This is a genomic window from Pseudomonas sp. BIGb0164 (genome assembly GCF_024810135.1).
Classification (GTDB): domain Bacteria; phylum Pseudomonadota; class Gammaproteobacteria; order Pseudomonadales; family Pseudomonadaceae; genus Aquipseudomonas.
In genome coordinates this window covers 1-111,058 of sequence record NZ_JANUEA010000011.1, presented here as the reverse complement: position 1 = coordinate 111,058, position 111,058 = coordinate 1, and the positions used below count along the sequence as shown (strand labels likewise).

Here is a 111,058-nt window from a genome sequence, read left to right as displayed (position 1 = left end):
CCCGCGTGCACCAGCAGGGTTTCCATGGTGTTGCACGGGGCGTAGCGGTGAGTCTTGGCGTTGTCGGCGATGCGGATGGCCTTGTCGATATCGGCCGCGATGTCGATATACACGTGGCACACACCGTCCAGGTGTTTGATCACCGGCACCTTGGCATCACGGCTGACGCGCTCGATCAGGCTCTTGCCACCGCGCGGCACGATCACGTCGACGAATTCCGGCATGGTGATCAGTGCGCCAACGGCGGCACGGTCAGTGGTCTCGACCACTTGCACCACTTCGGCCGGCAATTCGGCCACGGCCAGGCCCTGCTGGATACAGGCGGCAATGGCACGGTTGGAATTAATGGCTTCGGAGCCGCCACGCAGGATGGTGGCGTTGCCGGACTTGAGGCACAGGCTCGCGGCGTCGATGGTCACGTTCGGGCGCGACTCATAGATGATGCCGATCACGCCCAGGGGCACGCGCATCTTGCCCACTTGGATGCCGGACGGCAGGTAGCGCATATCGCGGATTTCACCGATGGGGTCAGGCAGCTTGGCCACCTGACGCAGGCCTTCGATCATGTCGTCGATACGGGCCGGAGTCAGCGCCAGGCGGTCCAGCAGGGCTGGCTCAAGGCCATTGGCGCGGCCGTTGGCCAGGTCTTGCTCGTTGGCGGCGGAGAGCTCGGAGCGCGAAGCATCCAGAGCGTCGGCGGCCGCCAGCAGGGCGCGGTTCTTCTGCGCGGTGCTCGCACGGGCGATCAACCGCGAGGCCTGACGGGCAGCGCGACCCAGGCGGGTCATGTAGTCAAGAACGGACTCAGTCATGGTCAGGGAGTCTTGGCAGGGAGGAAAGCGGCAGATTATAGCTGTGACGCCGCTCGACTGACAGCGGTGAGGGGCGGATGGTCGAAATGAACTGTAAAAACCTGGGCTTCAGCGGTAATTAAGGTGGGAGTTGTTATGATTCCGTCACATTTAGCCGTATTAACCCCTGACTGCCATGTCCAGTTTTGCCCCCCAAGTGCCCGCCAGCGCCCTGCCCGACAGCTTCTTCGACCGCGACGCGCAATTGCTCGCCCGGGATCTGCTCGGAAAAATCGTCCGCCATCGCGTAGGCGATCTCTGGCTTTCGGCGCGAATTATTGAAACCGAAGCGTATTACCTGGCCGAAAAAGGCAGCCACGCCTCGCTCGGCTACACAGAAAAGCGTAAGGCTTTGTTTCTGGATGGCGGCCATATCTACATGTACTACGCCCGTGGCGGCGATTCGCTGAACTTCAGCGCCCAGGGCCCGGGCAACGCCGTGCTGATCAAGTCGGCGTATCCGTGGGTCGATGAAACGTCCGGCCCGGCCAGTTTGGCGCAGATGCTGCTGAACAACCCCGGTGCCAACGGCAGCCCGCGCCCATCACAAAAGCTGTGTGCCGGCCAAACCCTGCTGTGTAAGGCGCTGGGTTTGAAAGTGCCGATGTGGGACGCCAAGCGCTTCGACCAGGAATTGTTCTACGTGGAAGACGTGGGCCAGACCCCGAGCCAGATCATCCAGACCACCCGCCTGGGCATTCCGAGCGGGCGCGATGAACAGCTGATGTACCGCTTTGTCGATGCGGGCTACGCGCCTTACTGCACCCGGAACCCGCTGCGCCGGGGCCAGGTCGAAGGCCGCGACTATTTTCTAATTTGAATTGAAACGACTGCGTTTGCTGGAAATCGATATCCGCAACACAGCAGATCCCACAGTTGATTTACGCCGTATCAGATTTTGTATTGCAGACATGGAGACGTTTTATGGGCCAATGGCTCGATAGCATTACCGGCTGGCTGACCCTGAACCCCGAATGGCTGGCGGTGGCGGTCTTCATCGTCGCCTGTGTGGAATGCCTGGCCATCGCAGGGCTGATCGTGCCAGGCACGGTATTGCTGTTCGCCATTGCCGCCCTCGCCGGCAGCGGTGCGCTGTCCTTGAGCGAAACCCTGCTGCTGGGTTTTCTCGGCGGGCTGCTGGGTGATGCGGTGTCCTACTACCTGGGGCGACATTTCCATCAGAACATCCGGCGCCTGCCCGGCCTTCGTCACCACCCTGAATGGATGAACAGCGCCGAAACCTACTTCCACAAATACGGCATTGCCAGCCTGCTGGTCGGGCGCTTCATCGGCCCGCTACGGCCAATGCTGCCCATGGTGGCCGGCATGTGCGACATGCCCTTACCGCGCTTCGTGGCGGTGAGCATCGTCGCAGCGGCGGGCTGGTCGGTAGCCTATCTGCTGCCCGGCTGGGCGACCGGCGCCGCGTTCCGCCTGCCGTTGCCCGAGGGTTTCTGGCCGGAGGCTGGCATCGTTGCGGCCTGTATCGCGGTAGTCGTGGGGTTGAGCCTGAACAGTAGCCTGCGCGGCCATCGTCGCGCCACCTTGTGGATTGGCTGCGCCAGCCTGACGATGTTGATCGCCCTGTTTATCGGCTACCCCCATCTCAATGACTTCGACCAGGGCCTCAGTGCCTTGGTGCAAGAACACCGCAGCCCCTGGCTGGACGAGGTGATGGTGCGCATCACCCAGCTGGGTGAATTCAAGAAGATGTTCGTGGCCAGCGCCGTGTTCACCGGCCTGCTGCTACTGGCGCGGCAATGGCGGCATGCGCTGTTTGTCGGCGCGACCCTCGCCGGCGCGGCGGTGATCAACACGGGGACCAAGCTGTTTTTCGCCCGTGGCCGCCCGGAAATCCTCACCGACCCGCTGACCAGTTTCAGCATGCCCAGCGGTCACGCCTCCGGCGCGTTCGCGTTTTTTCTGGCACTGGCCGTACTGGCCGGTCGCGGGCAACCCATCCGGCTGCGCCTGACCTGGATGCTGCTGGGCTGTATTCCGGCGGCCTTCATCGCGCTGTCGCGGGTGTACCTCGGCGCCCACTGGCCCACGGACATCCTGGCCGGCACGCTGTTGGCGATGACGGTGTGCGCGTTCAGCCTGGGGGTGAGCCAGTATCGAAGCCCGCTGCCGGCCCTGTCGCAAAAAGCCTGGTGGCTGCTGTTGCCGGCGCTGGTCGCGGTGCTGGGGTTCATCGCGTTCACCGGCACGCCCCACGCCCTGCTACGGTATGCCTATTGAGTGAACAACTCGCCCTGCAACTCATCGAGCAGCATCTGGATCGCATCCAGGCGCTGCTGTGGGTCGTCGAGTTGCAGCAGGTCGATCTTGTCGGCCTCGGTGAAGGGCAATAAGTAGGCAAGCTGATTGCCCAAGGCTTGCTGCCCATCGGCATGGGCGTCCATGTCCAGCGAGGCCACCATCGGGTGCTCAGCCAGGGCCTGGAGCAACGCCAGCAGGTCGGCGTCCTCTTCTTCCAATGGCTGGTCCGGCAGCTCTTCGAGCCATTGCACCTCGGCCAGCAACAATTGGTCCTTCTGCACACCGGCGTCGCGTACACGAAAACGCCGCCCGCCTTCGACACGAATGCCCAGCAGGCCGTTGTCCTGTTGCTTGAAGTCGCGGATCAGCGCTTCGCAGCCGATCAACGCGTAGCCGTCCGGGGCCATGCCCACTTCGCTGCCGTCAAGGATGCACACCACGCCGAAGCTTTCGCCCTTTTTCATGCAGCGCGCGACCATGTCCAGGTAGCGCGCTTCGAACAGTTGCAGGTCGAGGGTGCAACCCGGGAACAGCACAGTGTTGAGCGGGAACAGCGCCAGACTCATAAAGGTTTCCTTCAAACCCGGATTAAACGATCACCGACACGGCCAGCGGCAAGAATACCGCCGTGGCCACGCCCATCAGACTCATCGCCAGCGCCGCAAAGGCGCCGCACTCTTCACTCTCTTGCAGGGCCACCGAGGTGCCGACCGCGTGAGCCGTCATGCCCAGCGCCATGCCGCGCGCCTCAGGGCTGTGAACACCCAGGCGCGACAGGTAGGCCGGGCCGATCATCGCACCGATCACGCCGGTGATCAGCACAAACACGGCCGCCAGCGCTGCCACGCCGCCGATCTGCTCGGCCACCAGCATGGCAATTGGCGAGGTCACCGACTTGGGCGCCATGGTCATCAACATCATGTGTTCGGCACCGAACCACCAGCCCAACAGCACACACAACCCGGTGGCCAATACCCCGCCTACCACCAGCGTAGTAAAAATCGGCCAAAACAATTGACGAATGCGCCGCAGGTTCAAGTAAAGCGGCACGGCCAGGGCCACGGTCGCGGGGCCCAGCAGGATGCCCATGATCTCAGTGCTCTTGCGGTACTCGGCGTATGTAAGGCCACAGCTGACCAACACACCGATCACCAGCAGCATGGACACCAGCACCGGCTGCAGGAAAATCCAGCGGGTTTTCTCGAACGCCGCCAGCACCAGTTGATAAGCGCCCAGGGTGATGCCAATGCCGAACAAGGGGTGATGAATCACAGCAGTCCACGCGCCCTGCCAGTCGAAGATCATTGATCCTTCTCCTTGCGCTTGACCATCTGCTGCATCAGCACGCCGACAAAGCCCATGGCGATCACCAGCGACAGCACCAGCGCACCGACGATGGCCCAGAAGTCCGCCGCGATGTCCTTGGCGTACACCATCACCCCGACCGCAGGGGGCACCAGCAGCAGCGGCAGATAGCGCAGCAGGCTGCTGGCCGCCAGGCTCAAAGGCTCACCGACTTCGCCCTTCCAGATCAGAAAGCCCAGCATCAGCAGCAGCCCGATAATCGGCCCCGGCAAGATGGGCAACAGCAAATGGTTGATCGCCGTGCCGATCAATTGAAACAGCACCAGCCAGGTCAGGCCACGTAGCAGCATCCGTTCTTCCCCCTCGAAACGTCCCCGCATTATAAGCACGCCCACCCTATGCTCAGGCATTCGCCAAAAGCATGGTGGGTTGACCGGGCGGGGTGCCCATGATGATCTAAGATGGATTTCGCACACCTATAAAAACCGATGAACCAAGGAGAGTCGCAATGCCCTATGTACCTGTAGCGCAGCTCAAAGATTATGTCGGCAAGGAACTGGGACGTTCCGAATGGCTCACCATCGACCAGGCCCGCATCAACCTGTTTGCAGAAGCCACCGGCGATCATCAGTTCATCCACGTCGACCCGATCAAGGCCGCGCAAACGCCGTTTGGCAGCACCATCGCCCACGGCTTCCTGTCGCTGTCGCTGATGCCCAAGCTGATGGAAGACATCCTCATCATGCCTGAAGGCCTGAAGATGGCGGTCAACTACGGCCTGGACAGCGTGCGTTTCATCCAGCCGGTGAAGGTCAATTCCAAGGTTCGCCTGAACGTCACGCTCACGGACGTCACCGAGAAAAAGCCTGGCCAATGGCTGTTCAAGGCCACCGCTACCCTGGAAATCGAAGGCCAGGAAAAACCGGCTTACATTGCGGAGTCGTTGTCACTCTGCTTCGTGTAACGCCCAGCCCCCTGTAGGAGCTGGCTTGCCAGCGAAAAACGCAGCGACGCTGCATCGCCGGCAAGCCGGCTCCTACAGGCGCGTGGCGGGGCAAAATCCTCGCCACAATGTATGTAAATTTATGTATGAATCTCGCAGCTGCGGCATACTCGGCGCTCAATTATCCGGATCCCGCTATGCGCCCACTCGCTCCTCTTGCCCTTGCCCTGTTGCTCACCGCTTGCGGAGACGGCGAATCGCTGTTGCCGCCCGATGCGCGCCTGCCCGACGGCGGCCGCTACCGGGGCGATGTGGTCAACGGCTTGCTGCAGGGCCAGGGCCGGGTGGACTACCCCAACGGCAGCTGGTACGCCGGCCAGTTCGACAAGGGCCAATGGCACGGCCAGGGCGAATGGCATGGCAGCAACGGCGAAGTCTATAAAGGCCAATTCCAGCAAGGCCTGTTCGATGGCCAGGGCAGCCTGAGCACTTCGGGCAGCAGCTATGTGGGCGGCTTCAAGAACGGTCGACGCAATGGCGAAGGCACCCTCAAAGAAGGGGCGATGACCTATCGCGGCGAGTTCAAGGACGACCAGTATTCCGGCCTCGGCCGCCTGGAACTGGCCGATGGCAGCCAGTACCAGGGCCAGTTCGCCCACGGCAAGCCCAATGGCGAAGGCCAGCGCAACGACGACAGCGGCAACCAGTTCAGCGGTCACTTCGTCGATGGCCAGCTTGAAGGCAACGGCACGTTCAACAGCGCCGATGGCGATATCTATGTCGGCCAGTTCAAACAGAACCAGCTCAACGGCAAGGGCCGCTATGAGAACGCCGACGGCGACGTGTGGATCGGTCAGTTCAAGGAAGGCGCCCTCAGCGGCAAAGGCGAGCTGATCGGTATCGACGGCAGCCACTATGTGGGCCAATTCAGCGATTGGCGCTTCACCGGCGAAGGCCGCCTGAACCTCACCGATGGCAGCTTCTATATCGGCGGTTTCGATAGCGACAGCTACCAAGGCAAGGGCACGCTGGTGCTCACCGATGGCACGGTGCAAGCGGGCACCTGGGTCAACGGCATGCGTGTGCGCGATGCCGACGGTAAGCTGCTGCCCGACCCACTGGAAACCGGAATACTGGCTCAAGGCCGCCTGCTGGAAGCCGCCCTCGCCGCCGTGCCCCCCTCCACCCCTGCCGTGGAACTGTACACCCTGGTGCTGGCCGGTGATGGCAAGCAAAGCGTGTTCCTGCGCGAAGCCGATTACGTCAGCAACATGCTCGCCAGCCGTTTTGGTGCCCGTGGGCAGATCCGCCTGGTCAACCACCGCGACCATATCGCCGACCGCCCCCTCGCTACCCGCGAAAGCCTGCGCCGCGCCGTGCAAACCCTGGCCGAACGTACCGGGCCGGAAGACCTGGTGTTCATCTACATGACCAGCCACGGCACCCACGAACACGAACTGGTGCTGGACCAGCCGCGCATGGAGCTGGCCGACCTGCCCGCCGATGAGCTGGCTGCCGTGCTCGCGCCGTTGAAGAACCGCGACAAGATCATCGTGATTTCCGCCTGCTACTCCGGCGGTTTCATCCCGGCGCTCAAAGACGAACGCACCCTGATCATGACCGCCTCCCGCGCCGACCGCGTGTCCTTCGGCTGCTCCGAAGAGGCCGACTTCACCTACTTTGGCGACGCCCTCTTCGCCCAAGCCTTCAACCAGACCGACGACTTGCAGCAAGCCTTCAAGCTGGCGCAGCAGCACGTGGCCGAACGCGAACAGGCGGACAACTTCGAAGCCTCCGAGCCGCAGATCTGGGCCCCCAAGGGCGTGATCGCCCACTGGCAACTTTTACGCAAACAGCAGGCACGAAAGGCGCTCGAAAGCGTCTCAATGAATAGCAAGGAAGCCAAAGGCAACTAAGCTGAATTGTGTAACAAGGGGGAAACACCATGTACCTGACACCTCAGCATATCCTGCTCGCTGGCGCCTCCGGCTTGACCGGCGAACACCTGCTCGACCGCCTGCTCAACGAACCTACGGTATCTCGCGTACTGGCACCTAGCCGCAAGCCACTGGCCGAACACCCGCACCTGGAAAACCCGGTGGGCGACCCGGCGGTGTTCCTGCCGCAACTGAGCGGTCGCGTAGACATCGCCTTCTGCTGCCTGGGCACCACCATCAAACAGGCAGGCTCCGAAGCAGCGTTTCGCGCCGTTGACCTGGACATGGTCGTGGCCTTTGCCAAGCGCGCGCGAGAAATGGGTGCACGGCACCTGATCGTGATCAGCGCGATTGGCGCCGATCCCAAGTCATCGATTTTCTACAACCGGGTCAAAGGCGAGATGGAGCAGGCGTTGAAGGCGCAAGACTGGCCGCAACTGACCATCGTTCGCCCTTCGCTGTTGCTTGGGGAACGTTTGGAGCCACGCCTGGCCGAGCAACTGGCCGGGCCGTTGTCCAAGCTGATCCCCGGTAAATACCGTGGCATCGAAGTGTGTGAACTGGCCCGGGCCATGTGGCGCCTGGCGCTGGAAGAGCAGGATGGGGTGCGGGTGGTGGAGTCGGATGAGTTGCGCAAGCTGGGCAAATGATTGTGCACCGGTTGGAATGGCCTCATCGCAGGCTTGCCCGCGATGAGACACACACAATGAAGCCAACTGTCAGCACCGACAGTGGCAGCAACACTCCCGGATAGCTTGGCGCCCTGTCAACATGCCGATTCTTGACGCAGCAGCCGCCATTCATGGCCTTGAAATCCAGACGCGTGCGGCTGATACCGCCGAGGCCTTTTTGCACAGTTACGCTTTAAGCAGGCGTGAGAATTTAAGCATTAGCGTCCAACTTAGCTCCCACGCTACGGAACAACGTAGTGATCACAGCAAGCCTGGAGCTAATTGCCTTCGCACGACTTTCAATGTCATCTCTCGGCGCCCCAGTAGACGCGAGCGTGAAGGGAATACCCAAATTTTTGGCTTCGCCCCCCATATCCCGCTCTATGATATCCATCATGTCTTCGAGGGTATCCATGCGCTCATCGTTGCTTTTCAATGCCCAATCCAAGCCCGGAGCAACCTTTGCATTTCTTTTCAGATCATTCAACGCGTTTGCGGCCGTAAATACATCTTTCTGGCTCTGCTCGACAATCTGATTATCTTTGACGTCTTGCTTGGTAAGGCCCGAGCTAGCGCTAGGGTCTACATACGGTTTGAGAACTGCGTTGACAGTGCCTGCAATAATCAAACCGAGGGCGGAAAATGGTAGAGCAATTGCCGCGGTCCGAAGTAAGCTGGAATTTCTTACCGGCGCTGCCTTGTCAACTTTAGACTTGGCGGAGGATGAAAGTGATGTCGCCTCATCCGATAGTTTTTCTGAATAGAACGGCTCAACGTCTTTACCGTCTACGCGACCCGGCGTCGGCTGGCCAAACAACCTGTCTCGCGCTTCCGCGTCTTTTTGGGCCTGCCACTTTTTTTGTTGCGCCTCTTGGTACTTCTTTAAACCATCAGAGCCAGGAGCGTCGGTATTAGTGGAGTCGCCAGGCTGCCTAGTGCCCGTCGTATGTCCAGCCCCATTGGCGCCGTTCACTTGAGAATCCACATACTTTTGGTCAAATGACTCAGCACTTTTTTGTGAGCCATAACCGCTCGACGAGCTAGAACTTTGGCCACCTCTTGTATGGGGAGCACTCACATCTTTGGGCACCGAAGAAGGACTGTTTCTATTCCAGGCGCCACTAAAAAACTCCCCAATCCTGGAGAAAGCCATCGACCGAGAGGTTGCATGTAAAAACATCATAATGAATTACCTAATGATTAGTTAGCATTAGAAAGTCATCCCTTACCCTCAACTGTTTTGTGTAAAAAAACACTCAACGAGTTCCACCCCCCACCATTTTATTCAATGTTGCGACATCCAGACAGTTTGCCGCCAAATCAGCAACCAACCAGAAATTACCTAAAGCGCACACACCAGAACGCGCACAAACTTTCCAACCTCAATAAGGTTAACTGTAGATGGCACACATAAATTCGCCTACAAAATAAATTCAAGCACCGGCCAGTCTTAGCCTGGTCTCAGATCCATTTCCTGCCTCATGCTGCCCCTGCCCCATTGAACTCAGTGCGCCAAACTGTAATAACTGGGGACCAAACGGTGTGTTTGTGATACTGCTATATGCATACCACCCCCCCTTGTGGAAAATAGCCACCACAGGCTCCGCTACCCCTCCCGTATCAACGCGACCGACCCCTTTGACAATGTCACCATCTTTATAAGTCTTCGTCACATCATATTTCTTATAATTCCCTCTCAGCCGGGGCAATACTTCATCTGCGTGCTGATAAATTTTCTTCCCATCCTTAATGACAGTCCTTATCCCACGCTTGATATTTTTTGGAAGATTAATGGCATCGGTAATGCCGACAGAGGCGCCAACCCCCGCAAAAAAGGAACGGGCGAGAGCAGTACCTATTGATTTACCCCTCTTTAACGCTTTATTCGCTGCACCTACCCCAGGAAGAAGGAAGCCTAAAATATCAAACCCGATATTAAAAATTGCGCGTGCAACATTACCGTTGATAGCATCTTTAATACCGTCATAAAAAGGAATGAGCGAAAGCAAAAACTCATTTATCTCTTTAATCTCCCTTCGGGTTTTTTCAATTTCCGTAACGCCGGCAGCACCTGCTTGAAAAGCATCATAATTTTTTGTGAAAAAATCACCTACCACGTTAGCCAGCGAACCAGTTCTGCCAGAAAAATAAGAGCCTTGTGCCTTACCGTCCAGACTCACTGGATCACGATTTTTATTGGTTTCACCGTACTGCGTGTAGATATTCTGTGTGTTCCACACACGAGGTTTGGCGCCAGGACCAAAATAAGCGCTATCGTCGTAATTCAGCTGTTCTGCCGGCACAGCTTTTTCCTTGACCATTTTCCCTAGCGCGGGGAAATAACTGTAATAGTCTGTCTTCCCATCGCGCCCTTCCACTTTCATCAGTAAGCCATGCTGCCCTTTTAAAGCGTCTAGCTCCTGCGCAGTCGGAGTACGTGGTACGGGCCAGGAATGCGCGGAGTGGCCATGTTCGTTGAACTGAAGCTTTGTACCCAAAAAGGGGCGAGACACTTCGAGGAAACTTACATCTGAATTTCCTATGCGTTCCCGCTCTGCTGGTGGCAACAAAGAAAGTTGGTATTTAAACTGAATAGCCCAAGCATTTTTATGATTTTTCTTGTACTGACTAAATTCATCATCAAATTTTTTATTGATATCTTTAATAAGCTGCGGAAAGCGGGACTTCATCTGATCCCAGGGTAGTTTCCTTTCATCGCGCGAGACCCATACGCTCGGATCAAATGGATCAGTCATGTAAACATCAAGCGGCGACACAATATACCGGCTATCCAAAACGCCCCGTAGCGTATTCTCCGTAGGATCCTCTATTTTCGGAAAAACGCGCTTGAACTCTGCCAATGCCAATTCTTTCCGACTCGGCGGATCTTTCTGCAACTCAGCACGCGCCCACTCCAATTCCTTTTTCTGTTTTTTAAACACCGTGAGTGAGTGTTCGAGATCTTCGTCCTTATACTCCCCGTTAGGAGTGCTCGCGATCACACCATTCGCGAGACCCCACTGAATATATGGATTGACCGACGCTATATTTACTCGGGCTTCGCCCTCGTGAACATTAAGCTGCGCCTCAGCGTACTCTATCACTTGACTAAAGGTCATATTCGCGGATGCGCCGGGCGCGTCCTGTTCTACGAGTGCAACCGCAATAGAGAAGTCCGTCCACGTATGAGCCCCATAAACAAGATTGGGCGGTATATTTTTCGACAGGAACTCAGGTGCGGCAGCCGACAATAATAAACGAGCAGCAATAGGTGCCGCTTCAACACCCACTTTCGCTTCAAGATGGGCTACGAAGCGCTTCACAATTTCGGCAGCAGTGGCCCCCGCATTGTCTTTGCTGTAGAGGTTATAGCCCGCCAGATTATAGGGTGACTTTCCTAAACCGGGATCAAGCTCTTGCACGAGCGCTGCGTTCAATATTTCGATTACACCGGTCGGAGACTCAGCTGTATTGAGTTTACTTTGTAAGGCCTTACCCAGCTTCAAAGCCTCTGGCGAGCGAATCAGCTGATCCCATGCTAACGCAGGGTTGTCCGCAATCGCCTTGCGCGTAGACTCGGCAAGCGAGCCGATCAGACGGTGTAACAGACTGTCAGCCCCAACCCCGGCCTGAGGATTAGAAGCCTGACTGGCTGTTTGCGCCTTCCATTTGTTTACCTCCGCCTTCATCTTGCGTAACTGAGTGTTACCCAACGCCTTAACGATATTCCTGACCCCTCCAGCGTCCGCCCCTGGCACCCGAGGGAGAAGATCAAAGGATAATGAACGAGCCAGATAATGTGCTTCCTGACTATTGGCAGGCACGTTATATCCACGCGACTCAAGCATCTTCGCAACACTTATCTCCCGGCGCTGTTCGGTGAAAAATAGGCTTGAGCGCCTGTCAAGGGGCAGCATGACGATGTTCAGATCAATCTTCCCTTCGGCATCGTTTGCCTGGGATCTCAGCGCTGCAAGAAGTGCATGATGATTGGCGTCATCCCCCAGCGCCTTACGCTGCTCCTCTAACGCCGCTACGGATCGCTGCACGCCGTAACCCGAAGGAGGAAATTCAGGTATTTCGCCTTTTTGCAGTTTTTTGCGGTGATCGGCGGCCTGTGCTGGCGAAAGGTCGATGGGCACTCCGTAAAATCGCCCCACCACGTACAACGGCACCTTGCCCTCCGGCCAAGGGTAACTAAAGGCCTGCCCAGGCCGTGGTGCGATCACCCTGGCAATTGAAAGCAAGACTCGGGAAACATCCGGCCAGCCTGAATCGTCACTGAGGGAAAACGTTTTTGTCTTACCCTTTACAATGCCGGTCAACTCCCCGAGCAAGGGGTCCAGCTTCATACTCTTGGTATCAAGCCCTTGCTCCTTCGCCCACGTTAAAAATTCGCGGCTGTTGAACGCGTTGTCCAGTTCGGTGCGCCAACGCCTCAATGTAGTATCCGCAGGAACAGAAAGATCAGGCGGTGCAATGGAAGTGTGAAAGGACCACGCCGCTAATGCCATCGCGAAAGGTTTCGATAACTTAGCGTCAGCAGCTGCGCGACTCTCAGGAGAGTCAGACATTTGCGTACTGCGGCGGCTCGCAGCGGCTTCACTATCGTTGTTCGGCTGGGAGCCTGAATACGTTTCGACGAGTGCGTTACCTGACCCAGCAGGCTCTACCTGAGAAGTAGGAATAGTTGTCATATTTGCCTCGCACATGAACAAAAATTAAATATTTCATGCACTGAGTGACACGAGCGACCGATCCCCCCCCACAACAGCCACTGTTTATAATGTTACGAAGTAAATCGATTGATACTTCGGGCTAGAGCCAGTTACGACTGCCGTTCGCACTCCCACTTATACGGTATGAACACGATCTGATGTGGATACGGGGTTGGCTACAATGAGGCGCGCTTGCACCCCCGCCCTAAAGACCGCCCGTGGCGTTGAAGCCAACCCCCAGCACCGTTAACACCGACAGCGGCAACAGCAGCGTGTCGAGCAGCGCGCTGGCTGGCAGATCGACATGGGGATAGCTCGGCGCCTCGGCACCAAACCGATCCTTGGCGCAGCAGCCACCATTGATCGCATACAAGTCCAGCCGCGTACCGGCATACACCACCGGTGCACCGGATTGCGCGGCGTCCAAGGTGCGAGCGGTCGCGCAGCCGGCGAGTTGCAGCGCCAGCACTACCATCAAGAGTTTATTCATCGCTGCTCAAATGGTGTTCGCCCCAACGTGGCAGCATGTCCTGAGGGATGTTCAGCAGGTTGAGAATGCGCGCCACCACAAAGTCCACCAGGTCATCGATGGTCTGCGGCTGGTGATAGAAGCCCGGCGATGCCGGCAAAATGGTCACGCCCATGTTCGACAGCTTGAGCATGTGCTCCAGGTGAATGCTCGAATAAGGCGCTTCACGTGGCACCAGGATCAACTGGCGACGCTCCTTGAGGGTCACGTCCGCCGCGCGCTCGATCAGGTTGTTGCACGCACCGGTGGCAATCGCCGACAACGTGCCGGTGGAACACGGCACCACCACCATCGCCGCCGGTGCGCCAGAGCCCGAGGCCACCGGCGACATCCAGTCTTCCTTGCCGTAAACCCGGATCTGCCCCGCCGCCGCACCGGTGTACTCGGTGAGGAAGGCCTGCATCATCTGTACCTTGGCCGGCAGCGCGACGTCGGTCTCGGTGGCCAGCACCAATTGCGCGGCCTTGGAGATCAAGAAATGCACCTCGCGGTCTTCGCGCACCAGGCAATCGAGCAGGCGCAACCCATAAGGTGCGCCCGATGCGCCGGTCATCGCCAGGGTGACGCGTTCCGGCCCGCTCATTTCAGCGCCTCGGCCAACTTGCCATGCAGGCCGCCGAAGCCGCCGTTGCTCATGACCACTACGTGAGTGCCCGGCTTGGCCTGCTGCTTGACGTGCTCGATGATGCCTTCGATGGAATCGCACACCGTGGACGGCACCGTACACCGCGCGGCAATGCCCGGCAGGTCCCAGCCGAGGTTGGCCGGTGCGTACCAGACAGCCTCGTTGGCATCGTTGACGCTTTCCGGCAAACCATCGCGGTGCGCGCCCAGCTTCATGGAGTTGGAACGCGGCTCGATGATCGCAATGATCGGCGCATCGCCCACCTGCTTGCGCAGGCCATCCAGGGTGGTGGCAATCGCCGTCGGATGGTGGGCAAAGTCGTCGTAGATCGTAATGCCATTCACCTCGGCGACTTTTTCCATGCGGCGTTTCACGCTCTTGAAGGCGCTCAACGCGGCAATGCCCATGGACGGCACAACGCCCACATGCCGCGCGGCGGCAAGAGTCACCAGCGCGTTGGCCACGTTGTGCTGGCCGGTCATGCCCCACTCGACAATGCCCTGGGGCTCGCCCTCAAACAGCACTTCGAATCTGGAGCCGTCTTCGCTGAGCAGCTTGACCTGCCACTGCCCGCCCGCGCCGGTGGTTTGCACCGGGGTCCAGCAGCCCATCTCGATCACCCGCTGCAAGGCGGGCTCGGTGGTCGGATGGATCACCAGGCCTTCGCTGGGAATGGTGCGCACCAGGTGGTGGAACTGCCGCTCGATGGCCGGCAGATCGGGGAAGATGTCGGCGTGATCGAACTCCAGATTGTTCAGGATCGCGGTGCGTGGGCGGTAGTGAACGAACTTGGAACGTTTGTCGAAGAAGGCACTGTCGTATTCATCGGCTTCGATCACAAAAAACGGTGTGTCGCCCAAGCGCGCCGACACCGAGAAATTCTGCGGCACGCCGCCAATCAGGAAGCCCGGGCTCATGCCGGCATGCTCCAGCACCCAGGCCAGCATGCTGCTGGTAGTGGTCTTGCCATGGGTGCCGGCAACGGCGAGTACCCAACGGCCTTGCAGCACGTGATCGGCCAGCCACTGCGGGCCAGACACATAAGGCAAACCTTTGTTGAGCACATATTCGACCGCTGGGTTGCCCCGCGACATGGCATTGCCGATCACCACCAGGTCCGGCACCGGGTCGAACTGCGACGGGTCGTAGCCTTGGGTCAACTCAATGCCCTGGGCCTGCAACTGCGTGCTCATGGGCGGGTAGACGTTGGCATCGGAGCCGGTGACGTGATGGCCCAGTTCTTTGGCCAGAACCGCCATCGAGCCCATGAAAGTGCCGCAGATACCAAGAATATGAATGTGCATAGTCGACCTCGTAAAACATCGAGGCAGGTTAGCGCAGGGCGGGGGAAATCGCACTCTTTAGGTGTCGGGCGGCGGCCCCGGAAGGCCGCCTGGAACATCAGGCCGTCGAGGTTTCGCCGGGTGTTTCCTTGGGTAGTTCTGTCTCCTTCAATACGATCAACTTGCCGATGAACTTGTTCACCGCTTCAAAACGCTTGTCCAGGTGCGTCAGGCGAACCGCGTCAGTGAGAGGCGAGGTGCCCGCCGGCACCGCGAAGGGGCGGAAAATCATGTCATTGTCCTCTCCGATCAGTTTCAGCTTCTTTTCAGCCACCTCGTACAACCCCTCCAAGGTATTCAGACGTTCGTTCGGAGTGGCAGAAACCTGCTCCATCATGCGCAGGGCGGGCGCATCCGTCCCCTGACGTATCGCCCTGATGTTGTTCGCCACCACTTCGATCCGAAGCTCGGCCAATTTCAGGTGTGCCTCCACCTGAGCGGAATCCGGTACTGGCGCGCCCCCGCCCACTTGGGTACTCGGCGCCGGGCCGTGAATAGGTGGCAGTATGGGCGTTTGCGAGGCGAATTGACCCTTGATCGCCTCCCCGGTCCAGGCCGAGCCTGCGTACGTTGCAATGCTCAACGGTGCACTCACCAGGCCGTTGATACCCGCGTTGACAAAGGCATCCCGGGCCACCGTGCCCAGCTTGGGCTCGTTGGCGAACACGCCAGCCTTGTGCAGGCGGTCTGCAACGATCAGGTTCTGCGTGACATCCGCCAGGGTTTTCGGGGCCACGTGGCTCTGGGAGGGCAGCGTACGCGGACCGGGCGTACCGGTGAGGGTTGCCGAGATTTCCTTGAAGTTGTCCCGCGCGGTCCTTGCGGGAGGCTTGGGGCTCCCAGGCGGAACGGGCGGGCGAGTCGACACGACACTGGGCGTACGTAGCGGAGTCGACGGTGCGCGTCGGAATGGATTGGAAACAATCCCGCGCTTGCTGCGTGTGTGTCCACCCTGGGTTTCTTCATGGGCGAACGTTTCAGGCGCGGCGGGTTCTGTCTGCGGATGGGCGGGCGATGACTCAGAATGGTGGAGCGTCGACGGAGGCAGACCTGTGATACGCATAATCTTCACCTTGATGACTTCTGATACGGATAGGGAGTTAAAGCCGGTAATCCGAGGCCAGGCTGAATGCCGACCTCATCTACTGCGTCTTTGAAAACCGCTATCGGGTTCCAGAAAATCAGCGCCCCACGATAAACCCGAGTCATCGCACGGCAGGCAAAACTCGCCTCCTACTCGCCCAACTGAATAAACGACAACCCGTTAACACTCCTGGCGCAATGGGCGGGCGATTCCATATTTGCGCAGCTTTCTATAAAGCGTGTTTCGACTGACACCCAGCGCGACGGCGGTCTGGCTCATATGCCAATGCTGCTGAGCCAAGGTGGCCAACAATGCTCCTCGCTCTGCGGCCCCCAGCGACGAGTCAGCCTGGGTTGTTGCAGTGCCCGCCGTCACGCTGAGTGACTGGCGAAGCGCCACCGGCAAGTCCTCACACCGCACGCAACCGTCCATGCACAACGCAACCACGGTGCGCAGCACCATGCGCATCTGCCGCACATTGCCTGGCCAGGCAAACGCCAGCAGCGCTTGGCGCGCGGAGGGCTCAAGGGTGACTGCTTGATCGCCCGCCTCCTCGGCCAGCAGAAAATCCAGCAACTGGGGCTTGTCGGCACGGTCGCGCAAGGCCGGCAACGGAATTTCCAGACCGTTGAGCCGGTAATACAAGTCTTCGCGAAAGCTGCCGTCGCCCACGCGCTCCAGCAGATTACGGTGAGTCGCGCTGATGATCCTGACGTTGACGGCTTGCGGCTCGCCGCCAATGGGCACCACCAGCCGGTCCTCCAGTACCCTTAATAGGCGGGTCTGCAAGGCCAGGGGCATGTCGCCGATTTCATCGAGGAACAACGTGCCACCATCGGCCTGCTGCAACTTGCCTTGCATGCCTTCCTTGCGGGCACCGGTGAAACTGCCACCGCGATAGCCGAACAATTCGCTCTCGATCAGGCTTTCAGGGATGGCCGCGCAGTTGAGCGCCACAAAGGGCTTGTCGGCCCGTTGGCTGGCCTGGTGCACAGCCTTGGCGAAGGCCTCCTTGCCGGAACCGGTTTCGCCATTGATCAACAGCGGTACGTCGCGTTCGAACACCCGCAGCGCCTTGCTGAAATCCTGTTGCAAAGCGGGGTCGCCCAGGCAGATGCCGGGCAGGCGTGGCCGCTCCACGGCAACCGGCTTGGCGATGGGCACGGGGGCTGGGAGCGCTTGCCCGCGCAATGCCGCAAACAAATGCCGGCCATCGCGGGTGCGCAGCGGCCAACTGGCCGTGGCATTGGCGCTGGCGCGGCCGAGCAATTGGTCCAGGGAACAGTCGAAAAACGCTTCCACCGGTTGCCCCAGCAAACCGCCGCGCAGTTGTCCCAGCAGGTTCAGTGCACTTTGGTTCACGGCGCAGATTCGCCCCTCACCGTCGAACGCCAGCAGCCCTTCGCTGAACAAGCCCACCGACTCGGCCTGCAAATGAAAACGCAGCAGCCAGTGGTGTTCGAAGTGACGCAGGAAGTAGCAGCTCTCGATCATCTTCGCCGACAGGTTGACCAGCGCCATGGTATGGAACTGGCTCTGGCGCGACACCGCCTCGCGGGCAGAGGACACGTCCAGCACGGCCAGCAGTTCGCCATGGGGATCGAACACCGGGCTGGCCGAACAGGTCAGCCCGGTATGCCGGCCACGAAAGTGTTCATCACGGTGAATGGTCAGGGACTGGCGCTCCACCAGGCAGGTGCCGATGCCGTTGGTGCCCTCGCACGCCTCGCTCCAATCGGCGCCCAGCCACAGCCCGGCGCGTTCGAAGATCTTGCGCTCGGACGGCGCGGTGACACAGTTGAGGATCACGCCCCGCGCATCGGTCAGCAACACCGCATGGCCGGCGCCCGAGAGTTGCTGGTGCAGGCTGTTCATCTCACTGCCGGCAATGTGCAGCACCTGTTGCAGGCGCTCGCGGCTTTCCAGCAGGCGGCCATGTTCAAGCACGGTGGGGGCAATGGTTTGCGCAGGGTCCAGGTGGTAGTCCTCCAGGCAACGCAGCCAGGAGCGGGCGATGGAGGGATCGCTGGAAGGGTCGCGACCATGGGCCACGGTGAGGACTTGCTGGGCATGGCGACTGAAATGATCGTTGTGCATTTCTTATTATTCTCCCTGCGTGAGAACGCCCAGCATCCCCCAGGCCTCCAGCCATTGCAATCCCGGGCAGACTCACCGGTCACCGGCTGTACCAAAGGTGGCACAAACTGTCACACCGCCTGTACCACCCTTGGCACAGCAACGCCTTGCAACAAACCCTAAACCCTTGATTTACCTGGCCCGCAAAGCAGTGGCCCAACCTTTGCTCTACGCTTTATAACGCGCTCGTTGCGCTGCACTCCCAATAAACATAAGAGCCAGGAGATACCTACCATGCGTTACGCACACCCCGGTACTGAAGGCGCCATCGTTTCGTTCAAGGCCAAGTACGGCAACTACATCGGTGGCGAATTCGTTGCGCCGGTCGATGGCAACTATTTCACCAACACCTCGCCGGTCAACGGCAAGCCCATCGCAGAATTCCCTCGCTCCACGGCCAAAGACATCGACAAGGCGCTGGACGCCGCCCACGCCGCCGCCGACGCCTGGGGCAAGACCTCGGCCCAGGACCGCTCGCTGGTGCTGCTGAAAATCGCCGACCGCATTGAACAGAACCTCGAACTGCTGGCCATCACCGAAACCTGGGACAACGGCAAGGCCGTGCGTGAAACCCTTAACGCGGACATCCCGCTGGCCGCCGACCACTTCCGCTACTTCGCCGGTTGCATCCGCGCCCAGGAGGGCACCAGCGCCGAGATCAACGAACACACCGCCTCGTACCACTTCCACGAGCCGCTGGGTGTAGTGGGCCAGATCATCCCGTGGAACTTCCCGCTGCTGATGGCCGCCTGGAAACTCGCCCCGGCCCTGGCGGCGGGCAACTGCGTGGTGCTCAAGCCTGCCGAGCAAACCCCGCTGGGCATCAACGTGCTGCTGGAAGTAATCGGTGACCTGCTGCCACCGGGCGTGCTGAACGTGGTGCACGGTTTCGGCAAAGAAGCCGGCGAAGCCCTGGCTACCAGCAAGCGCATCGCCAAGATTGCCTTCACCGGCTCCACGCCGGTGGGCTCGCACATCATGCATGCGGCGGCCGAGAACATTATTCCGTCCACCGTTGAGCTGGGCGGCAAGTCGCCGAACATTTTCTTCGACGACATCATGAAGGCCGAGCCGTCCTTCATTGAGAAAGCCGCTGAAGGCCTGGTGCTGGCGTTCTTCAACCAGGGCGAAGTGTGCACCTGCCCGTCCCGCGCGCTGGTGCAGGAGTCGATCTACCCCGAGTTCATGAAAGTGGTCATGAAGAAGATCGAGTCGATCAAACGCGGCGACCCGCTGGACACCGACACCATGGTCGGCGCCCAGGCGTCCGAGCAGCAATTCGACAAGATCCTGTCCTACCTGGAAATCGCCAAGGGCGAAGGCGCGCAACTGCTCACCGGTGGCAAGGTCGAGAAGCTCGAAGGCGACATGGCGGGCGGGTATTACATCCAGCCAACCCTGCTCAAGGGCACCAACGAAATGCGCGTGTTCCAGGAAGAAATCTTCGGCCCAGTGGTGAGCATCACCACCTTCAAGGACGAAGCCGAAGCCCTGGCGATTGCCAACGACACCGAGTTCGGCCTGGGCGCCGGCGTGTGGACCCGCGACATCAACCGCGCCTACCGCATGGGCCGGGCGATCAAGGCCGGCCGCGTGTGGACCAACTGCTACCACCTGTACCCGGCACATGCCGCGTTCGGGGGTTACAAGAAGTCCGGCGTGGGCCGTGAGACCCACAAGATGATGTTGGATCACTACCAGCAGACCAAGAACCTGCTGGTGAGCTACGACATTAATCCGTTGGGTTTCTTCTAACTGACAACCCGCTCCCACATTTGAAATGCACTACCTAATGTGGGAGCGGGCTTGCTCGCTCCCACAGTTAGATCTCTACAAGTACTTGCGAAATGCATTCGGCCCATAGATGCCGAATTAAAAACAATAACAACGGACGGTACTTTCCCATGCCTAGCGAACCGACTGGCTCTTCTGTCGACTTCGAAAAAGTTGACTCCCACTACTTCCAACAACGCGAACTTAAAAAAGGCGCCGCCGGCTGGGTACTGCTGGTAGGCCTTGGCGTTGCCTACGTCATCTCCGGCGACTATGCCGGTTGGAACTTCGGCCTGGCCCAAGGCGGCTGGGGTGGGATGTTCCTCGCCACATTGCTGATGGCCACCATGTACCTGTGCATGTGTTTTTCCCTGGCCGAACTGTCTTCCATGATTCCTACCGCCGGTGGTGGCTACGGCTTTGCCCGCAGCGCCTTTGGCCCCTGGGGCGGGTTCCTCACGGGCACCGCCATCCTGATCGAATACGCCATCGCCCCCGCCGCCATCGCGGTGTTTATCGGCGCCTACTGTGAGTCGCTGTTCGGCATCGGCGGTTGGATGATCTACCTGGCGTTCTACATCATCTTTATCGGCATCCACATCTTCGGCGTCGGTGAAGCCTTGAAGCTGATGTTTGTGATTACCGCGATTGCAGCGATTGCCCTGGGCGTGTTCCTGGTGTCGATGGTGCCGCACTTCAACGTGGCCAACCTGCTGGACATTCCAGTGACCGAAGCCAAGGGCGCCAGCACCTTCCTGCCGTTCGGTTATGTCGGCGTGTGGGCAGCGATTCCCTACGCCATCTGGTTTTTCCTGGCGGTAGAAGGCGTGCCCCTGGCCGCCGAAGAAACCAAGAACCCCAAGCGCGACCTGCCCCGCGGCCTGATCGGCGCCATTGTAGTGCTGACCAGTTTTGCCCTGTTGATCCTGGTGATTGCACCGGGCGGCGCCGGCACCTATGCGCTGGTCAAATCCGGCAACCCGCTGGTGGAAGCGCTGGCCTTGTCCTACGGCGGTTCAACGTGGATGGGCGGCTTCGTCAACCTGGTGGGCCTGGCCGGCCTGATCGCCAGCTTTTTCTCGATCATCTACGCCTATTCGCGGCAGATCTTCGCCTTGTCCCGCGCGGGCTACCTGCCGCGCAAACTGTCCCAGACCAACAAGAGCAAGGCACCCGTACTGGCCCTGGTAATCCCCGGCATCATTGGCTTTGGCCTGTCGCTGACCGGCCAGGGCGACCTGCTGATTCTGGTGGCGGTGTTTGGCGCGACCATTTCCTACGTGCTGATGATGGCCGCGCACATCACCCTGCGTATCCGTCGCCCCAAAATGGAGCGTCCGTACCGCACACCAGGCGGCATCTTCACTTCCGGCATCGCCTTGGTACTGGCCTGCGTGGCCGTGGTGGCGGGCTTTCTGGTGGACCCACGGGTGGTGATTGGCGCCGCGATCATCTATGGAGTATTAATTGCTTACTTTGCTTTCTACAGCCGGCATCACTTGGTAGCAGGCACGCCCGAAGAGGAATTCGCGGCGATCCAGGCCGCAGAGGCCGCCTTGCACTGAATGCCGTAAACCTCGACGCAGGCCGCTGCCTGCGTCGTCAAGGAGACACTGTATGGCAAGCTTTTCCCACGCGGTAGGCGCTCAAACCTACCGCTTCGACAGCCTCAAGGACGTGATGGCCAAGGCCAGCCCCGCACGTTCCGGGGACTTCCTGGCCGGCGTCGCCGCGCAGAACGACGGCGAGCGGGTGGCGGCGCAGATGGCGCTGGCGAATATCCCGCTCAAGCACTTCCTCGAAGAAGCGCTGATCCCCTATGAAAGCGATGAAGTCACCCGCCTGATCATCGACACCCACGATAAACAGGCGTTTGCAGTGGTCAGCCACCTGACCGTCGGCGGCCTGCGCGACTGGCTGCTCAGCGACGCGGCCGACGAACATTCCCTACGCGCCTTGGCGCCAGGGCTGACACCGGAAATGGCCGCCGCCGTGTCCAAGATCATGCGCGTGCAGGACCTGGTGCTGGTGGCGCAAAAGATCCGCGTGGTCACGCAGTTTCGCGGCACGATGGGCCTGCGCGGGCGTTTATCCACGCGCCTGCAACCCAACCACCCCACGGACGAACCGGCCGGCATCGCCGCGAGCATTCTCGACGGCCTGCTGTACGGCAACGGCGACGCCATGATCGGCATCAACCCGGCCACCGACAGCATCGCGTCGATCTGCGCCATGCTGGAGATGCTCGACGCGATCATCCAGCGCTATGAGATCCCGACCCAGGCGTGCGTGCTGACCCACGTCACCACCTCGATCGAGGCGATCAACCGCGGCGTGCCGCTGGACCTGGTGTTCCAGTCGATTGCCGGCACTGAAGCGGCCAACGCCAGTTTCGGCATCAGCCTGAGCGTGCTGCAGGAAGGTTACGAGGCGGGCTTGAGCCTCAAGCGCGGCACGCTGGGCCAGAACCTGATGTATTTCGAAACCGGCCAAGGCAGCGCCTTGTCGGCCAACGCGCACTTTGGCGTCGACCAGCAAACCTGCGAAACCCGCGCCTACGCGGTCGCCCGACATTTCAAGCCGTTTCTGGTGAATACGGTCGTAGGCTTTATCGGCCCCGAGTACCTGTACAACGGCAAGCAGATCATCCGCGCCGGCCTTGAAGACCACTTCTGCGGCAAGCTGCTGGGCGTGCCGATGGGCTGCGACATCTGCTACACCAACCATGCCGAGGCCGACCAGGACGACATGGACACCCTGCTGACCCTGCTGGGGGTGGCCGGGATCAACTTCATCATGGGCATCCCGGGCTCCGATGACATCATGCTCAACTACCAGACCACCTCGTTCCACGACGCTTTATACGCCCGCCAAACATTGGGTTTAAAGCCGGCGCCGGAGTTTGAACAGTGGCTGGCCAAAATGGGCATTTTCACGCAAGCCGACGGCAAGGTGCAGTTTGGCAACAGCCTGCCACCAGCCTTCCGCCAAGCCTTGGCGCAACTGGGATGAAGGAGCCGCCCGTGCAACTCGACCTGCCTGACAACCCGTGGCTGGAATTGCGCCGCCTGACCCCGGCGCGCATTGCCCTGGGCCGCACCGGCACCAGCATCCCCACCAGCGCACAGCTGGACTTCCAGTTTGCCCACGCCCAAGCGCGGGACGCAGTGCATTTGCCCTTCGACCATGCCGGCCTCAGCAGCCAGTTGGCCGAGCGCGGGCGCGACAGCCTGTTGCTGCACAGTGCCGCCACTGACCGTCACATGTACCTGCAACGCCCGGATCTGGGGCGGCGCTTGAGCGATGAGTCGGCCCAGTTGCTGCGTGATCATGCGTCGGCCAATCCGGGCGGCGTGGACTTGGCGGTGGTGGTCGCCGATGGCCTGTCGGCACTGGCGGTGCATAAACACACCTTGCCGTTTCTGACACGCCTGGAGGAACAGAGCAGCGCCGACGGTTGGTCCTTGTCGCCGGTTGTTTTGGTGGAACAGGGCCGCGTGGCGGTGGCGGATGAAGTGGGCCAGCTGCTGGGGGCCAAGATGACCGTCATTCTGATCGGCGAACGGCCGGGGCTCAGTTCGCCGGACAGCCTAGGCCTGTATTTCACCTACAACCCCAAGGTCGGCCTCACCGATGCCTACCGCAATTGCATCTCCAATGTGCGCCTGGAAGGCCTGAGCTACGGCATGGCCGCCCATCGCCTGCTTTACTTGATGCGAGAGGCGTGTCGTCGGCAGCTGTCGGGGGTCAATCTCAAGGACGAGGCGCAGGTTCAGACCATCGAATCGGATGATCCTGACCTGATGAAAGGCAATTTCCTGCTCAGTTCACCGGATGACTGATTGCCGCACGATTGCGCTTTTTCGCGCCATTAGGCAGCATCGAGTCACGGCCGCTTGTGTGGTCATCCCCCCTTTGGAAGTTGAGGCCTGGCATGCGGATTACTCAAGCGACCCTGGAACACCTGGACCTGTTGACCCCGCTGTTCGTCAAATACCGTGAGTTTTATGGTGCCCTGCCCTTCCCGGACTCGTCGCGGGCCTTTCTGGAAAAGCGCCTGCGCCGCAAGGAGTCGGTGATCTACCTGGCCCTGGCCGATGATGACGACAAGAAGCTGCTCGGCTTTTGCCAGCTGTACCCGAGCTTTTCGTCGCTGTCGCTCAAGCGTGTGTGGATCCTCAACGACATCTACGTGGCCGAGGACGCCCGCCGCCAACTGGTGGCAGACAACCTGATGCGCACGGCGAAGAAAATGGCCAAGGAAACCCACGCGGTACGGCTGCGGGTGTCGACCAGCAGTGACAACGAAGTGGCGCAGAAGACGTACGAGTCAATCGGGTTTCGCGAAGACACGGAGTTCAAGAACTACGTGTTGCCAATCAGCGAGGACTGAAGCCCATACCGCCTATCCTATGGGGAACGGGCTTGTGTGGGAGCTGGCTTGCCTGCGATGGCATCACCTCGGTCTCACTGATACACCGAGGTGCCCGCATCGCAGGCAAGCCAGCTCCCACAATTGAACACTCGATAACATTCAGACCTTAGCCCATCGTCTACACGACATCCCCCGCTACAAAACCAACACGCTTTTCACGGCTCAATCCGTATAATGCGGACCTCTCAGGGTTGTAAGAATTGCGACATAGACTTGTAGCCTTATTTCCCGACGCCCCCGCACAGGCCTGCTGAGCCGGGCCATTCACACAGGTGCCATCCATGGATTTCAACCCGCTTGACCTTATCCTGCATCTCGACGTGTATCTCGATACGCTGGTGAGGAATTACGGCGTGTGGATCTACGCCATCCTGTTCCTGGTGATTTTTTGCGAGACCGGCCTGGTGGTCATGCCGTTCCTGCCGGGTGATTCGTTGCTGTTCATCGCCGGCGCCATTGCCGCGGGCGGCGGCATGGACCCGATCCTGTTGGGCGGCCTGTTGATGTTGGCGGCGATCCTCGGGGACAGCACCAACTATGTGATAGGCCGAACGGCCGGAGAACGGCTGTTCAGCAACCCGAACTCGAAAATCTTCCGCCGCGACTACCTGCAGAAGACCCACGACTTCTACGACAAGCACGGCGGCAAAACCGTGACCCTGGCGCGCTTCCTGCCAATCCTGCGCACCTTCGCCCCGTTCGTCGCCGGCATCGCCAAAATGCCTTACCCGCGCTTCTTCGGCTTCAGCGTGTTCGGCACCATCATCTGGGTCGGCGGCCTGGTGACCCTGGGCTACTTCTTCGGCAACGTGCCGTTCATCAAGAAAAACCTGTCGCTGCTGGTGGTGTTCATCATCCTGCTGTCCCTGGTGCCGATGATCATTGGCGTGGCCCGCAGCCGCTTTGGCCGCACCTCTTCCGAAGCCAAGTCGCAGTAAGCGCACGATGTGGTCCCTCAGCGCCTGGCGTCGCCGGCGCCTGCTGGCCAAGCACCCGATTGCCGAGGACACCTGGCAGCGGGTGCGCCACCACCTGACCTTCCTCGACGGCATCAGCGCCGAGCAGGACCAGTGGCTGCGCGAAGCCTGCGTGGTATTCCTCGCCGAAAAACACCTCACCGCCCTGCCCGGCGTCGAGCTGCACCAGGAACAACGCCTGCTGCTCGCCGCCCAGGCACAACTGCCGCTGATGAACCTGGGCGACCTCGACTGGTATCAGGGTTTCCACGAAATCGTGCTGTACCCCGACGACTTCCTGAGCCCCCAGCGCCATCGCGACAGCAGCGGCATCGAACACGAATGGGACGGCGAACACAGCGGCGAAGCCTGGCAACAGGGCCCGGTGATCCTGGCCTGGCCCGGCGTGCTAGCAAGCGGCCAGTGGGAAGGCTACAACCTGGTCATTCACGAACTGGCCCACAAGCTGGACATGCTCAACGGCGATGCCAACGGCCTGCCGCCGCTGCACAGCGACATGCGCGTGCAAGAGTGGGCCAGCGTGATGCAAAGCGCCTACGACGACCTCAATCGCCAGCTCGACGCCAACCCGGACGCTGAAACCGAGATCGACCCCTACGCCGCCGAAAACCCGGCCGAGTTCTTTGCGGTCACCAGCGAATATTTCTTCAGCGCCCCGGATTTACTGGTCAACCATTATCCACAGGTGTACGCGCAGCTCAGCCGCTTTTACCGCCAGGATCCCCTGGCCCGCCTGACTCAGCTGCAAGCCAGCGACGCACGGTACCGGACTGAACCCCAGGCGCCGTACGACGTCTGACGCATGGCATCGGCATCAGAATGTGCCTATAATCGCCGCCACTTTTAGGCCAATCCGGCCATGTTTCATGGCCAATTAACGGGGGCAACGCCCAATGAGCTACAGCAAGATTCCGGCTGGCAAAGACCTGCCGAACGACATCTACGTCGCCATCGAGATTCCGGCCAACCACGCGCCGATCAAATACGAAATCGACAAAGACAGCGATTGCCTGTTCGTTGACCGTTTCATGGCCACCCCAATGTTCTACCCGGCCAACTACGGTTTCATCCCAAACACCTTGGCCGACGACGGTGACCCCCTCGACGTGCTGGTCGTAACCCCTTACCCGGTTGCGCCAGGCTCGGTGATCCGCGCACGTCCAGTCGGCATCCTGAACATGACCGACGACGGCGGCGGCGATGCCAAGGTTATCGCGGTACCACACGACAAGCTGTCCCAGCTGTACGTGGACGTGAAGGAATACACCGACCTGCCGCCACTGTTGCTGGAGCAGATCAAGCACTTCTTCGAGAACTACAAAGACCTCGAAAAAGGCAAATGGGTGAAGATCGACGGTTGGGGCAACGCAGACGCCGCCCGCGCCGAGATCCTGAAGTCGGTCGCTGCCTACAAAGGCTGATACCCGCTCCTCATTGCCCCGGCAATAAAAAAAAGCCCCGATCATTCGGGGCTTTTTTTGTGGGAAAAATTAAACGACAAGTTCAAAAACTTATAGATCTCGTTTAGTTTCCCTTTGAATCCGGCGCATCGAACTACAACTAAGTAAAAACCTACAAGCGCAACTCAACGCATGGTTTATTTGATCTGTTTTCCCGGTCAGTAAGCTCTGCGTTTATGAATACATCAGGTGATCGTTTAAAAGCGCTATTACGGGAAGTTCACCTTTCCGCCTCCGACTTCGCCAAGAACCGCGGCGTCACGCCCCAACACGTGAACAACTGGTTCAAGCGCGGCGTGCCCATGGGCCGACTCAACGAGATCGCAGAACTGCTGTGCATCTCCAGCCGTTGGCTACGCACCGGCGAAGGCCCCAAGCACCCACCGGCCAACTTCCTGCTGGAAGGCCCGGACACCCGAAAAGGACTGACCAACACCCGCGAAGGACGCGGTAAATACCTCGCAGACCCAGCCTGCCCTCCGGAAAAAACCGACGTGGAAATCGACCTCCACCCTTCCTTCACCTCCAGCGAACGCATCCGCGTCTCCCAACACACCCTCGACACCCTCACCGTAAACCCCGACCGCGCCCTAGGCGCCTACATGGTCGACAACAGCATGATCGACATCATCCAACAAGGCGCAACCCTTGCCATCGACCGAGGCCGCACCCAAATCATCGACGGCGAAATCTACGCCGTAGAACACGACGGCATGCTGCGCATCAAATACCTCTACAACCGCCCAGGCGGCGGCCTGCGCATGCGCAGCCACAACGCCAGCGAACACCCCGACGAATACCTCACCTACGAACAACGCTTCGAGCAGAACTTCCAGATCGTGGGTTGGGTGTTCTGGTGGTCCACCCTGAATAACCGCCGCCCACCCGTGCCGCTGGATGAGCATTTATTGGGCTGGGAAGGCTCTAAATCGGATCCGGAGGTGGGCATTTGAGGTGAATGTGGGTATCATGCGGCCCACATTTGGCAGGGGGTAGCTTTACGCTACCCACCCTGCTCGGCGAAGCGGAGGAGTTCCCGCGGATGCCCTTACTATTCAGCCCGACGCAACGTGGGCTGAGCGATTTGAAGGCTGGTGAGGTTTGTCAAAAACAAGCTGAAGCAGTCCCCGAGAAGCCGGCCACAAGCCGGCTTTTTAATGCCCGAAATAATCCCTACTAACTTCCTCAATCCAATATCAAATGCGGCAAAAACCGGCTCGAATCCTTGGTAATCAAACTATTGTCCTCCCGCACCCCAATCCCCGCCGCCTGGTCCCCAATCACCCAAGACCCAATCAGCGTATAGCTGTCCCCAAACTTCGGCAGCGGCGCAAATTCCTGCAGGATGAACGGCGCATCGGTGTAAGGCCCGTCCTCTTTGACGATCAGCCCGTCCGCCGTTTGCAGTTCGATGTTCGCCCCTTCCCGTGAGAAGAATGGCTTGCGCACCCAGCCTTTCGGCACGGCTTTGCCCGGGTCGGTATCCAGGTGTGCCGCGAGTAAGTTGGGGTGGCCTTTGTTGAATTCCCACAGCAGCGGCAGGATGCCTTTGTTGGAGAGGATGGATTTCCACGCCGGTTCGAAGAACTGTGTGTCGCTCTGGGCGATCGCGGTGCCGAAGGGTTCGTGGAAGATGAATTCCCAGGCGTGCAGTTTGAACAGGTGGGGGATCCAGCGATCTTCGAGGTCGACGAAGCGGCCTTCGGCGGTGAGGCCGATGTCTTCGATGTCGATGTGGCGGGACTCGATGCCGACTTTTTCGGCGACGAGGCGCAGGTAGTCGGTGGTGCCTTTGTCTTCGACCGAGTCTTTCATCGAGGCGAAGTAGAACGGTTGGTTGATCTGCAGTTGGGCGAAGGCCTGGTGCAGTTTGGTGTCGATGCTGTTGAACTGGTCGGCGTGTTTGGGCAGCAGCCCGCGTTCGATGCATTGTTCCAGCCAGCCCCATTGGAACGCGGCGGCTTCGTAGAGGCTGGTGGGGGTGTCGTAGTTGAGTTCGAGCAGTTTGGCGGGGCCGGTGCCGTTGTAGGAGAAGTCCATGCGCCCGTACAGGTGCGGGTGGCCTTCACGCCATGAGGTGCGGATCATGTCGTAGAACGGCGCGGGGATGCTCAGGCGTTCCAGCAGTTCTTCGCTCTCGACCACGCGGGCGACGAGGTCCATGCACATGTCATGGATCTCGGTGGTCGGGTCTTCCAGGTCGTGCTCGATTTGCTGGAGCGTGAACTGGTAGTACGCGCTTTCGTCCCAGTAGGGTTCGTCGTCGATGGTGTGGAACAGAAAGCCGAGGCTGTCGGCGGTCTGTTTCCAGTCGTGACGTTCTGCGCAGTGGATTTTCTTCATGGCTCGCCTTCCTTAACTGCTCGACCCGCCGCCGCCCCAGCCGCTGCGTGCGCTGGCCTTGCTGCCGAAGCCGCCACGGGAGGTGGCCGATGCAACGGTGCTGGATTTGTTGGAGGTGCGCAGCGTGTTCGAGTAGTTGCTGCTGCCGTAGCGGGCCTGGTTCGAGCGGCTGAAGGTCGAGCCTTTGGAGACGCGCTGGCTGAGCGTTGAAGAACCGTAGTCGCCACGGTCATCGCGGTAGCGGTAAACCGGCTCGGAGCGGTAGCTGTTGCGATTGTTGCTGAGCATGTTGCCGATCAGCAGACCGGTCAGCAGGCTGCTGGTGGAGAAGCCCGAACCACCGTTGTTGGCTTGCGCGCCGCCGACTTGGGCGTTGGCCGCGTCGACCTGGGACTGTGTCACCCGACCTTCGGCGGTCAGTTCAAAACCGCCCAACCGGGGGATGAATTTGCCGGTGGAATCCTGCTGGCACCAGTCGGCGACAAAGTCGGCATCGCAATCGGCCTGGTTGTCGTACACCGGCGCAATGCGGCGGTGTTCGGCCATGGCGGTCATGTAGGCGTCCGAGCAGACGTCCACCGGCAGTTTCTCATCGGCGCATTGCTGCACCGACTGGAAGTTGTACTTCTTCTGCAAATCGTAGGTTTTTTCCGTCGGCCCACAGCCGGATATCGCCATGGCGACCGACGCTGCCAGCGACAGCTGGACGTACTTGCTTCGTTTCATCGGGAGCTCCGTGGGCGATCAGTTCGAGGTTGGCGTCATGCACGCGGCATTCAACATGCCGACGCTGATGGCCACGGCCGCCACGTAGATACCGGCCGCCAGCTCGCCGTTCTTGATGCGCTCGGACGTGCCTTTGAGCACCAGGCTGGTCAGCAGGAACGCCAGCAGTTGCACAACCGCCGCGATCACCGCCCAGACGACGAAATCGAGGAGGCTGATCGAGTAGGCGATCACGTTGCTGGCCGGAATGGCGAAGCCGACGATGGCGCCGCCCAGGGCGACCGCCGCAGACACGTTGCCCGCACGGATCAGCTCGAACTCTTTGTGCGGGGTGATGCGGGTGTAGAGGAACTGGAACAGCACGAACAGTACAGCGGCCCCGAGGATGTAGAGGACAAACCCGAGCACGGCGGCTTTGTTCAGGGAGATGGAGAGAGCTTCTAGCATGAATGGCTTCCTTGTTTAGAGCGCGGTCAGGTCGGTTGTGTACAGCGAAATGCCCAGCGACGTGCTCAGGCTGATGGTGCCTTCGGCGTCTTCTTCGACGGAAAACAGCAGGAACTCGCGGCGGTCCGTCAGGCCGGTGTCACGGGCGTATAGCATCGAACGGTGCTCGACGCTGTAGGCTTCTTCGGGATTGACCACGTGCTCGGTCATCGCCACCAGCTCGGTCTGACCGGCTTCGCTGCCCCACACGCGGGTGAATTCGACGCCGTTGTGGGTGTAGGTCGGCAGCCCGATCGGGCTTTGCGGGCCGGCCAGCCGGCGCAGTTCCGCTTCGCTGCTGAGGGTGACGTAGCTCAGGTAGTTGAACAGGATCACCGACTCCACCTGCCCGGCGATTTCGCCGGTGGTGTGCACTTGCAGCCAGTAGTCTTCGTCGTTCATGTAGTAGCGCGACAGCCAGGTCGATTGCCCGAGGTCGAGGGTGCCGTTGCTCCAGATTTCCTGGGAGCCGGGAATGACCACCGAGGTTTTCTCGTCGAGCAGCAATTTGAGGCTGGAGTCGAACATCACGCCTTTGCCCGGTGCCAGGCCCAGCGGGCCGGCGCTCGGCAAGGTTTGGCCGGCCGCCTGGTGCGACTCAGGACGCGCGTTCGGGGCTTCAAGCCCCATCAACTGTTTAAACCATCCCATTGGAAATGTCCTTGAGGCGGGTGGAGGCGATGTAGAAGAGTTCGCCGCCCTCGACGCGCGTGGCGCTGGGCGGGTTGATCGAAGGTTGCTGGGCGCCTTTGGCGCGGTAGCCGATGAGCGTGGCGTTGTGATGCTCCTTCATGCGGCTGTACAGGTCGCCGAAGGTGGCTTCGAAGGCCTCGGGCAATTTCATCAGGTATTGGGTGGCGCCTTGGCCCACGCACAACAACTCATTGATGACGACTGACGAGCCCGGGTCCTGGGAAGCACGCACCAACATCTCGATGGCCATGCTTGAGGTGCATTCCAAACGCGGCGCGTAGGAGCTGGCGAGCGCGGCGATTTCACTTTCATTGAAGTGGGCGACCACATGGCCGACAGGGCTCAGTTGATTCACCGCCAGCACGGTGGCCAGTGTCAGGTCGTCCGACGGGGTTCGCACCAGCACCCGTTCGGCGCCGGGCACACCCGCACGCAGCAATAACGCGGTGGACGACAGGCTTTCACCGCGGATGAACGCCGCCTTGCCGGGCATGGGGTTTTCATCGAGAGTGCAATCGCAAATGACGATCAGGTTGTCATTCGAGGTTTCGTCTTGCAGCAACAACTCGATGACCCGCTCGCTGGGCGCACCTTCCCAGCCGATGAGCACCGTGTGACCGACCTTGCCGGTGAAATCGCCTTTGCCCTTCATGCCTTTTCTCCATGCATCGATGACACTGCTGGTGGTTTTGCCGATGGCCGCCGTCAGCAGCGCAATCCCGCCGAGCATGATCCAGGCGGCCACGAACACCCGCCCTGCCGAGGTCTGCGGCGCGAGGTCGCCATAACCGACGGTGAGTGTGGTGGTGAGGTAGAAGTAAATAAACGTGGCGAGCGTGGTGAGGTGCTGTTCGCCTAGAAGCACCAGGCCCAAATAAGCGGTGCTCAGGTGCACGCCCAGGGCGATGACCAGACCTGCCCAGCCGAAACGGTGAAAGAGGGAGGAGGCGTATAGACGCAACAAAAGAAAAATCGACATTTTGCCCCTGATTCCCTGGGTAGTTGCCATCGCCTCGACGCCTGGATGCTCCAGTGCGTTCAGCCGGCATTAAACCTGCTGCGCGGCGCAGAGAGAAGTACCTTGGCTGCAATAAATCCGGCGAGCGCACCAAACAGATGCCCCTCGAACGAAACGCCCTGGCGCGGCAGGAAGCCAAAGACCAGGCCGCCATACAGCAGCGCTACGACGCCGGCCGTGATCAGGTTGGTCCAGCTCCGGTGGAACCAGGCACGTGACAACAGGTAGGCCCACAGCCCGAATACCCAGCCGCTGGCGCCGATGTGCACGCCACTGAAACCGAACAGCCAGACCAGCGCGCCGCCCAGCAGAATAATGATCAGGCTGACGGTCACGAATCGGTTGAACCCTTCGATCATCACCAAGGTGCCCAGTACCAAAAAGGCAATCAGGTTCGCGCTCAGGTGAGCCAAGGACCCGTGCAAAAACGGTGAAGTGAGGATGCCGAACAGGCCCGGCACCGTCCTGGGGATCAAGCCAAAGGCCATGAGGCTGTAACCGGTCGCCACGTTGAACAGCTGCAGTGCGACCATCAGCAGGGCAAGGCCTGCGATCATCTTGAAACCCTTGAGGGCGTCCATCCTGACCTCGACGTAAAAAGAAAGGGCCGAGAATAGGCCCTCCCTGTTGCGGCATTATTTACTCAGCCGACTTCTGCTTCAGGCGCTCCAGAATCGCATTGGCGCTGCCTTCGTTCGGCGTGATGCCGGCTTCGCGCAACTTGCGTTCCAGGTCAGTCCCCGTCGAGGCCTCGGCCAGTTCGTCCTGGGCTTCCAGTTCAGCGGCGCGTTGCTGCTGCTTGGCTTGCAAGCGGTTCAGCGTACCAACGGCCGTCTCCAACTTGCCGTTGGCGCCGCCACTGGCGATGGACGCGCTGACCTGAGCCTTTTGTACGCTTTCACGCGCCTTGGCCATGTCCACTTGCTGGCGCAGGCTTTTGATCCGGCTCTCGGCCTTGGTGATGTCCTTGCGCATGCTGTCGGCGTAACCACCGAATTCGGCGGCTTGCTTCTGCTCGGCGTCGCGCTCGTTGGTCAGGGTCGAAATGGCTTCGGCCACTTCCAGGGCCAGGTCTTCGCGGTTGGCCTGGATGGCGGCCATCGCCTTGGTCTCCAGGTCCGTGATCTTGGCGTCGTACTCGCCGACACGATCGTTGGCCAGCTTGTGCTTGGCCATGATGCTGACCAGCTCACGCTTGGCATTGGCCAGCGCGGTGTCGGCATCGCGGATTTCCTGGTCGAGGATGCGCAGGGCTTGTTGGTCGACGATTGCTTCGCCGACTTCGCTGGCACCGCCACGCAGCGCGGTGAACAGTTTGCTCCAGATGGACTGAGTCATCAGATACTCCCGAATACTTAATTGAAGAAACGTTCGAAGGCTTCGCTGGCACGCTGCACGTTGTCGACGAGGGTTTTCACCTCGGTCACGATGTTGGTGAGGCTGGAGTCAGAACTCAGCGCACCGAACATGTTGTAAACAACTTGCCCGTTGGGCATGGACTCGATGCCGATGGAAGACAGCGGGAACATCTCCCGGCTGCGCAGCACGGCGTCATTGAATTTTTCGACGTTGTTGATGGACTCGACGTCGACCAGCACGGTGTCGACGATGATCTGCTCGCCCACCACCGCGATGTAAATCGGCAAGCCGCCGAAGTCGTTCATTTCCAGCTTGATGCTGGACTCCGAGCCTTGAACCAGAGAAAGCGTGATGTCGTTGGAAACCACTTCGTCCAGGGCCTGCAGCGCCGTGAACAGTCGATCGATGTTCCAGTTAGTGCCTGCGCTCATGTAAATCTCCGACATGAATGAGCCAGCCAGGATCGGCTGGCGGAGCTGTTTCTCCATCTGCTTGAGCAGGCTTCGGTTTTCGGGAAGCACCCAAGTCTCGTGTTTCACATAACCGGCGGCCGCCAGGCCCGCGCGCATCTGCTTCATGTAGAAGCTCGACGGTTTTTTCGCGGACGGTTTCAAGCGCTCTCCCTGAAGGCTTGCTGAATCGGTATCGGGCCCTGCGGGCTGACCCGATGGAGAGCTGCTTTTCATGGTGCTGACCTCGTTGTGAAAAACTCACGCGTGAGAAAATCTACAGGCAATTTTCGCCACACTCAATAGCTCACGCGTGAGATTTTTTGTCTCATATTTCCCTGCGACGAACACCATCAGAACGATTAGTAGCCTGGCAATTGTCTCTTTTGAGTTGACGGTATTACCTGTTTCAGCCGATTTATCCCTCATCGCCTACCCATTAATCTGTGCCCATGTTGAACGCAACGCCCAACCCACTTAAACAAAAAAGGATTTCAACCATGAGCACTCCAACCTACAACCGCTTGAACAAAGACGACGCCATCGTATTGCTGGTCGACCACCAGACCGGCCTGATCTCCCTGGTGCAGGACTTTTCGCCCAACGAGTTCAAGAACAACGTGCTGGCCCTGGCGGACCTGGCCAAGTTCTTCAACCTGCCGACCATCCTCACCACCAGCTTCGAACAAGGCCCCAACGGCCCGCTGGTGCCCGAGCTGAAAGAGATGTTCCCGGACGCGCCGTACATCGCCCGCCCTGGCCAGATCAACGCATGGGACAACGAAGACTTCGTCAAAGCGATCAAGGCCACCGGCCGCAAGCAGATCATCATTGCCGGTGTGGTCACCGATGTGTGCGTAGCGTTCCCAACCTTGTCGGCGTTGGCGGAAGGGTTCGAAGTGTTCGTAGTGACTGACGCCTCGGGCACCTTCAACACCACGGTGCAGCAGGCGGCCTGGAGCCGCATGACCCAGGCAGGCGCGCAACTGATGAACTGGTTCTCGGTGGCCTGTGAGCTGCACCGTGACTGGCGCAACGACATCGAAGGCTTGGGGAATCTGTTGTCCCAGCGCATTCCCAACTACCGCAACTTGATGAATGGGTACGCGGCGCTGACGGCGCGCAAGGATTGATTAAACACCGCACACAAAGCCTGCCCTGAAAAGCAGGCTTTTTTGTTTAGTGGGCCGCCAACTCCCGCTCAATCTGCTCGATGCTTGGCAAACTGGTTTGCAACTCCGCGGGCAACGACTCAACCAGTTGATATTCCGCTACGCCAATTGGCCGGTTGTTGTCGCGCAATGCATATTCGGCGACGACTTCGTTCTTGCCCTTGCACAACAGCAGACCGATGGTGGGCCCGTCGTGAGGATGTTTAAGCTGGGCATCGACGGCCGCGAGGTAAAAGCTCAGCTTCCCCAAATGCTCCGGTTTGAACTTGCCCGTTTTAAGCTCGATCACGACGTAGCAGCGCAGTTTCAAATGGTAGAACAGCAGATCAACAAAGAACTCATCCCCCCCGACATCCAGCAACACTTGCTGGCCGACGAAGGCGAAACCCGCGCCCAGTTCCAGCAGAAAGTCGGTGACGTGTTTGATCAGGGCATTTTCAATGTCGCGCTCCTGCGCATCCAACCCCAGGCTCAGGAAATCAAAGCGATAAGGGTCTTTCAGAGACTCCCGCGCCAGATCGGATTGCGGTTTAGGCAGGTGATTTTCGAAATTGCTGACCGCCTTGCCGCTGCGCTCCAGCAAGCGGTTTTCGATGTGCACCACCAGCGAGTTACGCGACCAATTGTTTTCTATCGCCTGGGCGATGTACCAGCGGCGGGTTTCGGGGCCAGGGAGCTTGTCGAGCAATACCACATTGTGACCCCAGGGCAATTGTGCAGCAGCTTGTTGCACAAATTCAGGGTCTGGCCACGCCTCGGCAAAAGCACGCATGTACTTGAGATTGCGCGGTGAAAAACCCTTCATTGCAGGAAACGCTGCACGCAGATCCTGGGCAAGCCGATCAATGACTTTACTGCCCCAGCCCTGCTCCGCCTGGCGGGTCAAAATGTCGTGGCCAAGCTGCCAATAGAGCAACACCAGTTCTCGATTCACGGCCAGTGTTGCGCGTTGTTGCGCCGTGTGGATACGGCCTTTCAAGTCCGTCAACCAGTCGCTGTAGCCCGTAGGCGGTGGGGTCAAGCCGATACCGGGTTCGCTCATGCCGTTTCGCTCTTTGAGTGTTGAGGCAGGCTAGTCAGGGGCATTGACGGCCACAAGGGGCCAAGCGCGCACAAGGAAGGACCTTTCAAACGATACCGAAATACCCTGCTGGCCATGGCGGCCCTACGCCTTGACTCTCCCCTATACGGCAGCCCTTACCCTGAAACACCCTATTTCAGGACTCACCCATGACGCCGCGCACCCTGGTTATCCTCGGCCACCCTTCAACGTCCAGCTTTTGCTCCGCTCTGGCCGACACCTGCATCCAGGCCGCAAAAACCGCCGGCCATGAAGTCCGCGTCCTACGCTTGGGCGAGCTGGTTTTCGACCTCAATCTGCACAGCGGCTACACCCAGCCCCAACCACTGGAACCCGACCTGCTCAGCGCCCAAGCCGACATCCTCTGGGCCACCCACCTGACCTTCATCTTCCCCATCTGGTGGGGCGGTATTCCGGCGTTGATGAAGGGCTTCATTGACCGAATCTTCCTACCCGGCTTCGCCTTCAAATACCGCAAGGGCAAGGCTTTCCCCGACAAGCTGTTGCTCGGCCGCACCGCACATTTGTTAGTGACCCTGGACACGCCGCCATGGTATTACCGCTGGTTCTATCGCATGCCGGGCGTCCACCAGATGCGCAAGACCACCTTGGTGTTTTGTGGCATCAAGCCTGTCAAGACGCTGCTGTTCGGACCGGTGCTGGGCTCTACGCCGGCGCAGCGAACAAAGTGGTTAAAGCAGGCGGGCGCACTCGTTGAAAAAGGGAGTGTTCATGTACATCGGCAAAGCCGCGCAACTGTCGGGCACGACCGTCAAGGCGATCCGTCACTATGAGGCGATTGGGCTGCTGCCCGCGCCGCAACGCCAGGGGCAGTACCGGGTGTATTCGGCGCAGAGTGTCGAGCGGTTGATGTTTATCAAGTGCGCGCAGCAATTGGGTTTCAAGCTCAAGGAGTTGCAGCAAATCCTGCAGGACCACCCGGGCGATGTGCTGCCATGGGAACGTGCCGACCAGGCCATCGCTGCCAAGAAACAAGCGTTGGCCACGCAGATTGCGACCTTGCAGAAGATGCACAAAGGGTTACAGGCCTTTGAGACGCAACTTAAGGATGCGCAAGGGCAATACTCGACGCCAACCGCGCTGCTGGGCAATAAGGCCATGGCTCATTGCACGGTGGCTATGCAGGCCAACGAGTCCCGATGAACAGTCAACCAAGCCCCTCCACCTTCGAACGCGATCAACAGGCACTGGATTGGTGGACACGACTGCGCAGCGATGACGTCACCGCCCACGAGCGCAATACGTTCGAACTGTGGCGCCTGGACCCGCTGAATACCAACGTCTACAAAAAATGCCGAGATGCTCTGGCGCTTGCTCGAACGGCCCGCTCATTTGCCCAGAATCCCCATGTCTGCTAGTGTCGCGCCGGTTTACCGTCTACCGGAATAGCCGCCATGGCCCGCAAAAAAGTTGCACTCGATTTCGAACAATCCCTCGCCGACCTGCAAACCCTGGTCGAGCGTCTGGAGAACGGCGAGTTGTCGCTGGAAGACTCGTTGACAGCGTTTGAGCAAGGCATCGGCCTGACCCGTGACTGCCAGAGCGCCCTGGCGCAGGCGGAGCAGAAGGTGCAGGTGCTGCTTGAACGTGACGGGGAGTTGGCCGAAGAGCCTTTCGATGCGGAACAGCCAGAATGATCGACGCGTATCAGGCCAGTAGCCAAGCCCGGGTCAATGCGGCGCTTGCGCCCTTGTTTGTTGCGCCAAGCCCGGAAATGAACCGCCTCTATGAGGCCATGCGCTACAGCGTGATGAACGGCGGCAAGCGCGTGCGCCCGTTGCTGGCCTATGCCGCGTGCGAAGCCCTGGGTGCGCCGGCCGAACAGGCCAATGGCGCCGCCTGTGCAGTGGAGCTGATTCACGCCTATTCCCTGGTGCATGACGACCTGCCGGCGATGGACGATGACGACCTGCGTCGCGGCCAGCCCACCACCCACAAAGCCTTTGATGAAGCCTATGCGATCCTGGCCGGTGACGGCCTGCAGAGCCTGGCGTTCAGCGCCTTGCTGGACCCGAGCTTGAGCAGCGTCAATGCCGAGATCCGCCTACGCATGGTGACGAAGCTGGCCCACGCAGCGGGCCCGGCCGGTATGGTCGGCGGGCAGGCCATCGACATGGGTTCGGTCAGCCTCAAGCTCGACCAGCAAGCCCTTGAGCACATGCACCGCCACAAGACCGGCGCGCTGATCGAAGCCGCCGTGGAACTGGGCGCACTGGCCAGCGGCCAAGCGACCGCTGCGCAATTGGCCGCCTTGCAGACCTACTCCCGCGCCATCGGCCTGGCGTTCCAGGTGCAAGACGACATTCTCGACGTAGAAAGTGACACCGCCACCCTGGGCAAGCGCCAAGGTGCCGACATCGCACGGGACAAACCGACTTATCCTGCGCTGCTCGGCCTGGACGCGGCCAAGGCCTACGCGCTGGAACTGCGCGACCTGGCCCTGGACGCCCTGCGACCTTTCGACGCGGCGGCCGAGCCACTGCGTGACCTGGCGCGGTATATCGTCGAACGTCGCCACTGATAACGGCGGCCTTTACGGCCGCATATCGGCCAAGTTCGGCGCTCTGCGTGGGCAGTTTGCGATGCTTGAGGTAAACTGCCGCCTCTTCTATACCTATAACGATTCGCCTGATGCCCACGACGTTTCAAGAGATTCCCCGCAAGCGCCCGTCCACGCCCCTGCTTGACCGTGCTGTCACGCCGGCCGGCCTGCGTCGACTGGGTGAAGCCGAGCTGGAAACCCTGGCCGATGAGTTGCGCCTAGAATTGCTCTACACGGTCGGCCAGACCGGTGGGCATTTCGGTGCCGGCCTGGGCGTCATCGAGCTGACCATCGCCCTGCATTACGTGTTCGACACCCCGGATGACCGGCTGGTGTGGGACGTGGGCCATCAGGCGTATCCGCACAAGATCCTCACCGGTCGCCGCGAGCAGATGGGCACCCTGCGCCAGAAGGACGGCATTGCCGCCTTCCCGCGCCGCTCCGAAAGCGAGTACGACACCTTTGGCGTCGGCCACTCCAGCACGTCCATCAGTGCAGCGCTGGGCATGGCCATTGCCGCCCGCCTGCAAGGCAGCGATCGCAAGGCGATTGCGGTGATTGGCGACGGCGCGCTGACCGCCGGCATGGCGTTCGAAGCGCTGAACCATGCGCCGGAAGTGGACGCCAACATGCTGGTGATCCTCAACGACAACGACATGTCGATCTCGCGCAATGTCGGTGGCCTGTCCAATTACCTGGCAAAAATTCTTTCCAGCCGCACCTATGCCAGCATGCGTGAAGGCAGCAAGAAGGTGCTCTCGCGTCTGCCCGGCGCGTGGGAAATTGCCCGCCGTACCGAAGAGTACGCCAAAGGCATGCTGGTGCCCGGCACCCTGTTCGAAGAGCTGGGCTGGAACTACATCGGCCCGATCGACGGCCACGACCTGCCCACCCTGATCGCCACGCTGCGCAACATGCGTGACCTCAAGGGCCCGCAGTTCCTGCACATCGTCACCAAGAAAGGCAAAGGCTTCGCCCCGGCGGAAGTCGACCCGATCGGTTACCACGCCATCACCAAGCTGGAACCCCTGGACGCCCCCGCCGCTGCGCCGAAAAAAGCCAGCGGGCCGAAGTATTCCGGTGTGTTCGGCGAATGGCTGTGCGACATGGCCGCTGCCGACCCACGCCTGGTGGGGATTACCCCGGCGATGAAGGAAGGCTCCGATCTGGTGGCGTTCAGCGAGCGTTTCCCGCTGCGCTACTTCGACGTGGCAATTGCCGAACAGCACGCGGTGACCTTTGCGGCCGGCATGGCCTGCGAAGGCGCCAAGCCGGTGGTGGCGATCTACTCCACCTTCCTGCAGCGCGGCTACGACCAACTGGTCCACGATGTCGCGGTACAGAACCTTGACGTGCTGTTCGCCATCGACCGCGCAGGCCTGGTGGGCGAAGACGGCCCGACCCACGCCGGCAGCTTCGATTTGTCCTACCTGCGCTGCATCCCCGGCATGCTGGTGATGACGCCGAGCGACGAAAACGAACTGCGCAAGATGCTCAGCACCGGCCACCTGTACAACGGCCCGGCCGCCGTGCGCTACCCACGCGGCAACGGCCCGAATGCGGTGATCGAGAAGGACCTTGAACCTATCGAGATCGGCAAGGGCATCGTGCGTCGTCAAGGCGGCAAGACCGCGTTCCTGGTGTTCGGCGTGCAATTGGCCGAGGCCCTGAAGGTGGCCGAGAAGCTCGACGCCACCGTGGTCGACATGCGTTTCGTCAAACCTTTGGATGAAGACCTGGTGCGTGAGATTGCCGGCAGCCATGAGTTGCTGGTGACCGTCGAAGAAAACGCCATCATGGGCGGCGCCGGTGCGGCAGTCAGCGAATTCCTGGCGCGGGAGAACATCCTCAAGTCGGTACTGCACCTGGGCTTGCCGGATGTGTACGTCGAACACGCCAAGCCGGCGCAGATGCTGGCTGAATGCGGGTTGGACGAGGCCGGGATCGAGGCGTCGGTGCGCGAACGCCTGGCGCTGCTGGGCCTGTAGCCCAATCCCTCGATCGAAACCGGATCAAAATGTGGGAGCGGGCTTGCCCGCGAATACGGTGGATCAGCCAGCTTATTGGTAGCTGACCCACCGCATTCGCGGGCAAGCCCGCTCCCACATTTGTTTTGTGTCGACTTCAAACGCTAAGGACAGACCATGAAACGCCTGCACCTCGCCTTGCTGCTTCTCCCCACCCCCGAACTGCTCGCCGACACCCGCGACCAGGCCTTGAGCCTCCCCGACGTGGTCATCACCGCCAACCGCCAGGTACAGGCGCGCAACGACAGCAGCGCCGCCAACACCGTGTTCACCCGCGACGATATCGACCGCCTGCAACCCACCAGCGTCACCGACCTGCTGAGCCGCGTGCCCGGCGTGCAAATCGCACAAACCGGTGGGCGCGGCAGTTTGCCGGGGGTGTTCATTCGCGGCACAAAGTCAGCCCAAAGCCTGGTGCTGGTGGATGGCCAGCGCATCGCCAACGCTACCTCGGGCGACAGTGGGTTGCAGTTCCTCAGCGTCGACCAGATTGAGCGGGTGGAAGTGTTGCGCGGTTCGCGCTCGGTGATCTACGGCAGTGATGCCATCGGCGGGGTCATCCAGATTTTCACCCGGCGCAACGCCCAGGCCGGCGTTCATCCGCGCCTGCATGTGGGCTTTGGCAGCAATCAGACGTGGGAACGCAGCCTCGGCCTGTCCGGCGGCGATGAACGCACGCGCTTCAACCTCGGCGCCAGCCTGGATGAAACCCAAGGCATCAACTGGACCCATGAGTCGTTTGCCAGCGATGGCGATCATGATGCCTACCGCAACAAGTCCTTGAGCCTGAACCTCAGCCACTCGTTGAGCGATGACCTCGAAGTGGGCTTCAACCTGTTGGATGGCCGGGGCAAGTCGGAATACGACAACCCGTTCGGGCGCTACGTCAGCCCTGCAGAAACCGTCGGCCAGAAGCCCTACACCGACTACACCGTGAGCAGCGCCAGCGGTTATGTCGATGCAAAGCTCAACGACCGCTGGCAGACCCGCCTGGAACTGGGCCACAGCGAGAACCGCGACAAGAAGCGCGATCACCTCAGCGATGAGGGCAGCGCCTTCAACACTTATCGCGACTCGGTGAACTGGCAGAACGACCTGACCCTGGATGACCGCAACAGCCTGATCCTCGGTGGCGACTGGTACGAAGACCGCGTGCGCGCCAGCACTGACTTCGACGAAGACAGCCGCTGGAACCGTGCGGTGTTCATCCAGCATCGTTTCGAGGCCGAGCGGTTTTCCACCGAGCTGGGCCTGCGCCACGACACCAACCAGCAGTTCGGCAGCCAGAACACCTGGAGTGGCACCCTGACCGTGCCGCTGAACCCGGACAACGACGTGCTGCTGTCCTACAGCGAAGGCTTCCGCGCGCCCAGTTTCAATGACTTGTACTACCCCGGCAGCAGCAACCCCGACCTCAAGCCGGAACACTCAAAAACCTACGAGGTGCAGTGGCGCAGCCAGCTGAGCGATACCACGCGCCTGGAAACCTCGCTGTATCGCACCGACCTGAAAGACGCCATCGTCGCCCAGCCGGTGGACTTCTACATCCCGCACAACGTGGCGTCCGCACGGATCAACGGCTTTGAAGCGGCGCTCAAGCAGCAGTTGTTCGGCTGGCAAGGCAATCTGGGCGTCTCGATCATCGACCCTCGCGACCGTGACAGCGGCCATACCCTGGCCCGTCGGGCGCGGCGCACGCTGAACCTGGATGTGGATCGGCAGTTTGACAAGCTGGGGGTGGGTGCCAGCTGGCAGGCCATCAGCCACAGCTATGACGATGAGGAAAACCGCAATCGGCTGGGTGGCTATGCCTTGCTGGGGCTGCGTAGCAGCTGGGCGTTGAACCGGGAGGTGCTGCTTTCGTTCAAGGTTGATAACGTGTTGGACAAGGCCTATGCGCGGGCGATGTACAGCTACCAGGACCCGAATTTCGAGAACAACCAGTATTATCGTGAAGAGGGTCGGGTGTGGAGGGTTGGGGTGACTTGGACGCCTGATATCTGAGTGGGCAGGTCCGGCCTCATCGCAGGCAAGCCAGCTCCCACAGGGGAAACGCGTTCCAAATGTGGGAGCAGGCTTGCCTGCGATAGCGGTATTACAGGCCCGGCGCTATCACCTGACACAACCGCCCCACCGCCTCCACCATCTGCCCACTCGGCCGCTCCAGCCCTTTATCCGGCACCAGCCGCACCCGCCCAGCCATCGCCGGCCAGACCTTCCAGGCGTCCTTCTGCACCTGATCGCCCACCAGAATCATCTGCGGGTCACGCTGCAACACCGACTCAACACTCACCTGCGGCGCCGGCAGCTTGAGGTCATCGAACACATTGCGCGCGCCGCACACGCTCAACGCATCGCTGATGATCTGCCCACCGCCCACGGTGTACAGCGGCTGGTTCCACACCTGGTAAAACACGCGCAAGGGCTCGGCGCGCTGATAGCGCTGACGCAACTCGGCCAGGCGCTGGTGCAGTTGTGCGGCCAGTTGTCGACCCGCCTCAGCACGCCCTAATTGGTCAGCGATGGCCTGGACCTGGGTAGTCAGTTGCTCAAGGCTGTGGGGTTCGGCGACGTACACCGGGATATTCAGGCGTTGCAGCTGTTCGCGCTGGGCCGGGCCGACGCTGCCGGGCCAGAGCAGGATCAGATCCGGCTTGAGGCTGAGCAGGCGTTCCATGTCCAACTGACCGTAATGCCCCACTGAGGGCACGCTGGCCAAGGCCGCAGGCCGATCGCCGCCGTCGAGCACGCCCACCAGCAGGTCGGCAGCGCCCAGTTCAACCACGATTTCAGAAAGAGACGGCGCCAAACTGATGACACGCTCGGCCGCCAGCACCGGCGCACTCAACACCAGCAGCAGAAGCGCCAGCCCGTAACGCCTCATCCCAGCTGACGTGGAATGCGATAGAGGTAGAACAGCACCAGCGTCGACAGGGCCAACAGAAACAGCGGCACCGCTTCCAGGCCGACAAACACCGCCAACGCGCCGATCCACGCGGGAATGGCGGCAATCAGCAAGGCTGCACGCCGACGAGCCGCCAGGGTGATCCAGGCGGCTGGTTCGTCGGGGGTGTCGAGGGCTTTGGAAGTGGCGATCAGCGCGTGTTTATAGCCGTGGAAATACCGCAGGCTCAGAAACATCGAGGCCACGCCGGCAATAAAGAACGGCATGGCCAATACGGGAAGCAATGATTCAGCCTGGCCAAACACCAGGTTGATCACAAACAGCGGGAGCAGCGCCAGGGCCAGGTACTGCCACCAATTGAAGGACAGTCGCCGTTTCACCTGGCCACGGGTCACGCGCGGTCGACCTCGCCCTGATGCTCGTTGCCCATCATGTGGTCGAGCTTGCTGGCCTTGGTGGCCAGGTACAGTTTGTTGTGCGGGTTGTGCCCGGTGTGCAGTGGCACGCGCTCGGCCACGGTGATACCCATGTCGGTCAAGGCTTTGACCTTGCGCGGGTTGTTGGTCATCAGGCGCAGAGATTTGACGCCCAGGTGCTCCAGCATCGGCAGGCAGATCGCGTAGTCGCGCTGGTCAGCGGCAAACCCCAGGCGCTCGTTGGCTTCAACGGTGTCGGCGCCGCCGTCTTGCAGCTCGTACGCACGGATCTTGTTCATCAGGCCGATACCGCGGCCTTCCTGGCGCAGGTAAAGCAGAACGCCACGGCCTTCGCGGGCGATGGCACGCATCGCGGCTTCCAGTTGCGAACCGCAATCGCAGCGCTGGCTGAACAGCGCGTCACCGGTCAGGCATTCGGAATGCACACGACCCAGCACCGGCGCGCCGTCAGCGATGTCGCCCAGGCTGAGCACAACGTGCTCGCGGCCGGTGGCTTCTTCGAGAAAGCCGTTCATGGTGAACGTGGCAAAAGGGGTAGGCAGCTTGGAAGCGGCGACGAAAACGACGGGCACCGTGTGCTCCTGATTTCAGTTTTTACGATGACGGCCATTGTAACAGCAGGTTCCTACAGACGCTTAAGCTGAATTATCGCTGATAAAGATCAATCGGTTCGATTGGCCTTCATCCCGGTTCTATGCCCATCAGAACGGATACGGCTGTTTCCAGCGCTCGAAAATCGGTTTCAACTCCCCGTTTTTCACCAGCGTCGCCATGCGCTGGTCATACACAGCCATCAACGCCCGGCCGCGTTCGTTATCAGCAAACCCCACGTACAGCGGCAGTTCGGCGATGTGGGTGAGCTTGAATTGCGCGGGGTCGTCGGCCTGGCCGAGCACGTACTGGGCTTCGCTGAGGGCGTCGATGTAAAAGTCTGCGCGGGCGTGCTGCAGCATCGGCAGGATGCCGTCACGGCGTTCGATCTGGTTGAAGCGGTGCACGTTGGGCAAGTACTCCTCGTACTTGTAGCCGCGCACCCAGGCCAGGCGGTAGTTGCCCAGCGTGGCCACGCTGGGCGTCGGCGCAGTGGCCAGCCCGAGGGCGTAGATGTGGTCGGAGTCGAAGTTCCAGTGGGGGTACACCACGCCAGTCGCTTCATCACGGTAGGAACCGACCCAGCCATCCACTTCGCCGCGCTGGGCCAGGCCGACCGAACGGGTATAGGGCACGCTGCGGGTTTGCAGGGTGATCCCAGCGGGCTCGAACACCTGGCGCAACACATCCCACGCCAGACCGCTGCCGTCTTTGTTGGTGTAGTCGTTCCACTCTTCGCTGGCCAGCATGATCTTGCCAGGTACCGGGGCCTCGTCCGCGCGCACAAGTGTCGCGACCGAGCACAGCACAATCAGCAGCCAACGGCGCACATCCATGGTGACAACCTCCTACACCTTGAGAACCGTATAGAGGGTAGCGCAGCTCGCCGAATCAGGGCGTCTCGCTGAAGTGTTGATAGCCGCGCACGGCCGGGGTGATGTCCTGCCCTTGGGCATCGAGCAGTGTCACGCCCTGCCCCGCCTCGACACGGCCGATCACATGCACCGGCCAACCGCTCGCCAACAAGGGCGCCAGTTCGGCAGGCGGCAGGGTGAACGCCAGCACGTAATCATCCCCGCCGCTCAGCGCGGCCACGCGAGCGGCCTCATCCCCGACAAACGCCAGCAAGGCCTGGGACAACGGCAAGGCCTGGCGCTCGATCAACAGGTGGGCGGCCGACGCCTTGGCGATATGCCCGCAATCGGCCAACAGCCCGTCGGAGATGTCCATCGCAGACGTCGCCTTGCCCCGCAGCGCCAGCCCCAGGGCCAGCTGCGGCTGCGGTGACCAGTAATGGGCCAGCAACGGCTCGGCGACGGCGGCGTCAGCGACGCGCTGGCCCAGGACCAGCGGCAAGGCGCCGGCCGCATTGCCCAGCTCACCGCCGACACACAGCAGGTCACCGGGTTTTGCACCGCTGCGCGTCAGCGCCTGCCCGGCCGGCACACGGCCGAACACGGTCAGGGTCAGGCTCAACGGCCCGCGCGTGGTGTCGCCGCCCACCAAGCCCACACCGCAGCTTTGCGCCATGGCATTCAACCCCTGGGCATAGCGTTGCAGCCAATCGGCATCGACCGTCGGCGTGGTAAGGGCAAGAGTAAATGCAAGAGGGTGCGCGCCCATGGCGGCCAAGTCGCTCACCGCCACGGCCAACGAGCGCTGGCCAAGCAGGAACGGATCACAGGGGTCGGCAAAGTGCACGCCGGCCACCAAAGTATCCGTGGAAATTGCCAACTGCTCCCCGGCGGGGAGCGCCAGCAAGGCGCAGTCATCACCGATCCCCAACGCAATGCCTTCGCCGCCTTGCGCACAGGGCGCGGTGGCGAAGTAGTTGCGGATCAGCTCAAACTCACCCATTCAGGATTCAAGCGCTTAGCGCTTGTACGCCTTCACTTCGGCTTCACGCAGGCGCGGGGCCAGCTTGTCGAGCACGCCGTTGACGAACTTGTGGCCGTCGGTCGAACCGTAGACTTTCGCCAGTTCGATGCCTTCGTTGATCACCACGCGGTACGGCACGTCGACGCGATACAGCAGTTCCCAGGCCGACAGGCGCATCACGCACAGCTCAACCGGGTCCAGCTCTTCGATGGTCAGGTCCAGGCAAGGTGCCAGGGCCGTGTCGATCTCGGTCAGGTGGGCATGCACACCGTGCAGGATGTCGTGGAAGTACGGCAGGTCGGCAAAGGTGAAATCGTTGTCGACGCGAAACTGTGCTTCGATCTCGTTCAACGAAGCGCCGGCCAGGTGACGCTGGTACAGCGCCTGGGTCGCCAATTGACGAGCAGCGCGACGCTTCTCGTTCTTGGACGGCTTGCCAGCATCGGCTGGGCGTGGCTCGCGCGGGTTGAAACGATCGCTCTCGTCGGAAATCACTTGGCCTCCAACTGCGACAGCAGGCTGACCATTTCCAGGGCGGACAGGGCAGCTTCAGCGCCTTTGTTACCGGCCTTGGTGCCGGAACGCTCGATGGCTTGCTCGATGGAATCAACGGTCAGTACGCCGAACGCAACCGGCACGCCGAACTCCATGGACACCTGGGCCAGGCCCTTGGTGCACTCGCCCGCCACGTATTCGAAGTGCGGGGTACCGCCACGAATGACCGCGCCCAGGGCGATGATTGCCGCGTATTCACCCTGTTGAGCAACTTTTTGCGCAACCAGTGGAATTTCGAAGGCGCCAGGGGCACGGATCAGGGTGATGTCGCTTTCGCTCACACCGTGGCGAACCAGGGCGTCCACGGCACCGCTTACCAGGCTTTCAACAACGAAGCTGTTGAAGCGGCCAACCACCAGGGCGTAGCGGCCTTTGGGGGCGATGAAGGTACCTTCGATGGTCTTCAGGGTCATTCGACAAATCTCTTAAAGAGCAGGGACGCGAAAAGTGCGTCCCTCAGTGATGTGTTAACCGCGAACAAGGGGCAAAAATCGCCGGCCTTTATTCGGAGGGCACGTATTCTACTACTTCCAGATCGAAACCGGATATCGCATTAAATTTCATTGGCGCACTCATCAGGCGCATTTTGCGCACGCCGAGGTCACGCAGGATCTGCGAACCGGCACCGACGATGCTGTAGGTGGTCGGCGTCTTGACCTGGGTGTGCTCGGCGGTTTCACGGATATGCGCCAGCAGCACATCACCATCCACCGGGTTGCCCAACAGCAGCACCACACCGCTGCCCGCCTCGGAAACCGCGGCCATGGCGGCTCGCAGGCTCCAACGGCCCGGTTGCTTGACCATCAACAGGTCGCGCAAGGGGTCCATGTTGTGTACCCGCACCAGGGTCGGCTCTTCGGCGCAAATGGTGCCCAGGGTCAGGGCCATGTGCACGTCGCCTTCCACTGAATCACGGTAGGTCACCAAATTGAATTGGCCCAGTTCGCTGTCCAGCGGCTGCTCGGCAATCCGCTGAACGGTACGTTCGTGGATCATGCGGTAGTGGATCAGGTCGGCAATGGTGCCGATCTTGATGTCGTGTTCGGCGGCAAAGGCTTCGAGTTCAGCGCGACGGGCCATGGTGCCGTCGTCGTTCATCACTTCGCAGATCACGCCGCTTGGCTCGAACCCGGCCATGCGCGCGAGGTCGCAGGCAGCTTCGGTGTGGCCGGCACGGGCCAGGGTGCCGCCCGGCTGGGCCATCAGCGGGAAGATGTGGCCAGGGCTGACAATGTCTTCGGCCTTGGCGTCCTTGGCGGCAGCGGCTTGCACGGTGCGCGCGCGGTCAGCCGCAGAAATACCGGTGGTGACGCCGGTGGTCGCTTCGATAGACACGGTGAACTTGGTGCCAAAACCCGACCCGTTGCGCGGCGCCATCAATGGCAGCTTCAGCAACTCGCAGCGCTCGCGGCTCATGGGCATGCAGATCAGCCCACGGGCGTGCTTGGCCATGAAGTTGATGTGCTCAGGCTTGCAGGCCTCGGCGGCCATGATGATGTCGCCTTCGTTCTCGCGGTCTTCGTCATCCATCAGGATGACCATCTTGCCTTGGCGGATGTCTTCAACCAGTTCTTCGATGCTATTGAGCGCCACGTGGCACCCCCTTGGTCAGGATTTCAGGTAGCCGTTAGCGGCCAGAAAACTTTCAGTGATATTACCGGCAGTAGGCTCTGCGGCCTTTTCGCCCAGCAACAGGCGCTCCAGGTAACGGGCCAGCAAGTCCACTTCCAGGTTCACCCGGCGACCCGGCTGGTAAGACGCCATGATGGTTTCGCTGAGGGTGTGGGGAATGATGGTCAGTTCAAATTCGGCGCCGTTCACGGCGTTCACGGTGAGGCTGGTGCCGTCGACGGTGATCGAGCCTTTGTGGGCGATGTACTTGGCCAGTTCTTTGGGTGCGCGAATGCGAAATTCCACGGCACGTGCGTTTTCGCTGCGGGAGACCACTTCGCCGACGCCGTCGACATGGCCGCTGACCAGGTGGCCGCCCAGGCGGGTGGTCGGGGTCAGGGCTTTTTCCAGGTTGACCGGGCTGCCGGCCTTGAGGTCGTTCATCGCGGTGCAGTCCAGGGTTTCCCGGCTGACGTCGGCGGCGAAACCGTTGCCTGGCAGTTCGATGACGGTGAGGCACACGCCGCTGACGGCGATGCTGTCGCCCAGCTTGACGTCACCCAGGTCCAGCTTGCCGGTTTCAACCAGCAGGCGAACGTCGCCGCCTTTGGGGGTCATGGCGCGGATGCTGCCGATGGATTCGATGATGCCGGTGAACATGGCCTTCTCCTGGAATACGGTACGGGGCGCTTGAGCGCCCGGTCAGAATTATACGCTCGCTGCTGGCACAGGGATGGCAGTGACTCGCCAGTCGTCGCCTACAGCGCGCATTTGCGTGATCTTGAGTTGGGGGGCGTCCGCCAGTTTCTCAAGCGGCCAGTCGAGCAGAGGCCGGGCGGCGGAGCCGAGGAACTTGCCGGCGACGAATATCACGTACTCGTCCACCAGGCCTTGCTGGGCAAACGCGCCCGCCAGGCTCGGGCCGGCCTCCACCAGCACCTCGTTGACGCCACGGGCGGCCAACGCCACCAGGGCCGAGCGCAGGTCAACCTGGCCATCCACGCCCGGCACCACCAGGCACTCGGGACCACGGGGGAATTGGTTTTCCGGGGTTACGCAAGTAATGACCAATGCCGGGCCAGCCTTGAAGAACGGCGCGTTGAGCGGCACGCGCAGGCGGCCATCGATCAACACGCGCAGCGGCGGACGCGACATGGCCAGGGCGGTGGTTGCTTCATCCAGGCCCAACTCGGCGGCGCGCACGGTCAGACGTGCACCGTCGGCCAGCACGGTGTCGGCGCCGGTCAGCACCACGCTGGCCTCGGCGCGCAGGCGTTGCACCGCTGCGCGGGCGTCGGGGCCGGTGATCCATTGGCTTTCGCCGCTGGCCATCGCGGTGCGCCCGTCCAGGCTCATCGCCAGCTTGACCCGCACAAACGGCAAGCCGTGTTCCATGCGTTTGAGGAAGCCCGGGTTCAGTGCACGGGCTTCCTGCTCCAGCACGCCGCTGCGGGTCTCGATGCCCGCCTGGGCCAGACGCTGCATGCCGCGCCCCGCCACTTCCGGGTTGGGGTCCTGCATGCCGGCGACCACGCGCGCCACACCCGCACTCACCAGCGCGTCGGCGCAGGGCGGCGTGCGGCCGTGGTGGCTGCACGGCTCAAGGGTCACGTACACCGTCGCACCGCGCGCCTTGTCGCCAGCGGCGCGCAGGGCATTGGGTTCGGCATGGGGCTCGCCGGTGCGCTCATGCCAGCCTTCGCCGACAATTTGCCCATCCCGCACAATCACGCAGCCCACCCGAGGGTTGGGATGGGTGGTGTACAGGCCTTTGCGGGCCAGTTCCAGGGCGCGGGCCATGTAATGGGCGTCGAGGACAGCTTGTTCAGCGCTAGGCGAATTCATTCTTTGGCAGGCTCACGGGCCAGGCGGTCGATCTCTTCGCGGAACTCGTTGAGGTCCTGGAAGCGTCGATACACCGAGGCGAAACGGATGTAGGCAACTTCGTCGAGCTTTTGCAGCTCGCCCATCACCAGTTCTCCAACCACCAGGCTCTTGACCTCGCGCTCGCCGGTCGCACGCAGTTTGTGCTTGATGTGCACCAGCGCCGCTTCCAGGCGCTCGACACTCACCGGGCGTTTTTCCAGGGCGCGCTGCATACCGGCACGCAGTTTTTCTTCGTCGAAAGGTTGGCGGCTGCCGTCGGACTTGATCAGACGAGGCAACACCAGCTCGGCGGTTTCGAAGGTGGTGAAACGCTCACCGCAGGCCAGGCATTCGCGCCGGCGACGCACTTGATCGCCCTCGGCGACCAGACGCGAGTCAATGACCTTGGTGTCGTTGGCACCGCAGAAGGGACAGTGCATGGTTGGCAGGCAACAAAAAAAGGGAGGGCCATGGTAGCGCATCCCTGTGGCAAGACAAGCCATAGCCTTTACGGTATATAGGCTGGCTTATATGTTTCTTTGTGTTCAAGTCACGGATTTTGCCCTCTCTGGAGCCGTACATGCAGTTACGACCACTTGTTTTGCTCGCCCTGTTCAGTGTCCTGGTCGCCTGCAGCAGCGAAGCCCCCAAGCCAACCACCCCTCAACCGACGCCCGCCCAGGAGAAAAAAGTCCCGGGCATTGAAGACCTCGGCCCGTTGCCGGCGTATCAGCGTGAAATCAACGGCACCCTCAATGGCGTGCCTGCCGGTGCCGAAGTCGAACTGGCGCTGCTGGTGATCGATGACCGCTCGCGCCCGCAACAACTGCTCGCCAGCAGCGTGCTGACCGGCAACGGCAAGCCCCTGGCCTTCCGCTTGCGCTTCAACCCTGAAGCCTTCCCGGCCGGTGCCCGCGTTGAACTGCGTGGCCGCGCCAGCCAGTCCGGCCAGTTGATCCTGCACCTGCCTGCGGTGCGCATCACCCAGGCGATCACCCAGAGCACCGGCCCTCTGCAACTCGTCCCGGCACCATGACGCCACCGCTGGGCCTGCAACGTGCGCTCAGTGAGCTGATCGGCGACGCTCACTTGGTGCCCTGCCCGCTGCCGGGCACCGAGCTGTCGTTGTGGCTGCTGGACGCCGACAACATGGACCGCGCCTTCAGCTCCGAAGAAACCCGGCGCATCCTGCATGAACCGCCCTACTGGAGCTTTTGCTGGGCCAGTGGTTTGGCGCTGGCGAGGTATCTGGCGGCGAATCCTGAGTGGGTTGCCGGCAAGCGCGTGCTGGATTTCGGCGCGGGTTCTGGCGTGGCGGGGATTGCCGCCGTCAAAGCCGGCGCGCTGGAAGTGGTGGCCTGCGACCTGGACCCATTGGCGCTGGCATCCTGCCGGGCGAATGCCGAGCTTAACGGTGTGGCGTTGGGTTACTCGGACGATTTTTTCGCCGAGGCTGACCGCTTCGATTTGATCCTGGTGGCGGACGTGCTCTACGACCGGGCTAACCTGCCACTGCTGGATCAGTTTCTCACTCGCGGCCGAGAGGCGCTGGTGGCAGATTCACGGGTGCGGGACTTTCAGCACCCGGATTATCGGCGGCTGGAGATCCTGGACGCGCTGACGCTGCCGGATCTGGCTGAGCCTTGGGAGTTTCGCAAGGTGAGCCTGTACCATTCGCGCCGTGCTTGAAAGCACCTGTAGTGAGCGGGCTTGCCCCGCGCAGCGGTGTGTCAGGTTAGCCTGAGGCGCCTGGTCGATTGCGGCGCGGGGCACGCCCGCTCACTACATTTCCCTGGCGCTTCCGATAGCCCTCGCCAGCCCTTATAGTTGCCCCCATTCCCGCTTTATTCGAGACGCCCCATGAGTGAGCCCACGCCGTACATCTTCGATGTCACCACCGCTACCTTCGATCAGGCGGTGATCGAGAACTCGTTCCACAAACCTGTGCTGGTGGACTTCTGGGCCGAGTGGTGCGCGCCGTGCAAGGCGTTGATGCCGTTGCTGGCGCAGATTGCCGAGAGTTATCAAGGCGAGTTGTTGCTGGCCAAGGTCGATTGCGAGGCCGAGCAGGACATCGTTGCGCGCTTCGGTATTCGCAGCCTGCCGACGGTGGTGCTGTTCAAGGATGGCCAGCCGGTGGACGGGTTTGCCGGTGCGCAACCGGAATCGGCGGTGCGGGCGATGCTGGAGCCCCATGTACAGATGCCACCACCGGCAGCAGCGGACCCGCTGGAGCAAGCCCAGGCACTGTTTGCCGATGGCCGCATCAGCGATGCCGAAGCCGTGCTGGTGGCCTTGCTGGGTGAGGACAACACCAACGCCGGCGCATTGATCCTTTACGCACGCTGCCTCGCCGAACGCGGTGAACTGGGCGAAGCCCAGACCGTGTTGGACGCCGTGAAGAGCGACGATCACAAAGCCGCCCTCGCCGGCGCCAAGGCGCAGATCACGTTCCTGCGCCAGGCGGCCGACCTGCCAGACGCCGCCGACTTGAAAAGCCGCCTGGCGCAAAACCCGCAAGACGACGAAGCGGCCTATCAGTTGAGCATCCAGCAACTGGCGCGCCAGCAGTACGACGCGGCGCTGGAAGGCCTGCTCAAGCTGTTCATCCGCAACCGCAGCTACAGCGAAGGCTTGCCGCACAAGACCTTGCTGCAGGTGTTCGAACTGCTGGGCAATGATCACCCGTTGGTGACCGTGTACCGCCGCAAGCTGTTTGCCGCGCTGTACTAATCGCCGACCCAGCTGTACAGCGGCGTGTCTGCGCCGCTGGCCACTTTCACGTTTGAACTGTGGCGCAGGCGCACCAGCAGGCGTTTGCCTGAGGCGGCATCGCCGGCCAAGCCTTCCAACTGATCCAGTAACTCCAGGCCGCTAAGCTGCCCGGCGTTGCGCAACAGGTCCTGGGCGTTCTGCCACAAGTCGTCATTCCTCTTGACCGGTGCGGCTGCCGTTGCGGCGGGTACGGGGCCCGCCTGCAATTGCGCGCCCAGGCGTGCCCAATCGCTTTCGTCCAGCTCCAGGGTCAAGTCCACCGGCCAGTCGCCGACGGTTCCACGAATTCGCAACATCGTCCTTCCTCCTGCAGTTTTCTGACAGGCATGCTCCCACGCGGCTTGCGCAACGCCAAGCGGGCGGTCAAACTCTGGCACTATTGTTATAAGATCACATAACAAAACTTTCATGTTCTGGAGCCTTCTCATGCGCCGTCTGTTGCTCGCTTTGCCGTTTGCCCTACTGCCACTGGCTATCGCCCACGCCGCTGACGAACATGAACACGAGCACGGCAGCCTCGGCGCCCACGAACACGGCGTCGGCCGCCTGAATGCCGTGCTCGATGGCCAGGCCCTGGAGCTTGAACTGGACAGCCCGGCGATGAACCTGGTGGGCTTCGAACACCTGGCCACCACCCCGGCCGACAAAGCCAAGGTCGCTGCCGCGCGTAAACAACTGGAAAACCCGCTCGCCCTGTTCAACCTGCCCAAGGGCGCCGGTTGCGTGGTCAGCACCCAGGAGCTCAACAGCCCGCTGTTCGGCGACAAGCCGGAAGCCGACCATGACGACGATGATGATGACCACGACCACGACGCCAAAGACAGCGCCCACGAGCATCATCACGATCACAGCGAAATCCACGCCCACTACCAATTCACGTGCGCCACGCCGACTGCGCTGAGCAACCTCGACCTGACCCAGGTGTTCAAGACCTTCCCTGCCACCCAGAAAATTCAGGTACAACTGATCGGCCCAAGCGGCCAGCAAGGTGTGCAAGCCACGGCACAGGCCGCTACCCTGAAATTCTGATGTAAGCCTGTAGGAGCCGGCTTGCCGGTGATGGCATCACCACGGTGTGCCTGATGCACCGCAGCGATGCCATCGCCGGCAAGCCAGCTCCCACAGGGGTCCAACCCAGCCAGCAGGCGAATTTGATTTCACATGACTCAAGCACTGATCGAACTGTCTGACCTGGCCTTCAACTGGCCCGGTCACCCACAGTTGCTGGACATCCCCGCGTTCCGCCTGGAAGCCGGGGAAACCCTGTTTCTCAAAGGCCCCAGCGGCAGTGGAAAAACCACGTTGCTGGGCCTGCTCGGTGGCGTGCAAAAACCTACGCGGGGCAGCATCCGCCTGCTCGGCCAACAGCTGACCGAGCTGTCGGCCGGCGCCCGCGACCGCTTTCGCGTCGACCACACCGGCTACATCTTCCAGCAGTTCAACCTGCTGCCGTTTCTGTCGGTGCGTGAAAACGTCGAGTTGCCGTGCCACTTCTCCAAGCTGCGAGCACAACGGGCGAAGCAGCGTCACGGCAGTGTCGACAAAGCTGCCGCCGCCTTGCTCGCGCACCTGGGGTTGAAAGACAAGGACCTGCTGGAGCGCCGCGCCGACTCGCTGTCCATCGGCCAGCAGCAACGGGTGGCCGCCGCCCGCGCGTTGATCGGCCAGCCGGAACTGGTGATCGCCGACGAGCCCACCTCGGCCCTGGACTACGACGCCCGCGAAGCCTTCCTGCAACTGTTGTTCGCCGAATGCCGCGAAGCCGGCGCCAGCCTGTTGTTCGTCAGCCACGACCAGAGCCTGGCCTCGCTGTTCGACCGTAACCTGTCGCTGGCCGAACTCAATCGCGCCGCCACGCCCGCAGAGGTTTGAGATGTATCTGTTCCGTCTAGCCATGGCCAGCCTGGCTAACCGCCGCTTTACCGCGATCCTCACCGCGTTCGCCATCGCGCTGTCAGTCTGTTTGCTGCTTGCCGTGGAGCGTGTGCGCACTGAGGCACGCAACAGTTTTGCCAGCACCATCAGCGGCACCGACCTGATCGTCGGCGCGCGCTCCGGCTCCGTGAACCTGCTGCTGTACTCGGTGTTTCGTATCGGCAACGCCACCAACAACATTCGCTGGGACAGCTTCGAGCATTTCGCCGCCAGCCCCCAGGTGAAATGGGCGATCCCGATTTCCCTCGGTGACTCCCACCGCGGCTACCGCGTGATGGGCACCAACGAATCCTACTTCGAGCATTACCAGTACGGCCGCAAGCAAAACCTCGAACTGGCCAGCGGCCGCGCCTTCGCTACCGACCCCTTCGAGGTGGTGCTCGGCGCCGAAGTAGCGGACGCACTGCATTACAAACTCGGCGACAAGCTGGTGCTGGCCCACGGTGTCGCCGTGGTCAGCCTGGTGAAACACGACGACAAACCCTTCACCGTGGTCGGCATCCTCAAGCGCACCGGCACGCCGGTGGACCGCACGCTGCACATCAGTCTCGGCGGCATGGAAGCCATCCATATCGATTGGCACAACGGCGTGCCGGCCCAGGGCAAAGGCCGCATCAGTGCCGACCAGGCCCGCAACATGGACCTCACGCCGCAAGCTATCACCGCGTTCATGCTCGGGCTGAACAACAAGATTTCCACCTTCGCCCTGCAACGGGAAATCAATGAATTCCGTGGCGAGCCGATGCTGGCGATCTTGCCGGGCGTGGCGCTGCAAGAGCTGTGGAGCATGATGGGCACCGCCGAAAAAGCGCTGTTCGTGATCTCGCTGTTCGTGGTGCTGACCGGCCTGATCGGCATGCTCACGGCGATCCTCACCAGCCTCAACGAGCGCCGCCGCGAGATGGCGATTTTGCGTTCGGTGGGCGCCCGCCCGTGGCACATCGCGACGTTGCTGATCTTTGAAGCGTTCGCCCTGGCCCTGTCCGGCGTGGTCGCAGGCGTGGGGCTTCTGTATGTGTGCATCGCCGCCTCACGTGGCTACCTGCAGGCCAACTACGGACTGGACCTGCCGATGTCGTGGCCCAGCGAATATGAATGGACACTGCTCGCCGGTATCCTGGCCGCCGCGCTGTTGATGGGCGCCGTGCCCGCGTGGCGTGCCTACCGACAATCCCTGGCCGACGGCCTGTCCATACGTTTATGAGGAAGGCTTCGATGCGTCGTGCGCTGTTTGCGTTGCTGTTGCTGGTGGGCGTGCCTGCCTGGGCTGATGAGCAGCCCAAGGACCTGTCGTGGCAGGAGATGATCCCGCCGGACGCGCCGCCGGAAATCCCCAACATGAAACCGTTGCACGACCTGTCGAACATGGCCGATGCGTTGTCCGTCGAGTCGGCGCCAGCGGCCAAGCAGGACTTGCCCAACGCGCCGGTGGTGCAGAGCCTCGACGGCCAGCACATCCGCCTGCCGGGCTATATCGTGCCGCTGGAAGTCAGTGAAGAAGGCCGCACCACCGAGTTTCTGTTGGTGCCGTATTTCGGCGCGTGCATCCATGTACCGCCACCGCCGTCGAACCAGATCGTGCATGTCAAAAGCGAAGTCGGGGTGAAACTCGATGAGCTGTACCAGCCGTATTGGATCGAGGGTTCGATGCAGGTCAAGCCATCCACCAGCGAACTCGCGGACGCCGGTTACCAGATGGATGCCGAGAAGATTTACATCTACGAACTGCCGGAATAGCGCTGATCGCCCTTTCATTGAGCTGAGTCAAAAGATCGAGTGGAACGATCTTTACCATTGGACGTACAACTTTTAACGTCCTTTTGGAGCTCCCATGAACAAGTCCCTGCTCGGCGCGTCCCTCTTCGCGCTCGCCCTCATCGCCCCTGCCGCACACGCTCACGAAGCGGGCGACATTCTGATTCGTGCCGGTGCAATCACCGTGAATCCGAAGGCCGACAGCGGTCACGTGAAGGTTGACCAGGGTCCATTGGCGGGCGCCAACCTGGGCGGCAAGGCGACCATGAGCAGCGACACTCAGCTGGGTTTGAACTTCGCCTACATGCTGACCAACCACGTGGGTATCGAGCTGCTGGCCGCCACCCCGTTCGAGCATGACGTGAAGATCAAGAACACCGCCCTCGGCGCCGCCAACGGCAAGCTCGGCACCCTGAAACACCTGCCGCCGACCCTGAGCGTCGTGTACTACCCACTGGACAACAAGTCGGCCTTCCAGCCGTACGTGGGCGCCGGTATCAACTACACCTGGATCTACGACGAACACGTCGGCAGCCGTGCTCAGAGCGCAGGCTTCAGCAACTTCAAGGCTGAGAACTCCTGGGGCTGGGCCGCGCAGATCGGCGCCGACTACATGATCAACGACAAGTGGATGATCAACGCCCAGGCGCGTTACATCGACATCAGCACCAAGGCGACGGTGGACAACAACGCACTGGGCCAAGGCACTCGCGCCAAAGTGAACGTGGACGTCGACCCGATGGTTTACATGGTGGGTATCGGCTACAAGTTCTGATGCACTAACCAACAGCACAAAACCAACGTGGGAGCGGGCTTGTGTGGGAGCTGGCTTGCCTGCGATAGCATCACCCTGGTCTGCCTGACAGACCGAGGTGCTTGTATCGCGGGCAAGTCGAGGCGTCGAACCGCCAGCTCCCACACAAGCCCGCTCCCACATTGGGGTCTATGTTTCTTCAGCTGTGGCGGTAGAAACGATCCAGCAACGCCGGCAACCCCGCCCGCCACGCCCGTGGCTTGATGCCGAAGGTGTGCAGGATCTTCTTGCACGCCAGCACCGCGTGTTGCGGCTCATCGGCTGCATCCGGCCGGGCCGCGTGGGCCTGGGCAGTGGGTGACTCGATGGCCAGCGGGTGATAGCTGCGCGCTTCGGTCAGAATCGCCTGGCCCAGCGCCAGCGGTGTAGTCGCTTCATGGCCGGCGTAGTGGTAAGTGCCCCACAACGGCGCCGCACAATCGAGCTGCTTGAGCACCGAGATGATCACCCGTGCGGCATCGTCCACCGGCGTCGGGTTGCCGCGACGGTCATCCGCCATCAACAACTCATCCGGCTTCTCGGCCCGGGCCAGGAAGCGCCCGAGGGTGCCGTCCACGCTGTCATCGAGCAACCAGCCAAAACGCAGCAGCACGTGCTGCGGGCAAGTGGCGCGCACGCTCTGCTCGATGCGCCACAGCGCCTGGCCACGCAGGCCCAGGGGTACTGGCTCGTCTTTCTCGCTGTAGGCGGTGGCGCGGGAGCCATCGAACACGCGGTAGCTGGACGGTTGCACCAGGGTGATGTTGTGGTGCTGACACAGCTCGGCCAGGCGTTCGATGGCGAATTCCTGGGCGGCCAAGCGGGTTTCGCTGACCGCTTCGGCCTGGAACCAGTCGAAGTAGTAGGCGAGGTTGATCAACGCATCGGGACGGGTGTCGTCGAGCAGTTGGGTGAGACTCGCGGCATCCCAGCCGTCTTGGGGCGGTTTAGGAGCGAGGAAACCGATGTCTTCCTCTGCACCGAGGCGAATCAGCGCCTGCCCGAGGGCATTCCCGCCGCCCAGTAACATAAGGCGCATTCGCATAGATTGAGCAGGCCCGGTCTGTTGGAACGATGGTTATCTAGGTATTTGTAAGAATCGTTGCATTTTGCGGGTTTGTCGCGCAACCGTCACGGATAAAGTGTGGGGTTGCAACTTGTTGTATCGGGCGGAGTAGCAGGCGGTGCTGGAGAGGTGGATCAGACATTGAGCCTGATGGTGTTATCACCGGCCTCATCGCAGGCAAGCCAGCTCCCACAGGTGAACGGGTTCACACAGCCCAAACTGTGGGAGCCGGGCTTGCCCGCGATGAGGCCAGGTCAGTCAATCTCAATCATTGAGTACGCGGCTGCTCGGTCAGCACCACCGACGCCGGCACCTCTTCATCCGGCTCATCCACCTGTGGCCCGCGCTTGGGCAAAAAAACCTGCTGTGGATAAGTCTGTGCGAACTGCACCTCAGCGCAGTTATCCACAAGCTTTTTCAAGCGCTGGTTAAACGCGCGGCTCACTGCGTATTGGCCACCCGACACGGTGCGGAACTGCGCCGTGAGCACCACGCCGTTGAGGTCCATCTTGTCCACACCAAACACTTCCAGCGGCCCTTGCAGGTTGTACTTGAGGAACACGTCGTCGCGGATCGATTGCCCGGCCTCGCGGATCAGCTCCACCGCCTTGTCCACGTCGGTGTCGTAGGTGAACTGCACCGAGAAGAACGCATAGGCAAACTGCCGGGACTGATTGGTGACCGCCTTGATCTGCCCAAACGGCACCGAGTGCACAAACCCCTTGCCATCGCGCAGGCGCAGGGTGCGGATGGTCAGGCCTTCGACAGTGCCGGCATGCCCGGAGTCGAGCACCACCCAGTCGCCGATGGACAGCGTGTCTTCGATGATGATGAACAGGCCGGTGATCACATCTTGCACCAGTTGCTGCGAACCGAAACCAATGGCCAGGCCCACCACGCCGGCACCGGCCAGCAACGGCGCGACGTTGATGCCGAGGTTGGCCATGGTGGTGATCGCGCAGATCACCACCAGGATGATCTTCACCGCATTGCGCACCAGCGGCAGGATGGTTTTTACCCGTGTACTCGGCTGGCGGTTGGAGCGTTTATTCACCGGTGGTTTCAGCGCTTCCTGGATCGCGGTGTCGAGCACCACCCAGAACAGCCAGGTCATCAGCAGGATCAGGCCGATGCTGCTCAGCGAGTCGCTGATCGCCCGGCCCACCGAATTGCGCTGGGCGAACTCAAACAGCGACACGCCCCAGATCCGCCCGAGAATCTCGATAAAGGCGATGGCCATGACAATGCGCAGGATCGCGTGCAACAGGCTGAGAAAACGCTCCTTGTAGGCACTGCTGCGCTGGATCGCCACCTGGCTGCGGGACTTGAACAGGTGTTGCAGCACAGTGCTCAAAAATACCGTGCCGATCAGCAGGATCGTGGTGAACAGCGCGCAGCGCAGCGCCTTCTGGTTATCGTCGCCGGCCCCGATCAGGTTGATCGCCGACACCAGCACCATCAACAGGATCGGCCAGTACCAGAGCCCGGAAAACACCCGCAACGATTGTTGCAGCGCCGGGTGTTTGAGGCGTTGGGCCAGCGGCCGGTTGCGGATCAGATGCGCCACCGGGCGGCGCAGGCGCACCACCAGCACACCGAAGATCACCGCCGCAAACAGGCCGGTGAACACCGCAATGCTGCTGGTGATATTACCGCCGAGCTGGCGGGCGATCTGCGGGCTGGTCAAGGCGTCACTGAGTGCAGCGAGAAAGCCGATCAGGAACAGCGGTTTGGGGCAGTAGCTACGGATGATCCGCACGGCCGGGCGTTTATGGCCGACGTTGAACATGACGATGACGCACAGCAGCATCGACGTGGAAAAAATGCCACTGCTGGTGGCGTAGGCAAAGCATAGCGCCAGCGCGCGGCCCACGGACGTGGGTAAAAAGTGACTGACGTAGAGCGTCAGCGGCAGGCAAATCAGCGCAGGAAGCGTATAGGGCACCACATACCCGAGCACCGCTTGCAGGCGCCCGCGCCGTTCGACAAACGGCCGTCGGCTCAAGCGCTGCACGATAAAACGCCCGAGCAACACCAGCACGGCGAAGGCGCCGATCCACACCCCGGAGAGCAACAAGAAGTCCCCGGCCACGCTCCAGGGCGAGCGTTCGGCGGTCTGGTCGACCAGGCGCCCCACTTCGTCTGCCGCACGGTCGGCACGCAGGCGCCAGGCGTCCACGAGGTTCTGGTTGAGGTCGAGCTTGTCTTGCACGTCGTCGATGCTGGAACTGATGGCGCCGAGCAAACCGCCTTCGACCAGCAGCTCCGGTTTGGCAGGTGCGGCCGTCGCCGGTGCGGGGGTTGCAGCTTGCAGTGCGCCGTTGCCACACAGCAGCAGCACGCCGAGGAGTAATGCAGCTCTTAAATTCAGCAAAACACCGGGCTCCTTCAACAGGGTCTGTAAGGAACTGACGGGATTGAGTCTTGATCGTTCCCCACTTTCGTCATCTTGGGCGTAGGGTTGACCACTGAATCAGTCACCACACAGATCCCGTGTGGGAGCGGGCTTGCTTACGAATGCGGTGGTTCCGCTGATGAATCTATTGACTGACACCCAGCTTTCGCGAGCAAGCCCGCTCCACAGGGGATTTATGCCGCCTGTAAGAACCTGGAAACTTTCCGCCAAAAATCGCAGTCAGCCATAAACGGGGGCCAGGCCCCCACGGTTTTTTCAGGAGCAACCATGGCTGCGAATCCCGACTGGATGCCCACCACACCCAGCATCGCCATCACGCGCTTCACGGTGCTGACGGTCAATATCCACAAGGGCTTCACCGCCCTGAACCGACGCTTCATCCTGCCCGAGCTGCGTGAAGCGGTGCGCAGTGTGGGCGCTGACATGGTGTTCCTGCAGGAAATCCACGGCACCCACGAACGCCACCCCCAGCGCTACAGCGACTGGCCGAACATGCCGCAGTATGAGTTCCTCGCCGACAGCATCTGGCCGCAGTTCGCCTATGGGCGCAACGCGGTCTACCCCCATGGCGACCACGGGAATGCGCTGCTGTCGAAATTCCAGATCGTGCGCTATGACAACCTCGACATTTCCCAGAGCGGCCACGAAAACCGTGGCCTGCTGCATTGCGTACTGCGCTTGCCGGGCACCGGCCAGGAGGTGCATGCGATCTGCATTCACCTGGGCCTGCGCGAGGTGCATCGCCAGCAACAACTGCGCTTGCTGGAACAGCGCATCGGGGAGATCCCGGCCGACGCGCCGCTGGTCGTCGCCGGCGATTTCAACGACTGGCGCCAGCGGGCCGACCTCAGCCAAAGCGGCCTGCGGGAAGTGTTTATCGAGGCTCACGGCAAATTGCCGCGCACTTTCCCCGCGCGCCTGCCGCTGCTGCCCCTGGACCGCATTTATGTGCGCAACGTGAAGGTGCATAACCCCCGGGTGCTGACCACTCGGCCCTGGTCTCACCTGTCCGATCATGTGCCGTTGTCGGTGGAGATCGAGCTATGAACGTTGCCGTCGAACACATCGCCACCGACCAACCACCGGACGAAGCCAAGGCCCGCGATCTGGATTACGGCTGGCAGAGCGGCAACCGCGTCGAGTTGCTGGAGAATGGCGAGGCATACTTCCCCAAGGTGTTCGACGCTATGCGCGGGGCCCAGCGTGAGATCCTGCTGGAGACCTTCATTCTGTTCGAAGACAAGGTCGGCCTAGAGCTGCAAGGCATCCTGATCGACGCAGCGCAGCGTGGGGTCAAGGTGGTGATGAGCCTTGACGGCTTTGGCTGCGGCGAGCTGAGCCCGACCTTTCTGGGTGAGCTGGCGGAAGCCGGGGTAACGGTGCAGATGTTCGATCCGGCGTCCAAGACCTTGGGTGTTCGCACCAACTGGTTTCGCCGCCTGCACCGCAAGATCGTGGTGGTGGATGCCAGCGTGGGGTTTATCGGCGGGATCAATTTTTCGGCCGATCACCTGGGCGATTTCGGCCCCGAGGCCAAGCAGGATTACGCGGTGCAAGTGATCGGCCCGGCCGTGGCCGACCTGCACCATTTTGCCTTGGCGCAAAGTGGTCGCCAGGTGCGCACGCGACGCGGTTGGCGACGGCGCCAGCAACGGCCATCGCCGTGGGCCACCGACAACAGCGACGGCCTGGTACGCCTGATCTACCGAGACAACGTGCAGCACCGCGATGACATCGAAGAGGCCTACATCCACGCCTTGAGCAAGGCGCAAACGCGCGTGGTCATCGCCAACGCCTACTTCTTCCCCGGTTACCGCCTGCTGCGGGAGATCCGCAACGCGGCGCGCCGTGGCGTGCAGGTGCAACTGATCATGCAGGGTCAGCCGGATGTGCTGTTGGCCAAGCTCGCGGCGCGCATGCTCTACGACTACTTGCTCAAGGACGGCGTGGTGATTCACGAATATTGCCAGCGCCCTCTGCACGGCAAAGTCGCGCTGGTGGACGACGAATGGAGCACCGTGGGTTCCAGCAACCTGGACCCGCTGAGCCTGTCGCTGAACCTGGAAGCCAACGTGCTGATTCGCGACCGTGCGTTCAATCAACACCTGTATGAACGCCTGGAAACACTCGCGAAAAATCATTGCCAGACCATGCCGGAAAACCGCACGCCGCGCCTGTGGCTCTGGCGGTTGACCGTGGGTTTCCTGGTGTTTCATGTGATGCGCCACTTCCCGGCATTGACCGGTTGGCTGCCGGCGCACAAACCACGCTTGAAACCCGTCGGGAGCCAGGCCCATGAGCAGTGAATCCAGGTTCAAGCGCTGGAAGAAACCCCTGACCCTGGTGTTCTTCCTGCTGCTGATCGTGCTGTTCACCCTGCTCGCCCGGCGCATCGACTGGAGCGAAGTGGTGCAGACCCTGGGCGACTTCAAGCTGCGCACGTTGCTGATCGCAGGCGCCTTGACGCTGTGCAGTTTCCTTGTGTACGCCAGCTTCGACCTGATTGGCCGCACCTACATCCGCCAGCCCCTGGGCTGGAAGCAGATCCTGCCGGTGGGGGTCATCAGCTATGCGTTCAACCTCAACCTGAGCGCGTGGGTAGGCGGCATCGCCATGCGCTATCGGCTGTATTCGCGGCTGGGGGTGAGCACCGGCAATATCGCCAAAATCCTCGGCCTGAGCCTGGCGACCAACTGGTTTGGCTACATGGCGTTGGCCGGGGTGGTATTCAGTAGCGGGCTGGTGACCATGCCCCCAGGCTGGAAGGTCAGCACCGTTGCGTTGCAGGGCATTGGTGCATTGTTGGTGTTGGCGAGCCTGGGTTATCTGGCGGCGTGCCAGTTTTCAAAGAAGCGCGCATGGTCGATTCGCGGCATGGAAATCAACCTGCCATCGGTGCGCATGGCCTGCCTGCAACTGGCGCTGGGCGCGCTGAACTGGTCGCTGATGGCGGCGGTGATTTTCACCCTGTTGCCGGCCAAGCTGGATTATCCGTTGGTGCTGGGGGTTTTGCTGATCAGCGCCATTGCCGGAGTGGTCACGCATATTCCGGCCGGGCTGGGCGTGCTGGAGGCGGTGTTTATCGGGCTGTTGCAGCATGAGGCGTCACGGGGGAGTTTGCTGGCGGGGTTGATTGCCTACCGGGCGATCTACTTTATTTTGCCGTTGCTGATCACGCTGGTGATGTACCTGGTGGTGGAGGCCAAGGCCAAGGCGTTGCGGGTGAAGAAGGCACCGGCTTGAAAGGGTGTTGACGGGTTAATCGCCATCGCAGGCAAGCCAGCTCCCACAGTTGAAAGTATTCACAATTCAAAAGGTGTGAAACCCAATCAAATGTGGGAGCTGGCTTGCCTGCGATGGCGATCTCAAGAGCACAAAACTATCGAGACTGGATAATGCTCAACCGCTCCCCGACCACCATCTCGGTAATCCAATCCACCAGAATCGACGTATAAGCCTGCTGCGACACTGGATCGCTGAGCGCATGGTCGGCGCCATCGATAATGCGGTGGGTCAGCGAGTGCGTCTGCTGGCACGCCGCGCGGTAGCTCATGATGGTGGCGTGGGGCACGTGGTCATCAGACTCCGACTCCACGATCAACACATCACCGGTAAACGCCGAACACGCGTGCAACGCACGATTGGTCTTGGCATGCACCCGTGTGCTGCGGTAATCCATCAAGTCCGCCTTATCCAGGTCCCGCTTGGGCTTGAGCCACTCCTGATCGCGGTACAGCGCCGGCACACGCAGCGCCAGCCAGCGTACCGGGCGCAATGATGTGAGGATCGCCGCCAGGTAACCGCCATAACTGGTGCCCACCACCGCGACCGCCGAGGTGTCGATGGCCGGGTGAGACAGCAGCCGGTCGTAGGCCGCGAGCAGGTCGCGCAGGTTGTCTTCACGGGTCACGCGGGACAGCGGAATACCGGTGCCCGCATGACCGCGCAGGTCGAACGTGAGGCACACGCACCCCAGACCCGCAATGCCTTTGGCGCGTTCCAGGTCGCGCTCTTGGCTGCCGCCCCAGCCGTGCACGAACAACACGCCGGGCACTTTGGACTTGGGGCTCAGGAAGGTGCCGCTCATCTGTTCGTCGTCGATGTCGATCGCAATGCTTTCACTTCTAGCCGTCATAAGCCTTAACCGTCACATACTTGAGAAGAAAGTCGCTGTTTTGCGCTGGCCCGCGGTAAACCTCAATGGCGTCAGCCGGCAGGGGCTGGTCCAAGTAGGTTTCCACCGAGGCCACCCGGATGGCGCGCAGGCCCGGGTGGTTGATAAAGCTCTGCAGCGCCGCGACTTCCGCGCTGCTGGCCCCGCCCATGCGCCAGGATTGTTCGAGCACGCCGCTGCGGCGTTGGCCGTCGCTGTCCAGGCCTTGGGCGATGTCGTAGTTGCGCCTCGACGCAAAGAAACCGGGGTAGGCCTCATCGGCGGCGTTGTCATAGACGCGGGCTTGTTCGATGGCTTCGCGCACATCGTCGGGCAGTGGTAGGCGCAACAGGTCTTCGTAATAGCCAGGCACCACCAGCAGGTTGGAACCGCCGTAGACGTCCTCGCCCTGCCCGTCTTTTGTGAGGTACTGCTCGCCGCAGTAGCTGAACACGTGATCGCCGATGAAGCTCTGGCCGACGCTGTGGGTGACCACATCGCTCAGGTCTCGCTCCAGCACCACGCCGTCGTCGAACAGGCGCGCGCTGTCTGGACGTGCCAGCACGGCCTCGAATTCGTCGAGATTGTGGATAACTTCCTGGCCACGTCCGGCGCACCCATGCACCGGTTTCAAGCGGATGGGGCCGCTGTTGAGCAGATGCATGGCCGCTGGCCGGGCGTCGTCGAGGGCGAAGACGCTCAGGCCGTCGAGCACAACAGGCCGTACTCGCTCGCAAAACAACGGCGACCAGCCTTCGGGCGCCTTGGCGCCTGGGCCCAGCAGGCCGTGACTGATGGCCTTGGTGCAGATGAAGTCGTGCTCGACGTAGCCGCCCCACAGGTCTTGCGGCCCTTTGATATTGAGCTGGCGCGCTTGCTCAGCACCCACCAAGGTTTGCGTGGGGAGCAAGTACAACTCACGGCCGGCATGCCGACCGGGGTCATAACTGCCGCCGAATTTGAGCCCGAGAATCTGCGCCAGCCAGCGCGCCAGGGCGAGGTTGGTCTGAACCTCGTGCAATGGCGCGCCCTCCCGCGTGGAGTGAGCAACGACGAGCTTTTTACGTTGAGTCGGGGTCATGCGTCCCCCTTGGCTATCCCGCCCTGTGTGTGAGGGGAAAGTTGCAGGGATCAGGCCAAGGCCGGTTCTGACGTGATGGTTTGCAAATCAAGCCGTTGCGGGGAAAGCGATGGCAGTAGGCCTGTTTTATTCTGCACGACGGCCCGTAAATGTCGCGGCGTTCTGCACGATTCAGACGCCGAAGCGGCTGCGGTAATCGCTGGGTGCCAGGCCGGTGATTTTCTTGAACGTGGCGCGGAACGCACTGGGGTCCTGATAACCCACGGTCCAGGCGATGTGGTCAATGGTGCCGTTGGTGAATTCGAGCATCTGCCGCGCCTTGCCCACCCGCAGGTGCTGGCAATATTCGGTGGGTTTGAGCCCTGTCGCGTTGCGAAAGCGCCGCAGGAAGGTGCGCTCTTCCAGCCCCGCTTCCTGCGCCATCGCGCTGACCGACACGTCCACCGCGCCGCTGGCTTGCAGCCAATGCTGCACCTTGAGAATCGCGGTGTCGCCATGCCCCAGAATCGGCGCGAAGTTGCTGCCGCACTGGCTGGCGCTGTCGCTGTGCTCGATCACCAGGAACCGCGCCGTACTGGCGGCGATACTCGGCCCCATCAAGCGATCAACCAGGCGCAGGCCGAGTTCAGACCAGGCCATCAGCCCGGCCGTGGTGATCAAGTCGCCGTCATCAACGATTGGCTTGTCGGCTTCCAGGCGCACGGCCGGGTAACGCAGGGCAAAGGATTTGGCCGAGGACCAATGGGTGGTGGCGCTGCGCCCATCCAACAGGCCACTGCGCGCCAGCATGATCGAACCGATGCACACGCCACCCAGCACGGTACCTGCGGCATGCCTTTGACGAAGCCACTCCAGCAGAGCGGGTGGCGCTTGTTCTTCAGTGAATTCGCCGATGGAGGGCGGCACCAGCACGGCCATCATGGCTTGGTCTGGCCCAGGGTGGCTGTCGAACACGCGGGCCGGCGTGCCGGTGGCGTCTACCTGCCAATGGCTGACGCGCAACAATGGCAGTTGCGAGGATTGATGCTCGGCAGCGATCCGATTGGCGACGCCGAACAGGTCCGTCAGGCCGTGTACCGCAGCCAATTGCGCGCCCTGGTAGATCAACACACCCAGCTCAACAACCGCCATTGTCAGTTTTCCCCCTGTTATTGTCGGTGCGGCCAATCCCGGGTGCGGGCGCCAGCTAAGATACTAAGCCCCATCAACCCATCACGAGGCAACACACATGGCCAAGCAAGCGCTCATCCTAATCGATATCCAGAACGACTACTTCCCTCAGGGCAAGTGGCCGCTCGACGGCGTTGAAGCCGCGGCCGACAAGGCTGCGCAGGTGCTCCAGGCTTTTCGCCAGGCGGGGGATGCGGTGATTCATGTGCGCCATGAGTTCACCTCCGATGACGCGCCCTTTTTTGCCCCGGGCTCCGAAGGTGCGCACTTGCACCCCAAGGTGCTGAACGAAGGCAGCGAGCCGGTGGTGCTCAAACATTTCGTGAATGCGTTTCGTGAAACCAACCTGCGCAGCCTGCTGGAACAGCGCAGCATCACCGACGTGGTCGTCGTCGGCAGCATGAGCCACATGTGCATCGACGCCGTGGTGCGAGCAGCGGCGGATCTTGGCTACAAGGTCACGGTGATTCATGACGCGTGTGCCACCCGTGACCTGGAATTCAACGGGCAGGTGATTCCAGCGGCGCAGGCGCACGCAGCTTATATGGCGTCGCTGGGGTTTGCGTACGCAGACGTGCTGTCAGCGGATGAGTACTTGAAAGCGCAAGCGGCGGCGGCATGACCGCCACTTGCCGGCCAGGTATCAGCGGGTCGCAATGATGAACAGGCGCGGGAATGGCAGCAGTACGGTGCCATCGCTCAGGGCTGGATAAGCTTGGGTGATCCGCGCCTTGTATTCCTGTAGGAAGGCGGCTTTTTCGCTATCGGTCAACGGTGCAAGGAAGGGCCTCAGGGCCGAGGCCTTGAACCATTCCACGACCGCCCCGTGATCGGCCAACGGATGCTGGTAGGTGGTGCGCCACACATCGACGGTGCTGCAGTGTTTGCTCAGTAGCTCGTAGTAGTAGCTCGCCGCATGCCGTTCGTTGTGCTTGACCGCGCCGATCTTCGCAGACCACGGGCCGTCGGCTGCCACTTCACGGGCCAGGCGGTGTGCAGGTTCGTCGAGATTGTCCGGGGTTTGTACCGCCAGCGTGCCACCGGGGGTGAGCTGGTGGACCAAATGTGGATAAAGCGTGGCGTGGTCCGGCAGCCATTGCAGCGAGGCGTTTGCCAGTATCACGTCGTAGTGTTGCGCAGGGTTCCAGGCGCCAATATCCGCCAGTTCAAAGGCCAGTTCGGGTAGGCGCTTGCGTGCATCGACCAACATGTCATCGGAGCTGTCCATGCCAGTGACGTGGGCCTGTGGATAACGCTCGGCCAACACTTCGGTGGAGTTTCCCGGCCCGCACCCCAGGTCGACGGCGTTGCGCACTTCGGTATTCGGGATAGCCGCGACCAGGTCACGGACGGGACGGGTGCGCTGTTGTTCGAACATCGTGTACTGCTTGGCAGACCAGGTCATCAGGGCTTTCCTTCTTTATGAGGTTGGTTACAGCCTAAATCTTGTGAGCCATGAGAACAAATGCCAGGATTGGAGCACTCCCATACCTGGAAAGTATGACTATGTTGGAACTCCGCCAGCTCAAAGCCTTTGTCGCGATTGCCGAAGAAGGTTATATCACCCGCGCCGCCGAACGCCTGGGCATGCAGCAGCCGCCGTTGACGCGCCTGTTGCAAAGCCTTGAGGCGGAGTTGGGGGTGATCTTGATGGAGCGCCTGCCCAGAGGCGTGCGCCCCACCACTGCCGGGCTGGCGTTGCTGGATGAGGCGCGGGAGCTGCTCGCCAGGGCTGAAGGCATCGCCGACGTGGTGCGCCGTGCCGCACGGGGTGAGCGCGGGCGCCTGGCCATCGGCTTTACGAGTTCGGCGGCCTTGCACCCTTTTGTGCCGAGTGTGTTGCGGTTGTTTCGCGAAACCTTTGTCGGCGTCTCTGTGGTGCTGGAGGAAGCCGGTACTGGCGAACTGCTGGACGCGCTGGAGCACGAGAAGCTCGACGCGGCGCTTATTCGCTCGCCGCTGAGCGGCACTCAATCGCTGCAGGATGAACCGATCCTGGTGGAGCCCATGTTGCTGGCGCTGCCCACCGACCATCCGCTGGCACTCGATGCGGACTCTCCCCTGCCCTTGAAGGCCCTGGCGACCGAATCCTTTGTGCTCTATCGCCGTCGAGTGGGATTGGGGTTGTACGACGCAATCCTGGTGGCCTGCCGCGAGGCCGGGTTCAGCCCCCAGGTGGTCCAGGAAGCGCCGCGCATGACTGCGACACTCAGTTTGGTGGCGGCAGGCCTGGGCGTGTCCATCGTGCCGGCCTCCATGCAGCGGCTGCGTGGCGACGGCATCGTTTATCGAGCGCTGACGGAATGCCAGAGCCTGGTGGCGCCGCTGCATTTGGCAACACGGATCGGCGATGGCTCGGCGGTATTGCAACGGTTCAAGGAGATGGTGGTAACGGCCGCGTCGACGGATGCCTGATCACGGGCCATAAAAAACCCCCGGCGCTTTCGCGGTCGGGGGCTTTGGTGTTGCGGGTCTTAGACCTTAGAACGGGATATCGTCATCAAAGCTGTCGAAATCCGGAGCCGGTTGCGGAGCGGCCTGCTGTGGCGCTGGACGCGACTCACGCTGTGGCTGCTGGCTTGGCTGTGGACGCGACTGCTGTGGACGTGGTGCCGAGTTGGACATGCCGCCCTGGCCCTGTTGGTCGCCCTGTGGACGGCCGCCCAGCAGTTGCATGGTGCCTTGCATGTCGACCACGATTTCAGTGGTGTAACGCTTGATACCGTCTTTTTCCCACTCGCGGGTCTGCAGCTTGCCTTCGATGTAGACCTGCGAACCTTTGCGCAGGTATTCACCGGCGATCTCGGCGACCTTGCCGAACATCGACACACGGTGCCATTCGGTTTTCTCGACCTTCTGGCCGGTCTGCTTGTCGGTCCACTGTTCGCTGGTCGCCAGACTCAGGTTGGTCACGGCGTTACCGTTAGGCAAGTAGCGAACTTCGGGATCCTGGCCGCAAGTACCGACCAATATGACTTTGTTAACCCCACGGGCCATAACGTTCTCCTAGGCTGGGCGCGCTGTCGGCACTGGGTTGACCAGTTGCTCGAGCGTCGCGCGATCCAATAATTCGGTGTCCAATTTGATGTAGATGGCGGCTTCTTCGGCGATCACTACCGCATCTGTTACCCCAACAACGGCCTTAAGGCGCTCTACCAGGCCGGCTTCACGAATTGCTTCGGGCGACAAAGGCAGGCGCAGGCTTGTGACGTATGGCGGTTCGCGCATGGTAACAGCAAAGGCTAACCAAAGTGCAGCCAGCCCGGCGCATCCCAGGAAGACAACCGACAAACCGCCATGCTGGAACATCCAGCCACCCATGATGCCGCCCAACGCAGAGCCAAGGAACTGGCTGGTGGAATACACCCCCATTGCCGTGCCCTTGCCACCGGCCGGTGAAACTTTACTGATCAGCGAAGGCAACGAGGCTTCCAGCAGGTTGAACGCGGTGAAGAACACCACCGTACCGATCACCAGCGCCCGCAGGCTGTCGCCGAACTGCCAGAAGAATAGCTCAGTGAGCATCAGCGTCGCGACGGCGCCGAGCAGCACTTGTTTCATCTTGCGTTTTTTCTCGCCATAGATGATGAACGGGATCATGGCGAAGAACGAAATCAGCAGCGCGGTGAGGTAGACCCACCAGTGCTGTTCCTTGGGCAGGCCGGCTTTTTCGACCAGCGCCAGGGGCAAGGCAACGAAGCTGCACATCAGCATCGCGTGCAACACGAAGATACCTAAATCCAGGCGCAGCAGGTCCGGATGCTTGAGCGTCGGCAGCAACGCCTTGCGCGCCACACCGGACTCGCGGTGCTGCAAGGTGCCGGTAGAACGCGGCACCATGAAGGCCACAATCACGATGCCGAACAATGCCATGCCGCCCGTTGCGAGAAACAGACCGTGCAAGCCGAACGCACGGGTGAGCAAGGGGCCGACCACCATGGCCACGGCGAACGACAGGCCGATGGTCATGCCGATCATGGCCATGGCCTTGGTGCGGTGTTGTTCACGGGTGAGGTCCGACAGCAAGGCCATGACGGCAGCAGAAATCGCGCCGGCACCTTGCAGGACGCGGCCGGCAATCACGCCCCAAATAGAATCTGACTGAGCGGCCAGCACGCTGCCTAGGGCAAAGACGATCAATCCCAGATAGATCACCGGGCGGCGGCCGATACGGTCGGAAATGATCCCGAAGGGGATCTGGAAAATAGCCTGGGTCAGGCCATAGGCGCCAATCGCCAAGCCGATCAATGCGGGGGTCGCGCCTGCGAGGTCCATCCCATAAGTCGCCAGCACCGGCAACACCATGAACATGCCAAGCATACGGAAGGCGAACACCAGGGCCAGACCGCTTGCTGCTCGGGTCTCGCCGCTACTCATGCGTTCGCTGTGGGGATCGTGCATGGAAAAACCTCGTGTGAACCGGCGGCGATTCTACCAGTCCCATCGATTGAGAGGGTATATGCGGCGCTTTGCCGCGCAGCTTTCATGTAAGGCTGCAAGCGGCCTTTTGACAGTGTATATTCATCCAGTCTTTAGCCGTATACTCCAGCATTATTTACGCCCGCCGAGCGAGGCCATCTTGGACAAGATCCTGATTCGTGGGGCTAGAACCCACAACCTGAAGAACATCGACCTGACCCTGCCCCGGGACAAACTGATCGTCATCACCGGCTTGTCCGGGTCCGGCAAATCGTCCCTGGCGTTCGACACGCTGTACGCCGAAGGCCAGCGTCGTTACGTGGAATCGCTGTCGGCCTACGCCCGCCAGTTCCTATCGATGATGGAAAAACCCGACGTCGATACCATCGAAGGCCTGTCGCCGGCGATTTCCATCGAGCAGAAATCGACCTCCCACAACCCGCGCTCCACCGTGGGCACCATCACCGAAATCTACGACTACCTGCGCCTGCTGTATGCGCGAGTCGGTATTCCGCGCTGCCCCGACCACGACATTCCCCTGGAAGCCCAGACCGTCAGCCAGATGGTCGACCTGGTGCTGGCCCAGCCGGAAGGCGCCAAGCTGATGTTGTTGGCACCGGTGATCCGTGAGCGCAAGGGTGAACACCTCTCCGTCTTCGAAGAACTGCGCGCCCAAGGCTTTGTGCGCGCACGCATCAACGGCAAGCTGTATGAGCTGGATGAAGCGCCGAAGCTCGACAAACAGAAGAAGCATTCGATCGACGTGGTGGTCGACCGCTTCAAGGTACGGGCGGACTTGCAGCAGCGCCTGGCGGAGTCCTTCGAGACCGCGTTGAAGCTGGCGGACGGCATTGCCCTCGTGGCGCCGATGGATGACGAGCCGGGTGAAGAAATCATCTTCTCCGCACGCTTTGCCTGCCCGATCTGCGGCCACGCCATCAGCGAGCTGGAACCCAAGCTGTTTTCCTTCAACAACCCGGCCGGCGCCTGCCCGACCTGCGATGGCCTGGGGGTCAAGCAGTTCTTCGACATCAAGCGCCTGGTTAACGGCGAATTGACGCTGGCGGAGGGGGCGATACGCGGCTGGGACAGGCGTAACGTCTACTACTTCCAGATGCTCGGGTCGTTGGCGGCCCACTATAAGTTCAGCCTGGAAGTGCCGTTCAACCAACTGCCAGCCGAACAGCAGAAAGTCATCCTGCATGGCAGCGGTTCGCAGAACGTCGATTTCAAATACCTGAACGACCGTGGCGACATCGTCAAGCGGTCCCACCCGTTCGAAGGCATCGTGCCGAACCTGGAACGTCGCTATCGCGAGACTGAATCGGCGAGCGTGCGTGAAGAATTGGCGAAGTTCCTCAGCACCCAGCCCTGCCCGGATTGCCGCGGTACGCGCCTGCGTCGCGAGGCTCGCCATGTGTGGGTCGGTGAAAAGACGTTGCCGGCTGTCACCAGCCTGCCGATCGGCGATGCCTGCGAGTACTTCGGTGTGCTCAAGCTGACGGGACGCCGTGGCGAGATTGCCGACAAGATTCTCAAGGAGATTCGCGAGCGGCTGCAGTTCCTGGTCAACGTAGGCCTGGACTACCTGTCGCTGGATCGCAGTGCCGATACCTTGTCGGGCGGCGAAGCCCAGCGGATTCGCCTGGCCAGCCAGATTGGTGCCGGCCTTGTCGGCGTGCTGTACATCCTCGACGAGCCTTCGATCGGCTTGCACCAGCGAGACAACGACCGCCTGTTGGGCACGTTGAAACACCTGCGCGATATCGGCAACACGGTGATCGTGGTCGAGCACGATGAGGACGCGATCCGCCTGGCCGATTACGTAGTCGATATCGGCCCAGGTGCGGGCGTGCACGGTGGGCACATTGTGGCCGAGGGCACGCCGGCCGAGGTCATGGCTCACCCCGATTCGCTGACCGGCAAATACCTGTCTGGCCGAGTGAAGATTGAAGTCCCGGCCAAGCGTACACCGCGCAACAAGAAGCTGGCGCTGCACCTCAAGGGCGCGCGTGGCAACAACCTGCGCAATGTCGACCTGGAGATTCCGCTGGGCCTGCTGACGTGTGTGACCGGGGTTTCCGGCTCGGGCAAGTCGACGCTGATCAACAACACGCTGTTCCCGTTGAGTGCCACCGCCTTGAACGGTGCGACCACCCTGGAAGCGGCGGCACACGACAGCATCAAGGGCCTGGAGCACTTGGACAAAGTGGTCGATATCGACCAGAGCCCGATTGGCCGCACACCGCGCTCCAACCCGGCGACCTACACCGGCTTGTTTACGCCGATTCGCGAGTTGTTCGCGGGTGTGCCGGAATCCCGCTCACGAGGCTACGGGCCAGGTCGGTTCTCGTTCAACGTCAAGGGCGGCCGCTGTGAGGCGTGCCAGGGCGATGGCTTGATCAAGGTGGAGATGCACTTCCTGCCGGACATCTACGTGCCGTGCGACGTGTGCAAGAGCAAGCGCTACAACCGCGAGACCCTGGAGATCAAGTACAAGGGCAAGAGCATCCACGAGACCCTCGAAATGACCATCGAGGAAGCCCGGGAGTTCTTCGATGCGGTACCGGCACTGGCGCGCAAGCTGCAGACATTGATGGACGTGGGCTTGTCGTATATCAAGCTGGGTCAATCGGCGACCACGTTGTCCGGTGGTGAGGCGCAGCGGGTGAAACTGTCCCGCGAGCTGTCCAAGCGCGATACCGGCAAGACCTTGTATATCCTTGATGAACCAACCACCGGCCTGCACTTCGCGGATATCCAGCAACTGCTGGACGTACTGCACCGTCTGCGCGATCACGGCAACACGGTGGTGGTGATCGAGCACAACCTGGATGTGATCAAGACGGCCGACTGGCTGGTCGACCTGGGGCCGGAAGGCGGCTCCAAGGGTGGCCAGATCATCGCGGTGGGTACGCCGGAGCAGGTCAGCGAAATGCCGCAATCCCATACTGGTTACTACTTGAAACCATTGCTGGCGCGTGACCGGGCCTGATCCCTCGGGCCCAATAAAAAGCCCCTGTCACCTCGCGGTGACAGGGGCTTTTTTGTATCTGGGAACTAGAACTGCGATTGCAGGTAGTTCTCCAGGCCAACCAGCTTGATCAGACCCAGCTGCTTTTCCAGCCAGTAGGTGTGATCTTCTTCGGTGTCGTTCAACTGCACGCGAAGGATCTCACGAGTGACGAAGTCGCTGTGCTTCTCGCAGAGCTCGATGCCCTTGCAGAGCGCGGCACGCACCTTGTACTCAAGGCGCAGGTCGGCTGCGAGCATGTCAGGTACCGTGGTGCCCACGTCCAAGTCATCCGGACGCATGCGTGGCGTGCCTTCGAGCATCAGGATGCGGCGCATCAGCGCGTCGGCGTGCTGTGCCTCTTCTTCCATCTCGTGGTTGATACGTTCGTAGAGCTCGGTAAAGCCCCAGTCTTCGTACATGCGCGAGTGGATGAAATATTGGTCACGCGCTGCCAGTTCGCCCGTCAGCAACGTGTTGAGGTAATCGATTACGTCGGGGTGACCTTGCATCGCCCTACATCTCCCTGCTTGAAAGTCTGTAGTTTGAACCATGATGACTCGGAGGTCACGGGACAAACGGCAGAAAAGTGAAGATTTTCAGAGAAAAGTAGCTGATTTAACGCAAAAACCGCCCAAATGAGGGCGGTTCTGCTTATCGTTTAGAGTCAGTTAAGCGATACACCCAGTGCCTTTGCGATTGCTTCTCCATAAGCCGGGTCTGCCTTGTAGAAGTGCCCCAACTGACGCTGGACCACATCACTGGAAACCCCGCCCATGGCGCCGGCGATATTGTTGACGAGTAATGCTTTCTGCTCGTCGTTCATCAGGCGGAACAGCGCACCGGCGTGGCTGTAGTAGTCCGTGTCTTCGCGGTGATCGTAACGATCGGCGGCGCCACTCAGGGCCAGCGCTGGCTCTGCGTACTGAGGCGCCTGCTTCGGTGCGTCGCTGTAGCTGTTCGGCTCATAGTTTGGCGCTGAGCCGCCGTTGCTGCCGAAGGCCATCGAACCGTCGCGCTGATAGCTGTTCACCGGGCTGCGTGGGGCATTCACCGGCAATTGCTGGTGGTTGGTACCCACACGGTAGCGGTGCGCATCTGCGTAGGCGAATACGCGGCCTTGCAGCATGCGGTCTGGCGACAAGCCAACACCTGGAACCATGTTGCTTGGGCCAAAGGCTGCTTGCTCCACTTCAGCGAAGTAGTTTTGCGGGTTGCGGTTGAGTTCCAGTTCACCGACTTCAATCAGCGGGAACTCTTTCTGCGACCAAGTCTTGGTCACGTCAAACGGGTTCTCGTAGTGAGCGTTGGCCTGGGCTTCAGTCATGATCTGGATGCAGACGCGCCATTTCGGGAAATCACCGCGCTCGATCGCACCGAACAGATCGCGCTGGGCGTAGTCAGGGTCGGTACCGGCAAGGCGTGCGGCTTCTGCAGGCGCCAGGTTCTTGATGCCTTGCTTCGTCTTGTAGTGCCACTTCACCCAGTGACGCTCACCATTGGCGTTAATCAGGCTGTAGGTGTGGCTACCAAAGCCGTGCATGTGACGGTAGCCATCAGGGATGCCACGGTCGGAAAACAGAATGGTGACCTGGTGCAGCGCCTCAGGTGAGTGCGACCAGAAGTCCCACATCATTTGGGCGCTTTTCAGGTTGCTTTGCGGCAGGCGTTTCTGAGTGTGGATGAAGTCAGGGAACTTCAGCGGGTCACGGATGAAAAACACCGGGGTGTTGTTACCCACGATGTCCCAGTTGCCTTCTTCAGTATAGAACTTCAAGGCGAAACCGCGTGGATCGCGCTCAGTGTCAGCCGAACCGCGTTCGCCCCCTACGGTGGAGAAACGCAGGAAGGTCGGGGTTTGCTTACCAACGGATTCGAACAACTTGGCGCTGGTGTATTTCGTGATGTCCTGGGTGACCGTGAAAGTACCATAGGCGCCTGAGCCCTTGGCGTGCACACGGCGCTCAGGGATGTTCTCGCGGTTGAAGTGAGCGAGCTTCTCGATCAGGTGAAAATCGTCGAGCAGCAGCGGGCCGCGTGGGCCGGCGGAACGGGAATTCTGGTTGTCCGCAACGGGGGCGCCGCTGGCGGTGGTAAGGATTTTATTCTGGCTCATGCTCAATTTTCCTCAGGTCGGACTTGGAACTGCCGGCTAATCGGCTTGGAGGGAGTATTGATCATCAACATGACGTCTACAAATTCATTAAATTGCAGGCATCAATAGAAAATTTCTACCAAACTCCAATCAACCCATAGTGCCAAGCACTGACCGTGAAATCGTGAACACGCCGCACTTTTTATTACGCGCACAAAAAACCGGGCACTAGGCCCGGTTCTTCGTTACAGCTTGTCGTCTTACTCGGCGCTTACAGCTTCGCCAGCAGTAGCACGATCAACCAACTCGACGTACGCCATAGGCGCGTTGTCGCCAGCGCGGAAACCGCACTTGAGGATGCGCAGGTAGCCACCCTCACGGGTAGCGTAACGCTTGCCCAGGTCGTTGAAGAGCTTACCAACGATAGCTTTCGAACGAGTACGGTCGAAAGCCAGACGGCGGTTAGCCAGGCTGTCTGTCTTAGCCAAAGTAATCAGCGGCTCAGCAACGCGGCGCAGTTCTTTAGCTTTCGGCAGTGTAGTTTTGATCAGCTCGTGCTCGAACAGCGACACCGCCATGTTTTGGAACATGGCCTTGCGGTGCGAGCTGGTACGGCTCAGGTGACGACCACTTTTACGATGACGCATGGTTCATTCCTTACCAAACTCACGTTCGGTGATTACGACGATCAGGCAGTCGCCTTGTCGTCCTTCTTAAGACTTGCAGGCGGCCAGTTGTCGAGGCGCATGCCGAGGGACAGACCGCGGGAGGCCAGAACGTCCTTGATTTCAGTCAAGGATTTCTTGCCCAGGTTCGGAGTCTTCAACAGTTCTACTTCGGTACGCTGAATCAGGTCGCCGATGTAGTAAATGTTTTCCGCCTTAAGGCAGTTAGCCGAACGTACAGTCAGTTCCAGATCGTCAACCGGGCGAAGCAGGATCGGATCGATCTCGTCTTCCTGCTCGATTACCACTGGTTCGCTGTCACCTTTGAGGTCGACGAACGCAGCCAACTGCTGTTGCAGGATGGTTGCAGCGCGGCGGATAGCCTCTTCAGGATCCAGAGTACCGTTGGTTTCCAGATCAATAACCAGCTTGTCCAGGTTAGTACGCTGTTCGACACGGGCGTTTTCCACCACGTATGCGATACGGCGAACCGGGCTGAACGAAGAGTCAAGCTGCAAACGACCAATGCTGCGGCTTTCGTCTTCATCGCTCTGACGCGAGTCGGCCGGTTCATAACCACGACCACGAGCTACGGTGAGCTTCATGTTCAGGGCGCCGTTAGACGCCAGGTTAGCGATTACGTGATCGGGGTTAACGATCTCGACATCATGATCCAGCTGAATATCGGCAGCGGTAACCACCCCCGAACCCTTCTTCGACAAGGTCAGCGTAACTTCGTCACGGCCGTGCAGCTTGATAGCCAGACCTTTAAGGTTCAACAGGATTTCAATTACGTCTTCCTGTACACCTTCGATGGCGCTGTACTCGTGGAGCACACCGTCAATCTCGGCCTCGACTACTGCACAGCCGGGCATTGAGGACAACAGGATGCGGCGCAGCGCGTTGCCCAGGGTGTGGCCAAAACCACGCTCGAGAGGCTCGAGAGTGATCTTGGCGCGGGTTGGACTGACAACCTGCACATCAATGTGGCGGGGTGTCAGGAACTCATTTACCGAAATCTGCATGGATGCACCTATTTTCTAGCCCTTACTTGGAGTAGAGCTCGACAATCAGGCTTTCGTTGATGTCGGCGGACAGATCACTGCGAGCAGGAACGTTCTTGAAAACGCCCGACTTCTTCTCAGTGTCTACTTCTACCCATTCTACGCGGCCACGTTGGGCACACAGATCGAGAGCTTGGACAATGCGAAGTTGGTTTTTTGCTTTCTCGCGAACTGCAACCACGTCACCAGCACGAACCTGGTAGGACGGAACGTTTACGGTCTGACCGTTAACGCTGATCGACTTGTGCGATACCAGCTGACGGGATTCGGCACGAGTAGAACCAAAGCCCATACGGTATACAACGTTGTCCAGACGGCATTCGAGCAGTTGCAGCAGGTTTTCACCGGTTGCACCTTTCTTGCCAGCAGCTTCTTTGTAGTAGCCGCTGAATTGACGCTCGAGAACGCCGTAGATACGACGGACCTTCTGCTTTTCACGCAGTTGGGTGCCGTAGTCGGACTGGCGACCGCGGCGTTGGCCGTGGATACCAGGTGCTGCTTCGATGTTGCACTTCGATTCGATCGCGCGCACGCCGCTCTTCAGGAAGAGATCGGTGCCTTCGCGACGAGCGAGTTTGCATTTTGGACCAATGTAACGAGCCATTCTTTACAATCTCCTGGATTACACGCGGCGCTTCTTCGGCGGACGGCACCCGTTGTGCGGGATTGGCGTCACGTCGGTGATGCTGGCGATCTTATAGCCACAGCCGTTCAAAGCACGGACAGCAGACTCACGACCTGGACCTGGACCTTTGACGTTAACGTCGAGGTTTTTCAGGCCGTATTCCAGCGCAGCTTGACCAGCACGTTCAGCAGCTACTTGAGCAGCGAACGGAGTGGACTTGCGGGAACCGCGGAAACCCGAACCACCAGAGGTAGCCCAAGACAGCGCGTTACCTTGACGGTCGGTGATGGTCACGATGGTGTTGTTAAAAGAAGCATGGATGTGGGCGATGCCATCAACCACTGTCTTTTTAACTTTTTTACGAGGACGAGCAGCAGGTTTTGCCATGATAATTTTCCTGTCGATTCGCTGGGGCGATTACTTGCGGATCGGCTTACGCGGACCTTTACGGGTACGCGCGTTAGTCTTGGTACGCTGACCGCGTACTGGAAGACCACGACGATGACGCAGACCGCGATAGCAACCGAGGTCCATCAAACGCTTGATTTTCATGTTGATTTCGCGACGCAGGTCACCTTCAGTGGTGAACTTCGCCACTTCGCCACGCAGCTGTTCAATCTGCTCGTCGCTCAGATCCTTGATCTTAGCGGCTGGGTTTACCCCAGCAACTGCGCAAATTTTCTGCGCAGTAGTGCGACCAACACCATAGATGTAGGTCAGCGAGATAACAGTGTGCTTGTTATCTGGAATGTTAACGCCTGCAATACGGGCCATTCAGTGGGACTCCAATTGACAGCTACCTACGCCCCGGAAGCCAAGAAATAGGGCGCGAGATAATATCGCTGTAATAACAAATAATCAACCCGGCAGCGCACTAGCTGCCGGGCTTCAAGCGGATCACACTCAGCCTTGGCGCTGTTTGTGACGCGGTTCCGCGCTGCAAATTACTCGAACAACACCTTCGCGGCGAATAATCTTGCAGTTACGGCACAGCTTTTTCACCGATGCACGAACTTTCATCACCAACTCCTCGAACCTTATGGGTACTCAGCGCAACATGCCGCTGCCGTAACCCTTCAGGTTGGCTTTCTTCATCAGGGATTCGTACTGGTGCGAAACGAGGTGCGATTGTACTTGGGACATGAAGTCCATCACAACCACGACCACGATCAGCAACGAGGTCCCGCCAAGGTAGAACGGAACGTTTGCTGCAACCACCAGGAACTGGGGCAACAGGCACACGGCCGTCATATATAGAGCACCGAACAGGGTCAAACGAGTCAGAACGCCATCAATGTAGCGTGCAGACTGCTCACCTGGACGGATACCCGGAATAAAGGCACCGGACTTCTTCAGGTTTTCCGCTACGTCTTTCGGATTGAACATCAACGCCGTATAGAAGAAGCAGAAGAAAATAATCCCTGCACTAAACAGCAGAATATTCAACGGCTGACCAGGAGCGATCGACTGAGAGAGGTCCTGCAGCCAGCCCATATTTTCAGACTGACCAAACCAGGTACCCAACGAAGCCGGAAACAGCAAAATGCTGCTCGCGAAAATTGCCGGAATAACACCGGCCATATTCACTTTCAGCGGCAAGTGGCTGGTCTGCGCAGCAAAGACCTTACGGCCCTGCTGACGCTTGGCGTAGTGAACAGCAATACGACGCTGACCACGCTCAATGAACACCACAAAACCGATAATCGCTACTGCCAGCAAACCGATGGCAACCAAGGCGAAGATATTGATATCACCCTGACGTGCAGACTCGAAAGACTGCCCGATTGCTCTCGGAAGACCGGCGACGATACCTGCGAAAATCAACATCGAGATACCGTTGCCAACACCACGCTCAGTAATCTGCTCACCCAGCCACATCATGAACATCGCACCAGCCACAAATGTGGATACTGCGACGAAATAGAAGCCAAAGTCACCAGTGAACGCAACACCCTGCCCAGCCAAGCCAACGGACATGCCGATAGCTTGGACCAGGGCGAGGATGACAGTGCCGTAGCGGGTGTACTGGCTAATCTTGCGACGGCCAGCTTCACCTTCCTTCTTCAACTGTTCCAGCTGCGGGCTGACGGCGGTCATCAGTTGCATGATGATCGATGCCGAAATGTACGGCATGATCCCCAGTGCAAAAATGCTCATCCGCTCCAGCGCGCCGCCGGAAAACATGTTGAACAAGCTAAGAATGGTCCCCTCATTCTGTCGAAACAGGTCTGCGAGTCGGTCCGGGTTGATACCTGGAACCGGGATGTGTGCGCCTATTCGGTAGACGATAATCGCCAGGAACAGAAAACGCAGACGAGCCCAAAGTTCAGACATACCGCCTTTGCCGAGCGCTGAGAGAGCACCTTGCTTAGCCATTTATTCCTCGAACTTGCCGCCAGCTGCTTCGATAGCCGAACGCGCACCTTTGGTGGCGCCGATTCCCTTGCCGATAGTGACAGCGCGAGCCACTTCACCGGACAGCATGATTTTCACACGCTGTACGTTGACGTTGATCACGTTGGCATCTTTCAGGGTCTGCAGAGTAACGATGTCGCCGTCCACTTTAGCCAGTTCGGACAGACGCACTTCTGCGCGATCCATGGCTTTCAGGGATACGAAACCGAACTTAGGCAGGCGACGATGCAGCGGCTGTTGACCGCCTTCAAAGCCTGGAGCAATGGTGCCACCGGAACGGGAGGTTTGACCTTTGTGGCCACGGCCACCAGTCTTACCCAAACCGCTACCGATACCACGGCCCGGACGATGCTTTTCGCGACGGGAACCCGGCGCTGGACTCAGATCATTGAGTTTCATCGATTAACCCTCTACACGCAGCATGTAGTAAGCCTTGTTGATCATCCCGCGATTCTCGGGAGTATCCTGGACTTCTACAGTGTGACCGATGCGACGCAGACCCAGACCTTTAACACACAGTTTGTGGTTAGGGATGCGGCCGGTCATGCTTTTGATCAGCGTTACTTTAACGGTAGCCATGATCAGAAGATCTCCTTGACAGTCAGGCCACGCTTGGCAGCGATGGACTCAGGAGATTGCATAGCCTTCAGACCCTTAAAGGTGGCGTGAACCACGTTTACCGGGTTAGTCGAGCCGTAGCACTTGGCCAGAACGTTCTGAACGCCAGCAACTTCGAGGACAGCACGCATAGCGCCGCCAGCGATGATACCGGTACCTTCAGAAGCAGGCTGCATGTACACCTTCGAAGCGCCATGGGCAGACTTCATTGCGTACTGCAGAGTGGTGCCGTTCAGATCAACTTGGATCATGTTGCGACGAGCAGCTTCCATAGCCTTCTGGATTGCAGCAGGCACTTCACGCGACTTGCCACGGCCGAAGCCAACACGCCCTTTACCATCACCTACCACGGTCAACGCGGTGAAAGTGAAGATACGGCCGCCTTTAACGGTTTTGGCTACGCGGTTAACTTGAACCAGCTTCTCAATGTAGCCTTCGTCGCGCTTTTGGTCGTTATTTGACATAACTTAGAACTCCAGCCCAGCTTCACGAGCAGCATCAGCCAGCGCTTTCACGCGACCGTGGTACTTGAAGCCAGAGCGGTCGAAAGCCACTTGCGAGACGCCAGCGGCCTTAGCACGCGTAGCGACCAGCTGGCCAACCTTTGTGGCCGCGTCGATGTTGCCGGTGGCACCATCACGCAGTTCTTTATCCAAAGTCGAGGCGCTTGCCAGGACTTTGTTGCCGTCGGCCGAGATGACCTGGGCGTAGATGTGCTGCGACGAGCGGAACACGCAGAGACGCACGACTTCGAGTTCGTGCATTTTCAGGCGTGCTTTGCGAGCGCGACGCAGTCGAGTAACTTTTTTGTCGGTCATTTGCTATGCCCTACTTCTTCTTGGCTTCTTTACGACGGACGACTTCGTCCGCGTAGCGCACACCTTTGCCTTTGTACGGCTCTGGTGGACGGAAGTCGCGGATCTCAGCGGCCACTTGACCTACCAGCTGCTTATCGATGCCCTTGATCAGGATATCGGTCTGGCTAGGGGTCTCAGCAGTGATGCCCGCTGGCAGTTCGTAATCCACAGGGTGCGAGAAGCCAAGGGCCAGGTTCAAAACCGTGCCTTTTGCTTGCGCCTTGTAACCAACACCGACCAGCTGGAGCTTGCGCTCGAAGCCTTGGCTTACGCCTTGGACCATGTTGTTTACCAACGCACGCGTGGTACCGGCCATTGCGCGAGTTTGTTGATCGCCATTGCGAGCAGCGAAACGCAGCTCACCAGCTTCTTCAACGATCTCAACGGACGAATGGATGTTCAGTTCAAGAGTACCCTTGGCACCCTTCACCGAAAGCTGTTGGCCTGCGAATTTGACTTCGACACCGGCTGGCAGCTTAACGGGGTTCTTAGCGACGCGAGACATGCTTATCCCCCCTTAGAACACAGTGCAAAGAACTTCGCCGCCGACACCGGCAGCGCGCGCAGCACGATCCGTCATCACACCTTTGTTGGTGGAGACGATAGACACGCCCAGACCGCCACGAACTTTCGGCAGATCTTCAGCGGACTTGTACTGACGCAGGCCTGGACGGCTAACGCGCTTCACTTCCTCGATGACCGAACGGCCTTCGAAGTACTTCAGCTCGATGGACAGCAGTGCTTTTACATCGCTGCTGATCTGATAACCCGCAATGTAGCCTTCGTCTTTCAGGACTTTGGCAACAGCTACCTTCAACTTGGAAGATGGCATGCTTACGACGGACTTTTCAGCCATCTGGGCATTACGGATACGAGTTAGCATGTCCGCTAACGGGTCCTGCATACTCATGGGCTAGACGCTCCTAATACAAAAAAATTAGCCTTGCGGCTACATATGTCGCCGAGAATCTCCGGGCATAGAAAACACGGGCTCAGGCGAGCCGGGTATTCTAGACACACTCCGGAAATGAAACAAGCCCCAAAAGGGGCTTGTTCCAGATTCAAGGTCACCGGTGGTCGCTATCTTGCGACGCCAACCACCCGGACTTTGAAAGTACTTACCAGCTGGCTTTAACCAGACCTGGTACGTCACCACGCATTGCCGCTTCACGCAGTTTGTTACGGCCGAGGCCGAACTTGCGGTAAACGCCGTGTGGACGACCGGTCAGGCGGCAGCGGTTACGCATGCGCGAAGCGCTTGCGTCACGTGGCTGCTTCTGCAGGGCAACTGTAGCTTCCCAACGCGCTTCTGGACTTGCGTTCAGATCAACGATGATTGCTTTCAGTGCTGCACGCTTCTTGGCGTACTTGGCAACCGTGAGCTGACGCTTCAGCTCGCGGTTTTTCATGCTCATCTTGGCCATGGTCCTACTCCAATCAGTTGCGGAACGGGAATTTGAAAGCACGCAACAGGGCGCGACCTTCATCATCGTTCTTGGCAGTGGTGGTCAGGGTGATGTCCAGACCGCGGAGAGCATCGATCTTGTCGTAGTCGATTTCCGGGAAGATGATCTGCTCTTTCACACCCATGCTGTAGTTACCACGACCGTCGAAGGACTTGGCATTCAGGCCGCGGAAGTCGCGAACCCGAGGCAGGGAGATCGACAGCAGACGATCCAGGAACTCGTACATACGCTCACGGCGCAGGGTCACTTTGACGCCGATCGGCCAACCTTCACGGACTTTAAAGCCAGCGATGGATTTCCGAGCGTAGGTCACAACGACTTTCTGGCCGGTGATCTTTTCCAGGTCAGCAACAGCGTGCTCGATGACTTTTTTGTCGCCGATCGCTTCGCCCAGACCCATGTTCAGGGTGATTTTGGTGACGCGCGGAACTTCCATCACGTTCCCGAGCTTAAGTTCTTCCTTAAGCTTGGGGGCGATTTCCTTCCGGTAAATCTCTTGTAGTCGTGCCATGGTCTTATCTACCTAGCAGTGTTCAAGCATCAACCGCTTTTTGGGTCGACTTGAAGACACGAATTTTCTTACCGTCTTCTACTTTGAAACCAACGCGGTCAGCCTTGTTGGTTTCGCCGTTGAAGATGGCGACGTTAGAAGCGTGCAGTGGCGCTTCTTTCTCGACGATACCGCCCTGTACGCCCGACATCGGGTTAGGCTTGGTATGACGCTTGACCAGGTTCAGACCACCAACGACCAGACGGTCGTCAGCGAGAACCTTCAGCACCTTACCGCGCTTACCTTTGTCTTTGCCGGCGATCACGATGATCTCGTCGTCACGACGAATCTTTTGCATGTCGGATCTCCTTACAGCACTTCTGGGGCGAGCGAGACGATCTTCATGAACTTCTCAGTACGAAGTTCACGGGTCACTGGCCCAAAGATACGGGTGCCGATCGGCTCTTGCTTGTTGTTCAGAAGAACAGCAGCGTTGCCATCAAAGCGGATAATGGAGCCATCTGCACGGCGTACGCCGTGACGAGTGCGGACTACAACAGCAGTCATCACTTGGCCTTTTTTCACCTTACCGCGAGGAATTGCTTCCTTCACGGTAACTTTGATGATGTCACCGATACCAGCGTAACGACGATGGGAGCCACCCAGCACCTTGATGCACATAACACGGCGAGCGCCGCTGTTATCGGCCACATCGAGCATGGATTGAGTCTGAATCATATAATTTCTCCGACCCCTAGTCCTTAGACTTCCACAGCGCGTTCGAGAACATCAACCAGTGCCCAAGACTTGGTCTTGGCCAGCGGACGAGTTTCACGAATAGTGACTTTGTCGCCGATGTGGCACTGATTGGTTTCGTCGTGCGCGTGCAGCTTAGTCGAACGCTTAACATATTTACCGTAGATCGGGTGCTTAACGCGACGCTCGATCAGAACGGTGATGGTTTTGTCCATCTTGTCGCTGACAACACGGCCAGTCAGCGTACGGACAGTCTTTTCGGCTTCAGCCATGATCACTTACCTGCCTGCTGGTTGAGCACAGTCTTCACGCGAGCGATGTCACGCTTAACTTGCGAGAGCAGATGAGACTGCCCCAACTGGCCAGTTGCTTTCTGCATACGCAGATTGAACTGGTCGCGCAGCAGGCCGAGCAGTTGCTCGTTCAGCTGCTGTGCGGATTTTTCACGAAGTTCATTCGCTTTCATCACATCACCGTCCGTTTAACAAAGGAGGTGGCGAGCGGCAGCTTTGCAGCAGCCAGGGCGAAAGCCTCACGCGCCAGCTCTTCAGAAACACCCTCGATTTCATACAGGACTTTGCCTGGCTGAATCTGGGCTACCCAGTATTCCACGTTACCCTTACCTTTACCCATCCGAACCTCGAGAGGCTTTTTGGAGATCGGCTTGTCCGGGAATACACGGATCCAGATCTTGCCACCACGTTTTACGTGACGGGTCAGAGCACGACGCGCTGACTCGATCTGACGAGCGGTGAGACGACCACGAGCTACAGACTTCAGCGCGAACTCGCCGAAGCTGACTTTGCTACCGCGCTGAGCCAGACCACGGTTGTGGCCTGTCATCTGCTTGCGGAACTTCGTACGCTTAGGTTGCAACATTTGGCGTACCCCTTACTTAGCAGCTTTTTTACGAGGCGCTGGTGCTTGTGGTTTCAGTTCTTCTTGGCGACCACCAATTACTTCGCCTTTGAAGATCCAAACCTTTACACCGATCACACCGTAAGTGGTGTGAGCTTCGTAGTTGGCATAGTCGATGTCGGCACGCAGGGTGTGCAGTGGCACACGACCTTCGCGATACCATTCAGTACGTGCGATTTCAGCACCGCCGAGACGACCGCTCACTTGGATTTTGATGCCTTTGGCACCAATGCGCATGGCGTTCTGTACGGCGCGCTTCATAGCGCGACGGAACATTACGCGACGCTCCAGCTGCTGAGCTACGCTCTGCGCAACCAGCATACCGTCGAGCTCCGGCTTGCGGATCTCTTCGATATTGATGTGCACAGGCACACCCATTTGCTTGGTCAGGTCCTGACGCAGTTTCTCAACATCTTCACCTTTCTTCCCGATAACGATACCTGGACGAGCGGTGTGGATGGTGATACGTGCAGTTTGGGCCGGACGATGGATATCGATACGGCTTACGGACGCGCTTTTTAGTTTGTCTTGGAGATACTCACGCACCTTCAGATCAGCGAACAAGTAGTCCGCATAAGTCCGACCGTCTGCGTACCAGACGGAGGTGTGCTCCTTGACGATTCCCAGGCGAATGCCAATGGGATGTACTTTCTGACCCATCTCTTCGACTCCGTTACTTGTCAGCAACCTTGACAGTGATATGGCAAGACCGCTTGACGATGCGATCAGCACGGCCTTTGGCACGTGGCATGATGCGCTTCAGCGAACGCCCTTCGTTGACGAAAACGGTGCTGACCTTCAGGTCATCAACGTCTGCGCCTTCGTTATGCTCGGCGTTGGCTACGGCCGACTCCAGCACTTTCTTCATGATCTCGGCGGCTTTCTTACTGCTGAAAGCCAACAGGTTGAGCGCTTCGCCCACCTTCTTCCCGCGGATCTGGTCGGCGACCAAGCGGGCTTTCTGGGCGGAGATTCGAGCGCCCGACAACTTAGCGGCTACTTCCATTTCCTTACCCCTTAACGCTTGGCTTTCTTGTCTGCCACGTGCCCACGATAAGTGCGGGTACCGGCGAACTCGCCCAGTTTGTGGCCGACCATGTCTTCGTTAACGAGAACTGGGACGTGTTGACGACCGTTGTGTACTGCGATGGTCAGACCGACCATTTGTGGCAGGATCATCGAACGACGCGACCAGGTCTTAACTGGTTTGCGATCGTTCTTTTCCGCCGCCACTTCGATCTTCTTCAGTAGGTGAAGATCAATAAAAGGACCTTTTTTCAGAGAACGTGGCACTGTCGTATCCCTCTATTTACTTGCGACGACGGACGATCATTTTGTCGGTACGCTTATTACCACGAGTCTTCGCGCCCTTAGTCGGGAAGCCCCATGGCGATACCGGATGACGACCACCAGAGGTACGACCTTCACCACCACCGTGTGGGTGGTCAACCGGGTTCATGGCAACACCACGAACGGTTGGGCGAACGCCACGCCAGCGTTTGGCACCAGCTTTACCCAGCGAACGCAGGCTGTGCTCGGAGTTCGAGACTTCGCCCAGGGTCGCGCGGCACTCAGCCAGCACTTTACGCATCTCACCAGAACGCAGACGCAGGGTCACGTAGACACCTTCACGAGCGATCAGCTGAGCCGAAGCACCAGCGGAACGAGCGATTTGTGCGCCTTTACCTGGCTTCAATTCGATGCCGTGTACGGTGCTACCAACTGGAATGTTGCGCAGTTGCAGAGCGTTGCCCGGCTTGATCGGTGCCAAGGCACCTGCGATCAGCTGGTCGCCAGCGCTCACGCCTTTAGGGGCGATGATGTAGCGACGCTCGCCATCTGCGTACAGCAGCAGAGCGATGTGAGCAGTACGGTTTGGATCGTATTCGATACGCTCGACAGTGGCAGCGATGCCATCTTTGTCGTTGCGACGGAAATCGACCAGACGATAATGCTGCTTATGGCCACCACCGATGTGACGAGTGGTAATACGACCATTGTTGTTACGACCACCAGACTTCGATTTCTTCTCGAGCAGCGGTGCGTGAGGAGCGCCTTTATGCAGCTCCTGGTTGACCACCTTGACCACAAAACGGCGGCCAGGGGAAGTCGGTTTGCATTTAACGATTGCCATGATGCACCCCTTCCTTACTCAGCACTGCTGCTGAAATCGAGATCTTGGCCTGGCTGAAGGGAGATAACTGCCTTCTTCCAGTCATTACGCTTGCCCAGACCGCGAGCAGTGCGCTTGCTCTTACCCAGAACGTTCAGGGTAGTAACACGCTCTACTTTCACGCTGAACAGGCTTTCGACGGCCTTCTTGATTTCCAGCTTGGTTGCGTCAGTTGCAACCTTGAAAACGAACTGGCCTTTCTTGTCAGCCAGAACCGTAGCCTTTTCGGAAACGTGCGGGCCAAGCAGAACTTTAAATACGCGTTCCTGGTTCATCCCAGCAGCTCCTCGAATTTCTTCACGGCCGACACAGTGATCAACACCTTGTCGTATGCGATCAGACTAACTGGATCGGAACCTTGCACGTCACGTACATCAACGTGTGGCAGGTTACGAGCAGCCAGGTACAGGTTCTGATCAACAGCTTCCGACACGATCAAAACGTCGGTCAGGCTCATGTTGTTCAGTTTGCCCAGCAGATCTTTGGTTTTCGGGCTTTCAACAGCGAAGTCCTGAACCACGACCAGGCGGTCGGTACGCACGAGTTCAGCAAGGATGGAGCGCAGAGCTGCGCGGTACATCTTCTTGTTGAGCTTCTGCGAGTGATCCTGCGGACGAGCTGCGAAAGTGGTACCGCCGCCACGCCAGATTGGGCTACGGATAGTACCGGCACGAGCACGGCCAGTACCTTTCTGACGCCAAGGGCGCTTACCGCCACCACGAACGTCGGAACGGGTCTTTTGCTGCTTGCTACCTTGACGGCCGCCGGCCATGTAGGCCACGACTGCTTGGTGAACCAGCGTCTCGTTGAATTCGCCGCCAAATGTCAGTTCGGAAACTTCGATCGCTTGAGCGTCATTTACATTTAATTGCATGTCAGCTTCCCCTTAACCGCGAGCCTTGGCCGCTGGACGTACAACCAGGTTGCCGCCAGTAGCGCCAGGAACAGCACCCTTGACCAACAACAGATTGCGTTCAGCGTCGACGCGCACTACTTCGAGGGACTGCACGGTCACGCGCTCAGCGCCCATATGACCGGACATTTTCTTGCCCTTGAATACACGACCAGGAGTCTGGCACTGGCCAATAGAGCCCGGGACGCGGTGGGAAACGGAGTTACCGTGAGTGTTGTCTTGGCCACGGAAATTCCAACGCTTGATCGTACCCTGGAAGCCTTTACCTTTGGACTGACCGGTTACATCAACCAGTTGACCAGCAGCGAAGATTTCAGCGTTGATCAGATCGCCAGCCTGGTAGTCGCCGTCTTCAAGACGGAACTCCATGACAGTGCGACCAGCTGCAACGTTTGCCTTAGCGAAGTGACCTGCTTGAGCAGCAGTCACGCGCGAAGCACGACGCTCGCCGACAGTGACTTGCACTGCACGATAGCCATCGGTTTCTTCAGTTTTGAACTGGGTGACGCGATTCGGCTCGATCTCAATGACCGTGACCGGAATGGAGACACCTTCTTCGGTGAAAATACGGGTCATACCGCATTTACGACCGACTACACCAATAGTCATGTTGTAAACCTCATGAGTGTACGGGGCTTTCACCCGCTATGGCCGCCCATTTCAGAGCGTTACACGACTAAGACCCGAGTCTTAGCCGAGGCTGATCTGTACTTCCACACCGGCCGCCAGATCGAGCTTCATAAGTGCATCAACGGTTTTATCCGTTGGCTGGACGATGTCCAGTACGCGCTTATGAGTACGGATCTCGTACTGGTCACGCGCGTCTTTGTTGACGTGCGGGGAGACCAGAACGGTGAACCGCTCTTTACGGGTAGGCAGTGGAATTGGACCACGCACTTGAGCACCAGTACGTTTCGCGGTTTCCACGATTTCCTGGGTGGATTGGTCGATCAGGCGATGGTCAAAAGCCTTCAACCTGATACGGATTTGCTGATTTTGCATTGGATTTCAGACTCCGGCTGCTATTCCCACCGGGCGCAATGCGCCCGTTAAAAGGAGGCGCAATTCTATAGACGCCCCAGATAGGTGTCAACCCAATAAAAAAGCCCCCGCTGAGCGGGGGCTTTCTCAAAACATCAGCACTATCTCAGAAGAGATAATTACTCGATGATTTTAGCTACAACGCCAGCACCAACGGTACGGCCGCCTTCACGGATAGCGAAGCGCAGACCGTCTTCCATTGCGATGGTTTTGATCAGGGTAACAGTCATTTGAATGTTATCGCCTGGCATTACCATTTCAACGCCTTCTGGCAGCTCGCAGTTACCGGTCACGTCAGTAGTACGGAAGTAGAACTGTGGACGGTAGCCTTTGAAGAACGGAGTGTGACGACCGCCTTCTTCCTTGCTCAGAACGTAAACTTCTGCGGTGAACTTGGTGTGCGGCTTAACCGAACCTGGCTTAACCAGAACCTGGCCACGCTCAACGTCGTCACGCTTGGTACCACGCAGCAGAACGCCGCAGTTCTCGCCAGCACGACCTTCGTCGAGCAGCTTACGGAACATTTCAACACCGGTGCAGGTGGTGAGGGTAGTGTCACGCAGACCAACGATTTCCAGTGGATCCTGAACGCGAACGATACCGCGCTCGATACGACCAGTCACAACAGTACCGCGACCGGAGATCGAGAACACGTCTTCGATTGGCATCAGGAACGGCTTGTCAGTCAGACGAACTGGTTCTGGGATGTAGCTGTCCAGGGTTTCAACCAGTTTACGAACGGCAGTGGTGCCCATTTCGTTTTCGTCGTTGCCTTCCAGAGCCATACGAGCAGAACCGATGATGATCGGAGTGTCGTCACCTGGGAAGTCGTAAGTGCTCAGCAGATCGCGCACCTCCATCTCAACCAGTTCCAGCAGCTCAGCGTCGTCTACCAGGTCAGCCTTGTTCAGGAAAACCACGATGTACGGAACGCCTACCTGACGGGACAGCAGGATGTGCTCACGGGTTTGTGGCATCGGACCATCAGCGGCCGAGCAAACCAGGATCGCGCCGTCCATCTGGGCAGCACCGGTGATCATGTTCTTCACGTAGTCAGCGTGACCTGGGCAGTCAACGTGAGCGTAGTGACGAATAGTCGAGTTGTACTCAACGTGAGCGGTGTTGATGGTGATACCACGAGCTTTTTCTTCTGGTGCGCTGTCGATCTTGTCGAAGTCAACACGAGCCGAACCGAAAACTTCGGAGCAGACGCGAGTCAGAGCAGCGGTCAGAGTGGTTTTACCGTGGTCAACGTGGCCGATGGTGCCAACGTTTACGTGCGGTAGGGAACGATCAAATTTTTCTTTAGCCACGACAATTAACTCCTTGCCTAAAGGACTGAATCAGCCTTGTTTTTTGGATACAGTTTCAGCGATGTGCGCCGGAGCTGTGTTGTATTTTTTGAATTCCATAGAGTAGCTTGCGCGACCCTGGGACATGGAGCGAACGTCGGTCGCATAACCGAACATCTCACCCAACGGAACCTCGGCGCGAATCACTTTGCCGGAAACCGTGTCTTCCATACCCAAGATCATGCCGCGACGACGGTTAAGGTCGCCCATGACATCACCCATATAGTCTTCAGGTGTAACAACTTCTACCGCCATGATCGGCTCAAGCAACTCACCACCGCCCTTCTGGGCCAGTTGCTTGGTAGCCATGGAGGCAGCCACCTTAAACGCCATCTCGTTGGAGTCGACGTCGTGGTAAGAACCGTCAAAAACGGTTGCTTTCAGGCCGATCAGCGGATAGCCGGCAACAACACCGTTCTTCATCTGCTCTTCGATGCCCTTCTGGATAGCCGGGATGTATTCCTTAGGAACCACACCACCCACTACTTCGTTCAAGAATTGCAGACCTTCCTGACCTTCGTCAGCAGGAGCAAAACGGATCCAGCAGTGACCGAACTGACCACGACCGCCGGACTGACGAACGAACTTGCCTTCGATTTCACAGTTCTTCGTGATGCGCTCACGATAGGAAACCTGAGGCTTACCGATGTTGGCTTCGACGTTGAACTCACGGCGCATCCGGTCAACCAGGATGTCCAGGTGCAACTCGCCCATGCCGGAGATGATCGTTTGACCAGTCTCTTCATCAGTCTTGACGCGGAAAGATGGATCTTCCTGAGCAAGCTTGCCCAGAGCGATACCCATTTTTTCCTGGTCATCCTTGGTCTTAGGCTCTACGGCAACCGAAATAACCGGCTCCGGGAAGTCCATGCGAACCAGGATGATTGGCTTGGCAGCGTCGCACAAAGTCTCACCAGTGGTGACGTCCTTCATGCCGATCAGGGCCGCGATGTCACCAGCGCGTACTTCCTTGATCTCTTCGCGGGCGTTTGCGTGCATTTGCACCATACGACCCACACGCTCTTTCTTGCCTTTGACCGAGTTGATCACGCCGTCGCCGGATGCCAACACGCCCGAGTAAACGCGGACGAAAGTCAAAGTACCCACGAATGGGTCGGTAGCGATCTTGAACGCCAAAGCCGAGAACGGCTCGTCATCACTTGCGTGACGCTCCATCTCTTCTTCCTCGTTATCAGGGTTCGAACCCTTGATAGCAGGAATATCGGTTGGAGCAGGCAGGAAGTCGATAACGGCGTCGAGAACCAGGGGAACACCCTTGTTCTTGAACGAGGAACCGCAAACAGCCAGGACGATTTCGCCAGCGATGGTACGCTGACGCAGAGCGGCCTTGATTTCCGCGTTGGTGAGTTCTTCACCTTCGAGGTACTTGTTCATCAGCTCTTCGCTGGCTTCGGCAGCAGCCTCAACCATGTTGTTGCGCCACTCGTCAGCCAGCTCTTGAAGCTCGGCAGGGATCGGCTTGCGAACAGGAACCATACCTTTGTCAGCGTCATTCCAGTAGACAGCTTCCATGTTGATCAGATCGATCTGACCCTGGAAGTTATCTTCGGAACCGATAGCCAACTGGATCGGCACCGGAGTGTGACCCAGACGCTGCTTGATCTGACCGATCACGCGCAGGAAGTTGGCACCAGCACGGTCCATCTTGTTTACGTAAACAAGACGTGGAACGCCGTATTTGTTGGCCTGACGCCATACGGTTTCCGACTGAGGCTCAACACCCGAGGTACCGCAGAACACAACGACAGCGCCGTCGAGTACGCGCAGGGAACGTTCCACTTCAATGGTGAAGTCTACGTGGCCCGGGGTATCGATAACGTTGAAGCGGTGCTCGTCTTTGTACTGCTTCTCGGAACCTTTCCAGAAGGCGGTAATAGCAGCAGAAGTAATGGTAATACCACGCTCCTGCTCCTGAACCATCCAGTCTGTGGTCGCGGCGCCGTCATGCACCTCGCCCATTTTGTGACTTTTGCCGGTGTAAAACAGTACGCGCTCGGTGGTGGTGGTTTTACCAGCATCCACGTGAGCAACGATACCGATGTTACGGTAGCGGCTAATCGGAGTAGTACGAGCCATAAAGCCCTCGCAAAATTAGTGAAGCTAAAATTAGAAGCGGTAGTGCGAGAAAGCTTTGTTAGCTTCAGCCATACGGTGCACGTCTTCACGCTTCTTAACAGCAGCACCTTTACCTTCAGCAGCGTCCAACAGTTCGCCAGCCAAACGCAGAGCCATAGACTTCTCGCCGCGCTTACGGGCGAAGTCTACCAACCAGCGCATTGCCAGAGCGTTACGACGGGACGGGCGAACTTCAACCGGAACCTGGTAAGTAGCACCGCCTACACGGCGCGACTTCACTTCGACCAGCGGAGCGATGGCGTCGAGAGCTTTCTCGAAGATTTCCAGGGGGTCGCTGTTCTTGCGTTCTTTAACCTTTTCCAGCGCGCCATAAACGATACGCTCGGCAACGGCTTTCTTGCCGCTTTCCATCACGTGGTTCATGAACTTGGCCAGAATTTGGCTTCCGTATTTTGGATCGTCAAGCACTTCGCGCTTGGCTGCTACGCGTCTTCTTGGCATGGATAAGCCCTCAAACGGTCTTCAGGTTCGCTCGGAATCGGTGCCCTTTCGGGACGCCTCCGACCTTACTCTTATCGACTCAGAAAATTAGATGATTCAGTGTTACAAAAAGCCGCTACTACTTAGGCTTCTTGGTACCGTACTTCGAACGACCCTGGTTACGACCTTTAACGCCGGAAGTATCCAAGGAACCGCGTACGGTGTGGTAACGAACACCTGGCAAGTCTTTTACACGACCGCCGCGGATCAGTACCACGCTGTGCTCTTGCAGGTTGTGACCTTCACCGCCGATGTACGAGGAAACCTCGAAACCGTTGGTCAGGCGCACACGGCATACTTTACGCAGTGCCGAGTTAGGTTTTTTCGGCGTAGTGGTATACACGCGAGTGCATACGCCACGACGTTGCGGGCAGTTCTGCAGCGCAGGTACGTCGGATTTCTCGACGATACGCTTACGCGGCTGACGTACCAGCTGGTTGATAGTTGCCATCTACTAGCTCCACTGTTGTCTTGCGACGCTATTGTCTTGCAAGAAAAGCAAAATGGCAGGAACGAATTCCCGCCAAATTTAGGGGTACAAGAGTCTAAAGAGGATCTTGCCCCCAGTCAAGGCAAGGCCCCGACCTCCCCTCTCATCGAACCGGGGCAAAATTGCCTCGATCCGACGAATGGAGCTGCCAGGGCCCGGACTTATTTATCGCAGAACTCAGTTACCGCTGGAGTTCAGCGCTTCGGTCAGTGCAGCTTCCACTTCACTGGCGCTTACGCGCAACGGCTTGTCAGCATCACGGCGACGCTTACGTTCGCTGTGGTAAGCCAAGCCGGTACCGGCCGGGATCAGACGACCCACAACCACGTTTTCTTTCAGGCCGCGCAGGTAATCGCGCTTGCCGGTTACCGCTGCCTCGGTCAGTACGCGAGTGGTCTCCTGGAAGGAGGCCGCCGAGATGAACGACTCAGTCGACAACGACGCCTTGGTGATACCCAGCAGCACGCGAGTGAACTTGGACACGAATTTGTCTTCGTTCGTCAGGCGCTCGTTTTCCACCAGTACGTGAGTCAGTTCCATCTGGTCGCCCTTGATGAAACTGGAATCGCCGGATTCAGCGATTTCAACTTTACGCAGCATCTGACGCAGGATGGTCTCGATGTGCTTATCGTTGATCTTCACGCCTTGCAGGCGGTAAACGTCCTGGATCTCGTTAACGATGTATTTGGCCAGCGCACTCACACCCAGCAGACGCAGAATGTCGTGTGGATCGCTCGGACCGTCGGAGATAACTTCGCCGCGGTTTACCTGTTCGCCTTCGAACACGTTCAGGTGACGCCACTTCGGAATCAGCTCTTCATACGGATCGCTACCGTCGTTCGGGGTAATGACCAGACGGCGCTTGCCCTTGGTCTCTTTACCGAACGCGATGGTGCCGCTGACTTCAGCCAGGATCGACGCTTCTTTCGGACGACGCGCTTCGAACAAGTCGGCAACACGCGGCAGACCACCGGTGATGTCACGGGTCTTCGAAGTTTCTTGCGGGATACGCGCGATAACATCACCGATCGCGATCTTCGCACCATCCGCTACACCGACCAGGGCGTTGGCTGGCAGGAAGTACTGAGCGATAACGTCAGTGCCTGGCAGCAACAGATCCTTGCCGTTGTCATCGACCATCTTCACGGCTGGACGGATGTCTTTACCGGCAGCTGGACGATCTTTCGCGTCGAGTACTTCAATGTTGGTCATACCGGTCAATTCGTCAGTCTGACGCTTGATCGTGATGCCTTCTTCCATGCCCACGTAGGTCACGGTACCTTTCATTTCGGTAACGATTGGGTGAGTGTGCGGATCCCACTTGGCCACGATTGCGCCAGCGTCGACCTTGTCACCCTCTTTAACCGAAATCACAGCGCCGTACGGCAGCTTGTAACGCTCACGCTCACGACCGTAGTCATCAGCGATTGCCAGCTCACCGGAACGGGACACAGCTACCAGGTGGCCATCCACTCGCTCAACGTGCTTCAGGTTGTGCAGACGGACGGTACCGCCATTCTTCACCTGAACGCTGTCGGCTGCGGAGGTCCGGCTTGCCGCACCACCGATGTGGAACGTACGCATGGTCAGCTGGGTACCCGGCTCACCGATGGACTGGGCAGCGATAACGCCGACCGCTTCACCGATGTTCACCTGGTGACCACGAGCCAAGTCACGGCCGTAGCACTTGGCGCAAATGCCGTAGCGGGTTTCGCAGCTGATCGGCGAGCGAACGATCACTTCGTCGATGCTGTTGAGTTCGATGAACTCGACCCACTTTTCGTCTACCAGGGTGCCAGCAGGAACGATAACTTCCTCGGTACCTGGCTTGAATACGTCACGGGCAATAACACGACCCAATACGCGCTCACCCAGCGGCTCTACAACGTCACCGCCTTCAATGTGCGGTGTCATCAGCAAGCCGTGCTCGGTGCCGCAATCGATCTCGGTCACAACCAGATCTTGTGCAACGTCTACCAGACGACGAGTCAGGTAACCGGAGTTAGCGGTTTTCAACGCGGTATCCGCCAGACCTTTACGAGCACCGTGAGTGGAGATGAAGTACTGGAGTACGCTCAAACCTTCACGGAAGTTCGCAGTAATCGGCGTTTCGATGATGGAACCGTCCGGCTTGGCCATCAGGCCACGCATACCGGCGAGCTGACGGATCTGCGCAGCAGAACCCCGTGCGCCCGAGTCGGCCATCATGTACATCGAGTTGAAGGACTCTTGGTCAACTTCGTCGCCGTGACGGTCGATGACTTTCTCTTTCGAGAGGTTGGCCATCATCGCCTTGGAAACTTCGTCGTTCGCCTTCGACCAAAGGTCGATTACCTTGTTGTACTTCTCGCCCTGGGTTACCAGGCCGGAGGCGTACTGGCTTTCGATCTCTTTCACTTCGTCGGTGGCAGCACCGATGATGCGGGCTTTTTCATCCGGGATAACGAAGTCGTTAACACCGATGGAAACGCCGGAAATGGTCGAGTAAGCAAAACCGGTGTACATCAACTGGTCAGCGAAGATCACGGTCTCTTTCAGACCAACCACGCGGTAGCACTGGTTGATCAGCTTGGAGATCGCCTTTTTCTTCATCGGCAGGTTGACGACGTCGTATGACAGACCTTTTGGTACAACTTGATACAGCAGCGCACGACCGACAGTAGTGTCGACGATACGGGTGCTGGTCACGCTGCCGCCATCACGGTCGTTGACGGTTTCGTTGATCCGCACTTTGACCTTGGCGTGCAGTGCGGCTTCGCCGGCACGGAACACACGGTCAACTTCTTGCAGGTCAGCAAACACACGACCTTCGCCCTTGGCGTTGATCGCTTCACGGGTCATGTAGTACAGACCCAATACAACGTCCTGCGACGGAACGATGATTGGCTCACCGTTGGCTGGCGACAGAATGTTGTTGGTCGACATCATCAACGCACGCGCTTCCAACTGGGCTTCCAGCGTCAGCGGTACGTGCACGGCCATTTGGTCGCCGTCGAAGTCGGCGTTGTACGCAGCACAGACCAGAGGGTGCAGCTGGATAGCCTTACCTTCGATCAGTACCGGTTCAAACGCCTGGATACCCAAACGGTGAAGGGTCGGTGCACGGTTGAGGAGAACCGGGTGTTCACGGATCACTTCAGCGAGAACGTCCCAAACCTCTGGCAGTTCGCGCTCGACCATTTTCTTGGCCGCTTTGATGGTGGTCGCGAGACCGCGCATTTCCAGCTTGCCGAAGATGAACGGCTTGAACAGCTCCAGAGCCATCTTCTTAGGCAGACCGCACTGGTGCAGACGCAGGGTCGGGCCTACGGTAATTACCGAACGACCGGAGTAGTCAACACGCTTACCGAGCAAGTTCTGACGGAAACGACCTTGCTTACCCTTGATCATGTCAGCCAGGGATTTCAGAGGACGCTTGTTGGAACCTGTGATAGCGCGGCCACGACGACCGTTGTCGAGCAAGGCATCGACCGCTTCCTGCAACATACGCTTTTCGTTGCGCACGATGATGTCCGGAGCGGACAGATCGAGCAGGCGCTTCAAGCGGTTGTTACGGTTGATCACGCGGCGGTACAGGTCGTTGAGGTCGGAGGTCGCGAAACGACCACCGTCCAACGGTACCAGCGGACGCAGGTCTGGCGGCAGAACCGGCAGAACGGTCAGCACCATCCACTCTGGCAGGTTGCCGGAACCTTGGAAGGCTTCCATCAACTTCAGACGCTTGGACAGCTTCTTGATCTTGGTTTCGGAGTTGGTTTGCGGAATTTCTTCGCGCAGACGGCCAATCTCGTGCTCCAGGTCGATAGCGTGCAGCAGTTCGCGGACAGCTTCGGCACCCATGCGGGCATCGAAATCGTCGCCGAACTCTTCCAGCGCTTCGAAGTACTGTTCGTCGTTCAGCAGCTGACCTTTTTCAAGGGTGGTCATGCCTGGATCGATAACGACATAGCTCTCGAAGTAGAGAACGCGCTCGATATCACGCAGGGTCATGTCCATCAGCAAGCCGATACGGGACGGCAGCGATTTCAGGAACCAGATGTGGGCAACCGGCGAAGCCAGCTCGATGTGCGCCATGCGCTCACGACGAACCTTGGCCAGTGCAACTTCAACGCCGCACTTCTCGCAGATCACACCACGGTGCTTCAAGCGCTTGTACTTACCGCACAGGCACTCGTAATCCTTTACCGGGCCAAAGATCTTGGCGCAGAACAGGCCGTCACGCTCAGGTTTGAACGTACGGTAGTTGATGGTTTCCGGCTTTTTAACTTCACCGAACGACCACGAACGGATCATCTCAGGCGATGCCAACCCAATACGGATGGCGTCGAACTCTTCGACTTGACCCTGGTTTTTCAGCAAATTCAGTAGGTCTTTCAAGGCCTTTCCTCCTGGCGGAGCAGAGAGCGGGCCAAACAGCCCCGCTCTCGATTCGCGTCACGTGTTATTCGGTTTCCAGATCGATATCGATGCCGAGGGAACGAATTTCTTTGATCAACACGTTGAAGGACTCGGGCATGCCCGGCTCCATACGGTGATCGCCGTCCACGATGTTTTTGTACATCTTGGTCCGACCGTTCACATCGTCCGACTTCACTGTGAGCATTTCTTGCAGAGTGTAAGCAGCACCGTATGCTTCCAGTGCCCAGACCTCCATCTCCCCGAAACGCTGACCACCGAACTGAGCCTTACCACCCAGCGGCTGCTGGGTAACCAGGCTGTACGAACCGGTAGAACGAGCGTGCATCTTGTCGTCTACCAAGTGGTTCAGCTTCAGCATGTACATGTAGCCAACAGTAACCGGGCGCTCGAACTTGTTGCCGGTACGGCCGTCGAACAGCTGCATCTGGCCGCTTTCTGGCAGGTCTGCCAGTTTCAGCATGGCCTTGATTTCGCTTTCCTTGGCACCGTCGAACACCGGGGTAGCCATTGGAACGCCGCCGCGCAGGTTCTTCGCCAGATCCAGGATTTCCTGGTCGGAGAAGGTGTCCAGCTCTTCGTTGCGACCGCCGATCTCGTTGTAGATCTCGTGCAGGAACTTGCGCAGGTCAGCAACCTTGCGCTGCTCTTCGATCATACGGTTGATCTTCTCGCCCAGACCTTTGGCCGCGAGGCCCAGGTGGGTTTCAAGGATCTGACCAACGTTCATACGCGAAGGTACGCCCAACGGGTTGAGGACGACGTCGACCGGGGTGCCATTGGCATCGTGCGGCATGTCTTCAACCGGCATGATCACGGAGACCACACCTTTGTTACCGTGACGACCGGCCATCTTGTCGCCCGGCTGGATGCGGCGACGGATTGCCAGGTAAACCTTGACGATTTTCAGCACGCCTGGAGCCAGGTCATCGCCCTGCTGCAGTTTGCGCTTCTTGTCTTCGAACTTGTCGTCCAGCAGACGGCGGCGATCAACGATGTAGGCCTGGGCCTTCTCGAGCTGCTCGTTCAGCGCATCTTCAGCCATGCGCAGTTTGAACCACTGGCCGTGCTCAAGACCGTCGAGGATTTCGTCGGTGATGTCCTGACCTTTCTTCAGACCTGCGCCGCCTTCAGCCTTGTGGCCTACCAGAGCGGAACGCAGACGTTCGAAGGTCGCGCCTTCAACGATACGGAACTCTTCGTTCAGGTCCTTGCGGATCTCGTCGAGCTGGGTCTTCTCGATGGACAGTGCACGAGCATCACGCTCAACGCCGTCACGGGTGAAGACCTGTACGTCGATGACAGTACCTTTGGTGCCAGTCGGCACTCGCAGGGAGGTGTCTTTAACGTCGCTGGCTTTTTCACCGAAGATGGCACGCAGCAGTTTTTCTTCCGGAGTCAGTTGAGTCTCGCCTTTCGGAGTGACCTTACCGACCAGGATGTCGCCTGCGCCTACTTCAGCACCTACATAAACGATACCGGCTTCGTCCAGCTTGTTCAGTGCAGCTTCACCCACGTTCGGGATGTCTGCAGTGATTTCCTCTGGGCCAAGCTTGGTGTCACGCGCCACACAGGTCAGTTCCTGAATGTGGATCGTGGTGAAGCGGTCTTCTTGAACAACACGCTCGGACAGGCAGATGGAGTCTTCGAAGTTGAAGCCGTTCCATGCCATGAACGCGATGCGCATGTTCTGACCCAGTGCCAGTTCACCCATGTCGGTGGACGGGCCGTCGGCCATGATGTCGCTACGCTGAACGCGATCACCCTTGCTCACCAGCGGACGCTGGTTGATGCAGGTGTTCTGGTTCGAGCGGGTGTATTTGGTCAGGTTGTAGATGTCGACACCGGCTTCGCCAGTTTCAACTTCGTCATCGGCAACACGAACCACGATACGGCTGGCATCAACGGAGTCGATCACGCCGCCACGACGAGCCACGACGCAAACGCCGGAGTCACGGGCTACGTTACGCTCCATGCCGGTACCTACCAGCGGCTTGTCAGCGCGCAGGGTGGGTACAGCTTGACGCTGCATGTTGGAACCCATCAACGCACGGTTGGCGTCATCGTGCTCCAGGAACGGGATCAGCGACGCTGCAACCGAAACTACTTGCTTCGGCGAAACGTCCATCAAGGTGACGTCTTCCGGCGCCTTGACGGTGAACTCGTTCAAGTGACGAACAGCTACCAGCTCGTCGACCAGGACTTTCTTGTCGTTCATCGTGGCCGAAGCCTGAGCGATCACGTGATCAGCTTCTTCGATGGCGGACAGGAACACGATCTCGTCGGTGACCAGAGCGTCTTTCACCACGCGGTACGGGCTCTCGAGGAAGCCATACTGGTTGGTGCGCGCATACGCGGCCAGGGAGTTGATCAGGCCGATGTTCGGACCTTCCGGCGTCTCGATCGGGCAAACACGACCGTAGTGCGTCGGGTGTACGTCACGCACTTCAAAGCCTGCACGCTCACGGGTCAGACCGCCCGGGCCCAGTGCGGATACACGGCGCTTGTGGGTGATCTCGGAGAGAGGGTTGTTCTGGTCCATGAACTGGGAAAGCTGGCTGGAACCGAAGAACTCTTTCACCGCCGCAGCCACTGGCTTGGCGTTGATCAGGTCTTGCGGCATCAGGCCTTCGCTTTCTGCCATCGACAGACGCTCTTTGACCGCACGCTCAACACGTACCAGGCCTACGCGGAACTGGTTCTCGGCCATTTCGCCTACGCAGCGAACACGACGGTTACCCAGGTGGTCGATGTCATCGACGATGCCTTTACCGTTACGGATGTCGACCAGGGTCTTCAGTACCGCGACGATGTCTTCCTTGCACAGCACGCCCGAACCTTCGATCTCGGTACGACCGATACGACGGTTGAACTTCATCCGGCCGACCGCAGACAGGTCATAGCGCTCAGGGCTGAAGAACAGGTTGTTGAACAGGGTTTCGGCAGCGTCTTTGGTTGGTGGCTCACCTGGACGCATCATGCGATAGATCTCGACCAGCGCTTCCAATTGGTTGCTGGTGGAGTCGATCTTCAGTGTGTCGGAGATGAACGGACCGCAGTCGATATCGTTGGTGTACAAAGTCTCGATGCGAACAACCTGAGCCTTGGCGATCTTGGCCAGGATCTCGGTGTTCAGCTCGGTGTTGCACTCGGCCAGGATCTCGCCTGTTGCCGGGTGAACGATGACCTTGGCGGTAGTACGACCCAGGACGTAGTCCAGTGGCACTTCCAGCTCTTTGATACCGGCTTTTTCGATCTGGTTGATGTGGCGCGCAGTAATACGACGGCCAGCCTCAACAATGACCTTGCCCTTGTCATCCTGGATGTCCAGAACAGCAATTTCACCACGCAGGCGCGAAGCGATCAGCTCCAGCTTGAGGGTTTCATCCTTCAGGCTGAATACGTTGGTGGTGTAGAAGGCGTCCAGCACCTGCTCGGTGGTATAACCGAGCGCGCGCAGCAGTACCGAAGCCGGCAGCTTGCGACGACGGTCGATACGCACGAACACGCAGTCTTTCGGGTCGAACTCGAAGTCCAACCACGAACCGCGGTACGGAATGATCCGCGCGGAGTACAGGAGCTTGCCGGAGCTGTGCGTCTTGCCGCGGTCGTGGTCGAAGAACACGCCCGGGGAACGGTGCAGCTGGGAAACGATCACACGCTCGGTACCGTTGATAACGAAGGTACCGTTCTCTGTCATCAATGGGATTTCGCCCATGTAGACTTCTTGCTCTTTGATGTCCTTGATCGCTTTGTTCGACGATTCTTTGTCGAAAATGATCAGGCGCACTTTTACCCGCAAAGGTACGGCGTAAGTAACACCGCGCAACACGCATTCTTTGACATCAAATGCCGGTTCGCCCAGGCGATAACCGACGTACTCCAGCGCAGCATTGCCGGAGTAGCTGATGATCGGGAAAACGGATTTGAAGGCCGCATGCAGGCCCACGTCGCGGAACTGATCTTTGGTCGCTCCCGCCTGCAAGAATTCACGATACGAATCCAGCTGGATAGCCAGAAGGTACGGGACATCCATGACGTCCGGCAACTTGCTAAAGTCCTTGCGGATACGTTTTTTCTCAGTATATGAGTAAGCCATCAGCGTTCCCCAGCTTGGTCACCTGCTTGTTTGGCCCCTCCGACGGGAGCAGCCAGAAAATCTCGCAAACCCCATGGTTTGCACCACCGCATCGGGTGGCTACAGCGCGTTAATGGCGGCGACCGAGTCGACAGCCAAGAACGGAAAAAGGCCGGTGGCAAGAGCCACCAGCCATCAGCCTTCAGCTTAACGCTTGGGCTGGAGACGCAAGGTCGATGCTTACTTCAGCTCGACTTTAGCGCCTGCTTCTTCCAGTACTGCTTTGGCTTTGTCAGCTGCGTCTTTGGCAACAGCTTCCAGAACCATGGCAGGAGCGCCGTCAACTACAGCCTTGGCTTCTTTCAGGCCCAGACCGGTCAGTTCACGTACTGCCTTGATCACGTTTACTTTCTTCTCGCCAGCTTCGGTCAGCATGACGTTGAATTCGGTTTGCTCTTCAACAACGGCAGCAGCAGCAGCTGGACCAGCGGAAGCAGCGGCAGCGGAAACGCCGAATTTTTCTTCGAAAGCTTTGATCAGCTCAACAACCTGCAGAACCGACATTTCAGCTACGGCGTTGAGGATATCGTCTTGGGAGATAGACATTGCTGTATTTCCTGAATTGGGGGACGGCCTACTCGGCCATCGAAATAAACAAAAATACGCGAGAGAAGTCGCTCAGCCTTAGGCTGCGGCAGCTTCTTTTTGCTCGCGAACTGCGGCCAGAGTACGAGCCAGCTTGCTGGTAGCGCCTTGAATCACGCTCATCAGCTGCGAAATGGCTTCGTCGCGGGTCGGCAGTGTTGCCAGTACGTCGATTTGGTTAGCTGCGAGGAACTTGCCCTCGAACGCAGCTGCCTTGATCTCGAACTTATCCTGACTCTTGGCAAACTCTTTGAACAAACGGGCAGCAGCGCCTGGATGTTCTTTGGAGAACGCGATCAGAGTCGGGCCAGTGAACACGTCGTTGAGAACACTGTATTCAGTGTCAGCAACAGCGCGCTTGAGCAGGGTGTTACGTACAACACGTACGTATACGCCAGCTTCACGAGCCTCTTTACGGAGTCCGGTCATAGCGCCTACTGTCACACCACGGGCATCAGCCACGACAGCGGACAGAGCAGCTTTGGCAGCCTCGTTGACTTCAGCGACGATGGCCTTCTTGTCTTCGAGATTAATTGCCACGGGTTTAACTCCTGCTTGTTACCGTTTCATCTGGCCGGAGCCGGATGTCGTTTTGGTGTCTGATTCGGTAAGGAACCGGGAGCACCATCTGCGTAGGCTTGTGGTTTAAGACTTGCGTCGCCTACGGTCTTGGATAGCCCCCGCCAGGCAGGGACCCCAATTTTTTCAATTGGCGCAATCTCTCGCGCCAATCTGTGTCTTATACGTCCAGCGAGCCTTGGTCGATGACCAGACCTGGGCCCATAGTGGTGCTCAGGGTAACGCGCTTGACGTAGATACCTTTCGAGGAAGCTGGCTTGATGCGCTTCAGATCAGCGATCAGGGCTTCAACGTTTTCCTTCAGCTTGACGGCGTCGAAACCGACCTTGCCAACGGAGGTGTGGATAATGCCGTTTTTGTCGGTGCGATAACGAACCTGACCAGCTTTGGCGTTTTTAACCGCGGTAGCTACGTCTGGGGTTACGGTGCCGACTTTAGGGTTAGGCATCAGACCACGTGGACCGAGGATCTGACCCAACTGACCTACAACGCGCATTGCATCCGGGGAGGCAATAACCACGTCGTAGTTCAGGTCGCCGCCTTTCATTTCGGCAGCCAGGTCATCCATGCCAACGCGGTCAGCGCCGGCGGCCAGAGCAGCTTCAGCTGCCGGGCCTTGGGTGAAGACAGCTACACGTACAGTCTTGCCAGTACCGTGTGGCAGCACAGTTGCGCTACGAACGACCTGGTCGGATTTACGTGGGTCAACACCCAGGTTTACAGCAACGTCAACGGACTCGCTGAACTTGACAGTCGACAGCTCGGTCAGCAGGGCGGCAGCGTCTACAAAGTTGTAGGACTTGCCCGCTTCGATTTTGCCGGCGATAGCCTTTTGGCGCTTGGTCAGCTTAGCCATTACACACCCTCCACGTTAAGGCCCATGCTACGAGCAGAACCGGCGATGGTACGCACGGCTGCATCCATATCAGCTGCAGTCAGATCCGCGTTTTTGGTTTTCGCGATTTCTTCCAGCTGAGCACGAGTTACGGTGCCAACCTTAACGGTGTTAGGACGAGCGGAACCGCTAGTCAGACCAGCAGCTTTCTTCAGCAGAACCGAAGCCGGGGTCGACTTGGTTTCGAAAGTGAAGCTACGGTCGCTGTATACAGTGATGATCACCGGAGTCGGCAGACCTGGCTCAAGACCCTGAGTACGGGCGTTGAAGGCCTTGCAGAATTCCATGATGTTCACGCCGTGCTGACCCAGAGCTGGACCGACGGGTGGGCTTGGGTTGGCCTGAGCGGCCTTCACTTGCAGCTTGATGTAAGCGGTAATCTTCTTGGCCATGAGGCACTCCAATTACGGGTTCAAACGCCTCGAAAGGCTCCCCGGTTACTTGCGCGTTTATCCCAGTGACGACAAAACCCCACAGCCTAGGACTGTGGGGTTGGGATGCTTGCTCAGCTAGACCTTCTCGACCTGACTGAACTCCAACTCTACCGGAGTAGAGCGACCGAAAATGAGCACAGCCACTTGGATCCGGCTCTTTTCGTAGTTAACTTCTTCGACAGTGCCGTTAAAATCAGCAAACGGACCATCTGTAACACGAACAACCTCACCCGGCTCGAACAACGTCTTCGGCTTGGGCTTGTCGCTGCCATCAGCAACACGACGCAGAATTGCTTCCGCCTCTTTGTCAGTGATTGGAGCAGGCTTATCAGCGGTACCGCCGATGAAACCCATGACACGAGGGGTATCCTTGACTAAGTGCCAAGTACCTTCATTCATGTCCATTTGAACCAGCACGTAGCCTGGAAAGAACTTGCGTTCGCTCTTGCGCTTCTGGCCATTCCGCATTTCGACCACTTCCTCAGTGGGAACCAGAATTTCGCCGAAGCCATCTTCCATGCCTGCCAGCTTTACGCGCTCCAGCAAAGAGCGCATAACATGCTTCTCGTAACCCGAGTAAGCATGCACAACGTACCAACGCTTAGCCACGGGACACCCTTAGCCAACAATCAAGGAAACAAGCCAACCGAGCAGGGAATCAAGACCCCACAACAGCAACGCCATAACCAGAACAACAGCCACCACAATCAGGGTGGTCTGCGTGGTTTCTTGGCGAGTCGGCCAAACGACTTTACGAATTTCGGTGCGAGCTTCCTTTACCAGGACCGCGAAAGACTTGCCTTTAGCGGTCTGCAGGCCTACAAAGGCAGCTACAGCAGCAAGAGCAAGCAATGCGAGCACACGGTACAGGATCGGCGAAGCAGAATAGTACTGATTGCCGACAACGCCTACGACCACCAACGCGACTACGGCGAGCCACTTGACCAGATCGAAACGAGAGCTTTGAGCTTCAGCCTTAGGAGTCATCTATGAAGATCCTGTGAAAAGAAAGCCAGACACACCACGTGAATCTGGCAGGTCAGGAGGGAATCGAACCCCCAACCTACGGTTTTGGAGACCGTCGCTCTGCCAATTGAGCTACTGACCTAAAACAAAATCAGGCCGACCATTATGCAGGCCTGAAAAAGACTTTACAACAACCAACCCCAAGAGACTTGAAATCACCCAGCAACAAGGCCAAGCAGAACACCATCAAGCCGAGGCAGCTGTTAAAACAAAGGCAGATATTTTCATATCTGCCTTGTTATATGGAGCTCTTGAGCGGATTTGAACCGCTGACCTCACCCTTACCAAGGGTGTGCTCTACCAACTGAGCTACAAGAGCGAAACACATTGCACAACCTGCAAACTTGGAGCGGGTAGCGGGAATCGAACCCGCATCATCAGCTTGGAAGGCTGAGGTTCTACCACTAAACTATACCCGCGGAGCTTGCAGCTCACGCTAAAAATGGTGGAGGGGGAAGGATTCGAACCTTCGAAGTCGTAGACGTCAGATTTACAGTCTGATCCCTTTGGCCGCTCGGGAACCCCTCCTAAGCGAGCCGGCATTTTACATCACGCCGACCTTCTGTCAAGCATTTTCTCATTTAAAAATATGAGGTTAGCTGCATTGACCTTCGCTTCACACCGTTGACCGTAAAGGTCTTCACTGCGAAGCGGGCGCCATTCTATGCAAACTAATCGAGAGTTGCAACGCCTTCGCACAACATTATTTTATGTTTTAACTCATTGAATTCCTTAGCAAGGTTTTCAAAGGGCAGATCATCAGCGAGGCGCCTGCTTTCAGGGGCAACACGGAGCCAGTAACCAGAGGCCTCCTGTGTATTGAGCAATTGCATCTTGACCTTTATATCCAGACTGATGAGGCGCTGCTCAAGCATTAATGCTTGTCGCTGATCCGCAAAGCCACCCAGGTACAAACAGGCATTCACCTCAGAGGCCTTGACCCTGTCGCGCTTTTGCACCGCATCGGAGGATTCACTCAGAAGGCGGATATCCTGCTGCGAGCCCCTGTAGAGACTCAGAGGAGTGACATCCTTTGCCCGTAACGGCGCCTCTTGCTGATGCCAAATGTAGTAGAACGCATTGAGGACCAGCAAAAGCAAAAACAGCCAACGCATAAACACCTCAGGACAAAGGGCACGCCATCGCCAGGCCAACGAAGACCAGATCCGGAACAAGCCGAGCTTGAGGCACGGCCTCCGAAACGAGCTCGGCATCCCCACCGGTGAGAAACACCGTGAACTCATCCCCCCAGTAACTTCGAGCAAGCTCCAGCTGAGTCAGCACAAACCCTCTCAGCATGAGCGTACAGCCGCGCTCGACCGCCTCTACGGTGGTACGACCTGGCGACAAGCGCGCCAATGCCTGCTCGGCTGCAGCATCGTCGTAACGTATCTTGCGGGTATGAGTTCGCAACTGGTTACGCATTAGCGGCATGCCAGGACAAATGAAGCCTCCTAGGTGCTCACCATCTGCAGCAATAAAATCGGCCGTTGCCGCAGTACCGAAATCAAGTACCAGGCAGGCACCCGAGGCCAATTTGAAAGCACCGAGCATTGCCAACCAGCGATCAAGCCCGAGGCGCTCAAACGCCTCATACCCGTTGCGAACGCCCGCCATGTCGCGCGCGGGCGCAGCACAGGACACGACAACCCCAAAAGCGACCTCCAAGGCCGCCACCAACTTGCTCGTTTCCTCCAACGCGCGAACACTCACCAAACGGCAGCGTGTCAGCAAGAGGCCTGGCAGCGCTGACAAGCTATCTATCAACGCGACATCCGAACCGACAACGCCTTCTGCAAACGCACCTACCGCTGGCAAATCAAGCACACGCCACTTGATGAAGCTGTTCCCACAGTCGAGCTCAAGAATCATCACGCAACCTCAGGCTTAATTCACCACCGCTGTACGTCTTTTCGACCCCCTCAACACTCAACCGCAATGCCCCCTGACGATCGACGCCCAAGACCACCCCGTCAATGTGAGTAACCCCCGCTATAAGGGAAACAGCCTTACCCTGCCACAAATGATTCTGCTCCCACTCTTCCTGGAGCGCCGCAAACCCGGAGGCCTTATGCCGGTCCAGGTAGTGCTGCAGTTGCAGGCCAAGTCTTGCAACAAGAAGGTTGCGGTCAAGGGGTAAACCCGCTTCCAACTGCACCGAGGTCCACTGCTGATCAACGTCTGCAGTCCTCTGCATATTCACGTTAATTCCAACCCCAAGGACAACGTGACAGATATCAGCGGGATCCCCGACTAACTCCAGCAAGATTCCGGCAATTTTCTTCCGACCGACCAGAACGTCGTTTGGCCACTTCAGCGCTGCGCCTTGCACCCCAGACTCACGCAGAGCCTGCATGACAGCCAACCCGACGACGAGACTCAATCCCTCCAGCTGCCTCAGCCCACCCTCAATGCGCAGTACGAGGCTGTAATACACATTTTGCGCGAATGGGCTGGCCCACGTCCGACCTCGCCGTCCTCTCCCTGCCGTCTGCTGCTCTGCGAGCACCAGGAGCGGCGCGGCACAGCCAGTCTCGACAAGGCGCAACGCTTCAGCATTGGTGGAGTCAATGGAGTCTGAAATATGGACGGGCCAGCCCAAGGCAGGCGCATTTGAGTTGATCTCTTCGGCACTCAAAAAGATCAAAGGCGATGCCAGCTGATATCCCCGCCCTCGAACTTTATGGATAGGCAGGCTCAATTCGGTCTCCAGATGCTGCAGTTGCTTCCAGACAGCACTGCGACTGATGCCCAAGGCGGCACCCAATGCCTCTCCAGAGTGGAATCGACCGTCTTTCAAGAGTTTCAACAACGTCAGCATGCAAGTATCGCCTCACAATGAGGCACGCATGATAGCCATGCGTAAGGCCATTGCATAGAAAGGCGGGAGCTTAGCGCGAAAAGGTTATGCAACAAAAACGTCAAATACGTTTCGACCGCCCAAAACAAAACCCCATCTGCTCTCGCAAATGGGGTTTCGGAATTTAATCTTGACGATGACCTACTCTCACATGGGGAAACCCCA

At 59.3% G+C, this 111,058-nt stretch carries 121 protein-coding genes and 4 tRNA genes (1 of these 125 cut by a window edge); 36 read left to right on the top strand and 89 right to left on the bottom strand.

The genetic code is table 11. The annotated features are described in order from the left end of the window. On the bottom strand, positions 1–812 hold the 5' portion of the coding sequence (locus M2394_RS26190) for a glutamate-5-semialdehyde dehydrogenase (RefSeq protein ID WP_259175098.1). 454 nt of this gene lie to the left of the window's left edge; the window shows 812 of its 1,266 coding nt (coding positions 1–812); the start codon lies at positions 810–812; its stop codon lies beyond the left edge, outside the window. A 175-nt stretch (positions 813–987) separates the two neighbouring features. Between M2394_RS26190 and M2394_RS26185 the strand changes: the two genes are divergently transcribed. Continuing rightward, positions 988–1,671, top strand: a complete 684-nt coding sequence (locus tag M2394_RS26185) for a DNA-3-methyladenine glycosylase (protein WP_178919386.1) — start codon at positions 988–990, stop codon at positions 1,669–1,671. Between the two features lie 104 nt (positions 1,672–1,775). Then, positions 1,776–3,092, top strand: a complete 1,317-nt coding sequence (locus M2394_RS26180) for a bifunctional DedA family/phosphatase PAP2 family protein (RefSeq protein ID WP_259175097.1) — start codon at positions 1,776–1,778, stop codon at positions 3,090–3,092. Here M2394_RS26180 and M2394_RS26175 read toward each other — a convergent pair. Genes M2394_RS26175 through M2394_RS26165 form a run of 3 tightly spaced genes read right to left on the bottom strand, consistent with a single transcriptional unit; the run spans position 3,086 to position 4,768 of the window. Continuing rightward, positions 3,086–3,679, bottom strand: coding sequence for an LON peptidase substrate-binding domain-containing protein (locus M2394_RS26175; RefSeq protein ID WP_178919384.1), 594 nt, complete (start codon positions 3,677–3,679; stop codon positions 3,086–3,088). The genes M2394_RS26180 and M2394_RS26175 overlap by 7 nt on opposite strands. A gap of 22 nt (positions 3,680–3,701) precedes the next feature. Continuing rightward, complete coding sequence (locus M2394_RS26170) at positions 3,702–4,418, bottom strand: LrgB family protein (RefSeq protein ID WP_176998539.1); 717 nt, start codon at positions 4,416–4,418, stop codon at positions 3,702–3,704. Then, the gene (locus M2394_RS26165) at positions 4,415–4,768 is read right to left on the bottom strand and encodes a CidA/LrgA family protein (RefSeq protein ID WP_178919383.1); all 354 of its coding nucleotides are present in this window, start codon (positions 4,766–4,768) and stop codon (positions 4,415–4,417) included. The genes M2394_RS26170 and M2394_RS26165 overlap by 4 nt, the downstream gene beginning before the upstream one ends. Positions 4,769–4,926: 158 nt before the next feature. On the opposite strand from M2394_RS26165, the gene M2394_RS26160 reads away from it, so the two are divergent. The 3 genes from M2394_RS26160 to M2394_RS26150 all read left to right on the top strand — a co-directional run bounded on the left by M2394_RS26160 (position 4,927) and on the right by M2394_RS26150 (position 7,948). Then, positions 4,927–5,382, top strand: coding sequence for a MaoC family dehydratase (locus M2394_RS26160; RefSeq protein ID WP_014720094.1), 456 nt, complete (start codon positions 4,927–4,929; stop codon positions 5,380–5,382). A 176-nt stretch (positions 5,383–5,558) separates the two neighbouring features. Beyond that, complete coding sequence (locus tag M2394_RS26155) at positions 5,559–7,277, top strand: C13 family peptidase (RefSeq protein WP_178919382.1); 1,719 nt, start codon at positions 5,559–5,561, stop codon at positions 7,275–7,277. Between the two features lie 29 nt (positions 7,278–7,306). Next, entirely contained in the window at positions 7,307–7,948 is a 642-nt protein-coding gene (locus M2394_RS26150) for an oxidoreductase (RefSeq protein ID WP_178919381.1), read from the top strand. Between the two features lie 232 nt (positions 7,949–8,180). Here M2394_RS26150 and M2394_RS26145 read toward each other — a convergent pair whose 3' ends face one another. The 7 genes from M2394_RS26145 to M2394_RS26115 all read right to left on the bottom strand — a co-directional run bounded on the left by M2394_RS26145 (position 8,181) and on the right by M2394_RS26115 (position 18,365). Beyond that, positions 8,181–8,942, bottom strand: a complete 762-nt coding sequence (locus M2394_RS26145; protein ID WP_259175096.1) for a hypothetical protein — start codon at positions 8,940–8,942, stop codon at positions 8,181–8,183. 460 nt (positions 8,943–9,402) lie between these two features. Then, the gene (locus M2394_RS26140) at positions 9,403–12,666 is read right to left on the bottom strand and encodes a hypothetical protein (protein WP_259175095.1); all 3,264 of its coding nucleotides are present in this window, start codon (positions 12,664–12,666) and stop codon (positions 9,403–9,405) included. Positions 12,667–12,892: 226 nt separating this feature from the next. Further along, positions 12,893–13,177 (bottom strand): YceK/YidQ family lipoprotein, encoded by a 285-nt coding sequence (locus tag M2394_RS26135; protein WP_178919377.1) that lies wholly within the window; start codon positions 13,175–13,177, stop codon positions 12,893–12,895. Then, the gene (ubiX, locus tag M2394_RS26130) at positions 13,170–13,799 is read right to left on the bottom strand and encodes a flavin prenyltransferase UbiX (protein ID WP_071485426.1); all 630 of its coding nucleotides are present in this window, start codon (positions 13,797–13,799) and stop codon (positions 13,170–13,172) included. Before ubiX ends, M2394_RS26135 begins: the two co-directional genes overlap by 8 nt. Then, positions 13,796–15,145: a UDP-N-acetylmuramate:L-alanyl-gamma-D-glutamyl-meso-diaminopimelate ligase gene (gene mpl, locus M2394_RS26125; protein WP_178919375.1), complete on the bottom strand. Its 1,350-nt coding sequence runs from the start codon at positions 15,143–15,145 to the stop codon at positions 13,796–13,798. The genes ubiX and mpl overlap by 4 nt, the downstream gene beginning before the upstream one ends. A 97-nt stretch (positions 15,146–15,242) precedes the next feature. After that, positions 15,243–15,920 carry a hypothetical protein gene (locus tag M2394_RS26120; RefSeq protein WP_259175094.1) on the bottom strand — a complete coding sequence of 226 codons (678 nt, stop codon included), beginning with the start codon at positions 15,918–15,920 and terminating at the stop codon, positions 15,243–15,245. A gap of 528 nt (positions 15,921–16,448) precedes the next feature. Beyond that, positions 16,449–18,365 (bottom strand): sigma-54-dependent Fis family transcriptional regulator, encoded by a 1,917-nt coding sequence (locus tag M2394_RS26115; protein WP_259175093.1) that lies wholly within the window; start codon positions 18,363–18,365, stop codon positions 16,449–16,451. Between the two features lie 273 nt (positions 18,366–18,638). Between M2394_RS26115 and M2394_RS26110 the strand changes: the two genes are divergently transcribed. The 9 genes from M2394_RS26110 (at position 18,639) to M2394_RS26070 (ending at position 28,002) form a co-directional block, all read left to right on the top strand. Then, positions 18,639–20,159 (top strand): aldehyde dehydrogenase family protein, encoded by a 1,521-nt coding sequence (locus M2394_RS26110; RefSeq protein ID WP_176998548.1) that lies wholly within the window; start codon positions 18,639–18,641, stop codon positions 20,157–20,159. Positions 20,160–20,308: 149 nt separating this feature from the next. After that, positions 20,309–21,742: an ethanolamine permease gene (gene eat, locus M2394_RS26105; protein WP_176998549.1), complete on the top strand. Its 1,434-nt coding sequence runs from the start codon at positions 20,309–20,311 to the stop codon at positions 21,740–21,742. A gap of 52 nt (positions 21,743–21,794) precedes the next feature. Then, positions 21,795–23,189: an ethanolamine ammonia-lyase subunit EutB gene (locus tag M2394_RS26100; RefSeq protein ID WP_178919371.1), complete on the top strand. Its 1,395-nt coding sequence runs from the start codon at positions 21,795–21,797 to the stop codon at positions 23,187–23,189. Beyond that, entirely contained in the window at positions 23,186–24,019 is an 834-nt protein-coding gene (gene eutC / locus M2394_RS26095) for an ethanolamine ammonia-lyase subunit EutC (protein ID WP_178919369.1), read from the top strand. The genes M2394_RS26100 and eutC overlap by 4 nt, the downstream gene beginning before the upstream one ends. A gap of 92 nt (positions 24,020–24,111) precedes the next feature. Continuing rightward, on the top strand, positions 24,112–24,570 hold the full coding sequence (locus tag M2394_RS26090; protein WP_017735604.1) for an N-acetyltransferase: 459 nt from the start codon (positions 24,112–24,114) through the stop codon (positions 24,568–24,570). A 323-nt stretch (positions 24,571–24,893) separates the two neighbouring features. Further along, a complete protein-coding gene (locus M2394_RS26085; RefSeq protein ID WP_178919367.1) occupies positions 24,894–25,550 on the top strand; it encodes a DedA family protein in 657 nt (218 codons plus the stop codon). Positions 25,551–25,557: 7 nt separating this feature from the next. Next, positions 25,558–26,388 carry a zinc-dependent peptidase gene (locus tag M2394_RS26080; protein ID WP_259175091.1) on the top strand — a complete coding sequence of 277 codons (831 nt, stop codon included), beginning with the start codon at positions 25,558–25,560 and terminating at the stop codon, positions 26,386–26,388. Positions 26,389–26,482: 94 nt separating this feature from the next. Then, positions 26,483–27,010 carry an inorganic diphosphatase gene (gene ppa, locus M2394_RS26075; RefSeq protein ID WP_068579703.1) on the top strand — a complete coding sequence of 176 codons (528 nt, stop codon included), beginning with the start codon at positions 26,483–26,485 and terminating at the stop codon, positions 27,008–27,010. 215 nt (positions 27,011–27,225) lie between these two features. Further along, entirely contained in the window at positions 27,226–28,002 is a 777-nt protein-coding gene (locus M2394_RS26070; protein ID WP_259175089.1) for a S24 family peptidase, read from the top strand. Between the two features lie 232 nt (positions 28,003–28,234). Here M2394_RS26070 and M2394_RS26065 read toward each other — a convergent pair whose 3' ends face one another. The 8 genes from M2394_RS26065 to M2394_RS26030 are packed head-to-tail and all read right to left on the bottom strand — an operon-like array spanning position 28,235 to position 34,252. Further along, positions 28,235–29,392, bottom strand: coding sequence for a glutathionylspermidine synthase family protein (locus tag M2394_RS26065; RefSeq protein ID WP_259175088.1), 1,158 nt, complete (start codon positions 29,390–29,392; stop codon positions 28,235–28,237). A 12-nt stretch (positions 29,393–29,404) separates the two neighbouring features. Next, the gene (locus tag M2394_RS26060) at positions 29,405–30,118 is read right to left on the bottom strand and encodes a DUF1190 domain-containing protein (RefSeq protein ID WP_259175087.1); all 714 of its coding nucleotides are present in this window, start codon (positions 30,116–30,118) and stop codon (positions 29,405–29,407) included. Between the two features lie 18 nt (positions 30,119–30,136). Next, a complete protein-coding gene (locus M2394_RS26055; protein ID WP_178924304.1) occupies positions 30,137–30,565 on the bottom strand; it encodes a DUF350 domain-containing protein in 429 nt (142 codons plus the stop codon). Positions 30,566–30,580: 15 nt separating this feature from the next. After that, complete coding sequence (locus tag M2394_RS26050) at positions 30,581–31,255, bottom strand: YjfK family protein (protein WP_259175085.1); 675 nt, start codon at positions 31,253–31,255, stop codon at positions 30,581–30,583. Then, positions 31,242–32,276, bottom strand: a complete 1,035-nt coding sequence (locus M2394_RS26045; protein WP_178924300.1) for an ion channel — start codon at positions 32,274–32,276, stop codon at positions 31,242–31,244. The genes M2394_RS26050 and M2394_RS26045 overlap by 14 nt, the downstream gene beginning before the upstream one ends. A gap of 59 nt (positions 32,277–32,335) precedes the next feature. Next, on the bottom strand, positions 32,336–32,896 hold the full coding sequence (locus M2394_RS26040; protein WP_176999291.1) for a rhomboid family intramembrane serine protease: 561 nt from the start codon (positions 32,894–32,896) through the stop codon (positions 32,336–32,338). Between the two features lie 58 nt (positions 32,897–32,954). Then, entirely contained in the window at positions 32,955–33,653 is a 699-nt protein-coding gene (locus M2394_RS26035; RefSeq protein ID WP_176999290.1) for a PspA/IM30 family protein, read from the bottom strand. A gap of 17 nt (positions 33,654–33,670) precedes the next feature. Next, positions 33,671–34,252, bottom strand: a complete 582-nt coding sequence (locus tag M2394_RS26030) for a YjfI family protein (protein WP_176999307.1) — start codon at positions 34,250–34,252, stop codon at positions 33,671–33,673. A gap of 371 nt (positions 34,253–34,623) precedes the next feature. On the opposite strand from M2394_RS26030, the gene ycaC reads away from it, so the two are divergent. Next, positions 34,624–35,256 carry an isochorismate family cysteine hydrolase YcaC gene (gene ycaC / locus M2394_RS26025; RefSeq protein WP_176999289.1) on the top strand — a complete coding sequence of 211 codons (633 nt, stop codon included), beginning with the start codon at positions 34,624–34,626 and terminating at the stop codon, positions 35,254–35,256. 46 nt (positions 35,257–35,302) lie between these two features. Here ycaC and M2394_RS26020 read toward each other — a convergent pair whose 3' ends face one another. Continuing rightward, a complete protein-coding gene (locus M2394_RS26020; protein WP_259175082.1) occupies positions 35,303–36,337 on the bottom strand; it encodes a YhcG family protein in 1,035 nt (344 codons plus the stop codon). Between the two features lie 188 nt (positions 36,338–36,525). On the opposite strand from M2394_RS26020, the gene M2394_RS26015 reads away from it, so the two are divergent. The 7 genes from M2394_RS26015 (at position 36,526) to M2394_RS25985 (ending at position 42,970) form a co-directional block, all read left to right on the top strand. Next, positions 36,526–37,170: an NAD(P)H-dependent oxidoreductase gene (locus M2394_RS26015; protein ID WP_259175081.1), complete on the top strand. Its 645-nt coding sequence runs from the start codon at positions 36,526–36,528 to the stop codon at positions 37,168–37,170. Next, positions 37,109–37,540, top strand: a complete 432-nt coding sequence (locus M2394_RS26010) for a MerR family transcriptional regulator (protein WP_259175080.1) — start codon at positions 37,109–37,111, stop codon at positions 37,538–37,540. The genes M2394_RS26015 and M2394_RS26010 overlap by 62 nt, the downstream gene beginning before the upstream one ends. Next, positions 37,537–37,755 carry a FecR/PupR family sigma factor regulator gene (locus M2394_RS26005; protein WP_259175079.1) on the top strand — a complete coding sequence of 73 codons (219 nt, stop codon included), beginning with the start codon at positions 37,537–37,539 and terminating at the stop codon, positions 37,753–37,755. The genes M2394_RS26010 and M2394_RS26005 overlap by 4 nt, the downstream gene beginning before the upstream one ends. 36 nt (positions 37,756–37,791) lie before the next feature. After that, a complete protein-coding gene (locus M2394_RS26000; protein WP_003176346.1) occupies positions 37,792–38,034 on the top strand; it encodes an exodeoxyribonuclease VII small subunit in 243 nt (80 codons plus the stop codon). Then, positions 38,031–38,918 carry a (2E,6E)-farnesyl diphosphate synthase gene (gene ispA, locus M2394_RS25995; RefSeq protein WP_259175077.1) on the top strand — a complete coding sequence of 296 codons (888 nt, stop codon included), beginning with the start codon at positions 38,031–38,033 and terminating at the stop codon, positions 38,916–38,918. Before M2394_RS26000 ends, ispA begins: the two co-directional genes overlap by 4 nt. 110 nt (positions 38,919–39,028) lie before the next feature. Further along, positions 39,029–40,927: a 1-deoxy-D-xylulose-5-phosphate synthase gene (gene dxs / locus M2394_RS25990; protein ID WP_259175076.1), complete on the top strand. Its 1,899-nt coding sequence runs from the start codon at positions 39,029–39,031 to the stop codon at positions 40,925–40,927. 156 nt (positions 40,928–41,083) lie between these two features. Next, entirely contained in the window at positions 41,084–42,970 is a 1,887-nt protein-coding gene (locus M2394_RS25985; RefSeq protein WP_259175075.1) for a TonB-dependent receptor domain-containing protein, read from the top strand. Between the two features lie 91 nt (positions 42,971–43,061). On the opposite strand, the gene M2394_RS25980 is transcribed toward M2394_RS25985, so the two are convergent. The 11 genes from M2394_RS25980 to nrdR form a co-directional block, all read right to left on the bottom strand. Further along, positions 43,062–43,850 carry a cobalamin-binding protein gene (locus M2394_RS25980; RefSeq protein WP_259175073.1) on the bottom strand — a complete coding sequence of 263 codons (789 nt, stop codon included), beginning with the start codon at positions 43,848–43,850 and terminating at the stop codon, positions 43,062–43,064. Next, positions 43,847–44,266, bottom strand: a complete 420-nt coding sequence (locus M2394_RS25975; protein ID WP_178924284.1) for an MFS transporter — start codon at positions 44,264–44,266, stop codon at positions 43,847–43,849. Before M2394_RS25975 ends, M2394_RS25980 begins: the two co-directional genes overlap by 4 nt. Then, entirely contained in the window at positions 44,263–44,880 is a 618-nt protein-coding gene (gene ribA / locus M2394_RS25970) for a GTP cyclohydrolase II (protein ID WP_095013680.1), read from the bottom strand. Before ribA ends, M2394_RS25975 begins: the two co-directional genes overlap by 4 nt. Positions 44,881–45,009: 129 nt before the next feature. Beyond that, positions 45,010–45,735 (bottom strand): ABC transporter substrate-binding protein, encoded by a 726-nt coding sequence (locus M2394_RS25965; RefSeq protein ID WP_259175072.1) that lies wholly within the window; start codon positions 45,733–45,735, stop codon positions 45,010–45,012. A gap of 55 nt (positions 45,736–45,790) precedes the next feature. Then, positions 45,791–46,756, bottom strand: coding sequence for a thiamine-phosphate kinase (gene thiL / locus M2394_RS25960; RefSeq protein ID WP_259175071.1), 966 nt, complete (start codon positions 46,754–46,756; stop codon positions 45,791–45,793). Positions 46,757–46,771: 15 nt separating this feature from the next. Continuing rightward, a complete protein-coding gene (nusB, locus tag M2394_RS25955) occupies positions 46,772–47,272 on the bottom strand; it encodes a transcription antitermination factor NusB (RefSeq protein ID WP_178924278.1) in 501 nt (166 codons plus the stop codon). After that, positions 47,269–47,745: a 6,7-dimethyl-8-ribityllumazine synthase gene (ribE, locus tag M2394_RS25950; RefSeq protein WP_003194576.1), complete on the bottom strand. Its 477-nt coding sequence runs from the start codon at positions 47,743–47,745 to the stop codon at positions 47,269–47,271. The genes nusB and ribE overlap by 4 nt, the downstream gene beginning before the upstream one ends. An 88-nt stretch (positions 47,746–47,833) precedes the next feature. Beyond that, positions 47,834–48,925 (bottom strand): bifunctional 3,4-dihydroxy-2-butanone-4-phosphate synthase/GTP cyclohydrolase II, encoded by a 1,092-nt coding sequence (gene ribBA, locus M2394_RS25945; protein WP_176999278.1) that lies wholly within the window; start codon positions 48,923–48,925, stop codon positions 47,834–47,836. 15 nt (positions 48,926–48,940) lie between these two features. After that, positions 48,941–49,603, bottom strand: a complete 663-nt coding sequence (locus tag M2394_RS25940; RefSeq protein WP_016973956.1) for a riboflavin synthase — start codon at positions 49,601–49,603, stop codon at positions 48,941–48,943. A gap of 48 nt (positions 49,604–49,651) precedes the next feature. Next, positions 49,652–50,788, bottom strand: a complete 1,137-nt coding sequence (ribD, locus tag M2394_RS25935; protein WP_178924277.1) for a bifunctional diaminohydroxyphosphoribosylaminopyrimidine deaminase/5-amino-6-(5-phosphoribosylamino)uracil reductase RibD — start codon at positions 50,786–50,788, stop codon at positions 49,652–49,654. Continuing rightward, on the bottom strand, positions 50,785–51,249 hold the full coding sequence (nrdR, locus tag M2394_RS25930; RefSeq protein ID WP_010206843.1) for a transcriptional regulator NrdR: 465 nt from the start codon (positions 51,247–51,249) through the stop codon (positions 50,785–50,787). The genes ribD and nrdR overlap by 4 nt, the downstream gene beginning before the upstream one ends. A 140-nt stretch (positions 51,250–51,389) precedes the next feature. Between nrdR and M2394_RS25925 the strand changes: the two genes are divergently transcribed. The 3 genes from M2394_RS25925 (at position 51,390) to trxA (ending at position 53,542) form a co-directional block, all read left to right on the top strand. Then, positions 51,390–51,845 carry a YbaY family lipoprotein gene (locus tag M2394_RS25925; protein WP_178924275.1) on the top strand — a complete coding sequence of 152 codons (456 nt, stop codon included), beginning with the start codon at positions 51,390–51,392 and terminating at the stop codon, positions 51,843–51,845. After that, positions 51,842–52,498 carry a methyltransferase gene (locus M2394_RS25920; protein WP_259175069.1) on the top strand — a complete coding sequence of 219 codons (657 nt, stop codon included), beginning with the start codon at positions 51,842–51,844 and terminating at the stop codon, positions 52,496–52,498. The genes M2394_RS25925 and M2394_RS25920 overlap by 4 nt, the downstream gene beginning before the upstream one ends. Positions 52,499–52,669: 171 nt before the next feature. Beyond that, entirely contained in the window at positions 52,670–53,542 is an 873-nt protein-coding gene (trxA, locus tag M2394_RS25915) for a thioredoxin (protein ID WP_178924271.1), read from the top strand. Here the strand turns inward: trxA and M2394_RS25910 are convergent. Beyond that, positions 53,539–53,880 carry a hypothetical protein gene (locus M2394_RS25910; protein WP_178924269.1) on the bottom strand — a complete coding sequence of 114 codons (342 nt, stop codon included), beginning with the start codon at positions 53,878–53,880 and terminating at the stop codon, positions 53,539–53,541. The two genes, trxA and M2394_RS25910, sit on opposite strands and share 4 nt — an antisense overlap. A 130-nt stretch (positions 53,881–54,010) precedes the next feature. Here M2394_RS25910 and M2394_RS25905 point away from each other — a divergent pair, with 130 nt between their 5' ends. The 5 genes from M2394_RS25905 (at position 54,011) to M2394_RS25885 (ending at position 58,049) form a co-directional block, all read left to right on the top strand. Continuing rightward, entirely contained in the window at positions 54,011–54,613 is a 603-nt protein-coding gene (locus M2394_RS25905; RefSeq protein WP_259175068.1) for a DUF2796 domain-containing protein, read from the top strand. Between the two features lie 132 nt (positions 54,614–54,745). Next, positions 54,746–55,456: an ABC transporter ATP-binding protein gene (locus M2394_RS25900; protein WP_176999271.1), complete on the top strand. Its 711-nt coding sequence runs from the start codon at positions 54,746–54,748 to the stop codon at positions 55,454–55,456. A gap of 1 nt (position 55,457) precedes the next feature. Next, entirely contained in the window at positions 55,458–56,723 is a 1,266-nt protein-coding gene (locus M2394_RS25895) for an ABC transporter permease (protein ID WP_178924267.1), read from the top strand. A gap of 11 nt (positions 56,724–56,734) precedes the next feature. Next, a complete protein-coding gene (locus tag M2394_RS25890; protein WP_178924265.1) occupies positions 56,735–57,256 on the top strand; it encodes a DUF3299 domain-containing protein in 522 nt (173 codons plus the stop codon). 94 nt (positions 57,257–57,350) lie between these two features. Further along, positions 57,351–58,049: an OmpW family protein gene (locus M2394_RS25885; protein WP_176999268.1), complete on the top strand. Its 699-nt coding sequence runs from the start codon at positions 57,351–57,353 to the stop codon at positions 58,047–58,049. Positions 58,050–58,227: 178 nt separating this feature from the next. On the opposite strand, the gene M2394_RS25880 is transcribed toward M2394_RS25885, so the two are convergent. Together M2394_RS25880 and M2394_RS25875 are read right to left on the bottom strand one after the other, a co-directional pair. Continuing rightward, positions 58,228–59,112, bottom strand: a complete 885-nt coding sequence (locus M2394_RS25880) for a sugar nucleotide-binding protein (RefSeq protein WP_176999267.1) — start codon at positions 59,110–59,112, stop codon at positions 58,228–58,230. A 289-nt stretch (positions 59,113–59,401) separates the two neighbouring features. Beyond that, positions 59,402–61,507, bottom strand: a complete 2,106-nt coding sequence (locus M2394_RS25875) for a mechanosensitive ion channel family protein (protein WP_259175065.1) — start codon at positions 61,505–61,507, stop codon at positions 59,402–59,404. A gap of 309 nt (positions 61,508–61,816) precedes the next feature. Here M2394_RS25875 and M2394_RS25870 point away from each other — a divergent pair, with 309 nt between their 5' ends. The 3 genes from M2394_RS25870 to M2394_RS25860 are packed head-to-tail and all read left to right on the top strand — an operon-like array spanning position 61,817 to position 64,792. Further along, on the top strand, positions 61,817–62,596 hold the full coding sequence (locus tag M2394_RS25870; RefSeq protein WP_178924261.1) for an endonuclease/exonuclease/phosphatase family protein: 780 nt from the start codon (positions 61,817–61,819) through the stop codon (positions 62,594–62,596). After that, positions 62,593–63,855, top strand: coding sequence for a cardiolipin synthase ClsB (gene clsB / locus M2394_RS25865; RefSeq protein ID WP_259175064.1), 1,263 nt, complete (start codon positions 62,593–62,595; stop codon positions 63,853–63,855). Before M2394_RS25870 ends, clsB begins: the two co-directional genes overlap by 4 nt. Next, positions 63,845–64,792, top strand: coding sequence for a lysylphosphatidylglycerol synthase domain-containing protein (locus M2394_RS25860; protein WP_259175063.1), 948 nt, complete (start codon positions 63,845–63,847; stop codon positions 64,790–64,792). Before clsB ends, M2394_RS25860 begins: the two co-directional genes overlap by 11 nt. 136 nt (positions 64,793–64,928) lie before the next feature. On the opposite strand, the gene M2394_RS25855 is transcribed toward M2394_RS25860, so the two are convergent. From M2394_RS25855 to M2394_RS25845, 3 genes are all read right to left on the bottom strand, one after another. Then, a complete protein-coding gene (locus M2394_RS25855; protein WP_259175062.1) occupies positions 64,929–65,684 on the bottom strand; it encodes a S9 family peptidase in 756 nt (251 codons plus the stop codon). After that, a complete protein-coding gene (locus M2394_RS25850) occupies positions 65,674–66,783 on the bottom strand; it encodes a DUF3182 family protein (RefSeq protein ID WP_259175061.1) in 1,110 nt (369 codons plus the stop codon). Before M2394_RS25850 ends, M2394_RS25855 begins: the two co-directional genes overlap by 11 nt. A 171-nt stretch (positions 66,784–66,954) precedes the next feature. Beyond that, a complete protein-coding gene (locus M2394_RS25845; RefSeq protein WP_259175059.1) occupies positions 66,955–67,914 on the bottom strand; it encodes a GlxA family transcriptional regulator in 960 nt (319 codons plus the stop codon). Between the two features lie 97 nt (positions 67,915–68,011). Here M2394_RS25845 and M2394_RS25840 point away from each other — a divergent pair, with 97 nt between their 5' ends. Continuing rightward, the gene (locus M2394_RS25840) at positions 68,012–68,575 is read left to right on the top strand and encodes a cysteine hydrolase family protein (RefSeq protein ID WP_259175058.1); all 564 of its coding nucleotides are present in this window, start codon (positions 68,012–68,014) and stop codon (positions 68,573–68,575) included. 21 nt (positions 68,576–68,596) lie between these two features. On the opposite strand, the gene tam is transcribed toward M2394_RS25840, so the two are convergent. After that, positions 68,597–69,358 (bottom strand): trans-aconitate 2-methyltransferase, encoded by a 762-nt coding sequence (gene tam / locus M2394_RS25835; protein WP_259175057.1) that lies wholly within the window; start codon positions 69,356–69,358, stop codon positions 68,597–68,599. 101 nt (positions 69,359–69,459) lie between these two features. On the opposite strand from tam, the gene M2394_RS25830 reads away from it, so the two are divergent. Next, positions 69,460–70,368, top strand: coding sequence for a LysR family transcriptional regulator (locus M2394_RS25830; RefSeq protein WP_259175056.1), 909 nt, complete (start codon positions 69,460–69,462; stop codon positions 70,366–70,368). A gap of 66 nt (positions 70,369–70,434) precedes the next feature. On the opposite strand, the gene M2394_RS25825 is transcribed toward M2394_RS25830, so the two are convergent. Both M2394_RS25825 and M2394_RS25820 read right to left on the bottom strand, forming a co-directional pair. Beyond that, the gene (locus tag M2394_RS25825) at positions 70,435–70,950 is read right to left on the bottom strand and encodes a single-stranded DNA-binding protein (RefSeq protein WP_003232445.1); all 516 of its coding nucleotides are present in this window, start codon (positions 70,948–70,950) and stop codon (positions 70,435–70,437) included. Between the two features lie 9 nt (positions 70,951–70,959). Then, entirely contained in the window at positions 70,960–72,354 is a 1,395-nt protein-coding gene (locus M2394_RS25820; RefSeq protein ID WP_178924243.1) for an MFS transporter, read from the bottom strand. Positions 72,355–72,532: 178 nt separating this feature from the next. Between M2394_RS25820 and uvrA the strand changes: the two genes are divergently transcribed. Further along, a complete protein-coding gene (uvrA, locus tag M2394_RS25815) occupies positions 72,533–75,367 on the top strand; it encodes an excinuclease ABC subunit UvrA (protein WP_178924241.1) in 2,835 nt (944 codons plus the stop codon). Positions 75,368–75,432: 65 nt separating this feature from the next. Here uvrA and bfr read toward each other — a convergent pair whose 3' ends face one another. From bfr to birA, 49 genes are all read right to left on the bottom strand, one after another. Further along, positions 75,433–75,897 (bottom strand): bacterioferritin, encoded by a 465-nt coding sequence (bfr, locus tag M2394_RS25810; protein ID WP_176999254.1) that lies wholly within the window; start codon positions 75,895–75,897, stop codon positions 75,433–75,435. Between the two features lie 155 nt (positions 75,898–76,052). Continuing rightward, positions 76,053–77,501 carry a catalase gene (locus M2394_RS25805; protein WP_259175055.1) on the bottom strand — a complete coding sequence of 483 codons (1,449 nt, stop codon included), beginning with the start codon at positions 77,499–77,501 and terminating at the stop codon, positions 76,053–76,055. Between the two features lie 239 nt (positions 77,502–77,740). Next, complete coding sequence (gene rplQ, locus M2394_RS25800; RefSeq protein ID WP_003176402.1) at positions 77,741–78,127, bottom strand: 50S ribosomal protein L17; 387 nt, start codon at positions 78,125–78,127, stop codon at positions 77,741–77,743. Between the two features lie 41 nt (positions 78,128–78,168). Next, on the bottom strand, positions 78,169–79,170 hold the full coding sequence (locus M2394_RS25795) for a DNA-directed RNA polymerase subunit alpha (protein WP_003176403.1): 1,002 nt from the start codon (positions 79,168–79,170) through the stop codon (positions 78,169–78,171). 22 nt (positions 79,171–79,192) lie between these two features. Then, positions 79,193–79,813 (bottom strand): 30S ribosomal protein S4, encoded by a 621-nt coding sequence (gene rpsD, locus M2394_RS25790; protein ID WP_003176404.1) that lies wholly within the window; start codon positions 79,811–79,813, stop codon positions 79,193–79,195. 18 nt (positions 79,814–79,831) lie between these two features. Further along, the gene (rpsK, locus tag M2394_RS25785; protein WP_002555466.1) at positions 79,832–80,221 is read right to left on the bottom strand and encodes a 30S ribosomal protein S11; all 390 of its coding nucleotides are present in this window, start codon (positions 80,219–80,221) and stop codon (positions 79,832–79,834) included. Between the two features lie 30 nt (positions 80,222–80,251). Further along, positions 80,252–80,608 carry a 30S ribosomal protein S13 gene (rpsM, locus tag M2394_RS25780; protein ID WP_003194635.1) on the bottom strand — a complete coding sequence of 119 codons (357 nt, stop codon included), beginning with the start codon at positions 80,606–80,608 and terminating at the stop codon, positions 80,252–80,254. A gap of 129 nt (positions 80,609–80,737) precedes the next feature. Then, a complete protein-coding gene (rpmJ, locus tag M2394_RS25775) occupies positions 80,738–80,854 on the bottom strand; it encodes a 50S ribosomal protein L36 (RefSeq protein WP_002555468.1) in 117 nt (38 codons plus the stop codon). Between the two features lie 27 nt (positions 80,855–80,881). Further along, on the bottom strand, positions 80,882–82,210 hold the full coding sequence (gene secY / locus M2394_RS25770; RefSeq protein ID WP_071485371.1) for a preprotein translocase subunit SecY: 1,329 nt from the start codon (positions 82,208–82,210) through the stop codon (positions 80,882–80,884). Then, positions 82,211–82,648, bottom strand: a complete 438-nt coding sequence (gene rplO, locus M2394_RS25765; RefSeq protein ID WP_060755285.1) for a 50S ribosomal protein L15 — start codon at positions 82,646–82,648, stop codon at positions 82,211–82,213. It lies immediately after the preceding gene. A gap of 3 nt (positions 82,649–82,651) precedes the next feature. Further along, positions 82,652–82,828 (bottom strand): 50S ribosomal protein L30, encoded by a 177-nt coding sequence (gene rpmD, locus M2394_RS25760; protein WP_003176408.1) that lies wholly within the window; start codon positions 82,826–82,828, stop codon positions 82,652–82,654. A gap of 2 nt (positions 82,829–82,830) precedes the next feature. Then, on the bottom strand, positions 82,831–83,331 hold the full coding sequence (rpsE, locus tag M2394_RS25755; RefSeq protein ID WP_003176409.1) for a 30S ribosomal protein S5: 501 nt from the start codon (positions 83,329–83,331) through the stop codon (positions 82,831–82,833). A 3-nt stretch (positions 83,332–83,334) separates the two neighbouring features. After that, positions 83,335–83,685 carry a 50S ribosomal protein L18 gene (gene rplR, locus M2394_RS25750; RefSeq protein ID WP_003186037.1) on the bottom strand — a complete coding sequence of 117 codons (351 nt, stop codon included), beginning with the start codon at positions 83,683–83,685 and terminating at the stop codon, positions 83,335–83,337. Positions 83,686–83,695: 10 nt separating this feature from the next. Continuing rightward, the gene (rplF, locus tag M2394_RS25745; RefSeq protein ID WP_003194640.1) at positions 83,696–84,229 is read right to left on the bottom strand and encodes a 50S ribosomal protein L6; all 534 of its coding nucleotides are present in this window, start codon (positions 84,227–84,229) and stop codon (positions 83,696–83,698) included. Between the two features lie 12 nt (positions 84,230–84,241). Continuing rightward, complete coding sequence (rpsH, locus tag M2394_RS25740) at positions 84,242–84,634, bottom strand: 30S ribosomal protein S8 (RefSeq protein WP_010206883.1); 393 nt, start codon at positions 84,632–84,634, stop codon at positions 84,242–84,244. 208 nt (positions 84,635–84,842) lie between these two features. Beyond that, a complete protein-coding gene (rpsN, locus tag M2394_RS25735; RefSeq protein ID WP_003176414.1) occupies positions 84,843–85,148 on the bottom strand; it encodes a 30S ribosomal protein S14 in 306 nt (101 codons plus the stop codon). A 13-nt stretch (positions 85,149–85,161) separates the two neighbouring features. After that, positions 85,162–85,701 carry a 50S ribosomal protein L5 gene (gene rplE / locus M2394_RS25730; RefSeq protein ID WP_003194642.1) on the bottom strand — a complete coding sequence of 180 codons (540 nt, stop codon included), beginning with the start codon at positions 85,699–85,701 and terminating at the stop codon, positions 85,162–85,164. 22 nt (positions 85,702–85,723) lie between these two features. Next, positions 85,724–86,038 (bottom strand): 50S ribosomal protein L24, encoded by a 315-nt coding sequence (rplX, locus tag M2394_RS25725; protein WP_007896770.1) that lies wholly within the window; start codon positions 86,036–86,038, stop codon positions 85,724–85,726. Between the two features lie 11 nt (positions 86,039–86,049). After that, positions 86,050–86,418 (bottom strand): 50S ribosomal protein L14, encoded by a 369-nt coding sequence (rplN, locus tag M2394_RS25720; protein WP_002555479.1) that lies wholly within the window; start codon positions 86,416–86,418, stop codon positions 86,050–86,052. A 23-nt stretch (positions 86,419–86,441) separates the two neighbouring features. Next, positions 86,442–86,708 (bottom strand): 30S ribosomal protein S17, encoded by a 267-nt coding sequence (rpsQ, locus tag M2394_RS25715; RefSeq protein ID WP_003176419.1) that lies wholly within the window; start codon positions 86,706–86,708, stop codon positions 86,442–86,444. A gap of 2 nt (positions 86,709–86,710) precedes the next feature. Then, a complete protein-coding gene (gene rpmC / locus M2394_RS25710; protein WP_002555481.1) occupies positions 86,711–86,902 on the bottom strand; it encodes a 50S ribosomal protein L29 in 192 nt (63 codons plus the stop codon). Beyond that, complete coding sequence (rplP, locus tag M2394_RS25705) at positions 86,902–87,315, bottom strand: 50S ribosomal protein L16 (RefSeq protein ID WP_003176421.1); 414 nt, start codon at positions 87,313–87,315, stop codon at positions 86,902–86,904. Before rplP ends, rpmC begins: the two co-directional genes overlap by 1 nt. A gap of 12 nt (positions 87,316–87,327) precedes the next feature. After that, positions 87,328–88,014 (bottom strand): 30S ribosomal protein S3, encoded by a 687-nt coding sequence (gene rpsC / locus M2394_RS25700; RefSeq protein ID WP_003176422.1) that lies wholly within the window; start codon positions 88,012–88,014, stop codon positions 87,328–87,330. 13 nt (positions 88,015–88,027) lie between these two features. Then, positions 88,028–88,360 (bottom strand): 50S ribosomal protein L22, encoded by a 333-nt coding sequence (gene rplV / locus M2394_RS25695; protein ID WP_003103908.1) that lies wholly within the window; start codon positions 88,358–88,360, stop codon positions 88,028–88,030. Between the two features lie 11 nt (positions 88,361–88,371). Then, complete coding sequence (gene rpsS, locus M2394_RS25690; protein WP_002555486.1) at positions 88,372–88,647, bottom strand: 30S ribosomal protein S19; 276 nt, start codon at positions 88,645–88,647, stop codon at positions 88,372–88,374. Between the two features lie 16 nt (positions 88,648–88,663). Beyond that, complete coding sequence (rplB, locus tag M2394_RS25685; protein ID WP_003186055.1) at positions 88,664–89,488, bottom strand: 50S ribosomal protein L2; 825 nt, start codon at positions 89,486–89,488, stop codon at positions 88,664–88,666. A 14-nt stretch (positions 89,489–89,502) separates the two neighbouring features. Further along, positions 89,503–89,802 (bottom strand): 50S ribosomal protein L23, encoded by a 300-nt coding sequence (rplW, locus tag M2394_RS25680; protein ID WP_002555488.1) that lies wholly within the window; start codon positions 89,800–89,802, stop codon positions 89,503–89,505. After that, complete coding sequence (gene rplD, locus M2394_RS25675) at positions 89,799–90,401, bottom strand: 50S ribosomal protein L4 (protein ID WP_003176424.1); 603 nt, start codon at positions 90,399–90,401, stop codon at positions 89,799–89,801. Before rplD ends, rplW begins: the two co-directional genes overlap by 4 nt. A 12-nt stretch (positions 90,402–90,413) precedes the next feature. Further along, positions 90,414–91,049, bottom strand: coding sequence for a 50S ribosomal protein L3 (gene rplC, locus M2394_RS25670; protein ID WP_003194649.1), 636 nt, complete (start codon positions 91,047–91,049; stop codon positions 90,414–90,416). Positions 91,050–91,130: 81 nt separating this feature from the next. Further along, positions 91,131–91,442 carry a 30S ribosomal protein S10 gene (rpsJ, locus tag M2394_RS25665; protein WP_003186070.1) on the bottom strand — a complete coding sequence of 104 codons (312 nt, stop codon included), beginning with the start codon at positions 91,440–91,442 and terminating at the stop codon, positions 91,131–91,133. Positions 91,443–91,600: 158 nt separating this feature from the next. After that, on the bottom strand, positions 91,601–92,794 hold the full coding sequence (gene tuf / locus M2394_RS25660; protein WP_259175052.1) for an elongation factor Tu: 1,194 nt from the start codon (positions 92,792–92,794) through the stop codon (positions 91,601–91,603). A 30-nt stretch (positions 92,795–92,824) separates the two neighbouring features. After that, on the bottom strand, positions 92,825–94,930 hold the full coding sequence (fusA, locus tag M2394_RS25655; RefSeq protein ID WP_178924237.1) for an elongation factor G: 2,106 nt from the start codon (positions 94,928–94,930) through the stop codon (positions 92,825–92,827). 30 nt (positions 94,931–94,960) lie between these two features. Continuing rightward, positions 94,961–95,431: a 30S ribosomal protein S7 gene (gene rpsG, locus M2394_RS25650; protein WP_002555493.1), complete on the bottom strand. Its 471-nt coding sequence runs from the start codon at positions 95,429–95,431 to the stop codon at positions 94,961–94,963. A gap of 118 nt (positions 95,432–95,549) precedes the next feature. Beyond that, positions 95,550–95,921, bottom strand: a complete 372-nt coding sequence (gene rpsL, locus M2394_RS25645) for a 30S ribosomal protein S12 (protein WP_002555494.1) — start codon at positions 95,919–95,921, stop codon at positions 95,550–95,552. 216 nt (positions 95,922–96,137) lie between these two features. Continuing rightward, on the bottom strand, positions 96,138–100,337 hold the full coding sequence (rpoC, locus tag M2394_RS25640; protein WP_178924235.1) for a DNA-directed RNA polymerase subunit beta': 4,200 nt from the start codon (positions 100,335–100,337) through the stop codon (positions 96,138–96,140). Between the two features lie 64 nt (positions 100,338–100,401). Continuing rightward, positions 100,402–104,475 carry a DNA-directed RNA polymerase subunit beta gene (gene rpoB, locus M2394_RS25635; RefSeq protein WP_016969475.1) on the bottom strand — a complete coding sequence of 1,358 codons (4,074 nt, stop codon included), beginning with the start codon at positions 104,473–104,475 and terminating at the stop codon, positions 100,402–100,404. Between the two features lie 219 nt (positions 104,476–104,694). After that, on the bottom strand, positions 104,695–105,060 hold the full coding sequence (gene rplL, locus M2394_RS25630) for a 50S ribosomal protein L7/L12 (RefSeq protein WP_053125869.1): 366 nt from the start codon (positions 105,058–105,060) through the stop codon (positions 104,695–104,697). A 78-nt stretch (positions 105,061–105,138) separates the two neighbouring features. Continuing rightward, on the bottom strand, positions 105,139–105,639 hold the full coding sequence (gene rplJ, locus M2394_RS25625; protein WP_016969477.1) for a 50S ribosomal protein L10: 501 nt from the start codon (positions 105,637–105,639) through the stop codon (positions 105,139–105,141). Positions 105,640–105,838: 199 nt separating this feature from the next. Next, positions 105,839–106,534: a 50S ribosomal protein L1 gene (gene rplA, locus M2394_RS25620; protein WP_003176434.1), complete on the bottom strand. Its 696-nt coding sequence runs from the start codon at positions 106,532–106,534 to the stop codon at positions 105,839–105,841. Beyond that, positions 106,534–106,965, bottom strand: coding sequence for a 50S ribosomal protein L11 (rplK, locus tag M2394_RS25615; RefSeq protein WP_003176435.1), 432 nt, complete (start codon positions 106,963–106,965; stop codon positions 106,534–106,536). The genes rplA and rplK overlap by 1 nt, the downstream gene beginning before the upstream one ends. Positions 106,966–107,082: 117 nt before the next feature. After that, a complete protein-coding gene (gene nusG, locus M2394_RS25610) occupies positions 107,083–107,616 on the bottom strand; it encodes a transcription termination/antitermination protein NusG (protein WP_003176436.1) in 534 nt (177 codons plus the stop codon). Positions 107,617–107,625: 9 nt separating this feature from the next. Then, positions 107,626–107,994: a preprotein translocase subunit SecE gene (gene secE, locus M2394_RS25605; RefSeq protein WP_003194658.1), complete on the bottom strand. Its 369-nt coding sequence runs from the start codon at positions 107,992–107,994 to the stop codon at positions 107,626–107,628. Between the two features lie 45 nt (positions 107,995–108,039). Next, positions 108,040–108,115 (bottom strand) — tRNA-Trp (locus tag M2394_RS25600). A 161-nt stretch (positions 108,116–108,276) separates the two neighbouring features. Further along, a tRNA-Thr gene (locus tag M2394_RS25595) sits at positions 108,277–108,352 on the bottom strand. 26 nt (positions 108,353–108,378) lie between these two features. Then, a tRNA-Gly gene (locus tag M2394_RS25590) sits at positions 108,379–108,452 on the bottom strand. A 24-nt stretch (positions 108,453–108,476) separates the two neighbouring features. Continuing rightward, a tRNA-Tyr gene (locus tag M2394_RS25585) sits at positions 108,477–108,561 on the bottom strand. 143 nt (positions 108,562–108,704) lie between these two features. Beyond that, positions 108,705–109,148, bottom strand: a complete 444-nt coding sequence (locus M2394_RS25580; RefSeq protein ID WP_259175050.1) for a hypothetical protein — start codon at positions 109,146–109,148, stop codon at positions 108,705–108,707. A gap of 7 nt (positions 109,149–109,155) precedes the next feature. Then, the gene (locus tag M2394_RS25575; protein WP_259175049.1) at positions 109,156–109,905 is read right to left on the bottom strand and encodes a pantothenate kinase; all 750 of its coding nucleotides are present in this window, start codon (positions 109,903–109,905) and stop codon (positions 109,156–109,158) included. Then, the gene (gene birA / locus M2394_RS25570; RefSeq protein WP_259175048.1) at positions 109,895–110,854 is read right to left on the bottom strand and encodes a bifunctional biotin--[acetyl-CoA-carboxylase] ligase/biotin operon repressor BirA; all 960 of its coding nucleotides are present in this window, start codon (positions 110,852–110,854) and stop codon (positions 109,895–109,897) included. Before birA ends, M2394_RS25575 begins: the two co-directional genes overlap by 11 nt. Between the last annotated feature and the right edge of the window lie 204 nt (positions 110,855–111,058).

What these genes read in the sequence shown, in the direction of transcription:
- rplN (WP_002555479.1), bottom strand. Translation starts at nt 86,418, where the DNA reads ATGATTCAGACTCAATCCATGCTCGATGTGGCCGATAACAGCGGCGCT.
- M2394_RS26065 (WP_259175088.1), bottom strand. Translation starts at nt 29,392, where the DNA reads ATGAAGAAAATCCACTGCGCAGAACGTCACGACTGGAAACAGACCGCC.
- M2394_RS25840 (WP_259175058.1), top strand. Translation starts at nt 68,012, where the DNA reads ATGGCCAAGCAAGCGCTCATCCTAATCGATATCCAGAACGACTACTTC.
- M2394_RS25895 (WP_178924267.1), top strand. Translation starts at nt 55,458, where the DNA reads ATGTATCTGTTCCGTCTAGCCATGGCCAGCCTGGCTAACCGCCGCTTT.
- M2394_RS26165 (WP_178919383.1), bottom strand. Translation starts at nt 4,768, where the DNA reads ATGCTGCTACGTGGCCTGACCTGGCTGGTGCTGTTTCAATTGATCGGC.
- M2394_RS25905 (WP_259175068.1), top strand. Translation starts at nt 54,011, where the DNA reads ATGCGCCGTCTGTTGCTCGCTTTGCCGTTTGCCCTACTGCCACTGGCT.
- M2394_RS26070 (WP_259175089.1), top strand. Translation starts at nt 27,226, where the DNA reads ATGAATACATCAGGTGATCGTTTAAAAGCGCTATTACGGGAAGTTCAC.
- M2394_RS25855 (WP_259175062.1), bottom strand. Translation starts at nt 65,684, where the DNA reads ATGACGGCTAGAAGTGAAAGCATTGCGATCGACATCGACGACGAACAG.
- rplV (WP_003103908.1), bottom strand. Translation starts at nt 88,360, where the DNA reads ATGGAAGTAGCCGCTAAGTTGTCGGGCGCTCGAATCTCCGCCCAGAAA.
- M2394_RS26090 (WP_017735604.1), top strand. Translation starts at nt 24,112, where the DNA reads ATGCGGATTACTCAAGCGACCCTGGAACACCTGGACCTGTTGACCCCG.
- ycaC (WP_176999289.1), top strand. Translation starts at nt 34,624, where the DNA reads ATGAGCACTCCAACCTACAACCGCTTGAACAAAGACGACGCCATCGTA.
- clsB (WP_259175064.1), top strand. Translation starts at nt 62,593, where the DNA reads ATGAACGTTGCCGTCGAACACATCGCCACCGACCAACCACCGGACGAA.
- M2394_RS26175 (WP_178919384.1), bottom strand. Translation starts at nt 3,679, where the DNA reads ATGAGTCTGGCGCTGTTCCCGCTCAACACTGTGCTGTTCCCGGGTTGC.
- M2394_RS25845 (WP_259175059.1), bottom strand. Translation starts at nt 67,914, where the DNA reads ATGGCGGTTGTTGAGCTGGGTGTGTTGATCTACCAGGGCGCGCAATTG.
- trxA (WP_178924271.1), top strand. Translation starts at nt 52,670, where the DNA reads ATGAGTGAGCCCACGCCGTACATCTTCGATGTCACCACCGCTACCTTC.
- fusA (WP_178924237.1), bottom strand. Translation starts at nt 94,930, where the DNA reads ATGGCTCGTACTACTCCGATTAGCCGCTACCGTAACATCGGTATCGTT.
- M2394_RS25825 (WP_003232445.1), bottom strand. Translation starts at nt 70,950, where the DNA reads ATGGCCCGTGGGGTTAACAAAGTCATATTGGTCGGTACTTGCGGCCAG.
- rplW (WP_002555488.1), bottom strand. Translation starts at nt 89,802, where the DNA reads ATGAACCAGGAACGCGTATTTAAAGTTCTGCTTGGCCCGCACGTTTCC.
- M2394_RS26160 (WP_014720094.1), top strand. Translation starts at nt 4,927, where the DNA reads ATGCCCTATGTACCTGTAGCGCAGCTCAAAGATTATGTCGGCAAGGAA.
- rplC (WP_003194649.1), bottom strand. Translation starts at nt 91,049, where the DNA reads ATGACTATTGGTGTAGTCGGTCGTAAATGCGGTATGACCCGTATTTTC.
- M2394_RS26115 (WP_259175093.1), bottom strand. Translation starts at nt 18,365, where the DNA reads ATGCACAACGATCATTTCAGTCGCCATGCCCAGCAAGTCCTCACCGTG.
- secE (WP_003194658.1), bottom strand. Translation starts at nt 107,994, where the DNA reads ATGACTCCTAAGGCTGAAGCTCAAAGCTCTCGTTTCGATCTGGTCAAG.
- rpmJ (WP_002555468.1), bottom strand. Translation starts at nt 80,854, where the DNA reads ATGAAAGTTCGTGCATCGGTGAAAAAGCTGTGCCGTAACTGCAAGATT.
- M2394_RS26010 (WP_259175080.1), top strand. Translation starts at nt 37,109, where the DNA reads ATGTACATCGGCAAAGCCGCGCAACTGTCGGGCACGACCGTCAAGGCG.
- M2394_RS25885 (WP_176999268.1), top strand. Translation starts at nt 57,351, where the DNA reads ATGAACAAGTCCCTGCTCGGCGCGTCCCTCTTCGCGCTCGCCCTCATC.
- rplL (WP_053125869.1), bottom strand. Translation starts at nt 105,060, where the DNA reads ATGTCTATCTCCCAAGACGATATCCTCAACGCCGTAGCTGAAATGTCG.
- rpsC (WP_003176422.1), bottom strand. Translation starts at nt 88,014, where the DNA reads ATGGGTCAGAAAGTACATCCCATTGGCATTCGCCTGGGAATCGTCAAG.
- thiL (WP_259175071.1), bottom strand. Translation starts at nt 46,756, where the DNA reads ATGGGTGAGTTTGAGCTGATCCGCAACTACTTCGCCACCGCGCCCTGT.
- M2394_RS25965 (WP_259175072.1), bottom strand. Translation starts at nt 45,735, where the DNA reads ATGGATGTGCGCCGTTGGCTGCTGATTGTGCTGTGCTCGGTCGCGACA.
- ubiX (WP_071485426.1), bottom strand. Translation starts at nt 13,799, where the DNA reads ATGAGCGGGCCGGAACGCGTCACCCTGGCGATGACCGGCGCATCGGGC.
- M2394_RS25830 (WP_259175056.1), top strand. Translation starts at nt 69,460, where the DNA reads ATGTTGGAACTCCGCCAGCTCAAAGCCTTTGTCGCGATTGCCGAAGAA.
- birA (WP_259175048.1), bottom strand. Translation starts at nt 110,854, where the DNA reads ATGCTGACGTTGTTGAAACTCTTGAAAGACGGTCGATTCCACTCTGGA.
- M2394_RS26060 (WP_259175087.1), bottom strand. Translation starts at nt 30,118, where the DNA reads ATGAAACGAAGCAAGTACGTCCAGCTGTCGCTGGCAGCGTCGGTCGCC.
- M2394_RS26045 (WP_178924300.1), bottom strand. Translation starts at nt 32,276, where the DNA reads ATGTCGATTTTTCTTTTGTTGCGTCTATACGCCTCCTCCCTCTTTCAC.
- rplF (WP_003194640.1), bottom strand. Translation starts at nt 84,229, where the DNA reads ATGTCTCGCGTCGCTAAGAACCCCGTTAAGCTGCCAGCCGGTGTCGAA.
- rpsQ (WP_003176419.1), bottom strand. Translation starts at nt 86,708, where the DNA reads ATGGCTGAAGCCGAAAAGACTGTCCGTACGCTGACTGGCCGTGTTGTC.
- M2394_RS26135 (WP_178919377.1), bottom strand. Translation starts at nt 13,177, where the DNA reads ATGAATAAACTCTTGATGGTAGTGCTGGCGCTGCAACTCGCCGGCTGC.
- M2394_RS25910 (WP_178924269.1), bottom strand. Translation starts at nt 53,880, where the DNA reads ATGTTGCGAATTCGTGGAACCGTCGGCGACTGGCCGGTGGACTTGACC.
- rplQ (WP_003176402.1), bottom strand. Translation starts at nt 78,127, where the DNA reads ATGCGTCATCGTAAAAGTGGTCGTCACCTGAGCCGTACCAGCTCGCAC.
- M2394_RS25925 (WP_178924275.1), top strand. Translation starts at nt 51,390, where the DNA reads ATGCAGTTACGACCACTTGTTTTGCTCGCCCTGTTCAGTGTCCTGGTC.
- M2394_RS26040 (WP_176999291.1), bottom strand. Translation starts at nt 32,896, where the DNA reads ATGGACGCCCTCAAGGGTTTCAAGATGATCGCAGGCCTTGCCCTGCTG.
- M2394_RS26150 (WP_178919381.1), top strand. Translation starts at nt 7,307, where the DNA reads ATGTACCTGACACCTCAGCATATCCTGCTCGCTGGCGCCTCCGGCTTG.
- M2394_RS26110 (WP_176998548.1), top strand. Translation starts at nt 18,639, where the DNA reads ATGCGTTACGCACACCCCGGTACTGAAGGCGCCATCGTTTCGTTCAAG.
- rpmD (WP_003176408.1), bottom strand. Translation starts at nt 82,828, where the DNA reads ATGGCTACCGTTAAAGTAACGCTGATCAAAAGCATGACCGGCCGCATC.
- M2394_RS26140 (WP_259175095.1), bottom strand. Translation starts at nt 12,666, where the DNA reads ATGACAACTATTCCTACTTCTCAGGTAGAGCCTGCTGGGTCAGGTAAC.
- M2394_RS26005 (WP_259175079.1), top strand. Translation starts at nt 37,537, where the DNA reads ATGAACAGTCAACCAAGCCCCTCCACCTTCGAACGCGATCAACAGGCA.
- rpsD (WP_003176404.1), bottom strand. Translation starts at nt 79,813, where the DNA reads ATGGCTCGTTACATTGGTCCAAAATGCAAACTCGCTCGTCGCGAAGGC.
- M2394_RS26055 (WP_178924304.1), bottom strand. Translation starts at nt 30,565, where the DNA reads ATGCTAGAAGCTCTCTCCATCTCCCTGAACAAAGCCGCCGTGCTCGGG.
- M2394_RS26170 (WP_176998539.1), bottom strand. Translation starts at nt 4,418, where the DNA reads ATGATCTTCGACTGGCAGGGCGCGTGGACTGCTGTGATTCATCACCCC.
- eat (WP_176998549.1), top strand. Translation starts at nt 20,309, where the DNA reads ATGCCTAGCGAACCGACTGGCTCTTCTGTCGACTTCGAAAAAGTTGAC.
- bfr (WP_176999254.1), bottom strand. Translation starts at nt 75,897, where the DNA reads ATGCAAGGTCACCCCGACGTAATCGATTACCTCAACACGTTGCTGACG.
- M2394_RS25940 (WP_016973956.1), bottom strand. Translation starts at nt 49,603, where the DNA reads ATGTTCACCGGCATCATCGAATCCATCGGCAGCATCCGCGCCATGACC.
- M2394_RS25880 (WP_176999267.1), bottom strand. Translation starts at nt 59,112, where the DNA reads ATGCGAATGCGCCTTATGTTACTGGGCGGCGGGAATGCCCTCGGGCAG.
- rpsN (WP_003176414.1), bottom strand. Translation starts at nt 85,148, where the DNA reads ATGGCCAAGATGAGCATGAAAAACCGCGAGCTGAAGCGTCAGCTCACG.
- nrdR (WP_010206843.1), bottom strand. Translation starts at nt 51,249, where the DNA reads ATGCACTGTCCCTTCTGCGGTGCCAACGACACCAAGGTCATTGACTCG.
- ribD (WP_178924277.1), bottom strand. Translation starts at nt 50,788, where the DNA reads ATGAATTCGCCTAGCGCTGAACAAGCTGTCCTCGACGCCCATTACATG.
- rplB (WP_003186055.1), bottom strand. Translation starts at nt 89,488, where the DNA reads ATGGCAATCGTTAAATGCAAACCGACTTCCCCTGGCCGCCGTTTTGTG.
- rplA (WP_003176434.1), bottom strand. Translation starts at nt 106,534, where the DNA reads ATGGCTAAGCTGACCAAGCGCCAAAAGGCTATCGCCGGCAAAATCGAA.
- rpsM (WP_003194635.1), bottom strand. Translation starts at nt 80,608, where the DNA reads ATGGCCCGTATTGCAGGCGTTAACATTCCAGATAACAAGCACACTGTT.
- M2394_RS25985 (WP_259175075.1), top strand. Translation starts at nt 41,084, where the DNA reads ATGAAACGCCTGCACCTCGCCTTGCTGCTTCTCCCCACCCCCGAACTG.
- M2394_RS25850 (WP_259175061.1), bottom strand. Translation starts at nt 66,783, where the DNA reads ATGACCCCGACTCAACGTAAAAAGCTCGTCGTTGCTCACTCCACGCGG.
- rplE (WP_003194642.1), bottom strand. Translation starts at nt 85,701, where the DNA reads ATGGCACGACTACAAGAGATTTACCGGAAGGAAATCGCCCCCAAGCTT.
- M2394_RS26020 (WP_259175082.1), bottom strand. Translation starts at nt 36,337, where the DNA reads ATGAGCGAACCCGGTATCGGCTTGACCCCACCGCCTACGGGCTACAGC.
- M2394_RS25920 (WP_259175069.1), top strand. Translation starts at nt 51,842, where the DNA reads ATGACGCCACCGCTGGGCCTGCAACGTGCGCTCAGTGAGCTGATCGGC.
- rplD (WP_003176424.1), bottom strand. Translation starts at nt 90,401, where the DNA reads ATGCAATTAAATGTAAATGACGCTCAAGCGATCGAAGTTTCCGAACTG.
- rplP (WP_003176421.1), bottom strand. Translation starts at nt 87,315, where the DNA reads ATGTTGCAACCTAAGCGTACGAAGTTCCGCAAGCAGATGACAGGCCAC.
- ispA (WP_259175077.1), top strand. Translation starts at nt 38,031, where the DNA reads ATGATCGACGCGTATCAGGCCAGTAGCCAAGCCCGGGTCAATGCGGCG.
- dxs (WP_259175076.1), top strand. Translation starts at nt 39,029, where the DNA reads ATGCCCACGACGTTTCAAGAGATTCCCCGCAAGCGCCCGTCCACGCCC.
- rpsK (WP_002555466.1), bottom strand. Translation starts at nt 80,221, where the DNA reads ATGGCAAAACCTGCTGCTCGTCCTCGTAAAAAAGTTAAAAAGACAGTG.
- M2394_RS26185 (WP_178919386.1), top strand. Translation starts at nt 988, where the DNA reads ATGTCCAGTTTTGCCCCCCAAGTGCCCGCCAGCGCCCTGCCCGACAGC.
- secY (WP_071485371.1), bottom strand. Translation starts at nt 82,210, where the DNA reads ATGGCTAAGCAAGGTGCTCTCTCAGCGCTCGGCAAAGGCGGTATGTCT.
- M2394_RS26085 (WP_178919367.1), top strand. Translation starts at nt 24,894, where the DNA reads ATGGATTTCAACCCGCTTGACCTTATCCTGCATCTCGACGTGTATCTC.
- M2394_RS26015 (WP_259175081.1), top strand. Translation starts at nt 36,526, where the DNA reads ATGACGCCGCGCACCCTGGTTATCCTCGGCCACCCTTCAACGTCCAGC.
- rpsL (WP_002555494.1), bottom strand. Translation starts at nt 95,921, where the DNA reads ATGGCAACTATCAACCAGCTGGTACGTCAGCCGCGTAAGCGTATCGTC.
- rplK (WP_003176435.1), bottom strand. Translation starts at nt 106,965, where the DNA reads ATGGCCAAGAAGATTACCGCTTACATCAAGCTGCAAGTGAAGGCCGCT.
- M2394_RS25900 (WP_176999271.1), top strand. Translation starts at nt 54,746, where the DNA reads ATGACTCAAGCACTGATCGAACTGTCTGACCTGGCCTTCAACTGGCCC.
- rpsH (WP_010206883.1), bottom strand. Translation starts at nt 84,634, where the DNA reads ATGAGTATGCAGGACCCGTTAGCGGACATGCTAACTCGTATCCGTAAT.
- rpsG (WP_002555493.1), bottom strand. Translation starts at nt 95,431, where the DNA reads ATGCCAAGAAGACGCGTAGCAGCCAAGCGCGAAGTGCTTGACGATCCA.
- M2394_RS26155 (WP_178919382.1), top strand. Translation starts at nt 5,559, where the DNA reads ATGCGCCCACTCGCTCCTCTTGCCCTTGCCCTGTTGCTCACCGCTTGC.
- mpl (WP_178919375.1), bottom strand. Translation starts at nt 15,145, where the DNA reads ATGCACATTCATATTCTTGGTATCTGCGGCACTTTCATGGGCTCGATG.
- rplO (WP_060755285.1), bottom strand. Translation starts at nt 82,648, where the DNA reads ATGAAACTCAATGATCTGAGTCCAGCGCCGGGTTCCCGTCGCGAAAAG.
- M2394_RS26050 (WP_259175085.1), bottom strand. Translation starts at nt 31,255, where the DNA reads ATGGGATGGTTTAAACAGTTGATGGGGCTTGAAGCCCCGAACGCGCGT.
- rpsJ (WP_003186070.1), bottom strand. Translation starts at nt 91,442, where the DNA reads ATGCAAAATCAGCAAATCCGTATCAGGTTGAAGGCTTTTGACCATCGC.
- ribE (WP_003194576.1), bottom strand. Translation starts at nt 47,745, where the DNA reads ATGACCCTGAAGACCATCGAAGGTACCTTCATCGCCCCCAAAGGCCGC.
- M2394_RS25860 (WP_259175063.1), top strand. Translation starts at nt 63,845, where the DNA reads ATGAGCAGTGAATCCAGGTTCAAGCGCTGGAAGAAACCCCTGACCCTG.
- rpmC (WP_002555481.1), bottom strand. Translation starts at nt 86,902, where the DNA reads ATGAAAGCGAATGAACTTCGTGAAAAATCCGCACAGCAGCTGAACGAG.
- rpsE (WP_003176409.1), bottom strand. Translation starts at nt 83,331, where the DNA reads ATGTCAAATAACGACCAAAAGCGCGACGAAGGCTACATTGAGAAGCTG.
- eutC (WP_178919369.1), top strand. Translation starts at nt 23,186, where the DNA reads ATGAAGGAGCCGCCCGTGCAACTCGACCTGCCTGACAACCCGTGGCTG.
- M2394_RS26180 (WP_259175097.1), top strand. Translation starts at nt 1,776, where the DNA reads ATGGGCCAATGGCTCGATAGCATTACCGGCTGGCTGACCCTGAACCCC.
- M2394_RS25805 (WP_259175055.1), bottom strand. Translation starts at nt 77,501, where the DNA reads ATGAGCCAGAATAAAATCCTTACCACCGCCAGCGGCGCCCCCGTTGCG.
- M2394_RS25870 (WP_178924261.1), top strand. Translation starts at nt 61,817, where the DNA reads ATGGCTGCGAATCCCGACTGGATGCCCACCACACCCAGCATCGCCATC.
- ppa (WP_068579703.1), top strand. Translation starts at nt 26,483, where the DNA reads ATGAGCTACAGCAAGATTCCGGCTGGCAAAGACCTGCCGAACGACATC.
- M2394_RS26035 (WP_176999290.1), bottom strand. Translation starts at nt 33,653, where the DNA reads ATGACTCAGTCCATCTGGAGCAAACTGTTCACCGCGCTGCGTGGCGGT.
- M2394_RS25795 (WP_003176403.1), bottom strand. Translation starts at nt 79,170, where the DNA reads ATGCAGATTTCGGTAAATGAGTTCCTGACACCCCGCCACATTGATGTG.
- rplR (WP_003186037.1), bottom strand. Translation starts at nt 83,685, where the DNA reads ATGACCGACAAAAAAGTTACTCGACTGCGTCGCGCTCGCAAAGCACGC.
- M2394_RS26100 (WP_178919371.1), top strand. Translation starts at nt 21,795, where the DNA reads ATGGCAAGCTTTTCCCACGCGGTAGGCGCTCAAACCTACCGCTTCGAC.
- M2394_RS26080 (WP_259175091.1), top strand. Translation starts at nt 25,558, where the DNA reads ATGTGGTCCCTCAGCGCCTGGCGTCGCCGGCGCCTGCTGGCCAAGCAC.
- M2394_RS25820 (WP_178924243.1), bottom strand. Translation starts at nt 72,354, where the DNA reads ATGCACGATCCCCACAGCGAACGCATGAGTAGCGGCGAGACCCGAGCA.
- M2394_RS25980 (WP_259175073.1), bottom strand. Translation starts at nt 43,850, where the DNA reads ATGAGGCGTTACGGGCTGGCGCTTCTGCTGCTGGTGTTGAGTGCGCCG.
- M2394_RS25580 (WP_259175050.1), bottom strand. Translation starts at nt 109,148, where the DNA reads ATGCGTTGGCTGTTTTTGCTTTTGCTGGTCCTCAATGCGTTCTACTAC.
- M2394_RS26030 (WP_176999307.1), bottom strand. Translation starts at nt 34,252, where the DNA reads ATGAAGCAGATGCGCGCGGGCCTGGCGGCCGCCGGTTATGTGAAACAC.
- M2394_RS25575 (WP_259175049.1), bottom strand. Translation starts at nt 109,905, where the DNA reads ATGATTCTTGAGCTCGACTGTGGGAACAGCTTCATCAAGTGGCGTGTG.
- rpoB (WP_016969475.1), bottom strand. Translation starts at nt 104,475, where the DNA reads ATGGCTTACTCATATACTGAGAAAAAACGTATCCGCAAGGACTTTAGC.
- M2394_RS25890 (WP_178924265.1), top strand. Translation starts at nt 56,735, where the DNA reads ATGCGTCGTGCGCTGTTTGCGTTGCTGTTGCTGGTGGGCGTGCCTGCC.
- M2394_RS26000 (WP_003176346.1), top strand. Translation starts at nt 37,792, where the DNA reads ATGGCCCGCAAAAAAGTTGCACTCGATTTCGAACAATCCCTCGCCGAC.
- rplX (WP_007896770.1), bottom strand. Translation starts at nt 86,038, where the DNA reads ATGCAAAAGATTCGTCGTGACGACGAGATCATCGTGATCGCCGGCAAA.
- tam (WP_259175057.1), bottom strand. Translation starts at nt 69,358, where the DNA reads ATGACCTGGTCTGCCAAGCAGTACACGATGTTCGAACAACAGCGCACC.